The following is a 110,523-nucleotide window of genomic DNA, read 5'->3' as shown; positions in this document are numbered from 1 at the left end:
GGCCACATGAACGAGTGGGTGGCCTTCTACAACCGGGTCATGGGCTTCACGAACATGAAGGAGTTCGTGGGCGACGACATCGCCACCGAGTACAGCGCGCTGATGTCGAAGGTCGTCGCCGACGGGACGCTGAAGGTCAAGTTCCCGATCAACGAACCCGCCATCGCCAAGCGGAAGTCCCAGATCGACGAGTACCTGGAGTTCTACGGCGGCGCGGGCGTCCAGCACATCGCGCTCAACACGAACGACATCGTCGGGACCGTACGGACCATGCGGGCGGCCGGAGTTCAGTTCCTCGACACCCCCGACTCCTACTACGACACCCTCGGCGAGTGGGTCGGCGACACCCGGGTCCCCGTCGACACCCTGCGCGAGCTGAAGATCCTCGCCGACCGCGACGAGGACGGCTATCTGCTGCAGATCTTCACCAAGCCGGTCCAGGACCGGCCGACCGTCTTCTTCGAACTCATCGAACGGCACGGCTCGATGGGCTTCGGCAAGGGCAACTTCAAGGCGCTGTTCGAGGCGATCGAGCGGGAGCAGGCGAAGCGGGGCAATCTGTGACCAGGCAGAACCTATGAACTCGTAGAACTTGCAACCACCCGCGGTGACTTGCGACTCTCATGTCCTGCGGCTGTCACGGGGGCGGCCACAGGGCATGGGAGGAATGGCCACATGGGGGAGACAGAGGCCGCCGCGACGACCGCGACCGTCGGCGAGCGTTTCGATCTCGACACGTCGTCCGAGCGGTGGCTGTGGCAGAAGAACACGCTCGCCGAGGGCACGGTGCTGCAGTCGTTCGCCTTCGACGAGGTGAACAAGCGGCTGTACGTCCTCCAACTGCGCGGCGGTGACGCCGAGTCGGGCGACCTGTGCCTGAACAAGCTCGACTACCAGGGCAAGCACCTCGGCCACATGTATCTGCGCGGCTTCGGGCACGGCGTCAGCATGGGCGTGCAGAACGCGGCCGACGGCACCGTCTGGATCTGGACCGAGGCGGCGTCCAACGCGAGCGGCTACGGCCAGGGCGTCACCCGGTTCCGCTTCTCCGCCGGGGCGACCCGCAAGGCCGACGACGTCAACGTCCGTTTCCCGATACCCGGTTCCACCAACAACCAGCCCTCGGTCTGCCAGGCGACGAACCGCATCGCCGTCCGCCACCGCGTCAAGGGCGTGGCCCGCTACCGCGTCTACGACCTCGACCCCTTCATCGCCGGCGACTACACGACCCACGTGGCCGACTTCCGCCAGGTCGGCGTCCACCCGGACCCGGAGATCCCGTTCCAGGGATACGCCTTGTGCGGCAACTACCTCTACCAACTCGCCGGCACGGCACACGAGGACAACACCTACCTCTCCTGCGTAGACATCCGCACCGGCGAACTGGTCCAACGCCTCCGCAGCCGAGCCGGCCGCTCCCTCACCTACCGCGAACCCGAGGGCGTAGCAGTCCGCCACACCCCAACTCCCCGCCTGCACCTGGGCTTCGCTTCAGGGGAGGCAGGGGAGCGCAGGTTCTCGGTCTTCTACAAGCCGCACAAGTAAGCAGGGCTGCGCCCCGATAGGGGCGCGGGGAACTGCGCGACCAGCCCCCACCGGCCCGCGGTCAACAAAACGCCTACCGCGCGGAGCGCTTCGCATCCATCACCGGTACATCCTCCAGCGACGGCTCCCCCAACGCCTCCAACGCCCCGTTCGCCAGCGGAGCGTGAAGCGGCGAGAAGTACGGGTTGATCCGCAGCGCCTCTTGCAGATGCCGCCGCGCAGACCCGTACCGCTCCAACTCCCGCTCGATCATGCCCCGGTGATACGCGTACAGCGCACTCCGCACCCCACCCCCGTGCACCCGGTCCGTCGCGATGTTCGCGAACCGCAGCGCCTCCTTGTCCTCCCCGGCCCGGTGCAGGGCCCAGCCGAGCGCGTCGGCCACCGCGATCCCCGGCTGCCGCATCCACTCGCCCCGCAGCCGCCGCATCGCCGCCCCCGCGTCCCCGTGGTCCGCCTCGAACACGCCGAGCACCAGCTCATCGTCGACCCCGCCGGCGGCGTTCTGCTGCACCCGCGTCCGCAGCAGGTCGTACTGCACGCGTGCCGCCTGATCCAGCCCCAGCGACTCGTACAGCTCGCCCAGTTCCAGTGCGTACTGCGGCGACGGCTGCTTGGCCAGCGCCACGCGATACGCGCTGAGCGCCTCCGACGTCCGGCCCAGTGCAGCGAGCGCCCGCCCCTGACCGGCAAGGGCGGCCCGCTGGTCGGGGTCGATGCGTACCGCCGCCTGGAAGTGCCGTAGTGCCGTCTCCCGGTCCCCGCGTTCCCAGGCGAGCTGCCCGGCGCGTTCCAGCCAGGCGGCCTGTTCGGCGGGCTGGGTCGCGGCGGCCGCGGCGTCGGTGAGCTGGGCGGCCGCGTCCTCGCGCCAGCCCCGGTCCCGGTAGACGGCGGCGGCCCGCGCCATCACGGCCGGTCCGGAGTGCAGCTCAAGGAGCCGGTCGAGGGTCCGCTTGGCCGCGTTGTAGTCGCCGAGCCCGGTGTAGGCGTCGATCAGCGGCGGGTACGACGTCCAGCGCTTCGGCGCCCGCTTCACCGCCGCCTCGCCCCACTTCTTCGCGGCCGGGAAGTCCCGGCGGGCGTTCGCGAGGGCGGCCAGACCCTCGAACGCCTCCGTGTTCCCCGGGGTCCCCTTCTCCCGCACCTTCAGAGACGTACTCAGCGCCTGCTCGGCCCTCGGGTAGTACCCCGCCTCCGCGGTCCGCCGCCCCTGCTCCACATAGGCCGCCCCGAGCACCGCCCACGACCGCGCGTCCTTGGGATGCGTGCGCAGGTGCGCCTCGCGGTCGCCGATCAGCAGCGCCAGGTCGGGCAGCGCGGCGGGCACCCCGGCACCGACCGCCGTCAGCGCCGCCGCCGGACCCTGCGCGGGCGCCGGTGCCGTCGCCTGCTGCGGGGCGGGCAGCAGCATCAGCGCCCCGCCGAGCACCACGCAGCCCGCGACGGAGGCGATCAGCAGCCGCCCGGCAAGGCGCGAGCGCCGGGGAGCCTCCTGGAGCTCCTGGGCGGCCGGGGCTTCCTGTTGGTTCTCCTGGCTCTCCATGGCGGACACTGTGCGTCAATACGACGACCACATCCCGGCATGCGAAGGGTGCCGCAGACGGGGTTCACACCGATGGCCCCGGGTGCGACGCTGTGATCATGAGCGGTTTCGAAGCGCGACCCGATGAAGACTCGGCAGCAGACTCCGCGGTGCCCGGACATCTCGTCGACCGTCTGCTGGCCGGTCTGCCCGCCGAGGCGATCCTCACCGACCCCGACATCACGGCCTCCTACGCCAACGACATGGCGAGCTTCTGCCCGTCCGGCGTCCCGGCCGTGGTCGTGCTGCCCCGCACGGTCGAGCAGGTCCAGCACGTCATGCGTACCGCCACGGAGTTGCGGATCCCGGTCGTCCCGCAGGGCGCCCGCACTGGCCTGTCGGGCGCGGCCAACGCCTCCGACGGCTGCGTCGTGCTGTCCCTGACGAAGATGGACCGCATCCTGGAGATCAACCCGGTCGACCGCATCGCCGTCGTCGAACCGGGCGTCATCAACGCCGCGCTCTCCCGCGCGGTGGCCGAACAGGGCCTGTACTACCCGCCGGACCCCTCCAGTTGGGAGATGTGCACGATCGGCGGCAACATCGGCACGGCCTCCGGCGGCCTGTGCTGTGTGAAGTACGGGGTGACGGCCGAGTACGTCCTCGGTCTCGAAGTCGTCCTGGCAGACGGGCGGTTGATGTCCACCGGGCGCCGTACCGCCAAGGGCGTCGCCGGGTACGACCTCACCCGCCTGTTCGTGGGATCGGAGGGCTCGCTGGGGATCGTCGTACGGGCGATTCTGGCGCTCAAGCCGCAGCCGCCCCAACAGCTGGTGCTGGCGGCCGAGTTCGCGTCCGCTACGGCCGCCTGTGACGCCGTGTGCCGGATCATGGCGGGCGGGCATGTGCCGTCCCTCCTCGAACTCATGGACCGTACAACGGTGAAGGCCGTCAACGACCTGGCCCACATGGGTCTTCCGGAGACCACCGAGGCGCTGCTCCTCGCGGCCTTCGACACCCACGATCCGGCCGCCGACCTGGCCGCGGTCGGCGCGCTCTGCGAGGCGGCCGGTGCCACCCAGGTGGTCCCCGCCGAGGACGCGGCCGAGTCCGAACTCCTGCTCCAGGCACGGCGGTTGTCGCTCACCGCGCTCGAAGCGGTCAAGGGCACGACGATGATCGACGACGTGTGCGTGCCCCGCTCCAAACTCGGCGAGATGCTAGAAGGGATCGAGCGGGTCGCCGAGAAGTACCAGCTCACCATCGGGGTCTGCGCGCACGCGGGCGACGGCAACACGCATCCGACCGTCTGCTTCGACGCGCAGGACCCCGACGAGTCCAGGCGCGCCCGCGAGTCCTTCGACGAGATCATGGCGCTCGGCCTGGAGCTCGGCGGCACGATCACCGGCGAGCACGGCGTGGGCGTCCTGAAGAAGGAGTGGCTGGCACGCGAGATCGGCCCGGTGGGCGTGGAGATGCAGCGGGCCATCAAGACGGCCTTCGACCCGCTGGGTCTCCTCAACCCGGGCAAGTTGTTCTGATCGTTCTGCAGTTCCCATTGATGGTCGCGGCTCACTCACCCCCGTCCTTCGACTCGTCGCTCGGCCAGGGGTCGCGCAGCCACAAGTCGTCGGCCGGGGTGGGCGCGAGCAGCTCGGCGAGGCCGTCGTCGATACCGAGCTGCTCGGCCTCAGAGCCCGGGGGGACCGCCCGCAGCGTGCGCTCCAGCCAGGCCGACACCTGGGCCGAGGGTGCCTCCAGAAGGGCGTCTCCGTCGGGTGAACTCAGCGCCATCAGGACGACGCTGCGTCCGTCGACCTTCGTCGGCCACACCCGTACGTCCCCGTGCCCGCACGGCCGGAACACGCCCTCCACGAGGAGCTCCCGGGCGAACGTCCAGTTCACCGGCAGCTCGGAGTTGATGTGGAAGGTGATGTGGACGGCGAAGGGGTCGTCCGTCCGGTAGCTGAGCCGGGCCGGGACCGGGATGCTGCGCTCGGGGGACAGGATGAGTTTGAGCTCCAGCTCCCGCTCTACCACGCTGTGCATGTGGTGCCTTTCCTCTCTGTCACGGGGCCCAGTGTCGGGCCCGTACGAGTGAGAGGGGGGAGGGGGCGGAACCATTACGCGGGTTCGCGGAAGTTTTTTGAGGCCTGCGAAACGAAGTGCTCAAAAGGGGTGGGTCCAGTGGGACTGGCGGTGGGGGTTGCCCGCGTCTGATAGATGTGGAGGCCCCCAGATGACCCCCGAGCAGATACGGGACGACGGACATGAGCGCCCCAACCCCGGCCCCCGGTGACGACAGGCCCCGCGAAGGCTATTACCCGGACCCTTCCATTCCCGGATATGTCCGGTACTGGAACGGCGCCTCCTGGGTGCCGGGCACCAGCCGCCCGGCACCGCTCGACGGCGAGCCGCTCGCGCCGCCGGCCGGCGTGGACCCGGGGCCCGCGCCCCAGGTCGAGGAGACGGGCCCGCACTTCTTCGACGAGGAAGCCGCGCCCGTCTCGCCCGCCGAGGCCCAGCACGGCAGCCGGCCCGAACCGGCGTCCGCCTGGGGCGCCGACCGCTCCCGCCAGTCCGGCTTCGGCGGCGACCAGGACCGCCGTGTCTCGTGGGGCTCCCCGCAGGGCGCCGACCCGAGGGTGCCCGCCGAGGCGTCGGACCGGCAGCCCGCCCTGCCCGCCCAGCCGGACGGCTCGGCGGCCAACCCGCCCGCCGAGGGGGCGAGTTCGGGTGACGTGCCCTCCGACGGGACGTTCCTCTTCCGCCGTCCGACGGCCGGTCCCGCGGCGCGTAGCGCGGGCACACCAGGCATTCCCGCCCCCGCCGACCCCACCCCCGACGACGGCACCATGACCTTCCGCGCGCTCTCCCCGCGCACAGGGCAGCAGGGCGGGGCGGGCGGCGCGCAGGCGGGGAGCACGGGTGCGCCCGACGGCGCGCAGAGCGGCGCTTCCGCCGCTCCCGGCTTCGGCGCCGGAAAGGCCGCCGCCGACCGCGCGGCAGCGGCCCAGCCGGGCGCCCAGGGGGCCGTCTCCGGCCCGCAGAGCCCGCAGCAGTCCGCCGCGTCCGGAGCCGGTCTCCCGGGCCTCCAGCAGCCGGGCCCGGTGGTGCCGCAGCAGCAGGGCGCTTCCCAGCCGGTCACCCCCATGGCGACCGGCACGGGCGGCGGCCAGCCCTCCTGGGCGCAGCAGGTGCACCGGCTCGCCGGGGAGGACCAACCGGTCGCGCCCTGGAAGCCGCCCGTCGAGGACGTGTTCCAGGCGGCCGCCCGCCGCCAGGCAGCGGCCCGTCCCGCAGGCCTCGGCAAGCGCCTTGCCGCCCGGCTCGTCGACACCCTGGTCCTCGGCGGCGTCACCGCCGTGGCCGCCGTGCCGCTGGGCACCAAGGCGCTCGACCACGTCAACGAGAAGATCGACGCGGCCAAGCTCTCCGGCGAGACCGTCACGGTCTGGCTGCTGGACGGCACGACGTCGGTCTACCTCGGCATCGTCCTGGCCGTCCTCCTCGTCGGCGGCGTCCTCTACGAGGCGCTGCCCACCGCCAAGTGGGGCCGCACGCTGGGCAAGAAGCTGCTGGGCCTTGAGGTGCGGGACATCGAGGGCCACGAGCCCCCGACCTTCGGCGCGTCCCTGCGCCGCTGGCTCGTCTACAGCGTGCCGGGGCTGCTCGGCATCGGTGTCGTGGGGGTCGTATGGTGCCTGTTCGACAAGCCGTGGCAGCAGTGCTGGCACGACAAGGCGGCGCATACGTTCGTCGCGGGATGAGCGGGTACGGCGTAAGGACCAGTTGATTCCGTACCTCCAACAGCCGCTCGCCGGATGCGGAGCCGGAGGGTTCGCGGTCGACTCGGGCCATGAGCAGCGAACCGCCTCCCGGCTCCGGCCAGCCGCCGGAAGAGGACCCGTTCAGGAAGCAGCCCCCGCCCGAGCAGGGGTCCGGCTCGCCGTACGACGCGCCCTACGGCGGCGGGCAGCAGCCCCCGTCCTACGGCGGTGACCCCTACGGCGGCGGCTCGTACCCCGGTGAGCCCGGCGATCCACTGGCCGGCATGCCCCCGCTCGCCGACAGCGGTAAGCGCACTCTGGCCCGGATCATCGACATGATCCTGGTGGCCGTCGTCGTCTGGCTGCTCACCTGGGCGTTCGGGGTCGCCGAGTACACGGTCGACACGGACGACATGGAGTACGGGAAGGTCTTCGGCCGGGACCTCGTCGGCGCCGTCCTCTACATCGCGTACGACACCGTCATGATCGTCAAGTCCGGTCAGACGCTCGGCAAGAAGTGGCTGGGCATGCGGGTGGCCAACCTCGACAACGGCTCCACGCCCGCCGTGCAGACCGCGCTGATCCGCTCGGCGGTGCTGTGGATCCCGTTCGCGTTCTGCTGCGCCTGTGTCTGGACGGCGATCGCGGGCGGCTGGAGCTACTTCGACAAGCCCTACAAGCAGGGTCTGCACGACAAGGCGGCCAAGACGGTGGTGGTCAGCACCGGCTGACGCGACGACAGGCCCTGGGGGCGCATGCAGAAGGCGGGTCCGTGAGATGTGGACCCGCCTTCTTGTGTCTGCGTTGGAGGGAGCTGCTTCTTGTGTCCGGCGTCGGGGGAGGGAGGGGAGCTCCCCGGCGTCAGGAGGCTGCCCGCTCGCGTACCGGCTCGTGGGTCGGCAGCGCGGTGACGGAGGCCGCCACGGGCTCTGGTGCGGGGGGTTGTTCGGCGATGGCCGGTGCGGGCTTCGGCAGCGGAACCGTCATGGAGACGAGCAGTCCCAGAGCGAGTGCCGCGAAGGTGATGATCGCGATCCCCACACCCGAACTCGTCTGTGACAGCAGCAGCATGGCGAGGGTCGAGAAGATCACGGTGCACGAACCGTAGGCGAGCTGTGCGGCGGTCGGACGAGGCGCGGTCGGACGAGGCATGGCAATCGAGTCCTCGTAAGAATCGGGGGTGATATGGGGGAGTCGGCCTGGCTTTCCGCCGACATCCGGGCGTTCCGCCAATCGACCCTAATCGCCTGCATGCCCGAGCGGAACGAACAGTAAGCGTGACCTAACCAACAGTGCCGGTGCACGGGGGGCGCACGGAGTCATACCGTCCACGAAGTGGACGTACCCGCGCGCCCGTTGAGCGCTACCCCCGCCGTCCGTAAAGCGGACCTCAACTCCGCATAGTGCACTTGACCTGCTCAAGTCAAGGTCTGTCTTTTCTCGCAAACCAGTAGTCAAATGTCGTCACTTGACTACACGCGTATACCGCGCGCGGATGCCTTCTGCTGACCAGGGCCCCCAAATTTCCGCGCGGGCGGGCGCGGGGGAGGATCTCAAGTGACCAGCAGAACCTGGACGTTCAGATCGGCCGCGATGGTCGTCGCACTCGCGGCGGCCACCGCCACGTTCTCGACGTTCGCCGTGGCACAGGCCGACACACCGGCCGACACCGCGGCAGCAAACCGACACGACCCACAGTCGGTCAAGAGTGTGGAGCAGGAGCACGACCTCGACGGTCCGCTCTCCAAGACCCAGGAAGCTCAGCGCCAAGAAGCCCTGGAACAGGTCATATCCGGCGCCGCCACGGTCAAGGACCGTGACGGTTCCAAGGTCGTCCAGCTCAAGAGCAAGAAGGGCGACAGCAAGTACGTCGAACTCGGCCGCGAGCAGACCGACAAGATCTTCACGATCCTGGTCGAGTTCGGCGACCAGATCAGCGAGTACGGCGGCACCGTCGGCCCGCTGCACAACGAGATAGCCGAGCCGGACCGCACCCAGGACAACAGCACGGCCTGGCAGGCGGATTACAACCAGGCGCACTTCGAGGACCTCTACTTCGGCGACGGCACCGCGTCGATGAAGTCCTTCTACGAGAAGCAGTCCTCGGGCCGCTACTCGGTCGAGGGCGCGGTCGCCGACTGGGTCAAGGTCCCCTACAACGAGGCCCGTTACGGCTCCAACGACTGCGACACCTGCGCCTGGAACGCCGTCCAGGACGGTGTCACCGCGTGGGTCGCCGGCCAGGAGGCCGCGGGCGAGTCCGACGCCGACATCAAGGCGGCGCTGGCCGAGTACGACCAGTGGGACCGCTACGACTACGACGGCGACGGCGACTTCAACGAGGCCGACGGCTACATCGACCACTTCCAGATCGTGCACGCCGGCGAGGACGAGTCCGCGGGCGGCGGCGCCCAGGGCGCGGACGCCATCTGGGCCCACCGCTGGTACGCGTTCGGCACCGACGCCGGGGCCACCGGCCCCGACAACAACAAGCTCGGCGGCGCCCAGATCGGTGACACCGGCATCTGGGTCGGCGACTACACCATCCAGCCGGAGAACGGCGGACTCGGCGTCTTCGCCCACGAGTACGGTCACGACCTCGGTCTGCCGGACCACTACGACACCACCGGCGGCGGCGAGAACTCCACCGGCTTCTGGACGTTGATGTCCTCCGGTTCCTGGCTCGGCACGGGCCAGGACAGCATCGGCAACCTGCCCGGTGACTTCACCGCCTGGGACAAGCTCCAGCTGGGCTGGCTCGACTACGACGTGGCGAAGGCCGCGACGGCGTCGAAGCACAAGCTGGGCGTCGCCGAGTACAACACGAAGAACGCGCAGGCCCTCGTGGTCGAGCTGCCGGAGAAGACGGTCACCACCGATGTCGTCACCCCGGCGCAGGGCGCGACCCAGTGGTGGAGCGGCAGCGGCGACAACCTCGCCAACACGCTGACCCGTTCCGTCGACCTGACGGGCAAGACCTCCGCCACGCTGACGCTCGACGGCTGGTGGGACATCGAGGCCGGCTACGACTACCTCTACACCGAGGTGTCGACCGACGGCTCCAACTGGACGGCCATCGACGGCACCGCGGACGGCGTGGCCCTCGGCCGCGACGCCAGCGGCAAGCCGGCGCTCGACGGCACCACGGAGGCGTACAAGAAGCTGTCCTTCCCGCTCGACGCCTACGCGGGCCAGAGCGTCCAGCTGCGCTTCCGCTACGCCACCGACGGCGGCGTGGCCCAGAAGGGCTTCGCGGCCGACGAGATCACCGTGACCGCCGACGGCGCCACCGTGTTCGCGGACGACGCGGAGAGCGCGGACGCGGCCTGGACGGCCAAGGGCTTCTCCCGTATCGGCGCGTCCATCACGGACGACTACGCCCAGTACTACATCGCCGAGAACCGCCAGTACGTGTCGTACGACAAGACCCTCAAGGTCGGCCCGTACAACTTCGGCTTCTCGACGACCCGTCCGTCCTGGGTGGAGCACTTCCCGTACCAGAACGGCCTGTTGATCTGGAAGTGGGACACCTCCCAGCTGGACAACAACACCAGCGCCCACCCGGGCACCGGTCTGGTCCTGCCGGTGGACTCCCACCCGACCGCGCTGAAGTGGTCGCAGGGCACGCTGATGCGCAGCCGTATCCAGTCCTACGACTCGCCCTTCAGCCTGTTCCGCACGGACGGTCTGACGCTGCACAACGCGGACGTCGAGACCAAGATCCCGTCGAAGGCCGGTGTGTCCACGTTCAACGACCACACCAGCACGTACTACGACACGACGACCCCGCTCGCGGGCGTCAAGATCACTGACACCAACACCAAGATCAAGATCGTCAAGGAGGCCCTGAACGGCTCCACGATCACGCTCCTGGTGGGCCCCGCGGTGAAGTAGTTCGCATCCGCGCAGGTCACAGCACGATTCGGCGGCAGCCCCTGGCGGGTTGCCGCCGTTCGTGTTTAGGTGCGTCCTGTGGCTCTCTTATTGACACCGACGCACACGGGGGTGTGACCGCATGGCCGCAGGGGGTTTCTGCAAGCTGCCGACCGGCAGCGTGGTGGTGGCGCTGAACCTGCCCATTCCCTCGGGTCCGGGCGGCGACTGTGTGCGTGTCCTGGTGCACGCCCGCAACCGTGCCCGCGCGCTGACGAGGCTGCGCAATCTGGGCATGCGGGCGGTGTACCTGCGCGGCAACGCGGCACCCCCGACCCCGGACGAGATCACCGCGGTCCTGCACCACCCCGACGGCCTCATATGGCGTATGGCGCCTGACAACGCTGTCGTCGTGGGTCCCGAGCTCGTACAGGAGCTGTGGCACCCGATCAAGGCGCTGCTGCGCCGCCCGGCGGCACCGGCGTAGGCGGGCGCGCCGGGCCCCTTAGGCGACGACCGGCTTGCCGGTGAGCTCCACGCCCGCCGCCCGCAGCTCCTCCAGCGTCCGGTCGGTGCTCTCCTCGCTCACCCCGGCCGTCAGGTCCAGCAGGACGTGCGTACGGAAGCCCTCCCGGGCGGCGTCCAGGGCGGTGGCCTTCACGCAGTAGTCGGTCGCGATCCCGACGACGTCGACCTCGTCGATCTCCCGGGCCCGCAGCCAGTCGCCCAGCTTCACGCCGTTCTCGTCGGCGCCCTCGAAGCCGCTGTAGGCCGCCGAGTACGCCCCCTTGTCGAAGACGGCGTCGACCGCGCCGGAGGCGACCGCCGGGGCGAAGTTGGGGTGGAAGCCCACGCCCTCCGTGCCGGCGACGCAGTGCGCGGGCCAGGAGTGGGCGAAGTCGGGGTTGTCGGCGAAGTGGCCGCCGGGAGCGATGTGGTGGTCGCGGGTCGCCACGACATGCCGGTAGCCGGCGGGCGCCTGCCCGATCAGCTCGGTGATGGCGGCGGCCACATCGGCACCCCCGGCCACCGCGAGGCTGCCCCCCTCGCAGAAATCGTTCTGCACGTCTACGACGATCAAGGCGCGGCGCATGGTCGGTGTCCTTCGACTGAGAGGGTCGCTAGGGAGGGGTGCGGGCCCGGCCGGTGATGAACCTCCGAGCCTACGGACTTCGGGTGCGGTGCGGGAAGGGGCAATCAGGGCGGGCGGGTGGGAAAGGCTCGTGGGCGGTGAGGGCTCGCGGTCGTAGAAGAGGTCGTAGAGGCGGTCGAAGAGCTTGCGCTCTAGCTACCCGACCGTCCGTGTACGTACTCCGTCGGGATGACCGGTTCGCCGCGTGACAGCTGGGTCGCCGACAGGGGCAGGTTGGCGCGGGCGGCCGTGTGGCGGTCGCGTACGACGTCGAGGGGCTCGCGGGCGACCACCTCGCCGCCCTTGACCAGCTCGACCAGCAGCTGGCGGTCCGCGAGCTCGCCGGGCACGGCCCCGGTGCCGATGACCTCGGCCTCCGCGATCCCGTCGCCGTCCAGGCGCCGCGCGGCCCACTTGCGGCCGCCGATGGACGTCTTGCCGCCGGTCGACTTCTTCGCCACCGGCTGCAGCGGGGCCTTCGGGTCGGCGGACTCGGCGCGGGCGACCAGCTTGTAGACCATCGAGCAGGTGGGGTGGCCGGATCCCGTCACCAGCTGCGTGCCCACGCCGTACGCGTCCACCGGCGCCGCGGCCAGCGAGGCGATCGCGTACTCGTCGAGGTCGGAGGTGACGATGATCCGCGTCTTGGACGCGCCCAGCTCGTCCAGCTGCTGGCGCACCCGGTGGGCGACGAGCAGCAGGTCACCGGAGTCGATGCGGACGGCGCCCAGCTCGGGACCGGCGACCTCGACTGCCATGCGGACGGCCTCGGTGACGTCGTAGGTGTCCACCAGCAGGGTGGTGCCCCGGCCGAGCGAGTTCACCTGCGCCTGGAAGGCGTCCCTCTCGTGGTCGTGGAGGAGGGTGAAGGCGTGGGCGGAGGTGCCGACGGTCGGGATGCCGTAGCGGAAGCCGGCGGCCAGGTCGGAGGTGGTGGCGAAGCCGCCGACGTACGCGGCGCGCGAGGCGGCGACCGCGGCGAGCTCGTGGGTGCGGCGGGCGCCCATCTCGATCAGGGGGCGCTCGCCGGCGGCGGAGGACATCCGGGAGGCGGCGGCCGCGATCGCCGAGTCGTGGTTGAGGATGGACAGGATCACGGTCTCCAGCAGCACGCACTCCGCGAAGGAGCCCTCGACCCGCATGATCGGCGAGCCGGGGAAGTACACCTCGCCCTCGGGGTAGCCCCAGATGTCACCGCTGAAGCGGTACGAGGCGAGCCACTCCTGGGTCTCGTCGTTGACGATGCCACGCTCGCGCAGGAAGCCGAGGACGTTCGCGTCGAAGCGGAAGTTCTCGACCGCGTCGAGCACCCGCCCGGTGCCGGCCACGACGCCGTAGCGGCGGCCGTCCGGCAGCCGCCGGGTGAAGACCTCGAACACCGACCGCCGCTCGGCGGTGCCCGCCTTCAGCGCGGCCTGCAGCATCGTCAGCTCGTACTGGTCCGTGAAGAGCGCCGTCGAGGGAACGTCCACCGGCAGTCCAAGGTCCGCTACGTCCACGAAGCCTCTCCTAGCTCTGACTCTCCGGGTGCCTCCGGCGTCCGCCGGGGGTCCGGGGGTTGTCCCCCGGTGTGTGCAGCATGACTACGGATGCTACCCCCATCTCGTCAGTCTGACGATTTGGGGTCGGTCATGGATTGTCATGGGGTTGGTCACATGCCGGTTTGTGCGACCACCCCCCTGCGGTGGCAGCATGGGCCATGTGACGTCACCCGCTCCCCTTGAGATCGAACGCACCGAGTCGGCGGAGGAGGTTTTCGCCGTACCCGAGCCCGACGTCCCCTGGGTCACGATCGTCCACAACGACCCGGTCAACCTCATGAGCTACGTGACGTATGTCTTCCAGGCGTACTTCGGCTACTCCAAGGACAAGGCCACCAAGCTCATGCTCGACGTCCACCACAAGGGCCGTGCGGTCGTCTCCAGCGGCAGTCGCGAGGAGATGGAACGCGACGTGCAGGCCATGCACGGCTACGGTCTGTGGGCCACCCTCCAGCAGGACCGGAAGTAGCGACACAACCCGATGCCAGGACAATTCGAACCGCTCCCCGGCGGCGGCGCGGCCGTCGCGCTCGACGACGTCGAGATCTCCATCATCCGGTCGCTGGCCGTGCAGCTCCTGGAGCTCATCGGCCCCGGCCCGGGCGAGGAGACCTCCGAGGACCCGCTCGCCGAGCTCTTCGCCGAGGGTCCCAGCGAGCCGCCGTCCGACCCGGTGCTGCGCCGCCTCTTCCCGGACGCCTACAGCGACCCCGAGCACGCGCCCGCGCCGCAGCAGGCGGAGGAGCAGCGGGCGTACTCCGCGGAGTTCCGCCGCTTCACCGAGAACGACCTCAGGGCCGCCAAGCGCGAGAGCGCCCTCACGGTGATCCGCTCCCTGGACGCGCTGACGTCCGCAGGTGACGGCGGGGCGGTCCTCAAGCTGACCGCCGAGGAGTCCAAGCGGTGGCTCGGCGCTCTCAACGACCTGCGCCTGGCGATCGGTTCGCGGCTCGACATCACCGACGAGGAGGACATAGACCTCCTCTACCGGCTCCCGGACGAGGACCCGCGCAAGCCGATGGTGATGGCGTACCTGTGGCTGGGCGGGCTGCAGGAGACGCTCGTCTCCACGCTCATGCCGTGAATACTCCCGGTATGTGACGTTTCTGTGTTCGCTCAGCGGACGCTCAAATCCGGATAACGATCGCGTCACCGCCGCGGCCACGTATGCGGCTGCGGGTCGCCCTTTGTCCGGTTCTTCCTGTGGTGTGCGCCACAAGTCGCACAGTCGATCAACATTGCGGCCGTGATAAATCCTCTCCGGGGGGATCGAAACCCGATGGAAAGGCGCACCACATATGACCTCGTCGCAGGTCACCCCTGAGGAGGGGTACGAGCGGGGCCTCGGCAGCCGTCAGGTCCAGATGATCGCGATCGGCGGCGCCATCGGCGTCGGCCTGTTCCTGGGAGCCGGGGCGAACATCGCCAAGGCCGGCCCCAGCCTGATCTTCATGTACGCCCTCGCGGGCGTGATCATCTTCTTCATCATGCGAGCACTCGGCGAGCTGCTCCTGTACCGCCCGGTCTCGGGCTCCTTCGCGGAGTACTCCCGCGAGTTCCTCGGCCCGTTCTTCGGCTACTTCACCGGCTGGACGTACTGGCTGATGTGGGTCGTCACCGGCATGGCCGAGCTGACGGCCGCCGCGATCTACGTCAACTACTGGTTCCCGTCGGTCCCGCAGTGGGTCACGGCCCTGGTCTTCCTGGTCGTGCTCTTCGCCGCCAACCTCATCTCGGTGAAGCTGTTCGGCGAGATCGAGTTCTGGTTCTCGATGGTCAAGGTCACCGCCCTGATCGGCATGATCGTGATCGGCCTAGGCGTCCTCACCTTCGGCTTCAGCAGCGCCGGTGACACGGCCGCGGTGTCCAACCTCTGGGCCTTCGACGGTTTCTTCCCCAAGGGCATCGGCTCGTCCCTGATGACCCTCCAGGGCGTCATGTTCGCCTACCTCGCCGTCGAGCTCGTGGGCGTCACCGCGGGCGAGTCCGAGAACCCGGAGAAGACCCTCCCCAAGGCGATCAACACCCTCCCGTGGCGCATCGCCCTCTTCTACGTCGGCGCCCTCACCGTCATCCTCTGCGTCGTGAAGTGGACCGAATTCGCCCCGGGCGTCAGCCCGTTCGTCGAGGCGTTCGCGAAGATCGGCATCCCGGCGGGCGCGGGCATCGTCAACTTCGTGGTGTTGACGGCGGCCCTGTCCTCCTGCAACTCGGGCATGTACTCCACGGGCCGCATGCTGCGCACCCTGGCCGACAACGGCGAGGCCCCCAAGGTCTTCAGCAAGCTGTCGTCGACGAAGACCCCGGCGTTCGGCATCACCGTCTCGGTGCTCTTCATGGGCATCGGCGTGATCCTGAACTACATCGTCCCGGAGAAGGCCTTCGGCTACGTCGTCTCCGTCGCCACCGCGGCCGGCATCTGGACCTGGCTGATGATCCTGATCAGCCACGTCCTCTACCGCCGCGCGGTCGACGCGGGTCGCCTGCCGGCGTCGTCGTTCCCGGCGCCGGGTGGCGCGAAGTGCTCGTACGTCGCCATCGCGTTCCTTCTCTTCGTCACCTGCCTCATCGCGTACGACGCCGACTCCCGGGTCTGCCTGTATGTGATGGCCGGCTGGGCTGCCGCGCTGGGTGTCGGCTGGGCTGTGCTGAAGAGTCGTAACCCCGAGATCGCCGAGCGGCGGGAGCCGGAGTTGGAGGACTTCGAGAAGGTCGGATAGATCGTCGTTCGGCTGCGGCGCCGTCGTGGCTGGTCGCGCAGTTCCCCGCGCCCCTTAGGTGGGGAGACTGGTCCGGCATTTGAGCTGCCCCGTACCACCCTTCGGTACGGGGCAGCCCCTTTGCTTATCCTGCTGGACATGCTGACCATCACCCAGGCCCTCGTCGACCAGATCATCGCGCACGCCCGCGAGGACCATCCCGACGAGGCGTGCGGGATCATCGCGGGCCCCGAGGGGTCCGACCGGCCGGAGCGGTATGTGCGGATGCTCAACGCCGAGCGGTCGCCGACCTTCTACCGGTTCGACGAGAGCGAGCACAAGAAGCTCGCCGACGAGATGTGGGACGCCGACGAGGAAGCGGTGGTCGTCTACCACTCGCACACGGCGACCGAGGCCTACCCGTCCCGCACCGACATCTCGTACGCGCATGAGCCCCAGGCCCACTACGTCATCGTCTCGACAGCGGACACGGACGGCCTCGGAGATTTCCAGTTCCGCTCGTTCCGGATCCTGGAAGGCGTGGTGACGGAGGAGGAGGTCAAGGTGGTGGAAACATACTGATCTCACACAGTGGATGAATTCCGTCCGATATGTGAGATCACACTCCGGGCCCAGGACCGGGAATCGATACGATGACCCCATGGTTCTGAACGACGTGAGCGACAAGGCGCCGAGCGTGCTGCTCGTGGCGCGGTTGCACGTCGATCTGTGCAGGCTGAACAGCGCCATCTGTTGACGTTCCCTGCCGCAGTACGGCCGTGAGCCGCGGCGCGCCGCGCCGCGCGCCCACCCTTCCCCACCTTCCGACAGGAGCCCGCAACCATGGCCATCGAGGTCCGCATCCCCACCATCCTCCGCCAGTACACCGACGGTCAGAAGGCGGTGGAGGGCCAGGGTGAGACCCTCGCCGACCTCTTCGCCGATCTGGAGAGCCGGCACGCGGGCGTCCAGGCCCGCATCGTGGACGAGGGCAAGCTGCGCCGCTTCGTCAACGTCTACCTGAACGACGAGGACGTCCGCTTCCTCGACGGCATCAACACCAAGCTCGCCGACGGCGACACCGTGACGATCCTGCCGGCCGTGGCCGGCGGCATGGCCTGATCCTCGATGCGCTACGACTCCCCGCTGGCCGCGGTAGGCAACACCCCCCTGGTACGCCTGCCGCGGCTCTCGCCGTCCGCCGACGTCCGTATCTGGGCGAAGCTGGAGGACCGCAACCCCACCGGCTCCGTCAAGGACCGCCCGGCCCTGCACATGATCGAGCAGGCGGAGAAGGACGGCCGGCTCACCCCCGGCTGCACGATCCTGGAACCGACGAGCGGCAACACCGGCATCTCGCTCGCGATGGCGGCCAAGCTCAAGGGCTACCGCATGGTGTGCGTGATGCCCGAGAACACCTCGCAGGAACGTCGTGACCTGCTCGGCATGTGGGGCGCCGAGATCATCTCGTCCCCCGCGGCGGGCGGCTCCAACACCGCCGTACGGGTCGCCAAGGAGATCTCCGCCGAGCACCCCGACTGGGTGATGCTCTACCAGTACGGCAACCCGGACAACGCGGGCGCCCACTACGCCACGACAGGCCCGGAGATCCTCGCGGACCTCCCCTCGATCACCCACTTCGTAGCGGGCCTCGGCACCACGGGCACGCTCATGGGCGTCGGCCGCTACCTCCGCGAGAACAAGCCGGACGTCAAGATCGTCGCCGCCGAGCCGCGCTACGACGACCTGGTCTACGGCCTGCGCAACCTCGACGAGGGCTTCGTCCCCGAGCTCTACGACGCCTCCGTCCTCACGACCCGCTTCTCGGTCGGCTCGGCGGACGCGGTCACCCGCACCCGCGAGCTCCTCCAACAGGAGGGCATCTTCGCGGGCGTCTCCACGGGCGCCGCCCTGCACGCCGCGATCGGCGTGGGCAACAAGGCGGTCAAGGCGGGGGAGACGGCGGACATCGCGTTCGTGGTGGCGGACGGCGGCTGGAAGTACCTGTCAACAGGCGTCTACACGGCGGCAACGACAGAGGAAGCGATCGAGAGGCTGCAGGGCCAACTCTGGGCGTGATGAGCGCCCCGAGGGATAAAGCGCCCTAAGGGTCAACGCCCTAGGGGCGCGGGGCTGTATCGATATGCGGCTCCGCCGCGTGGGCGCGACAAGCCACAACGGACCCGCAGCCGAAGAACAGCCTCTATTCGGCGAGGTGACGGACCTGGTCCCACAAGACCGGGTCCACCACCCCCGCCCGCCGCCGAAAGTCCCACACAGCGACCTCGCGCAGCTCATCCGTCTCCAGGAAACTGGCGCGGCCCTGCGCATCGCCGACGGCACCCGGCGGCAACGGAATAACCCCGGCCCGCTCGTCGTGATACTTGCTGGTGATCTTCGCGACCGTGACCTTCCGGCCGTGCACGGCGAGCACGAGACAAGGCCGATCCTTACCCCCCGGCCCGTCCTCGTACGGCACACTCGCCCACCAGATCTCCGCCGGCCGCGGCCGAACCTCCCGCCCGCCAGGCCCAGCGGGGCGCCCCGGCGGCCTGGTCCTGCGCCCGGAGGGCCCCCGCCCCCAGCCGTCCACGAGCACGGCGACCAGCGCCAGCAGTACCACCGCCGCGAGCGCGAGCCACCAGGACGTGTCCATACGACGACGTTACCGGCGTGCGAGAAGCCCCGCGCGCCCCGCCTGTGCGCGGCGCGCCCCGCTTCCAGCCGAACCGGTGACACCACAGGTGAGTTCGCCCACAACAGCCCTTGGCGGAGGAGCGACCGGACCTTTTGCGCCTTACGCTCGACGGACCGCACGACCCCCGTCTCCTTCCCAGAAAAGTTTCCCGCCAGCGGAGGTTTCTGCTTTATGAAGCTCACCGTCGTCGGCTGCTCGGGGTCGTTCCCGTCCGCGGAATCGGCCTGTTCGAGCTACCTCGTAGAGGCCGACGGCTTCCGGCTGCTCCTCGACATGGGCAACGGTGCCCTTGGCGAGCTGCAGCGCCACTGCGGTCTATACGACCTCGACGCGATCTTCCTCAGCCATCTGCACGCCGACCACTGCATCGACATGTGCGCGTACTTCGTCGCGCGCTACTACCGCCATGACGGCGGCCGCTGTGACCCCATCCCGGTCTACGGCCCCGAAGGCACCGAACACCGACTCACCACGGCCTACGCCGACACCCCCACCGCCTCCTCCATGAGCGAGGTCTTCGACTTCCACACGGTCAAGCCGTCCACGTTCGAGGTCGGCCCGTTCACCGTGCACACGGAGCGCGTCGCCCACCCCGTGGAGGCGTACGGCATCCGCGTGGAGCACGGCGGCAGGTCGCTGACCTACTCCGGCGACACCGGAGTGAGCGCCGCACTGGACGAACTCGCCCACGACACCGACCTGTTCCTCTGCGAGGCCGCCTTCACGCACGGCAAGGAGAACATCCCCGACCTGCACCTGAACGGCCGCGAGGCAGGCGAGACGGCAACCCGCGCGGGAGCGCGCCGCCTGATCCTCACCCACATCCCCCCGTGGACCGACCCCCAGGTCAACCTCACCGACGCGCGCGAGGCCTACGCCGGTCCGGTGGAACTGGCGGCGCCGAGGATGTCGTACGAGATCTAGGCCGTACGCACATGAAGGCCCCGGCACCTGTTCGGTACCGGGGCCTTCATCATGTGCGGTCGAGGCTCACGCCTTGGTGAGGTCCTCGATCTCCTCCTCGGGCTCGCGGCCCGGGGTGGGGAGGTTCCACTTGGTGATGGCGAAGCGGAAGACGACGTAGTAGATCGCGCCGAAGACCAGGCCGACGGGGATCAGCAGCCAAGGCTTGGTGGAGATGCCCCAGTTGATGAAGACGTCGATGAAGCCGGCCGAGAAGCTGAAGCCCATGTGTATGCCCAGCGCCCACGTCACGGCCATCGAGATCGCGGTGAGGACCGCGTGGATGACGTACAGCACCGGGGCGATGAACATGAAGGTGAACTCGATCGGCTCGGTGACACCCGTGACGAACGAGGTCAGGGCCATCGACATCATCATGCCCAGCACGGCCTTGCGGCGCTCGGGACGGGCGGAGTGCGCGATCGCGAGGGCGGCGGCCGGGAGGCCGAACATCATGATCGGGAAGAAGCCCGTCATGAACAGACCGGCGTCCGGGTCGCCGGCGAAGAAGCGCGGCAGGTCGCCGTGGACGACGGCGCCGGTGGCGTCGGTGAAGTCGCCGATCTGGAACCAGGCCACGGAGTTGACGAACTGGTGCATGCCGATCGGGATCAGCGCGCGGTTGATCAGGCCGAAGAGGGCCGCGCCGAAGGAGCCGAGGCCGGTCATCCACTCGCCGAAGTTGGTGATGACCTCACCGATGGGCTCCCAGCCGACGACGACCAGGACACCGAGGACGACGCCGACGGCGGACGTGATGATCGGCACGAGCCGGCGGCCGTTGAAGAAGCCCAGCCAGTCGACCAGCCTGGTGCGGTGGAAGCGCTGCCACAGCACGGCCGTCAGCAGGCCGAGGATGATGCCGCCGAGTACGCCCGGGTTCTGGAAACTCGCCGTCGTGGCGGCCTCGGTGCCCTTCTGCCAGAAGCCGCCGCCGAGTCCGGTCGCCGTGTAGGTGGCGCCCTCGTGGCCTTCCTTGATCGGGAACTGGTGGATCACCGCGTAGTAGGTGAGGAAGCCGACCGCGGCGGCGAGCGCCGTCGAGCCGTCGGACTTCTTCGCGAAGCCGATGGCCACGCCTATACAGAACAGCAGGGGCAGGCCGAAGGAACTGTCCAGCAGGGCGCCGCCGGCACCCGCGAACACCTTCGCCACATCGGCGGGGATGTGGAACTTCTCCTGGGAGTCGGCTTGTCCGAGCCGGAGCAGGATGCCCGCCGCCGGCAGCACGGCGATCGGGAGCTGAAGGCTGCGGCCGACCTTCTGCAGGCCCTGGAACAGGCCGGACCCTCGCTTTTTCGCGGGGGCCGCCGGCGCGGTGGCGGTGGTCATGACTTCCTCCATCGGGTGGCGTGGTCTACACCACTCAGTGGTGTAGACCATGTTGTAGCACGATGAAGGGGAGATAAGGAACCCGTGTTTTCTGCCTGTGACGTCGGATCTTTATTCAGACCTTTGTGACGTCCTCGACCTCTTCCTCCGGCTCCCGTCCCGGAGTCTTCAGGTCGAACTTCGTGATCGCGAAACGGAAGATGACGTAGTAGACGACGGCGAAACACAGGCCGATCGGGATGATCGCCCAGGGCTTGGTCGCCAGGTTCCAGTTGATGATGTAGTCGATCAAACCGGCGGAGAAGCTGAAGCCGTCGTGCACCCCGAGCCCCCAGGTCACCGCCATCGACACGCCCGTCAGCAGCGCGTGGACCGCGTAGAGGACGGGCGCGATGAACAGGAACGAGTACTCGATCGGCTCGGTGATGCCCGTGACGAACGACGTCAGCGCCACCGAGAGCATCAGGCCGCCAATTTCCTTACGGCGGGCCGGTTTCGCGCAGTGCGTGATGGCCAGCGCGGCGGCCGGCAGGGCGAACATCATGATGGGGAAGAAGCCCGAGGTGAACTGACCCGCGTTCGGGTCGCCCGCCAGGAACATGTTGATGTCACCGTGCACCACCGTGCCGTCCGGCTTCGTGTAACTGCCGAACTGGAACCAGATGGGCACGTTCAGGAACTGGTGCAGGCCGATCACCAGCAGCGCCCGGTTGGCGATGCCGAACACGCCCGCACCCCAGGCACCCAGATCCACCAGCCAGTCGCTGAAGTTCTCCAGACCGTCACCGATCGGCGGCCAGATCCACAGACACAGCGCGGCGAACGCGATCGCCACGAACGCCATGATGATCGGCACCAGCCGCCGCCCGTTGAAGAAGCCGAGCCAGTCCACCAGCTTCGTACGGTGATAACGCGCCCAGAAGAACGCGGCGAGCAGCCCCATCACGATGCCGCCGAACACACCCGGATTCTGGTAAGTGAACGCCGCCACCGTCCCGTCGGCGGCCTGACACCCCGTCGCCACCGACTTCGCCCCGTCCGCACAGTCCTCGGGGAACTGGCGCAGCACGTTGTAGTAGACGAGGAAACCCGCGACCGCGGCCAACGCCGTCGAACCGTCCGACTTCTTCGCCATGCCGATCGCGACACCGATACAGAACAGCAGCGGCAGACCCAGCGAACCGTCCAGCAGTGCCCCGCCCGCCGCGCCCATCACCTTGGAGACGTTGGTCCAGCCGAGCCCGTCGTCCCCGAACACGTCCGGCTGGCCGAGCCGGTTGAGGATGCCCGCGGCCGGCAGTACGGCGATGGGGAGTTGAAGGCTGCGCCCCATCTTCTGCAGCCCCTGGAACAGTTTGTTCCAGCGGACGCGCGCGGGACTGGCGGCGGCGGCGCTGTCGGCACACATGGACGCACCTCGGTAATGTGGTGTAGACCAGTTGGCGACGCGATCAGTAATCATCTTTCGGCATGCACGACATGACCGCTCGCGAAGCTGGGCCAACTGTGGGTTACTGCGACAAAGCGGTTCGGATCAGGGAGAAAGAACATGGCCACCAAGGCTGAGAAGATCGTTGCCGGGCTGGGCGGCATCGACAACATCGAAGAGGTCGAGGGCTGCATCACCCGCCTGCGGACCGAGGTCGTGGACCCCGGCCTGGTCGACGAGGCCGCCCTGAAGGCCGCCGGCGCACACGGCGTCGTCAAGATGGGCACCGCGATCCAGGTCGTCATCGGCACCGACGCGGACCCCATCGCGGCGGACATCGAAGACATGATGTGAGCGTCTGAAGGGGCTCTTCCCGACGCGGGAGGAGCCCCTTCCGCATGGGGCACTAGGCTCGTCACCATGTCTCGAATCGACGGCCGCACCCCCGAACAACTCCGCCCGATCACCATCGAACGCGGCTGGAGCAAGCATGCCGAGGGCTCCGTCCTCGTCTCCTTCGGCGACACCAAGGTCTTCTGCACGGCCTCCGTCACCGAAGGCGTCCCCCGCTGGCGCAAGGGCAGCGGCGAGGGCTGGGTCACCGCGGAGTACTCCATGCTGCCCCGCGCCACCAACACCCGCGGCGACCGCGAATCCGTCCGCGGCAAGATCGGCGGCCGTACGCATGAGATCTCCCGCCTGATCGGCCGCTCCCTGCGCGCGGTCATCGACTACAAGGCCCTCGGCGAGAACACCATCGTCCTCGACTGCGACGTACTGCAGGCGGACGGCGGCACGCGTACGGCGGCCATCACCGGCGCATACGTGGCACTCGCCGACGCGATCTCCTGGGCACAGGGCAAGAAGCTGATCAAGGCCGGCCGCCAGCCCCTGACCGGCACGGTTTCGGCGGTCTCGGTGGGCATCGTCGGCGGCGTCCCGCTCCTCGACCTCTGCTACGAGGAGGACGTCCGCGCCGAGACCGACATGAACGTCGTCTGCACCGGCGACGGACGCTTCGTCGAGGTCCAGGGCACCGCGGAAGCCGAGCCGTTCGACCGCGACGAGCTCAACTCCCTGCTCGACCTGGCCGTTCTGGGCTGCACGGAACTGACCGCCCATCAGCGCAAGGCTCTTGATACGGTCCTCGAAAAGTAAAGGGCGCACCAACTGGGGCGGCCGGCGCGGGCAACCGGGCCACCCGCCCTCGCGTCTTGAGGAGTACGGGCGTACGGCACACCGCCGTACGCCCGTTACAGCGACGGGGAGGAACCACCACCATGTCCGCCAGCCGACGAAGCCGACGCGGGAGCCGTATCACCGCCATCGCCGCCACCGTGGCGGCCGTAGCGCTGACCGCCGGACTCACCACCGGCTGCGACGCCGTCAACAAGGCCCTGGACTGCGTCCAGACCGCCGAGGCCATCGCCGACAGCGTCACCGACCTCCAGCAGGCCGTGGACAGCGCGTCCAACGACCCCACCCAGATCGACGAGGCCCTCACCTCCATCGACCAGAACCTCGACGAGATCGGCGACAAGACCGACAACGCCGACGTCAACAAGGCGGTCGACAGCCTGAACGACGCCGTGGACAACGTCCGTACGGCCATCAAGAACGGTGACGAGACCCCGGACGTCAGCCCCGTCATCGACGCGGCCGGCGAACTGACGAAGGTCTGCACGTCGTAACTCCGTAGGGGGCCGTGGCGAGTGCCGGGATACTGGACGCCATGACACGCCTGATCCTCGCCACCCGCAACGCCGGAAAGATCACCGAGCTGCGCGCGATCCTCGCCGACGCGGGTCTCCCCCACGACCTCGTCGGCGCGGACGCCTACCCCGACATCCCCGACGTCAAGGAAACAGGCGTCACCTTCGCCGAAAACGCCCTCCTGAAGGCCCACACCCTGTCCCAGGCAACGGGCCTCCCGGCGATCGCGGACGACTCGGGCCTGTGCGTAGACGTCCTGAACGGCGCCCCGGGCATCTTCTCGGCCCGCTGGGCGGGCAAACACGGCGACGACAGGGCGAACCTGGAGCTGCTCCTGGCCCAGCTGTCGGACATCGCGGACGAACACAGGGGCGCCCACTTCGCGTGCGCGGCGGCGCTGGCATTGCCGGACGGGCGGGAGCGGGTGGTCGAGGGCCAGCTGAGGGGCGTACTACGACACGCCCCGGTGGGCACAAACGGCTTCGGCTACGACCCGATCCTCCAGCCGGATGGCGACACGAGGACTTGCGCCGAGCTGACGGCCGAGGAGAAGAACGCGATCAGCCATCGGGGGAAGGCGTTCCGGGCGTTGGTGCCGGTGGTGCGGGAGTTGTTGGGCTGAGCTCGCGCACGGAAACGGCCTGCGTATCGATCCTTCGACACGCAGGCCGTTCTCAGTGCGGCGGAAGGGATTCGAACCCTCAAGCCCGATCAAGGGCCACAGATCCTAAGTCTGCTGTGTCGCCATTGCACCACCGCCGCCAGCTGTCTGTCATCGTACCGGGAGTTGATTGCCGCAAAGCGGCCCGTACCGGTTCTCCCAGTACGAGCCGCTTGCCTCGCGGAAGTGGTGCCTCAGATGCCCAGGTCCTTGATGATCTTGGCTACGTGGCCCGTCGCGCGGACGTTGTACAGGGCCCGTTCGACCTTGCCCTCCTCGTCCACGATGATCGTGGAGCGGATGACGCCCATGTAGGTCTTGCCGTAGTTCTTCTTCTCGCCGTAGGCGCCGTAGGCCTCGGTGACCGTTTTTTCCGGGTCGCCGAGCAGTGTGACCTTCAGGTGTTCCTTCTCGCGGAACTTCGCCAGCTTCTCCGGCTTGTCGGGGGAGATCCCGATGACGTCGTAGCCGGCGCCGGCCAGGAGGTCGAGGTTGTCGGTGAAGTCGCAGGCCTGCTTCGTGCAGCCGGGGGTCAGGGCCGCCGGGTAGAAGTAGACGATGACCTTGCGGCCCTTGTGGTCCGACAGGGAGACGTCGTTGCCGTCGGCGTCGGGGAGGGTGAAGGCGGGGGCCGGGTCCCCGGGCTGGAGTCGCTCGCTCATCGAACCAGCGTAACCGGGTGCCCTGACAGTGCGGTCGGCCGCAGAGCTGACAGACTGTCCGGAACAAGGCAACAGCAGACTTCGGAGGCCGTACGGTGGCGGACACGTCGGACACCAGATCCCCGGCGCAGATCGAGGCGGACATCAAGCGTCGCCGCGATGTGCTGGCCGAGACGCTCGACGAGATCGGGGTGCGGGTGCATCCGAAGACCATCGTCGGCGACGCCAAGGCCAAGGTCGTCTCCAACATCGATCACACCTTCGGCCGGGCCTACGTCCAGGCCAACCGCGTCGTGAGCGATGTGAAGACCCAGTTCGTCGACGAGGACGGGGCACCCCGCCTTGAGCGGATCGTGCCGGTCGCGCTCGTCGCCGTCGGGCTCGTGGGGCTGCTGGCCCTGGGGGCCCGGCGCCGCAGGGGCTGAAGGCAGGTAGGTTCAGGGCGTGAGCGCCAAAAGAATCGAGCAGAACACCCCGCACGACAAGCTCCCCATCCGGATGCTGCACGACCGTGTACTCGTGCGGCAGGACGTCGGTGAGGGCGAGCGGCGTTCGGGCGGCGGCATCCTGATCCCGGCCACCGCGGCCGTGGGCCGGAGGCTGGCCTGGGCCGACGTCGTCGCGGTCGGGCAGAACGTGCGGTCCGTCGAACCGGGCGATCGCGTCCTGTACGACCCCGAGGACCGCGCCGAGGTCGAGGTGCGGGGCATCGCGTACGTGCTGATGCGCGAGCGTGATCTGCATGCGGTGGCCGCGGACCGGTTCGAGGGGTCCGAGGACTCGACCGGCCTGTATTTGTAGGGCGTACGTCCGTCGAAGGGGCTGGTGACCATGGTCACCAGCCCCTTTCGTCATTGACGGCTGGTTACTGAGAGCTGGGTGGGGATCCTCCGGCTGTCGTCGTTCCGGTGGTGGTACCGCCGGTGGTCGTCGTATCTCCCGTCGTGCCGCCCGTGGTCGTCGTGTCGCCTGTCGTGCCGCCGGTCGTCGTGGTGTCGCCTGTCGTCCCGCCGTCGGTGGTCGTCCCGCCGGTCGTCGTGGTCGTCCCGCCGTCGGTCGTCCCGCCGGTCGTCGTCGTGCCCCCGTCGGTCGTCGTTCCCCCGTCCGTCTGACCCTCGGTGTCCTGCCCGCCCGTGGTCGTCGTGCCCCCGTTGTCCTGGCCGTCGTCGTCCGGCTGCTCGGGGGTCTCCTGGACCGGCGGGGCCTGGATCTCGTCGGCGCCCTCCTGGAGTTCGAGGTCGAAGTCGTCGGCCGGGGTGTTCTTGAGGGCGGCCTTCGTGAACTGGGCCCAGATCTCGGTGGGGGCGCCGCCGCCGTTGATGCGGGGCAGGCCCATCACGCCGTTCAGGGACTTGTGGGCGGCCGTGGTCGGGTCCTGGCCCATGACCGAGACGACCGTCGCCAGGTCGGGGGTGTAGCCCGCGAACCAGGCCGCCGTGTCCTCCTCCGCGGTGCCGGTCTTGCCGGCCGCGGGGCGGTCGGCGGCCTGGGCGGCGGTGGCGGTGCCCTGCTCGACGGTGCTCTGAAGGATCGACGTTGTCGTGTCGGCGGCCTGGCGGGTGACGGCCTGCGAGGTCTTGCGCTTCGGGAGTTCTACGACGTCCGCGCCGTCCTTGGTGATGGACTCCAGCATCGTGTACGTGCCGTGCTCACCGTGGTTGGCGAGCGTGGCGTAGGCCTCCGCCATGTCGAGGACGCTGGCGTTGGCGGGGCCGAGCGAGATGGAGGGGGTGGCGGTCAGGTCGGGGGTGCCGGAGGGGATGCCGAGGTCGATGGCCGTCTGTTTGATCTTCTCGGGGCCCACGTCGACGGCCATCTGCGCGTACACCGAGTTGACGGACTTCTCGGTGGCGGTGCGCACGGTGATCTCGCCGTAGCTGACGCCGTCCTCGTTCTCGGGGGCGTAGGTGCCGTTCCAGCCCTGTACGGGGCGCTCGCTGGTGCCGTCGTAGTACGTGTTGGGCGTGATGGTCTGGCCGTCCTGGGTCGTGGAGTCGTTCTCGACGGCCGAGGCGAAGACGAACGGCTTGAAGGTGGAGCCGACCTGGAAGTCGCGGCGGGTGGCGTTGTTCGTGTACTGCTTCACGTAGTCGATGCCGCCGTACATCGCCACGATCTTGCCGGTCTTGGGGTCGACGGCGGCGCCGCCCGCGCGGACGTAGGTGTCGACCTTGCTGTCCTTGTCGAGCTTGGACATCAGCTGGTCGTTGACGGCCTTGACGAAGGCGTTCTGCCTGCTCTTCTGCAGGGTGGTGGTGATGCGGTAGCCGCCGGCGTCGAGTTCGTCGGAGTCGACGATGTTGTTGTCGCGCAGGTAGTCCTTGATGGCGTCGACGATGTAGCCGCGCTGTCCGGACATGCCGGTGGAGGTGTTCTCCTCCTTCGGCATCGGGAACTTCATTCCGCTGCGGTCGGACGCGCTGAGCCAGCCCTTCTTGACCATGCCGTCGAGGACGTAGTTCCAACGGGCCTGCGCCGCCGCCTTGTTCTCGGGGTGGGCGACGACGTCGTACTCGCTGGGCGCGTTGAGCAGGGCGGCGAGGTAGGCGCCCTGGGCGGCGTCGAGTTCGGTGGCGTCGATGCCGTAGTAGGCCTGGGCGGCGGCCTGGATGCCGAAGGCGTTGCGGCCGAAGTAGCTGGTGTTGAGGTAGCCCTCCAGGATCTCGTCCTTGGTCTCCTCGCGGTCCAGCTTGATCGAGATGAAGAACTCCTTCACCTTGCGGGTGACGGTCTGTTCCTGGCCCAGGTAGTAGTTCTTGACGTACTGCTGGGTGATCGTGGAGCCGGACTGCTTGCCCTTGCCGGTGACGGTGTTCCAGGCGGCGCGGATCATCGCCTTGGGGTCGATGGCGGACTCGGAGTAGAAGTCCCGGTCCTCGGCGGCCAGTACGGCGTGCTGGGCGTCCTTGGCGACCTGGGCGAGGGTGACGTTCTCGCGGTTGATCTGGCCGTCGCGGGCGATCTCGGAGCCGTCCGCGTAGAGGTAGACGTTGCTCTGTTTCGTCGCCATCGCGTTGGCCGGCGGGATCTTGACCAGGGAGTAGCCGAGGAAGAACAGGCCGATCAGCAGCAGTATGCCGACGACGAACGTGCCGAGCAGCATGCGCCAGGTCGGGATCGCCCGGCGCCAACCGGCGCGTCGGGGGCGCTTCTTGCCGCCTTGTTGCGGAGCCGCCTCAGGCTCTCTCGGTGCCCAGCCCTGGTTCGGCTGCTGCGGCTGCGGCTCGTCACTCATGTCGTGCACGGACTCCTGTTTCGCGTCGTACGTTCCCGTACGCCCTCGTACGCCTTCTGCGTCCCCTGTTGAAGACTGTCGCACCAAGCGTTCCGTTCCCTTCCGACCGGCACGCGTTCGCCCGGAAAATGCCTGGCAGGCCAAGCCGCCCGCGGACTAGGCTCCTGCGCTTCGGTGTCTGAAGGGCTGCTGCGGGCCGAGGAGGGTTGCGGGTGTGGGGTCATGGCGGTTGTACGTCGCCGTCGCGGTAGGCGGGTTCAGGCGGTACGCGACGTATCGGGCGGCCACGGCGGCGGGGGTGTTCACCAACACCGTCTTCGGCGTGATCCTCGTCTACACCTATCTGGCGTTGTGGGACGAGAAGCCGCATCTCGGGGGGTACGACCAGGCGCAGGCCGTCACCTATGTGTGGCTGGGGCAGTGTCTCTACGCGACGCTCGCCATCCAGGGCGGCGGCGCCGAGAAGGACTTGATGGACCGCATTCGTACCGGTGAGATCGCCGTCGACCTGTACCGGCCGGCCGATCTCCAACTGTGGTGGCTGGCAAGTGACATGGGGCGGTCGACGTTCCAGTTGCTGGGGCGGGGCGTGATCCCGTTCGTGTTCGGCGCGGTGTTCTTCCCGATGTCGCTGCCGACGGAGGTCGGCACCTGGGCGGCGTTCGCGGTCGCGCTGTTACTGGCGGCGGTGGTCAGTTTCGCGATCCGTTTCCTGGCGGCGCTGAGCGTGTTCTGGCTGATGGACGGCATGGGGGTCTCGCAGGCCGTGATGATCACGGGGGTCTTCTTCTCGGGCATCGTGTTGCCGCTGAACGCCTTCCCGGGTGTGCTGGGCGACGTCGTGCGGGTGTTGCCGTGGGCGGCGCAGATCCAGATGCCGGCTGACGTGCTGATGGGGGAGACCGACGTGCTGGGGGCGTTCGCCTTCCAGGCGGTGTGGGCCGTCGTACTGCTGGCGGCGGGGCGGCTGCTGCAGTCGGCCGCGACGCGGCGGGTGGTGGTGCAGGGTGGGTGAGCGGAGTGCGCTGACCGAGGGGTTGCGGGCCTACGGGCTGATCGCGGGGATGTGGGTGCGGTCGGCGATGACCTACCGCGCCTCCTTCGTGATCACGATGTTCGGCAACGGGATGATGACCTGCCTGGACTTCGTGGCGATCCTGCTGATGTTCTCGCAGGTCGACTCGTTGGGCGGCTGGTCGCTGCCCGAGGTCGCCCTGCTGTACGGGCTGTCGGCGACGGCGTTCGGGATCGCGGACATGGTGCTCGGCTCGATGGACGTGCTGGGCGCCCGGATCCGCGACGGCTCGTTCGACACGTTGCTCGTGCGCCCGGTTCCGGTGCTGGCGCAGGTCGGCGCGGACCACTTCGCGGTGCGCCGGCTGGGCCGGATCACTCAGGGCGCGCTGGTGTTGGGGTGGGCGTTGACGGCGGTCGACGTCGAGTGGAGTGCGGCGAAGGTGTTGCTGGTGCCGGTGATGCTGGTCAGCGGCGCGGCGATCTTCTGCGCGGTGTTCGTGGCGGGCGCGGCCTTCCAGATCCTCGTGCAGGACGCGTCCGAGGTGCAGAACGCGTTCACGTACGGCGGGACCACGCTGCTGCAGTATCCGCCGACCGTGTTCGGGAAGGACCTGGTGCGCGGCGTGACGTTCGTCCTGCCGCTCGCCTTCGTCAACTGGGTGCCCGCTGCCTATCTGTTGGGGCGGCCGTACCCGATCGGTCTGCCCGCGTGGACGGCCTTCGCGTCGCCGTTGGTGGCGGTGGGGTGCTGTGCGCTGGCCGGTCTGGCGTGGCGGTCGGGGCTGAGGGCGTATCGGAGCACGGGGAACTAGAGGACAGGCGATGGACGCATTCATTGAACTCGACCGTGTCGAGAAGGTCTTCGACGTGCGCAAGAAGACGGGCTTCCTGAAGCGGGAGCGGCGGCAGGTGCGGGCGGTCGACTCGATCTCCTTCTCGGTCGCGCGCGGCGAGATGGTCGGCTACATCGGACCGAACGGCGCCGGGAAGTCGACGACGATCAAGATGCTCACCGGCATCCTGACGCCGAGCGGCGGCCGGTTGCGGGTCGCGGGCATCGACCCGTCCCGGGAGCGGACGCGGCTGGCCCGCCGTATCGGAGTGGTGTTCGGGCAGCGGACGACGCTGTGGTGGGACCTGCCGCTGATCGACTCGTACAAGCTGATGCACCGCATGTACCGGATTCCCGACGAGCGTTACCGCGAGAACCTCGACCGCTGCGTCGAACTCCTTGAACTGGCCGACCTGTTGGACGTTCCCGTACGTCAACTCTCCCTCGGCCAGCGGATGCGCGGCGACATCGCGGCGGCCCTGCTGCACGACCCCGAGGTGCTGTACCTGGACGAGCCGACGATCGGGCTCGACGTCATCTCCAAGGCCAAGGTCCGTTCCTTCCTGCGGGAGTTGAACACCGAGCGCGGCACGACGGTCCTGCTGACCACGCACGACCTCCAGGACATCGAGCAGTTGTGCTCGCGCGTGATGGTCATCGACCACGGGCGGATCATGTACGACGGCCCGCTCGCGGGCCTGCACGAGGCGGGCGAGAGCGAGCGCACCCTGGTGGTGGACCTGGAGCGCGAACTCCCGCCGATCCAGGTCCAGGACGCCCGGGTGGTACGGGTGGAGGGGCCCCGCCAATGGCTGGCCTTCCCGGCGTCGGAGTCGGCGGCCCCGCTGGTGGCGCGGATCGCGGCGGAGTACCCGTTGGCGGACCTGTCGGTGCGGGAGCCGGACATCGAGGCCGTGATCGCCAAGATGTATGCCGAACAGGCGGAGCGAGCCGTCTCCTAAGAGCGTTCAGCCTCTCGTAGCCCCCGGCGCGGAGACCTCGTAGGCTGACGTATATGACCGACGACGCAGTCCCGGAGCAGCTTCGCGCATCCGATGCCGATCGTGAACGAGTCGCCGAGGTCCTGCGGGACGCCCTCGCGGAGGGCCGTCTCGACATGGAGGAGTTCGAGGAGCGGCTGGAGGCGACGTTCAAGGCGCGAACGTATGGTGAGCTGACGCCCATCACCCGGGACCTGCCGGTCGGGGGTGTCACCCCGCCGCCGGTCAACATGGTCAAGGGGCCTGCGGAGAAGGGGAGTTGGGCGTCGCGGATCGTCGGGGGCGAGGGCTCGTCGACGTGGGCCGTCGCCATCATGTCGGGCTTCCAGCGCAAGGGGCGCTGGACGGTGCCCAAGCGGTTCAACTGCTTCACCTTCTGGGGCGGCGGCGAACTCGACCTGCGCGAGGCGAACTTCGCGGACCGCGAGGTGGTCGTCAACTGCGTCATGATCATGGGCGGTATGGGTGTCGTCGTACCGCCGGGCGTCGAGGTCGTCGTGCGGGGCATCGGCTTCATGGGTGCCTTCGACCACAGCCAGGAGGGCGTGCCGGGAGAACCGGGCGCGCCGCGCGTGATCGTCACCGGGTTCGCCTTCTGGGGCGGCGTGGGCATCGAGCGCAAGCTGACCCGGGCCGAGCGGCAGCGGCTGCGGGAGGAGCGGCGCCAGGAGAAGCTGGAGCGCAAGGCCGCGCGCGGCGAGCTCGGCTCCTCGCCCGCCGACACCCTGGCCGACCTGGCCGACGCGCACCGGGAGGCGCTGGAGGAGGCCCGCGACATGATCCGCGGGCGCCACGACGACCGGCGCCAACGGCATGAGGAGCGCCGGGAACGGCACCGGGAGCGGCGCGAGGGGCGGCGGCACCGGGACTGGGACCACTGAGCTGGTCCCCGTTGGCGCGCGCGTGAGGGCTTACAGTTCCGCCGGGACCGAGCCCTTCAGGTCGTCCAGGTCGAAGACCTCCGCCATCTTCCGGTAGCCCTTGTCGCTGGGGTGGAGATGGTCGCCCGAGTCGTAGTCGGAGCGGAACTGGCGCGGGTCGTACGGGTCCCGCAGCGCCTCGTCGAAGTCGACGACCGCGTCGTACACCTGGCCCGCCCGGATCGCGGCGTTGATGGTCTGGCGCACGGCGTCGCGGTCGGCCGTGTAGCCGCGGTGGCCCTGGAAGGGCATCAGGGTGGCGCCGACGACCTTGATGCCGTGGGCGTGGGCCCGGTCGACGAGTGTGCGCAGGCCGTCGAGGATCGTGTCGGGGTCGGCGAGTTCGGTGCTGCGCAGGATGTCGTTGACGCCGAGGTCGATGACGACGACCTTGACGTTGGTGCGGCCGAGGACGTCACGGTCGAAGCGCCTCAGCCCGCTGGGGTTCTCGCCGGTCTGGCCGGTGCCGTCGGCCAGGACGCGGTTTCCGCTGATGCCCTGGTTGACGACGCTGTAGCGGGGCAGGCTCCGGCCGGCCGCGAGCGCCTCGCGCAGCCTGTCCGAAAGGACGTCGGGCCAGCGGCTGTTGGCGCCCTCGGTGGAGGTGACGCCGTCGGTGATGGAGTCGCCGAACGCGACGACGGTGCCGTCCGACTCGTTGCTCAGCACGTCCACCGCGGTCAGATAACGCCAGTGCTCGGTCTCCTCGGTGTACGCGCCGGCGGTCACGTCCTCGGTGCGGTCGCCGTCGGCGACGTAGGAGATCTGCCGTGCGCGCGGGTGGTAGGTGACCGCTCCCGACGGGGTGGGGGAGTACGTGGTGACCAGCACGTCGGTGTCGTGCGGGACGCGGATGCCGACGGCGTCGCTCAGGACCTGGTCGCCGGCCGGGATGACGACCGTCGTGGCGCCGCCGAAGGTGAGCCGCCGCATGGTCCGAGCCTCGGCGGCCGCGCTGTTGGCGGCGGCGGCGACGGCGATCGAGGCGTGGGAGATGGTCAGCGGCAGGCTGCCGTAGAGGTTGGAGAGCGTGATCCGGGCGCTGGTGCCGCCGACGCTGACGTGTACGACGTTGCGTACGGAGCGGCCCGTCAGGCCCCCGGTCCCGGTGCCGGGCTCGGCGCCCACCGGGGACGCGGACCAGGTGCTGACCCAGGTGCCGGTGGAGACGGGGGCGGCGGAGTTGCGCGGGGCGCGGGGCGTGGCGAGGTCGTTCTTGCCGTCGAGGCGGCCGGTGGTGCCGTCGTCGGCCGCGACGCCGACGTATATGGCGGCGGACAGGGCCACGATCAGCGCGACGATCGCGGCGAGCAAGGCATAACCGTTGCGCCTGGTCATGCGGTGCGTCTCCTCGGGCAATGGGAGCCCGAGGCTCCGTTGTGATCATCCCAATGATGCGGCATGGGATGCGTGGTGGTTGAACAGACCCCCTTCGGGACCCTCTTTTGTGCGGCGCCGGGAACTCTTGTTCCGTTCCGGGAGTAGGTCAGGTTGGGACAATGTGTTCGGGGGATCCTGAACGGGTGGAGCGGATGGAACGCACGAAAGCGGATGAAACAGGGCCGGGTGACGTAGAGCAGCATGCCCGGCCGCGCGCCATGAATACCTTCAGCGCGGCGGACATGGAGAAGCAGCGGGGGGTGCGGCGAATGAAGCTCATGGCCACCGGGCTGCTGCTCTTCGTCGCGCTGGTGTACGTCCTCGCCAAGTGGTCGTCGAACGCGGGCGCGGGCCCCTGGGCGGACTACGTGGCGGCCGCCGCCGAGGCCGGCATGGTGGGCGCGCTCGCCGACTGGTTCGCCGTCACCGCTCTGTTCCGCCGGCCGCTGGGCCTGCCTATTCCGCACACCGCGATCATCCCCACCAAGAAGGACCAGCTGGGCATCTCCCTGGGCGAGTTCGTCGGGGAGAACTTCCTCTCCGAGGATGTCGTACGGCAGCGGCTGCGCGCCGTCGGTATCGGCAGCCGCCTGGGTGCCTGGCTGGCCGAGCCGGAGCACGCCGACCGGGTGACGGCGGAGCTGTCCGCCGCACTCCGGGGTGCCCTGACGGTCCTGCGGGACTCCGACGTCCAGGCGGTCGTCGGCGAGGCGATCACCCGGCGGGCCGACGCCCAGGAGATCGCGCCCGGCATAGGGAAGATGCTGGAGAAGGTCGTCGCCGACGGCGGCCACAAGCGCGTCGTCGACCTGATCGTCACGCGCGCGCACGACTGGCTCGTCCTGCACGACGACGAGATCATGGGCGCGGTGCAGGGCGGCGCGCCCGGCTGGACCCCGAGATTCGTCGACAAGCGGGTCGGCGAGCGGGTCTACAAGGAACTGCTGCGCTTCACCACCGAGATGCGCGACATGCCCTCCCACCCCGCGCGCGGCGCCCTCGACCGCTTCCTCACCGACTTCGCCTCCGACCTCCAGTCCGACACGGACACCCGCGCGCGTGTCGAGCGCCTCAAGGGCGAGGTGCTGGGCCGCGGCGAGGTCCAGGACCTGATCGCGTCCGCCTGGACGGCCGTACGGTCCATGATCGTGTCGGCCGCCGAGGACGAACGCAGTGAGCTACGGCTACGGGTGCGGGCCTCCCTGCTGTCGCTGGGGGCGCGCATGGCGGAGGACCCCAAGCTGCAGAACAAGGTCGACGGCTGGGTGGAGGGCGCCGCGGTCTACGTCGTCTCCACCTACCGCAAGGAGATCACCTCCCTGATCACGGACACGGTGGCCGGCTGGGACGCCGAGCACACGACGAAGAAGATCGAGGCGAACATCGGCCGCGACCTCCAGTTCATCCGCATCAACGGCACGGTGGTGGGTTCACTGGCGGGGCTGGTGATCTTCACGGTGTCGCGGGCGCTGGGGGCGTAGGTATGGGGCCTCGGCCAAGAGGGTGTGCGGGACCGCGAGGTAGTCGGCTGAGTAGGTGAGCCTAAGTACGCGTACTCTGTCGCGTTCGCCGCCGACGGGGAACCCTCGTACGTATGACCGAGAAGACCGAGAAGCTGTTGAGCCCTCTGCGGACGCGCCACTGGCCGGAACGCTGGCTGACGCGTGCACTCGGCGCCGCCGTCACCTCGGCGGCGTACCTGGTCTGCATCCCCTGGGACCTGAGCAACCGCGCGGAGACGGCGGGCTCCACCCACGAGACGACGCCGGTGACGGGAGTCGGCGTCATCGTCCTGGCCGTCGTCCTGCTGCTCCTGGCGGCCTACTTCGGCCTGCGGGACGGTCTCGGCTGGCCGCTCCTGGTCGTGGCCGGGCCGCCGGTGACGCTGATGTACGTCTCCCTGCGCACCCACCCGGGACCACCGGACGGATTCGCCGACGCGTGGCCCCTGAGCTGGGCCTTCTTCAGCCTCGTGATCGCGGCCGGGGTGCTGGTCGCGGCGACGGTGGGACGGGCGTTCAGGGCGGAGCGGGAGGACTGGGCGGACGGGGTGGAGGGGGTGCTGTACGACACCCCCTCCACCCCGCAGTCGTGCGGCGGGGCTTGCGGGTGACGTGGGGTGACGTGGGGGTGGTGCAGGCCCCCGACAGCGGATGGGGTGCGCGTGTCGGAGGCCTGCACCGGTCTGGGGCCGCGGTTACTGGGACGGGGCCAAGCAGGTCGGCGCCGGTTCGGCAGCGCCCTGAAGGGGCGCGGGGAACTGCGCGACCAGCCACGACGGTGCCGCAGACGAACGACGGCACATCGCGGCCCCGCGGCGGAGCCGCACATCGACACAGCCAGCGGAGCGCCTAGCGGCGGGCCCTGTCGCGGCGGCGAAGTAGGAGGAGGCCGCCGGCGAGGGCGGTGATCCCCGTGGCGGCGGTCCAGCCGATGATTTCGCCGGAGCCGGTGGAGGCGAGGTCGCCTTCGGCGGACGGGGTCGCGGAGGCGGTCGCGGAAGCCGGTGCGGTGGTCGCTGACTGCGGGCTCGGCGCCGAGGCAGCGGATGCCGACGTGGTGGCTGACGGGCTCGGTGAGGCGGAGCCAGTCGTTTCCTTGGCCTTGTCCCGGGTGAACGCCAGGGTGCCGAAGCCGAGTTGGTCGTAGCCGCCGCTGTTGGGGCCGTAGTCACCGCCGCCGCCCTCGGGCGCGGACTTGGCGGCGATCTGGGTGAGGTACGAGGCGGACAGGCCGCGGCGCTTGGTGTAGTGGTTGGCGATCATCGCCCAGATCGGGCGGGTCATCGCCGGGTCGACGGCGGCGGCCGCGGTGGCGGTCTCGGAGCCGGACCAGCCGTTGATCGCGCCCTTCTTACGGGTGTTCGGCGTGTAGGGAACAGCCCCGCCCATGCTCCACTTGGCGACGTACTGGGCGCCCTTGAGGAAGCGGCTGTCGTCATAGCCGTACAGGTCGATGCCCTGGTTCCACGCCATCTCGCAGATCGTGCCCATCAGGCCGACGCCGAGCAGCGCGTGGCCCTGGTCGCGGCCGGCCTCGACCCACTCGGCGAGACCGTCGTCGTACACGACGGGGATGGCGTTCTTGACCGAGCCCATGCCGGCGCCGTGCTTGAAGTAGTCGACGGCGCGGGCGACTTTGGCCTTGTCGTCGCAGAGGATGCCGATGGCGAGGACGCTGGCGATGTTGGTCAGGTCCCAGTTGGCCCAGTAGTTGGTGATGACGGCGCCGTTGTGGTTGACCAGGAAGTCCTCGCTGAGCGGGTAGAAGACGTCCAGCATCATCTTCTGGAAGCGGGCCAGGTCGAAGTCGGCGTGGTCGCGGACGAGTTCGGCGGCGTTGGCGAACTGGTAGCCGTACAGGCCGGACGCGAGGAAGCGGTCGGCGGAGCCCTGGAGGCTGGTCAGCGTGGACGACCAGGCGTTGAGGATCGCGACGGCGGTGTCCGCGTACGCGCTCTCGCCGGTGATGTGCCAGCGCAGGGCGTTCTGGTAGGCGGCGTGGATGTCGTTGTAGAGGGTCACGTAGTTCTCGGGCGTACCCGAACCCCGGTACACGGTGGCCGTCGGACGGGCCGTCCAGCCGCTCTGCGCATGACGGTTGGCGGTCAGCTTGGCGAAGCCGGCGGTGTAGGGGGCGGCACCTGCCTTCACCTTGGCGGCCATACGGGCCAGGTCGGCGTGCGTGTGCAACAGCCCGGGGTGCGCGAAGGCGGTGCCGCCTGCCGCGACGGCCGGGCCGGCGGCGGCCGTACCGATTCCGACGACTCCGGCCGCGGCGGCGGTCGCACCCGCGGCCTTGAGCATGCTGCGGCGGCTGATCTCTGATGTCACGTGCTTCGTTCCTCACGGTCGAATCGCGTGCCTGTGGGCGGGGACGGTGAGGAGACGGGCGGGGGTGGGGTGGGATAACAAAAATGCGAGCGCGAAAAATCTGGACGCACGCGAGGAGGCACATCCGATGACCTTGGCCTCACCGGCCAACCCCACCGCCCAGATCAGCTTCATGACGGAGGAGCGCACGGCCCCCGTCCTCCCTGACCTGAGCGTGGAGGTGGAGGACGTCGACGCCGTGTACGCGCAGGTGGTGGCGTCGGGCGCGCAGGTCGTACGGGAGCTGCGGGACGAGGAGTGGGGCGTACGGCGGTTCTTCGTACGGGATCCGGGCGGGCGGGTGGTGAACGTCCTGGGGCACCACCGTGCCCCCTAAGGGGCGCGGGGAACTGCGCGACCAGCCCCCACCGGCCGGCAGTCAACGAACCACCTGGGAGCTGTCCGGGCGATCATGTGACTGCCCCGTGCCTGGGTCGTTTGTTGCGAGCATGGGGCGGGGCGATCTGACGGATGCGGCAGACCTGGCGGCCTGCTCGATCTTCGCGCAGTAGGCCGCACGGGCTTCCTCGTCGATCTGCTTCTCGTGTTCGGGGCGCATCCCGGTCCGGCCGTCGAGGCCCTCGCGCAGGATATCGGCGTGACCGGCATGCCGGATGGACTCGCCGAGGACGTGGACCATGACGGCGAACAGGTTCGTGTTCGTATAAGGCTCCGGCCACCACGGCACGTGGCCGGGGGCGTCGAGGGGAAGCGCGTTGATCGTCGCGTCCGAGTGTTCCCACGTGCGCCGGTAGAACCCGATGATCTGATCGCGGGTCTCGTCCTCGGTCGCCCACAGGTCGTTGCCGTCGTAGTCCTGCCATCGGCACAGCGGTTCCGGGGAAGGGCGGTCGAAGACCTCGCCGAAGTACCTGGCCTCGACGGTGGCCACGTGTTTGACCAGGCCGAGGAGGTTGGTCCCGGTCTCTGTCAAAGGTCGGCGGGCGTCGTATTCGGACAAGCCGTCGAGTTTCCAGAGCAGCGCCTCGCGGTCCCGCCGCAGTCTCCCGTGCAGGTTGTCCTTCGCGAATTCATCGATCATGCGGCATGAGCCTTCCATGGGTTGTTCGACGTGGGGGTGGGGTGCCAGGTGAGAATCCAGCCGGCGGTAAGCACCGCCGCGCCGCCTGCCAGGGCGATTGTGCCGCCTGTTCCGATGCCTGCGGCCACCGAGCCGAAGCAGACCGGCCCGACGCCCTGAAGCGTCATGCTGCCGGAGCCGAGCAGACCGAAGGCCTGGCCCTGGCCATCCTGCGGCAGGGCGTCCAGGAACGGCCGTTGCAGGCCGAGACCGTAGGCCAATCCGAAGCCGCAGAGCAGCAGCAGACAGGACGAGACGCCCACTCCGGGCTCGGCAGCGAAGCCGACCAGCGGTAGTCCCGTCAGCGCGATCAACGGGACTACCAGTCGCTCCCGGGTGGACGGCCGTAGCAGTCGCCCCACCAGCAGGTCACCGACAAGCATGCCGACCGGCAGACAGCCCATCAGCACCGCGTACCAGCCGGGCGCGAAGTGGCGTCCTCCCGCGTAGGCGACGATCAGACCTTCCGCGCCCGCTACGAACGCGGGCGGTAGCCACTGGGCCAGCATCAGTCGTCGTACCGTGTGTCCGCGCAGCAGCAGGCCGGCACCGTGCAGGCTTGCCCGGACGGCCCCGCCATCGCCCCGAGCGCTGCCGGGTGTGCCGCCGAACTCTCCCGGCTGCAGCCGGGGGAGCCGGATGTGGATAGCGAGCGCGCAGCCGAGGTAGAGGGCGGCGCTTACCGCGAGCGCCCGGTGCGGGCCGAGTACCGCGACGACCGCACCTCCCAGTGCCAGACCGAACAATTGCGCGCCGGAGGAGGCGATGTTGTTCAGTGACCGGCCCAGTACATAGGCGTCGCTCTCCAGCGACTGCGCGACCAGCCGACTCGACGCGCCGTGAAACACCGGTGTGGCGAGGGCGACCAGCGCCACGACACCGAGGCTTGCCGCGATCGGCATCCGCATCAGGGCGAGCAGCAGGGCGGCGGCGCACGTCAAGGCGTAGCCGCCGGTGATGAGCGCGCGGGGCGGCAGTCGGTCGGCCAGTGAGCCCAGCAACAGCGAGCCGAACAACTGCGGGATGAAGCCGATGCCGAAGGCCACTGCGCTCAGCAGCGCGGAGCCGGTGGCCGAGAAGACCAGAACCGAGAACGTCGTGATCCGCAGCGCGTCCGCAGTGATCGCGACGGTGCGGGTCGCGAAGAGCAGCCGGAATCGGGGCTCGGCCAGCACCTCCCGGTAGGTGGCACGGAGGTTGCCCTGCGCGGGCTCGGCGGTTGGGGTCATGACGCGCAGCCTCGCCGTGCGCCCATACCACCCACCAATGTTTCGTCCCTGGACGAATCGAAACAGGCGTCCCGGAGTAGCATGGCCGGGTGCTGCGCTTCGAGGTTTCCGTCGAGGACCTGCTGCGCAGCCGCTTCGCGCTGTCGCCCGCGCTGGACCTCTGCTTGCTGCTGCGCTCGCTCATCGGCCAGGGCCGGCCGCTGCCGCGAGCCTGGGCCGCCCGGCTCCTGCCGGCCTTTGAACGGCTGCGCCGCGAGACCGAACTGGACGCCGCCCTCGCTCTGCAGGCCCCGCACGGCGGACCGAACTTCGTCGCCCCGCCTCCACGCGGCCTCAACCAGACCTGGGCAGACGACCTGGCCATGATCCGGGCCACACCGCTGGAAGCGGCCCGCCACGAATTCGCCACCACCGCGACCGGCCCGTCCGCCCGCGATCCCCGTGTACGCGCGGTGCTGGACTCGACGGACGCCGTCCCCAGGATCGCCGAGGCGATGGACCAGGCGTGGCACGAGCTGCTCGCCACGGACTGGCCGCAACTGCGCGCGATCTGTGAGCGCGATGTCGTGCACCGGGTGGGAGTGATCGGCGAACACGGATGGGCCACGACCATCGAGAGCCTGCACCCGGGCATCGCCTGGCAAGCCGGCGGCATCGAGATCGGCTTCTTCCGAGGCGGAACAGTCCGCCTCGCCGGCGACGGGCTCCTGCTGATCCCTTCGGCCGTCGTCGGGCATATCGCCGCCCACACGGAAGACCCCTGGCCCAGGACCTTGGTCTACCCTGCCCGCGGCACCGCCGCCCTGTGGGGCGAACAGGAGACCGTCCCCCAACCGGACGCGCTGACCGCTCTGGTCGGCCGGGCCCGAGCCCGGCTGCTGGTAGCGCTGGACGCCCCGGCCAGTACCAGCCACCTCGCCCGAAGCCTCGCCATGGCACCCGGCGCGGTAGGAGACCACCTCGCCATCCTGCGAGGCGCGGGGCTGCTCGTCCGCGCCCGGTCCGGACGGTCGGTGCTCTACCGGCGCACCCCGCTCGGCGAGGCACTGGTCGCCGGTTCGGGCTGAGGGCTCAGATCATGCGGCGGTAGACGTTGTGGTCGTAACCGCGGTCGGCGTAGAGGACGTCGGGGCGCGGCCGCTGACAAATTGGGTTGGAGCCAGCCGCACATCGGGCAGACAGCTCTCGTCGTAGTGGACGCGGGCGCCGGCCGCGTGCTCGGACAGCTCCTAGGCGCCGGTGGTGGATCCCGGCCGAATGATCATCAGAACCGTCACCGCAGCCCAGAGCAGGTTGAACACCCCTGTGAACATGGCGAGTTGGACGGTGGCCCGGTGTGTCCCGCTGCCCTCGACGAACGCGTTCTGGCGCGGAAGGACCAGCGCGATGAGGACGACCGCGGCTAGAGCCGTCAGCGCGATCGACGCGATCAGCCAGGCGTCGCCGAGCACGCCCATCTGGCTGGCCGTGGCGAACCCGAAGACCGGGACGACGACGCCGACGGCGGCGTACACCTGGCAGATGCGGTGCAGGAGCCGCACGGTTTCCGTGGCCCGGGGATCGTCCGGCTCGGCGAGTGCCTTGCGGGCGCTGGGCGGGAACATGCTCGCGGCGACGGCGACGGGACCGATCGCGACGATCGCGGCGAGGACGTGCACGGCGAGGAGGAACTTGGTCACAAGGCGACGCTAGGAGGCCTGGGGATCTTGCAGAAGTGGCAGGACTGCCATGGGTCAACGGATTTTCGCCAACGCGCTCATTCCGTGGCACCCTCTCGCCATGCACACCCCGATCCACATCGTGGCCGTACTCGCACTGGACCAGGTCATCCCGTTCGACCTCTCCGCCCCCATCGACACCTTCGGCTGGGCCCGCCTGCCCGACGGCCGTGAGGCCTACCAGGTGCGGGTCTGCGCGGTCGCGGACGAGGTGCGGGCGGGCGCGTTCGCCGTGCGGGCGCCGTACGGGCTCGACGCGCTGGCGGAGGCCGACACGATCATCCTGCCCGGGATCGCGGACCCGACGGTGCCGTTGCCGCCGGAGGTGCGGGACGCACTGCGCGCCGCCGCGGCGAACGGCACGCGCATCGCCTCGATCTGCGTCGGCGCCTTCGTCTTCGCCGCCACCGGCCTGCTGGACGGCCTGCGCGCCACGACACACTGGGTCGCGGCGCCCGACCTGGCGGAGCGGTACCCGAAGGTGACCGTCGACCCGAACGTCCTCTACGTCGACAACGGCCAGTTCCTCACCTCGGCGGGCGCGGCCGCGGCCATGGACATGTGCCTGCACATGATCCGCCGGGACCACGGCTCGGCGGTCGCCGCGCAGGCGGCCCGGATGTGCGTCATGCCGCTCGAACGGGAGGGCGGCCAGGCCCAGTTCATCGTCCAGGCCCAGCCGCCCGCCCCGGCCGGCTCGACGATGGAACCGGTGCTGCGCTGGCTGGAGGACCACTGCGACCGCGACCTCACCCTGGACGAGATCGCGGCCCACGCGGGCATGAGCACCCGTACGCTCAACCGCCGCTTCCGGGAGCAGACCGGCACGACGCCCCTGCAGTGGCTGCACCGGGCGCGGGTGCGGCGGGCGCAGCATCTGCTGGAGACGACGCCGGATCCGGTCGAGCGGATCGCGACCCAGGCCGGGTTCGGGTCGCCGACGGCGTTCCGGGAACGGTTCCGGAGGGTGGTCGGGACGAGCCCGCAGGCTTATCGGCGGGCGTTTCGGTCGACCCGGGTGTCCTGAGCGGACCTGGTGAAGTCGGCTGCGCGACCGCGCCCTGCAAGGGGCGCGGGGCTGTGTCGATATGCGGCTCCGCCGCGTGGGCGCGACCAGCCCCCACCGGCCTGCGGAAAACGAACCGCATAACCAGCGGAGCGCTCAGGCGTTCCGGTCCGCGACCGCCCAGGACGCCGCGGCCACCACGCCGGCCACCGTGAACACGGCCGGCCAGGCGCCCACCTTCTTCGCCAGCGGGTGGGATCCGGCGAAGGCGGCGACGTACGCGACCGTCAGTGCCCCGGCCGCCTTCCCGCCCGCCCGCTGCCGCCACTGCTGCGCGGCCGCGGCCCCCGCGACGGCCAGTACGGCCCCGCCGAGCTCCCGCTTCTTGGTCCAGCGGGCCACGCCGTACCCGCCGACGAGCCCGCTCGCGGCGACCACTGCGCTGGGGACCTTCGCCATGCCTGCCTCCTGCGACTACCTGTGCGACCACCTGCTGGTTGCTGCCGTCGAGGCTAACGCGCGCACTCGCATGGGATGGTCGTGGGGCCACCCGTGAGGGAGAGACCTGAGGAGAAACGAACTGTGAGGCGAACCGTGAGCGACGTTGACCTCGACCGGGCCCTGGCCGTCGCGACCGAGCTGGCCGACTGGGCGTCGGAGGCGATCCGGCGTCCGCGCGGTGCAGGGGACGGGCCGGTGCGGGAGAAGGCGAGCCCCGCCGACATCGTCACTGACACGGACGAGGCGGTCGAGACGTACGTACGGTCGGTCCTGCGCCGCGAGTTCCCCGACTACGGCATCGAGGGCGAGGAACACGGAGTCCACGAGGGCGCCCAGGACGCCCCGCACTGGGTCATCGACCCGGTCGACGGTACGACCAACTACGCCCACGGGCTTGGCTGGTGCTCCTTCTCCCTCGGCCTCGCGGCCCCGGACGACACCCCGCTGCTCGGCGTGGTCGCCGACCCCTGGCGCCGAGAGGTCTTCAGCGCGGTCCGTGGCGGCGGCGCCCACCTCGACGGCACCCCCGTCCACGCCGCCGACCACACCACCCTCACCGGCCACGTGTTCCTGACGGAATGGGCGGCCCACGCCCACTGGCCGGGCATGGACCCCCTGCTGTCCGAACTCGCCGCCCGCCACTGCACCGTCCGCGTGATGGGCTCTACGGCCCTGTCGCTGGCCCAGGTCGCGGCGGGCCGTGCCTCCGCCGCGGCGATCGGCGAGTTCCACTGGGTCGACGGCCTGCCCGCGCTCCTCATAGCGACGGAGGCGGGTGCGGTGGCGTTGCCCCAAGTCCCGTCGTACGACGAGCCGTTGCTGCTGGCGGGGCCGGGGGTGGCGGCGGAGGTGGCGGAACTGTGGGGGATGGTGCGGCCGTCCGGTGGAGGGGTCTCCTAGGGGCTGCTCTCCTGGCTGCTCTCCTCTGGCGTTAATGAGTCCACGACGGGTGCCTCACTGGTCGCCGAAGGGGTCGCGCCAGTCGCCCCCTCCGCCCCCTCCGCCTTCTCCGTTGCCTCGGTCGCCTCCGTTGTCTCCTTCGCGGAGCTGCTCGGTGTCACCGCGCCTGAACTCGGCTCGGGAGGCAGGCTTCCGTCGGTCGTCGTGGCGGACGGCACGGGTGTGGAGGGGGTTCGCGTGGGGTCCGACGGGGTCGCGGACGGTGAGGCCGGGACGACCGGGACCGGTGGCGCCCCGGGTTCGTGGCGGGCGGGACCGGAGCCGGGGGTGAGGAGAACGACCCCGATGACGAGGGCCGCGCCGGCGGCGAACGCACCCAGCGGCACAGCGAGTTGGCGAAACGAGAACGGGCCGAGCCAGGACCGGCGCAGATGAGGCCCGGGAGGCGCGGCCGGGTTCAGATCTGCCACGGTGACGAGTTGGGTACGGGCGGCGAGGGCACGGCGCAGGCGCTGCTCGACCGGCCGCTCGCCGAACTCCTCATGCGAGTCATGCGAGTCATGGGAGTTGTGGGAGCCATGGGAGTTGTGGCTCATCCCCGCGCCTCCAGAATCTTCTCCAGCGAGTCGAGCGCACGACTGGCGATGGACTTCACCGACCCGCGACTGATCCCGAGGGTCTCGGCGATCTCGGCCTCGGACAGCTCGCCCCAGTAGCGCAGCACCAGCACTTCCCGCCGCCGCCGGGTCAACTTGCCCATGGCGGCGAGCACTTCACGGTGCTCCTCGGCGAGAACGATGCGTTCCTCGGCGGAGGGCGCCCCGGCCTCGTACGGCGGTACGTAGTCGCGTGCGGTACGGCGCCGGCGCAGCACGGACCGGGACGCGTTGACGACACAAGTCCGCAGGTAGGCCAACGCGTTGTCGATCTCGTGGATGCGTTCCCCGTGCCGCCGGTACAGCGCGGTGAACGCGTCCTGCACGACGTCCTCGGCGGTGGCCCGGTCGTCGACGAGCAGCACGGCCAGGTGCACCATGCGCAGCCGGTGCGCGTGGTACAGCTCGCTGATGGTCGGCCGCTCGGAACCGGCGCCGGCGCCGTAGGCACTGGTGGGCTGCGCGCTGCCGCTGCGGAGGAGGAGTTCCCGCAGCAGGGCCAAGGGCCGGAAGGACCGCGAGGGCTGGAAAGCCTCTACGGGCCATACGCCGATGTGTTGCATGATCCCCTTCCCCGCTTGGGCGGTGGGTGAGTTGTGAGGCCGGTCAGTTCGCCCGACGCCGCACGGCGTACAGCGTCCCGCCGCCCCCGACGACGAGCACGGCGGCACCGGCCCCCAGCAGCGCCGTGGTGGTGGAGGAGGCCCCGGTGTGCGCCAACTCGTCCTCGGCGGGCTTGGAGGGAACGGCACTGGGAGCGGCCTCGGTCGCCTGGGAAGAGTCCTTGGTCGGCTCGGGGGTTGCCTCGCTCGGTACGGGGGTCGCCTCGGCCGGCTTGGAGTCCGTCGCGTCGGTGGTGGGTACCGGGGTGGGGTCGCTGGTGGGCTTGGTGCTGGACAGCTGCGTGGGCTCGGCGGTGGGCGCGGTGGTGGCAGCGGGACTGGCGGCGGCGTGTGCCGTACCGGCCAGCACCGGAACGGCGAGGGCGACGACGACCGCCGCCCCACCCACAGCGAGCCCACGGGAGAGGGAACGGGCCTGCCGCATCATCAAGTTGCTCACGTTGTATGTCCCTACGGTCGACAAGTCGGCGCCAAGCAGCGCCTGCACCCCTCACGACGCGCGACCCCTCTCCGGGTTGCCGCTCGCTCGACAAAAATTTCGCAGACGCGGCAACCCTTCGCGTGACCTGTGGCGACTGACGGACGGAAGCGCACCGAACCCCCGAACGAGAGCGACGACGTGAGCGAGACAGCAACTGCCGCCCGCAGGCCACGACGCAGAAAAACCACCCGCCGCCGGGGTCTCCTGATAGGCGGCCTGGTCGTGGCCCTGGGCGGCGGCGCGATCACCGGCGGCGTACTGATGACGGCGTCCGCGTCGGTTCCGGGCGCCGGCACGTACACCCTGGTGAACGCGGCCGACAGCACGTGTCTGACGGCACCGTCCGCGACGGGCGGGCAGCTGACCGCGGCCGCGTGCGACGCCGCCACCACCGCGCAGACCTGGCAACTGGCCGACAAGAGCGGCGGTTTCACGGTCAAGGCCGCGGCCACCGGGCTGTGCGCCGGAGTGAAGAACGCGTCGACGTCGGCCGGCAAGGCGGTCCAGCAGCAGACCTGTGACGGCAGCTCCGCGCAGGTCTGGAAGCTGGCGGCGGTGGGGGAGTCGTACCACCTGGTCAACGCGAACAGCGCCAAGTGCCTGAACGCCAAGGCCGGTTCACTCCAGCAGAACTCGTGCGACAAGACGAGCAGCAAGAGCTGGAACCTGGTGGCGAAGGCCAACTCGACGCCTTCTACGACGACTTCGGCGACGGCGACGAAGACGGCGACGGCGTCCCCGTCGGCGACGGCCTCGGCAACGAAGTCCGCGTCGGCGTCCGCGTCGGCCACAGCGACCAAGACCCCCACGGCGACCGCGTCGTCGACCTCCGCCACTGGCACCGGCACCGGCACCGGCACGACGCTGGGCGCATGGCCGACCGCGACCGGCAACAAGTCGGTGACCGCCACGATCTCGGTCTCCGGCACCTACGACGGCGCCCTCGCGCGCTTCTCCGGCGCCGGCGACCTGGGCAGCGACGGCCAGTCCGAGGACCAGGGCCCGCTGTTCGAACTCGCCGACGGCGCCGTCCTGAAGAACGTGATCCTGGGTTCCCCGGCCGCCGACGGCGTTCACTGCCTGGGCAGTTGCACGATCCAGAACGTGTGGTGGGAGGACGTCGGCGAGGACGCGGCGTCGTTCAAAGGCAAGTCGGCGTCGGCCAAGTACGTGGTGGACGGCGGCGGTGCCCGCAAGGCGGACGACAAGGTCCTCCAGTTCAACGGCGCCGGCACCCTCACCATCAAGAACTTCCAGGTCGAGGACTTCGGCAAGCTGGTCCGCTCGTGCGGCAACTGCAAGACCCAGTACCAGCGCACGATCGTGGTCAGCAACGTCAAGGCGACGGCCCCCGGCAAGGTCCTGGTCGGCATCAACTCCAACTTCGGCGACACGGCGACGATCTCGGGCGTGACGGTCGTAGGCGACAAGGACATGACCATCTGCGAGCGCTTCAAGGGCAACAACACGGGTGCGGAGCCGACGGCGCTGGGCGAGGGCCCGGACGGCACGTTCTGCAAGTACGACGAGTCGACGGTCACGTTCCAGTAGTCCCGCCCGATTGCCCCCTCCAAGTGGTGAGCCCAGGACGAGGGTTCACCACACCACGCTCAGGAGACGGGGCCTGAGCACAAGGCCGGTCCCCACCGCCAGGCCGCGGCGGTGGGGACCGGCTGTCGTCAGTCGTCGTCAGCGCATGCGGCGGAGGAAGGCATCGACAAGCCGGTCGGTGAAGTCCTGGTCGATCGGCTCGTTCGTCACCAGGACGCGGTAGTAGAGGGGGCCCACGAGCTGGTCGGTCTCGGCCGCCATGTCGAGGTCGGTGGGCAACTGGCCCCGCCGCACGGCGCGTTCCAGTGGCAGGCGGTCGCGGCGGCGCTGTTCGTCGAGGTACCTGGCCCGGAAGTCCTCGGCGAACACCGGATCGTGCTGTGTCTGGGCGATCAGGGCCTTGAAGACGGCTCCAGGGTCGGACTGGCTGAGGAACAGGCCCAGTTGGGGTAGATAGGCGCGCAGGTCGAGGGCGATGTCGCCGTGATCGGGCGGGGTCAGTTCCTCGGCCAGGTCCTGCAGGAAGGCGTCCACGAGGACCTCGGTCTTGGTCTTCCACCAGCGGTAGACGGTCTGCTTGGCGACCCCGGCCCGCGCCGCGATGCCCTCCATCGTGACGCCCGTGAACCCCTTCTCGGCGAGCAGGTCGTCGGCCGCCTCAAGGACCGCCTGCCGGGCTTCTTCGCTACGCCCGTGCCGGTTGCCGTGGTGACTGCGCCCGGGTCGGCCCGTAGCGCTTGCCTCGGCGGCTCCCGTCGTAGAACCCGCGCTGCCCATGTCGCCCATGTCGCCTCCCGTGCCACAGAGTAACCGCCGTCGACCGCTCTAGATTAGACGCAACGTTGCGTCTACTCTAAACCTCATGACACTCACTCACACGCTCGCCGACCCCCGGGTCGAAGCCGCCCTCAGCCGGATGTTCGCGCAGGCCGCACATGACGACGCCACCGCGGCCCGCGTCGAGTCGGAGCGCCCCGACGGCTTCGGGACGACACCTCAGGAACACGCCGACGCGGCGGCGGAGATCTACATGCCGATCTCCGCAGCGGGCGGGCAGCTGCTCTACAACCTCGTCCGCGCGGTCCGGCCGGCCACCGTCATCGAGTTCGGCACATCCTTCGGCATCTCCACGCTGCATCTGGCGGCCGCCGTACGGGACAACGGCACCGGACGCGTCATCACCACGGAACTGAGCAAGAACAAGATCGCCGCAGCCCGCCGCACCTTCACGGAGACCGGCCTGGACGACGTGATCACCGTGCTGGAGGGAGACGCCCGAGAAACGCTCGGCGCCATCGAAGACCCCGCGGACTTCGTTCTCCTCGACGGCTGGAAGGACCTGTGCCTGCCGGTACTGCGCCTGCTCGAACCGGGCATGGCCCCCGGCACCCTGGTCGTGGCCGACGACGTGGACCTGAGCAGTCTGCAGCCCTACCTGGACTACGTACGCTCCCCGGAGAACGGCTACCAGAGCGTGACGTTCCCCGTCGAGGACGGCATGGAGATCAGCTGCCGACTCTGACGCCACGATGGTGAGGCAGCCGCCGACGGAACGGAGAAAGAGATGGAACGTCCGTTACTCCTGCTCGACGTGGACGGAGTACTGAATCCCTACGCCGCCGCCACCTGCCCGGACGGCTACGAGGAACACCTCCTCTTCCCCGACGAGGAACCCGTCCGCGTCTGCCCGCCGCACGGCACTTGGCTGACGGGCCTGGCCGACCGGTACGAACTCGTCTGGACGACCGGCTGGGAGGACGAGGCCAACAGACTGCTGGCCCCCCTGCTCTCCCTCCCGCCCCTCCCGGTGATCCACTTCAACTTCACTCCAGGGCAGTTCGCACCGTCCGAAAAGGTCCCGCCCATCGCGGCGTTCACCGCCGACCGCCCAGCGGCCTGGCTCGACGACATGCACACCCCCGAGGCCCACGCATGGGCCCGTTCCCGCACGGCCCCGACCCTCCTGATCAGCGTGGACCCGGCCCGGGGCCTGACCCCGAACATGATTGACGAACTGTCGCGGTGGCCGCCTGCGCGCAGGCCTCAACTCTGAAAGGGGAAGGGGGCAATCCGGGACCGAGGTTCGATGCGAACGAACTGTAAGAGACACCCCCTCAGCAAAAGACGCTCAGCGAAGGAGAAGGGAATGATCTCGGCAGTTCGCAGGACCATCGTCGCTACGGCCGTCTGCGCGGCCTGCGTCACAGCCACGAGCGGCACCGGACAGGCCGCCGCCCCCACGCCCGGATACCACGCGTTCCTACTGAGCAAGGGCCGCTACACAAGCGTCGACTCACCTGACCCGCAAGCCCAGTTGTGCGCCTTCGGCATCGACAGCAAGGACCGGATCACCGGCGAGTACGAGCGGCCCACCAACGAGTCCGGCTTCATCCGGGACGCGTCCGGCAAGGTCACGACGTTCGACTTCCCGGGGTCGAAGGGAACCGAGGCCCTGAAGATCAACGACCGGGGCGAGACCGTCGGCCACTACAGCAACGACACCGGTTTCGTGAACGACTCGGCCCAGCCGCACGGCTTCCTGCGGGACGCCCGGGGCAAGTTCATCACCCTGGACGTCCCCGACGCCAAGTACACGCTCCCGATGGGCCTCAACAACCGCGGCCAGGTGGTGGGCGTCTACGTCGACACCGTGGGAACCGCGCACGGCTTCCGCTGGGAACGCGGACGCTTCACGACCATCAACCTCGACCTCCCCGGCATCGTCGGACCCGAGATCTTCGACATCAACGACCAGGGCCAGATGGTGGGCGACTACCTCGACAAGAGCGGAAGGCTCCTCGGCTTCCTCCTGGACAAGGGCCGCGTCACCGTGATCGACCCGCGCGCGACCCAGTACACCCTGGCGACCGGCATCAACAACCGCGCCCAGATCACGGGCGTCACCCTCAACGCCGACCAGACGGAAGCCCGCGGCTTCCTGCTGCCCAAGGGCGCGAGCGGCCCGGTGGCGCCGGTGGACTTCCCGGGCGCCGATCGCACTACGGCTGGTGACGTCAACGATCAGGGCACGGTCGTAGGCTGCTACTTGAACGGGCCGCCGGGGGCGAGCCCGCAGCGTGCTGGCGGGTCGTCCATGCCGATGCTGAGCGCCCGGTGACTTGAGCGCCCGGTGGCTCGACCGCCCGGTGCCGTGCCGCTGCACGGAGCGGTGATTGGAGCGTTCGGGCCAACTCCGGCGGCCGTGACCAGGCATGATCGGGGCCGGTGTTGGTCCGAAGGGGCCATTCGCAGGTCAGTGGTCGACGCCGGCGTCCCCGCGGAACGCGCCGGCCACCACGGGGACCAGCTGCCGCTCGATCTGCTCGGCGGACAGGGTGGCCAGCTCGGCGCCGATGGGTGACAGGGCGAGCCAGTTCAGCATGCCGGCCGCGCATCGCGTACGGAAGATCAGCTCCTCCTCGTCGACTCCGGGAAGGTTCGCCGACAGTATCCGCAGGGCCTCCCGGCGACTCTGGTCGAACTTGCCGGCCAGCCGCTCCCACCCCTGGGGCGGATCGATGCCGACGCGCGCCACCGTCCGCATCACGGCCAGGTCCTCTCCACCGGCCGCCATTGCGCGCACCATCGGCCCGGCGAAGGCTGCCGCCATCTCCTGGAGCGTCGAAGTGGAGCCCAGGGGGTCGAGCGCCAGGATCTGTGCGTCCAGATACCGTTCCAACGCGTGCTCGATCGCCGAGTCGCACAGCCCCTTCAGCGACCCGTAGTGGTAGCTCACCGCGGCGACGTTGGCTCCGGCGCGTTCGGTGATCTCGCGGAGAGTCACGCCCTCCTGGCCTCGTTGCGCGAGCAGCTCCAGGGCGGCCGTCTGCAGGCCGTCCCGTGTGCGCTGACCGGCCTCTCGGCGCAGGTCCGTCCTCTTCGCCTCCATCACACAATGAAGTCAAGCAGCTGCTTGACTTCATTGTCAACAGTCGCCGCGGCCGCGGGACCAGCCAATTCAAACAGCTGCTTGACAGCTTGCGCTGCCGTCCATAAGTTAAAGCGAGCGTTTGATTTACTAAGAATCCGCGAGACGCCGTCGCGACGGATCGGCGGATCCCGCGTGCCAACCTGGAGGAACACGACATGAAGTTGCTCAGCCGGAAGACGATCACCGCCACGGCCGCGATAGCGGTCCTGGGCGGTCTGTCCATCGCCGCCGTGCCGTCACAGGCCGCAAGCCCCGCCCACAGCGACAGCACTACGGCGGCGGTCCCGGACCTGACCGCCCGCCAGCTGGCCAAGCTGCCGCTCACCGACCGCCACCTGACCAAGCACGAGCGGCACAATCTCGCGGTCGTCCTGCGCGATTACTACGTGGCGGAGGGCAGCCACATCGACGTCCCGACGTTCGTCAACAGCTTCACCAAGGACGGCGTCTTCAACGACATGGTCCCCGGCGTGGCCTACCGGGGAGAGGCGCTCGGCAGCGTACTGCCCTACATGAAGGGCCTCTTCTCCGATGTTCACCGTGAGCTCAAGCGCATCACCGTGAACGGCGACGTGGTCAGCATCGAGCTGTCGATCCAGGGCACGTTCGACGGGCAGCTCACGGCGCCGACGGGCGGCGTCGTCAAGGGCAACGGCCACAAGGTCGACGCGCCGACCGCCGACTTCTGGTACCTGAAGGACGGCAAGGTCACGACGTTCAACTGCTTCGTCGGCTACTCGAAGATGTACTCCGACATGGGCGTGAACTTCGACTGGGCCTCGGCGGTCAACAAGCCCTGAACAACCTCAGCTTTCTGGCGTAGTGACCCATACCCCAGCGATCCGTACGCTCCCCGGTGGTAGTGATCCGAAGCCGGTCGGATCGCTGGGAATGGAGGACCGCCGTGCATCGTGGCCATGCCCGTCTCTTGATCTGGACAGTCCTGGTCACCCTGGTCATGGCGGTCCTGCCGGGGACGGCGACCGCGGCCGTCGGCGGCGAGGACAAGGGCGGGGGCGGCGGCGCCCGGGTCGTGGCGGAGGAGAACGTCGGCCCCAACCTGGTCGACCTGACCATCTCCTCGCCCGCGTTGGGCCGTACCGCCAAGGTCCGCCTGCTGACCCCGGACGGCTGGAACGACCGGCGCAAGAGCCAGCGTTGGCCGGTGCTGTACCTGCTCCACGGCTGCTGCGACACGTACGACAGCTGGACCCGGGAAACCGACGTCGAGACACTGCGCCGGCTCCGCCACACCCTGGTCGTCATGCCCGAGGCCGGCCCGACCGGCTGGTACAGCGACTGGTGGAACCACGGCAACGGCGGCACACCGGCCTGGGAGACCTTCCACCTCCGCGAGCTGCTCCCGCTCCTGGAGCACGGCTACGGCGCCGGCGACCGCCGAGTGATCGCCGGCCTGTCCATGGGCGGCCTAGGCACCCTGCTCTACGCCGCCCACCACCCCGGCACGTTCCGCGCGGCGGCGAGCTACAGCGGCGTGGCGCACCCCTTGTCCGGCGACTTCCCGTCCGGCCTGATGGGCCTGCTGCAGGAGTACGGCGAGGACCCCCTGGCCCTGTGGGGCGACCCGGTGGCCCAACGCGCCATCTGGGAGGCCCACGACCCGTACTACCTGGCGAACAGCCTGCGCTCGATCCCCGTCTTCCTGGCCAGCGGCGACGGCACCGCCGGCCCATTCGACCCACCCGGCACCTACGACGAACTCGAAGCGCAGCTGAACGAGATGAACCACGCCGTCGCCGGCCAACTGAAGGCCGCCGGAGCACAACTCACCACCGACTTCTACGGCCCCGGCACGCACAGCTGGCCTTACTGGGAGCGCGAACTGCACCGCTCTCTGCCGCTGTTGCTGCACGCCCTGCGGTCGGGCCGCTGACCGACCCCGCTGTACGAAGATCGCCACCCTGTTCCGGCAGCCGCCCCAGCCGTAGCCTGAGCAAGATCCGCCCCTGCCATGGAGGTTGAGTCTTGCGAAGACGTACGTTCGTCACCGCCCTCGGCGCCGCAGCCGCCGCGTCCGCCATACCGGGAGTCGCACGGGCGGCCACGCCGCTCATCGCACCCACGCTGACGGGCCGGGATCCGGCGGCGTCGGCGAACGCGCAGGCGGTGTACAAGCACTTGGTGTCGCTGGAGAACGCCGGACGTTCCGGGAGCAGTCCGATGACGATCATCGGCCAGCACATCGAGACCCAGCAGGAGCTGTACAACGCGAGTTACGGGGACACGGGCGGCACGACCTTCTCCGGGTACTACTACAAGAAGGCCCGGGACATCACGGGCAAGCTGTCCGGCTTCATCGAGATCGACCTCGGGCCCGGATACGGCGCGACCGGCTGGGGGACGTACGCGGACCGCTCCTACAACCGGCCGCTGGGGCTGCCGACGGGGGTGCGGTCGTGGCAGTACACGGACGACGCCGTGGACCTCGCCATGGGTGTGTGGAAGGGGCTGCCGCGCGCGGCGGACGGCACGTACAACCCGGACGGCACCATGGTCCGGCTCGACGGCACCTCCGCGAGCCTCGCCAATGGCGGCGCGGCCTCCGGGATCGTGGGCATGAGCTTCCACCAGCCGTACCCCGGTTCCTCGGTGAAGTCCTGGAGCCGGGTCCTCCAGCAGGAGGTGGGACTGCCCCCGGACGGGAAGGAGACCACCCCGGTGGCGACGCTCACCACCGACCAGGCGTGGTTCGACCGCGTCCTGGACTGGGAGTCGGACACCGACGAATACCGGTCGCTCCTCGCGGACCTGGGCTTTCTCGCGGCCACGCTCTCGTACTTCGCCGCGTGGGACGTTCCGGTACTGCTGCGGCCGTACCACGAGATGAACGGCGACTGGTTCTGGTGGGGGGACAAGACCCCGGCCTCGTACAAGAAGCTGTGGCGGATCACGTACGACTACCTGGTGAAGACGAAGGGCCTGCACAACCTGATCTTCGTCTGGTCGCCGGGCGCCTGGGATCCGCAGGGGAACGACGTGCCGTGGGACTACTACCCCGGGGCCGACCTCGTCGACATCGTCGGCGTCGACGACTACAGCCCGTCCGCCTCGGACCTCACGCACGTGTACTACACGGGGCTCGTCGACTACGCGAAGCCGCGGATGCTCGCGGAAACGTACAACGTGCCGATCACGGCGGCCGGTTCGAACGCGCTGACCCGCAGCCCATGGGTGATCTGGAGCACCTGGGGTTCCGGGCTGACCAAGACCGCGATCAACTCGAACGCGGACGTGAAGGCGACGTACTACGCCACCGACCAGGTGTACACGGGCGGTTCGGGGACCGGGTACGGGCAGAACTTCGCGTGGGGGTCGGTCCACGCCCACTGAAACGGTGGTCTCGTGCGGAGGGGTCTGACCTCCTTGATCCGCCGGCCGCTCGGTCGATGCCGGGCGGCACGTCCGTGGCCGAGACGGTCACCTCGGTTCGAGCGAGCCGCTTGGCAGGGCCGCCGAATATTCCGTGCCATGCCGGTCGGTGGACGTGCAGACTCGCTCCATGGCGGACGTACACGCATTCCGGGCAGCGGTCAGCCGCTGGGCGGCCGGCGGCCCCGGCGAACCGGCGAGTGATCTGGCAGCGCAACTGGGGCTGCGGACAGCGGTGTTGCTGGAAGGACTGAGCGACCTCGCCGCCGTCGAGGCGCTGGCCGCACGGCATGGCCGGGACCTGCCCGCCGAAGGGGTGTGCGTCGTCTCGATGGGCGGGGCGATGAACATCGCCCGCTACGCCGGCCTCCTCGGGCCACCCGGTCTCGGCCTGCGCCTGAGGGGCCTGTGCGACGAACGCGAGCAACCCTTCTACGACCGCGGCCTGAAGCGCGCCGGGGCGCCGGACCAGGGCTTCTTCGTATGCGTGGCAGACCTGGAGGACGAGCTCATCCGCACACTGGGCACGGAGCGCGTCGAGGAGATCATCGATGCCGAGGGCGACCTACGCCCCTGGCAGACCTTCCTCCACCAGCCCGCCCAGCACGGCCGCCCCCGTCACCAACAGCTGCGCCGCTTCCTCGGCACGAAGAAGGGCCGCAAGATCCGCTACGGCCGTCTTCTGGTGGACGCCCTCGGCTCCGGACGGGTACCGGCCCCGCTTGAGGACCTCGTCGTGAGCCTTTGACCGACGCACGCTTCTCCCGTTCCACCGGATGGTGGAAATCGCATCGTTACCGCAGAAGTGGAGCTGTGTCTCAACTGACCTCTACGGTCGCTGTGTTGAGTCCTGGCCCGACCTATCTGACACCTCAATAGGTGAGGCCCCGGTTCCGGTCTTCTGTAAGGAGCCCATCCATGACAGTCCTGGTCAACCGCCGGGCCGCCCTTGTGACCTTGGGAATGGCCGCACTCAATATGCCCGGCACGCCGGTCCAGGCAGCGTCCCGCCAGTCCGTGATCAACGGCTCGTCGCCGTCCCTGCACCCCGAAGGCATCTCCTGGGATCCGACGCGCCGGGCCTTTCTGGTCGGCTCGGTACGGCATGGCACGGTCTCCGTGGTGCGGCCCAGCGGCACCGTACGTACCCTCGTCGACGACGGCGTGATGGTTTCCACGCTCGCGGTGCACACCGATCCGGCGCGCGGCCGGGTGCTCGTCACGTACCAGGACCCCGGCGTGGGCACCAAGTCGGACGAGGCGACGATGTTCCGGCAGTCCGGGCTCGGCATCTTCGATCTCGCCACGGGCGCGGTGCTGCATCGGGTGGACCTGTCCGCAGTACCCGGCGGCGCGGCCGGGATCCACGGTGCGAACGATTTCGCCCTGGACGCCGCCGGCAATGCCTACGTCACCGACATCGTCAGCGGCGAGATCTACCGCGTCGCCCCGGACGGGCAGGCGTCACTACTGCTCAGCCGGGATGACCTGTTGGGCCGAGACGGGGTAGGACCCAACGGCATCGTGTGGCACCCTTCCGGCCACCTGCTCGTGGTGCGGTACGACACAGGCGCCCTGCTGCGGGTGCCCGTGCACGCGCCTGAGGAAGTGTCGCCCGTGGCACTGGAGGAGGCTGTCGTCGGCGGGGACGGACTGGCACTGAGACCCGACGGCCCACTCGTCGTCGTAACGAACCGGCTCGCCTCCACGGCGACGCCGGGAGTGTCGGTGCTGCGTTCGCACGACGGTTGGCTTTCTGCACACACGGTCGCCAGCTCGGTCCCGTGGCCGGACCCCAACCCCACCACCGCTGCGGTCACTCCACACGGCACGTACGTCGTCGAAGGCCGCCTCGCCGACCTGTTCGCGGGCGCGCTCAGCGACAGCTTCACGATCCGTCGCCTTGAGTAGGGCGTGCCCCCTGTTTCAACCGTGCCGCGAGGTCAATGCCCTCCTGTACGGCGATGTCGAAGTCGGGGTCCTGGTGGAGGAGGATCCTGCCCCGGTAGTCGACGATCACTGAGGCGACGGCGTTGGGGTCCGCGTCCGACGATGCCTTCGGCACATGCTGAAGTTCTGCTTCAAAGAATTCCCGGTCGCCTGGAAGAGTGGTCAAGCGTTGCTCCAGAAGGTCAGGGTTTTATTGATCAGCTCCTTTGCGGATTCTCCGTAGCAGGCCGCACTGCTGACGGCATCGAATGCCTTGTGGTGAAGGGCCAGTTCGTCGGCGTCGGTGATGTCCACGCCGCAGGAGACGAGTTCGTAGTGAACGCGGTCCTCACTCATGTTGAACCCGGGTAGAGGCACAACGCCGAACTCGGCGGTGGCAGGGAGGATTCCAAGCCCGAGCGAGGGGAGGTCGATGTCGCGAAGGAGACGCTCCATCTGCTCGCACATGACCTCGCTGCCCCCGACATTCGTGTACAGGGCCTGCTCGCCGAGGACAACGTCGTAGCGGTGCTCACCGTCGTACAGAACCTGCTGCCGTTCCATCCGCTTGGCGACCCCCGCCGGTACGTCGTCCGGAACTCCGAGGAAGTCCACGACCCGCCGCAGGATCACGGTCGCGTACCCCTCTGTCTGGAGCGTGCCCCAGATCATGGTGGGGACGTACGCCTTGCCGTGCCGCGTCTGTTGGTACCAGCGGATCACCTCATCCTGGATGTCTTCCGTGCCGGTGGACAGCCGCTGTTGCCACGGGATCGAACTGGTCACTGTGCGTTCCCTTCGGTTGCCGATTGTGAACCAGCCGAGCTCATACCCGGCCCAACGGATGACGCACCATCGCTCAGAGATCCAGCAACGCAATCCGGCCGGTCATCAGGACGTCGTGGTTCGCGAAGAGCGCGTCGAGGTCGAAGCGCCGGTGGATGTGCGCGGCCCACTTCGCGTACGGCAGGTCTGTGTGCGCCTTGACCACGCGGGCGCGACTTGCCTGGGTGAGGATCCAACGGGCCTGGTCCCCAGCATTCATCCGGCCACCGAGGTCACGGGCCAGCCGCCACAGCGCGTCTCCGTCGCCTCCTTCGTCTACGACGGTGACCAGCCCGATGTCTCCCAGCCCGCGTTCGTCACCGGACTGCGTGGTGTAGGCGACGGTGAGGTCTTCGAGAGGAAATACGGTCACGCGGCTGGTCGCGGTCAGCACGGTGAGCGGCACGGGGGGGTCCGTTCTGAGGTGAGGGAGGGGGAGCGGGCGGGCCAGCCTGAGGGAGGCGGGCCCGCCCGCGGGGGAGGAGGTGAGGTCAGCAGCAGGGACCGTCGCCGCAGCAGGAAGGCGGGTTGCAGTCGGCGGCCGTACCCCACAGCCGCTCGTCCACGGCGAAGCCCGCCGCCCGGATCTTCTCGACGACGTCGGTCATCAGCCCGCGCGTACGGGTCTTGCTGTTCGGCTGGTGATGCAGGAAGTAACCGAACTGCTCCTCACACCAGTTGGCGTACCAGTCGGTGTGGAGGATGAGCGTGTGCCATCCCGGGTCGACCTGTTGGGAGGGGGCCATGGTGGCGCCCGAGCGGGTTGTGCCCATGACGTGGATCAGGGCGAGGGCTTGGTCGAGGACGCGGTCGGCGACGCAGCGTTCGAGGCCGTATTCGTCGGCGCAGAAGGTAGCGAGTATGTCGAACTCGGGGGCGGGGGCGAGGGAGCGGCCGGTCCGGGTCTCGGTGGCGACGGTGGTCATGGCGTGGCCTCCTTCGCGCTCGCGTCGCGGTTGGGCGTAGTCCGGCCGGGCAGCCGTTCCGGTGGGGTTGTGCGGAGCACGGTTCACCTCAGAGTTGGGATCTTCGGGCAGCCCTCTCCCGGAGCGCTGGATGCCTGGTCGAGTGCTCAGGGAGAGGGATCTTGCGCCTGCCGTCGAACGAGGGCCTACGTGCAGCCCGTTCAAGCCCGACGGCAGAAGTCCGTGAAGACCGAAGTCAGGCCGTGGCGCGCAACGCCAGCTCCTGTCGGCCTGCGGCGACGAGGGATCGCACAGCCGCCGGGCGGCACAGATCACCGTCGTGTCGTGGCGGAATCACCCAGTAAGTGCCAGGCGGCTGCCGACGATCGATGCGGGGGATGCCGAGATACGTGCCGCGACCTAGGCACGGGGCGTCCTCGTCCTGTTCCAGTTGTTGGATCACTCCGGCACCCCAGTTGATGAGGGCGTAGTACGTGGCACCCGTGACGCGGTGGTCGTGGATGACGGGGCCTCGCAGCCGTTCCCGCAGGGCGGCCGCCACCTCATCGGATTGCTCGCAGCCGAGCGCCGCATACACGAGCTCACCGGGGAGCCGAACCGCGGCAAACAGGCCGCCGAGCGGGAGCAGAGCCACACCCTGGTGGGACCACTCCGCGTGGGCCTGATGTGGCACCGGATGTGCCCGGGCGAGCCACTCGGCGATCAGTCGGTTCATGTCGGATGGAGTCAGCACCGCAGCTCCCTCGGTTGGGCGTGCTGTTCACGTTCACGAGGAAACCGGAAGCGCCCTATCGCCCGTCAGGACGGATCTTGGGGAGTTACTCGCAGCCGACCGGACAGTTTTACCGGGCACCGGATGCCGGTAGGACTACCGTCGAGGGACCACGCGCGAGGGGGCGGAAGTGGGCAGCAAGAGAAACACCAGGCTCGAAGCGCTGTTAGCGGAGTTCGGCTACACCCACGAGCAGCTTGCGGAAGCTGTGAACTCGACGGCAACGGACCTCTCCGGAACCCCGGCCAACTGCACTGACCGGCACGTGCGTCGGTGGATCTCCGGCGAAGTGCAGTGGCCGTGGCCGCGCTACCTTCTGCCTCTCCAGCGCATCTTCGGTCGTAGCCCGGAGGACATGGGATTCGTCCCGAGGAAGTCCTCACGTGTCCCTGCTCCGCCTCGTCGGCCGGCACAAGTGGAGATGCAACGCCCCGTCCCGCGCAGGGAGTTCATTGCGGTCGGCCTGCTTGCTGCTCTCGGTCTGGACGCAATCCCTGCGGTCGGTCGACTCGGCACCAGCGACGTCGACCGCATCCGGGCCATCGTCCCCGCTCTCTACAAGTACGACCACGCCTTGGGCGGGGGCGCCTTGCACGACGTTGCCACCGACGCCCTTCGTCGCGTCCAGACTGCCGTAAACCACTGCAATTACGGGGATCGCGTCGAGCGTCTCCTGTACTCGGCGATGGGGGATCTGGCAGCGTCCGCCGGATGGTTCGCGTACGACGCCGGACGACAGGCGGACGCGTCCGGTTTGTACAACGAAGCCTTGCAGGCCGGCATGCTCTCCGGAGACGGGATGCTGCAGGCCCGAGTGTGGTCCAACCTCGCGATGCAGGCCCGCCTTCTCAACCGCGACAGGGAGGCTCTGCGGATCGGTCGTGCGGCAGTCGAGACACGGCAGGCGAAGAGCGATCCGTGGCTGATGGCACTGCTCCATTGCCGTCAGGCTGTCGGCCATGCCCGGACCGGGGACCGTACGCGTTCCCAGCGCTCTCTCGCCCGCGCCGAGACGGCTTACGAACGAACCCAAGGTCAGCCCGCAGCCTGGCTGTCGTTTCTCACCCCGGCCGAGCTGACGGGCCTGGCGGGTGCCGCGCACCAAGCACTCGGACAACACCGACGAGCTGAGCAACTCACCTCCGCCGCACTCCAGATGCTGGAACCACGCTTCGAACGCAACCGCGTCTACTACACGGCTCAACACGCACAGGCACTCCTCGGTGAGGGAAACGTCGAGCACGCCGCCGCTCAAGCAGGCAGAGCAGTCGCCATAGCCGGACGAGTTCAAAGCGAGCGCATCCGAGACAAGCTCGGTGACCTGCGACAGCACCTCCAGCAGTACGCACATGTGCCGGCAGCTTCGGACTTCCTGGAACAGACACGAGAGACGGGAGCATGAAATGGAAGGGCTGCGGCTCGAACATAGGGACGCGGTCGGTTTGGCCGACATCCGACAGCAACTCCTCGACGTGTACGCGGAGATCTACGAGGAGCGGTTGAGCGAGGACTTCCACAGCGTCGAGAGGTTCGACGAGCGGCTCGGCTGGAACACCGAGGTCCCTGGGTTCGCGGCGGTCGTGGGCTATCTCGACGACATGCCGGTCGGGTACGCGTACGGCTGCACGTTGCAGGAGACGACCCGGTGGTGGAAGGGGCTGCGCACGCCAGTGCCGGACGGGTCGACCACGGAGACAGGGACGCGTACCTTCGCACTCTCGGAGCTAATGGTCGTCGAGAAGGTGCGCGGCGCTGGTGTCGCTCGGCAGATTCACGACGGGTTGCTGCGAGACCGTCCGGAGGAACGCGTCACGCTTCTGGTCGAGCGGGACCATCCCAAAGTCCGAGCGCTCTATGCGTCGTGGGGGTACAAGTGGTTTGGTGAGGTGTTGCCGTTCTCTGACGCTCCGTTGTACGACGCGTTGATCCTCCGGCGTGGAGCTAAGTGAGCGTAGACGCTTGATCTTGCAGCGGGTAGCGACGGCAACCCCACGTGGGTACTTGCTCTGGCAGCGTGGTCAGTGTCCGCTTCCCGGCTAGGTTGACAGCGGTGGCCGGGACAAGTGCGATCATGCTCGCCGAGTACTCGCTGCCTTGTGAGGCCAGTGGGTAGATTGCATTGCGTATCTTGGCTTCCAAACCATCCAACAAGCAACCGAGAGCAGGAACGTATGCGTGGGAGCACTCCTCAGCACTACACAATTGCAGATTTTCTGAAGTGGGACGACGACAAAGAACTCATACTGAATCCCAAGTTTCAGCGAGGTCCTGTTTGGCCATCACCAGCCAAGAGCTACCTGATTGACTCAATCTTGCGAGGCTATCCGATACCGAAACTGCTACTGCGCACAACCGTCGATCGAGACACTCGGCGAACCATTCGTGACGTGGTGGATGGACAGCAGCGACTTCGGGCCATCATCGATTTTGCGTCAGGGAAATTTGCTCTTGGGTCAAAGGCTGGAGATCTGAAGGGGTTGCGTTACGTAAATCTTGAAGACGAGCTCAAAGACTCGTTTCTCTCGTACAAGCTTACGTGCGAACAGCTAATCAACGCTACGGATGATGATGTCCTCGAGGTTTTCGTTCGCATCAATTCTTACGCAATTCCGGTAAATGAAGCAGAATTGAGGAATGCGCGCTTCGATAATGAATTCAGCGCCCTAGTTAAATCGATTGTCCGCAGGGTCAAACCCCTGTGGGAACTCGGAGTCATCTCAAATAGGGAACGCGTCCGAATGTCGGATCAATCGTTCGTTGCCGAGATTCTCGGATTCTGGCTCAAGGGTGTTGGAGATGGCGGGGAACCGAGAATTACCAGCCTCTACGAAGAAAACAAGGAAACGGTTCCTGAGGATCTCCCTGCTGAGGATGAGGTCGTAGAAATAATCCTGGAAGCGGCTGACCTCCTTTCCGATTTTCCCAAGGAACCCATCGTGCAGCGCCCTCACTCGCTAATGATCATCGCGGCACTGATGTATGCCCACCATAAGCTCCCTGCCGGCCGCCTATCCTTTGATAAGGCTCCCGCCCCGGATAAACTTCTGATGTCTAAAGAGAAGGCGGTTGAGTCTCTTGGTGTGTTGAACGTAATTCTAGGTAGTCCGGCTGAAGATGTGTCTGGGTACGTCGCTCTCGTGGAATCTAAAACGAGCACACAGCGAATTCGTAGTCGACAAATTCGGTTTGAGTACTTTTGTCGAGCCCTTGCCGGAAACTATGCCGAATAGGGCTGCCAATGTCCGTGATATCCAGCCAGTTGCAGGATGTTGTAGACGCGTTCGCGGCTGAGGTTTCAGCTATTGAGAGCGTCTTCCAGGTGTCTTCTGGCTCTGTGACGGTATCCAGTCAGGTCATAGACTATGATCCCATTGACGACGGATGTGTAGTTTCTCTTTGGGACTCGTGGAATCGTTTCATGAGAGGACTGTTGCTCTCTTCTTGTTCTTCGGCGCAGATTACAGGCGCATCTGGAATTCTCTACTCTCCCGCGGTACCCCTAACTGAAATACAGGCCGTAGGGCAGCTGGTTCAGGCGTCGAGGTCGAGGTCGAATAGCATTCGGGCGATGGCCGGCGAACCGTCTTGGTTTGACCAGAGTGGAATATCCGACATGGTTCAAGAGTTGCAGCTACCAAATTCTCAGCAAATAATTACGGCAGTTACGTCATCATCAGTCTCGCTTGGGGCAAGTTTCGTCACCACCAATCCCATTGAAGAAATACGGACAATAAGGAACTTTATCGCACATAAGGGGACTTCCTCCCTCTCTAGAGCGCGTCATTACATGAGTGGTCACGTCACGGACCATACTCATGATCTCCTGCTTGGTGGGGTTACGCGCTTCAGGCAATGGGTGGACTCTCTTTCTGCGATTGCTGAAACAGCGGCCACCTGACGAGGGCGTTGGTCGTAGCTCTTCCAAGTGATGACAAAGCTCTGCCGACTCTCGAAGGTCGTCCAGGATATCGAGAGTCGGCAGGTTGAAATTCCTGTCAGTCGGCTTAGATCTCGATACGGTTCTCTGTCTTGCGGCCCTTGTTCCAGGCATTGCCGACCATCCGGTAGGCAGTGCTTATGCGGGATCCAGTGCCGCTGTTGTTGAAGCCACCACGAGACGACTGGCTAAGAATTTCAGACCGCCATTTGGCGGCCGAACCCATCTTCTCTATCTTCTTCGCAAGATCCTTGTCGTCGACGAGGTCACCGTGGCGACCGAGGAACATGCCAATGCCACCGAGGAGCATGCCATCCCAGGCCTCTGCGGAGCGCCCCCAGGCGTCTTCAGCGATTGAGAGGGTTCGGTCGAAGATGGGAGCTCCGTAGCGATCGGTGATCTGAAGTACCCCCGACACGGCGCCGACGCTGTTGGTGGAGGAGGAGCCCAACGCCAGTCCGTGCTTCTTCAAAATGCGGTCGGTGTCGACGAAGAGGGGAACGCCTCCGGTAAGACCTACGTGGTATTCGTCGATAGGGCGTGGCTTGTGTGATTCACGGTTCTTGATCAGGAAGAGGATGGCTTCCTGAGCCTGTGTGAGGCCGTGATGTATGTCGGCCCGGATTGTGGGTATCCCCGCGAGTGCGCAGGCGCGCCAACGGTGCTGCCCGTCGACGATGTAGAGGTCGCCGTCAACCCGCTGGGAGACGACGATCGACCCGATGGCTTCTCTAACCAGGTGATTCGCGATGTTCTGCGCACGCTTCTCGTTGAGAGTTCGCTGTGCTTGAGGGTCAATGTTGAGGTCGCTTATCGCAACCTCCTTCCCGTAGTCCACGTCGTGAACCGGGAGCTCGAAGGTGTATCGAGCCTTAGCCATGGATGTGCCCTTCTGCGCCGCGTTTAGGGGATGGTCGGCATTGCCGGATTTTGGGAAGCGGTGCACCAGGGATGCTAATCGCGTGACTGTTGCTGTCTCAAGCGGTTTGAGAAATAAGTGAGTTGATGTGCGCGGCCGTGCCTCGTCAGCTGGGAAAGCGTCTGCGGCTCAGTCCCTCTATGAAGGCCCGCCAGGCGCGAACGTGGACCGTCATGATCGGACCGTTGGCTTGCTTGGAGTCGCGCACCAGCGCGCGGCTGCCCGCGTGGCCGCACTCCACACATTCGGTGCCGCTGCCACCGCTGTGCGAGGACTTGAACCAGCGCTGCACGGTAGGCGTCTTCATGAAAACTCCCTGACTATACGGTCGACAAGCTCAGCCGATGACTCGAGATCGAGTGCCTGTGCGCTGAGGTATTCGAACGCCAACCTATAACGCCCCAGTTCTTGCGGCTTCTCCATGAAGAGGCCGCCACTGAGCAGGTCCACATATGCCACGTCCAGATCCGGCGTCGGTCCCCGTAGGATGGCGAAGCTGCCAACGGCCGCTGCGTGTGCGCCCTTTGAGAAGGGGAGTACTTGAACGGTGATGTGGGGGCGCTCAGCCAGGGCAAGCAGGTGTCCAAGCTGCTCTCGCATCACCTCGTGGCCGCCGACCCGGCGTCGGAGCGCGGCCTCGTCGATCACGCACCAGATGCGCGGTGGTTCATCTCGGTCGAGCAGTTCCTGGCGCTTCATACGGATGTCGACCATGTGCTGCACTTCGCGCTCCGGGCACTGCACCTCCGAGGCTCGGTGAACGGCCTCCGCGTAGGCGCGGGTCTGGAGGAGCCCGGGGATGTACATGCATGCGTAATGGTCTTCGCGAACCACCTCGTCCTCAAGAGTGAGCATCAGATTCATGGACTCGGGGACGGGGTCGGCGAGTGAGCGCCACCAGCCCTGAATCTTGGCGCCTTTGGCGAGTTCGACGAGGGCGAGGCGTTCTTCGTCCGAGGCGCCGTATTCGCGGCAGAGGGCGTCCACGGCCGGCCATTTGACCGTCCCCTCCTTGGTCTCATAGCGGCTGAGCGTTGCCTTGGAGATGCCGACGCGTGCGCCTGCCTCTTCGAGGGTCAAGCCCACCGCTTCGCGGAGGCGACGCAGGTCGGCGCCCAGCTGGCGCCTGCGGGTTGTGGGTCCAATTGCCATGTACGAGGCCCTTCGTGTCGATCAGTCAGATCGTGGGGGTTGTGCGAGCCCGGCGGCAAGACGGTGTGCGCCGGGGGCGCGTGCGTGAGTCCCGCGCTCCTTCTCCCATCAAGATGAGAGTTCCATTTTGAGAGTTCCAATGCAACTCTTTGCATGTCATCGATCGCACAACGCGACGAGATGTCAGGGAAGGAGCCAGGCGATGGACGCCAACGCCCCCATGCTGAGGAAGTCATGGAACCTCCCGTTCGTGGCAGAGCCCGAGGGAGTCGCCGCTCTTCGCCGCATCATGCGCATCCACCTCGGGCTCTGGGGATTGCAACACGTCACTGATGCGGCTCAACTCTGCGTCACCGAGCTCGTGTCCAATGTCATCACCCACGTCGGCGTCGGTACGCCGACCACGCTCGCCGTCTCCATGAGCGGTGCCCACTTGCGCATCGAGGTCCACGACCCCGACGCCCGTGCCCTACCGACACTGATCCAAGCGGAAGTCGACAGCGAAGGTGGTCGTGGGATGGCCTTAGTTGAGGCCATCGCTGACCGCTGGGGTGTCGAGCTCCGTGCCGACCGCAAGGTGACGTGGTGTGAGCTGGCGACGCGATCGACTTCGACGCTGCCGAAGAGTCCGACCCCGCGCTTGAGCAGAGCCGAGGGGCTGCTCGACCTCTACCGGCCGGAACCAGCGCCGCATATGGCGAGCATTGGGTCACATCCGTTGGGGGCGGTTGTGGCCGAGGAGGCAGCGATCGACATTATCACCGACCTCCTCCATTGGCTCCAAGCGCATGGCCGTGACGCAGACGAGGTGCTGGACAGGGCCCAGGCGCACTTCGAGGCGGAGGTGGAGATCGAGGCCCTGCACGGCTGATGTGCCCTCGCGCTTACCCCGCCGAGACCGTCGCCGAGTACGACCACACATCGACCGGAAGCTCGTGCTGGAGCTCCCAAGTGATCGCCATTGGCTTGCTGCCCGTGTGCTTCTTGAACTTGGCCGGGCCCAGCAGCATCCAGGGCTCGGCCTTGCCGATGCTGTTGTCGTTGTAGCGGCGCAGGAAGAGCAGGACATGGCTGCCGCGCTCGACATGGTTTCGGTACCGCAGACCGGTGGGGGAGTTCTCCGATATGGCGTTCTGCGACTCCCAGTGGAACAGGGTGGGGCTGAGCGCATAGTCCTTGTAGCGGACATTGGGGGAGAAGTCCCGCTCGTCCTTGTCCAAGGTGATGAGCATGGCGTCGGTCTTGATCTCCTCTACCCAACGCACTCCTTGGCCGAAGTCTCCGGGCATCTGGCCGCCCAGCCGGGCGATTCCGAGGGCCGAGAGGATCTCGGAGCGGTTGTAGGCGCTGTGGATCTTCAACGGGATGTGGCTGAGCGGGTCGTCCAGCGGGATGGGGAAGTGGTCGGTCTGGTCGAAGACGTACGACAGGGCTTGCCGCAGTTCGTCGCGGAACACGTGCAAGGCGCGAAGCGACTCAAGACCCTCCTGGTAGCTGGAGAAACCGCCCGCCTTGTCCCACAGGTTGAAGAAGAGCATGCGGGCGTATGCCTGCTCGGCAGGAGGGAGCGAGTCGTAGTCGGGGGCGTCATCCGCGAGGAGGCGCAGATATGCACCAGCTCGGTCAGGGTCGTCGACATGCAGGAAGGCGTGGACGCGCCTGAGGAGTTCCTCTTCTCCCGGCAGAGCGGCTTCCTTGATGACTCCGGCCCTGCGCAAGATCTTGGTCCAGGAGTTCTTTGCCCTGTAGAGCTCCTTGATGTCCCGCCTGCTCTCACGCAGGTAGGCCGCGAGCTTGGGCGTGCTGTAGTCCCTGACCTCTTTCGCCAGCGTGTTGATCGTGGCGTTGAGCTGCGTACGGATGTTGTTGAGGACGAGGTCCTTGGACTTGCCCTCCAGGATGATCTGGCAGCCGGAGGGCAGTTGCGGGAAGTCGCGCTCGATGCCGTCGACCAGGCGATTGCGGGAGAGGTTGGTCAGGGCGCGGAACTGCTCCTCGAAGCGGAACTCCGCCCGGTGCGTCCCGATGAAGTCGAGCACGGTCAGCACCGGCTTGTTCGGCGTACGACGCAGCCCGCGTCCCAACTGTTGGAGGAAGACCGTCGCGCTGTTCGTGGGCCGCAGGAGGATCAGCGTGTCTACGTCCGGGATGTCCAGGCCCTCGTTGAACAAGTCGACGGAGAAGATCACCTGGATCTTGCCGGCCTTGAGGTCGTCCAGCGTCCGCTCGCGCTCTGCTGGGCTCGATTCACTGTCGAGTGCCGCGGCCTGGAATCCCGCATCGCGGAAGCGGTCGGCCATGAAGTGCGCGTGCGCCTTCGTCACGCAGAAGCCCAGGGCACGCATGGCACCCGGGTCGGAGATCTTGTCCTTGACCTGCTTGATGACGATACGAGCGCGCGCATGGCTGGCCGTGAAGAGGTTGCCGAGCTCGTCCCGGTCGTAGGAGCCCGCACGCCAGTTGAGCTGGGACAGATCCGTGCCGTCCGGGATGCCGAAGTAGTGGAACGGGCACAGCAGGTCGTTCTCAAGGGCTTCCCACAGCCGCATCTCGGCGGCGATGCGGCCGCCGAAGAACTCGTCCTGGACGTTGTAGCCGTCCATCCTCTCCGGCGTAGCCGTGAGGCCGAGCAACTCGGTGGGCTTGAAGTGCCTGATGACGTGCTGGTACGTGTCTGCCCTGGCGTGGTGGAACTCGTCGATGACGATCACGTCGAAGTGGCCGGGATCGAGTTGCTCCAGCCGCTGGAGCTTGAGGGATTGGACGCTCGCGAAGACATGCGTCCAGTCGCGAGGCTCCTCGCCGTTGTAGAGGAGTTCACCGAAGGAGGCGTCGTCGAGGACCTCCCGATAGGTCCGCAGGGACTGCTTAAGGATCTCCTTGCGGTGTGCCACGAAGAGCAGGCGAGGGAGCTCCCCGCCGCGACGGTCACGCAAGTTGCGGTAGTCCAGGGCCGCCATGACGGTCTTGCCGGTGCCGGTCGCCGCGACTAGGAGGTTCTCGTGGTGGCCGTGTACCTCCCGTTCGACGCGGAGTCGCTCCAGCATGTCCCGCTGGTGTGGGTACGGATGCACCGCGAGCCCGGACAGGTTGATCTTGAGCTCATTGCCCGACCCGGTGCCTCCCGCCTGGGAGAGCGCCTCAGCAAGCCGTTCTCCGTCGCGGTCAGGGTCGTACGACTCGAAAGCCGCGTCGTCCCAGTACGAGTCGAACGTCGCCTCGAACTTGTCGAGCACCCTGGGCGTGGCGACCGACGACAGCCGTACGTTCCACTCCAGACCGTCGAGCAGCGCGGCCTTGGAGAGATTCGAACTGCCCACATAGGCCGTGTCGAATCCCGTGTCGCGCCGGAACAGCCATGCCTTCGCGTGCAGACGCGTCGACCGGATCTCGTAGTTGACCTTGACCTGGGCACCGAACTCGCGGACCAGGCGGTCCAGCGCATATCGATCGGTGGCGCCGATGTAGGTGGTCGTGATGACCCGGATGGGAACTCCCCGCTCCTTCGCAGCGCGCAGGGAGTCCTCAAGTACTCGAATTCCGTACCACTTAACGAACGCGCACAGCAGGTCGATGCTGTCGGCAGTGGCCAGCTCAGCCCGTAGTTCGGCGCCCAGACTGGGGTCATCCGGGGCGTTCGTGATCAACGCCGTCTCGGAGAGGGGCGTGAGGGGCCGAATCGCGTAGACGCCGGGCGCCTCCTGCTCGGCGAGGGCGAGGAGTTGGCGGGGGCCGTCGGCGATGGTGCCGACGGCCTCGTCCGCATCCGGGTCGGGCGCGCTCGCAGCCAGGGACCGCATGATCTGGTTGGCGGCGTCCACCTGCTTGTCGTGCGGCAGTCGACTCAACCGGCGCCCCACGGCCTCGCCGATGTACCGGGCCAGCACATGCGGCGTGGACTCCTTGCCGACCTCCGCGTCGATGGCCTTCCAACCCGCGGATTCGAGCCCCTCTATCCGATCGTGCAGGCTGTGGGTGATCAGCTGCTCGTAGACACCCGCAACCGGCTCCGTCAGGTCCCCCGATTCCGCCACCGCTGCTCCTCTTAGATCCCTATTGGTAGATCCCGAGTGGGCTCTCCCCGCACGATCTCTCGTGCCGATATGGATCTGTTCTAACAGCAGGCACTGACAATCGAAGGGTGTTGTGACGAAAGGTGATCGTTTTCAGACGGCGCCGGTTCGCAGTGTTCAGGCTTAAGCCCCATGACAGTCCCCATAACCCCGCCCCGACCCACACCAACAAACCGCCCCCCGCTGAGGCGGCCAAGCCACCGCCCGCCCCCGAGCCGCCAAGGTCGTCGCATACTGCGGCAACAACGCCACGTCCCTCGGAGACGCCCCCTCCGAAGCCGCAAACGCCTCATACGAAGGCACCGTCCCCGTAACAATCCCCAAGTTAGGCGTCCCCGAAGACGCCAGCTCCCGCAGTGACCCCTCTATCGTCGTCAGGTGCTCCTCATGCGAGGGGTACTCCTCCGCCAGCGTCGGATAAGCCGCCACCAGCTCCGCCAGTTCCCCCGCCGGCCAGTGCAGGACCGCCACCGGGAACGGGCGGGACAGGGCCTCCCTGTACGCGCCCAGCTCCGCCCGGAGTCGTGAGATCTCCGCCTCCAGTTCCGCCGGGTTGTCGGAGCCCAGGGACCACACCCGCTTCGGGTCGTGGAGCTCGTCCAGGGACACCGGGAGGGTGTGGAGGGTGTCGGCCAGCATGTCCCAGTCGTCGTGGGCCGCGCCCAGCATCCGGCGCACCCTGTGGCGGCCGAACAGCAGCGGATGTGTCGAGTACGGCGGCTGGTCGACGCCCTCTAGCAGTAGCCGCGCTCCCTCCGTGAATGTCTCCTGCGCCGCTTCCAGCTCGTCGTGGGATTCCAGCGACTCCGCCACGATCAACCAGGGGGCTGGGTCGCGTGGGGACGCTGACCTGACTCCCTCGATGATGGCTCGGGCCTCTGCCTCGTGGCCGTATTCCCAGAGGTTCGAGGCCTTTAGGGCTCGTACCAGGTAGGGGTTCTCCAGGCCGTCCGGGGACGACAACAGGCGGTCGTAGAGGGTCGTCGCGGCGGGGCGGTCGGCGGCTAGTTCCAGGTGGGCCGCGGCCTGGAGGAGCAGGGCCTCGGCGTCCTCGGGATACAGGCCGGCGGTCCGCTCCAGGCGTGCCGCTTCGGCGGTGTGGTCGACGTTCTCGGCAGGCGTGTCGGGGCGCATGGGGGACACCGTACTGCCGACGAATGACAAAGGAGAGATATGCGCAGGCCAGGCATGGAGAGGCTTGCTCGGGCGTGCACGTGGTGCGTCCTGTGTTCCGTCCCCTGCCCTCCTGGGGGAGAGTGGGGATATGGACGTAGATGACACGAATGTGATGAGCGGGGCGCGCGTCGCTACCCGGCTGCCCGCCCAGGATCTGGAGCGGGCTCGGCGTTTTTACTCCGAGAAGCTCGGTCTTGAGCCCGTCGACGAGCGGCCCGGCGGGCTTCTTTATCGGTGTGGAGGGTCGGATTTCGCGTTGTTCCAGTCGACGGGGGCCTCGCCCGGGACCTTTACGCAGATGGCGTTCGAGGTCGACGACATCGAGGCGGCCGTGTCGGTGCTCAAAGCACGTGGTGTGGTGTTCGAGGTCGTCGATCTGCCCGGGTTGCGTACGAAGGACGGCATCGCCGATATCGAGGGGAACTATCCGAGCAAGGGGGCGCGGGGGGAGCGTGGGGGGTGGTTCCGGGACAGTGAGGGGAATCTGCTGGGTATCGGGCAGCCGGTCGTCTGAGCCCGAACCACCCTCCCACCCCGCGCGCTCCCCTCACCGCCTCACCGCCTCACCGCGTCAGCGCCTCACTCCCTCACACCGTCACCCCGTCGATCTGAATCGTCTGCACCGCCTTCGCCGCGAACGGGACCGCGACCGTCTTCCCGCTCAGGTAGGTGTTGGAGTACGACGCGTACTTGTCGCCGCCCGTCGTCACCGTGTTCCAGCGCGGGACCAGGCCGCCCGTGCCGCCCGTCACCGTCGTGAACTGAGACAGGTCGAAGGTCAGAGTCTGGGCCGACGTCGACGTGTTCAGGGCCACGATCACCAGGCGCTTCGCCGTCGCGTCGTAGCCCGCGACCGCGTAGCTCACGCCCGTGTTGAGGATCTTCATCCCCGGGCGGATGTGGCGGCTGAACTGGGCCAACACGTAGTACTTCGTCTCGACCGCGCCGGCCTGCAAGGTGCTCGCGTCGTACTTGATCACGCCCCAGCCCGCAGTCGGGTCCATGACCTGCCAGTAGACCCAGGCCGTCGGGTGCAGCCAGCGGAAGTCGTAGAGGAGGTTGAAGGCCATGTTGTAGCCGGTGCCGTCGCTGTCGCCCGTCTCCGAGTTCCAGAGGGCCTTGCCGGCCGTTGTCACTACGTCCGTGTAGAGCAGGTCTCTACGGCCGCCCGAGCCCTGGTAGCCGTGGACGTTGACCCGGTTCACGTACCCCTTCGTGGTCGAGCTGAAGGAGTTCCAGGTGGTGCGGGCGAGGTCGTAGCTCGTCTCGTCCGAGGCCGAGATCTTCGTCGCCGACAGACCGCGCGCGTCCAACTCGCTTCTCATGTACGGCAGTACGGCCGCCTGGACCGTCGCGTCCATGTGGCAGCCCTCCTGCGTGCCCGTCGCCGTCCACCAGGACGACGAGGGCTCGTTGAAGGGGTCGACCGTCGCGAAGTTCACGCCCCAGTTGTTCTTGGCGTACAGGGCCGTTGCCGCCAAGTGGCTGGCGTGCTGGCGATAGTTCCAGGACTGGAGGTTGTTGCCGCCGCCCGCCGCGCCGGACGGGTTGTGGTTCAGACACATCCACCACATCGGGGAGTTGGCGAAGAGCTCGCTCGTCGCGCCCCTCGCCGTCGCCTTCACCAGCATCGCCCGCTGGTTGGCGTCCGCCGTCCAGTCCCAGGCCGAGGACGTCGGGTCCTCGTTGTTCCAGTCCTGCCAGAAGCCCTCGATCTGTTTGAAGGCCGGGATGTTGGCCGAGGCGACCATCGACTCGCCGCTCACCGTGTTCCAGCTGCACGCGCCCAGGTTGTAGCGGGCGATGTTCATGCCGAGGCCGGGGAGTGATGTGCCGCTGTACGTCGTCGACTTGGTCGTGAAGAAGATGTCCGCGAAGTCGTCCCGGGCGCCGAAGACGTTGGCCCACCAGGCCAGGGAGGTTCCCCAGCCTTCCCAAGTGCCGTACGAGGTGCCGGGGTTGACGGCGATCGTGGCGTCCGCGTGTGCGGTGCCCGTCGCCAGGGCGCTGCCGAGGAGGGTGCCTCCTGCGGCTGTCAGCAGCGTTCTGCGTCGGATCATGGTCTACTCCGAACTCCGATGTGTACGACACCGGTCCCCTGAGCCGGTGTCGAGACCTGTCCCCCTGATGGCAGACGAAGCATCGGGTGTGTCCTGTGAGGTTGTCGAGAGTTCTGACAGCCCTTTCTAAAACCGATGGAGGAAGTTCGGTATCTCGGACGGATTCCTGGTCACCTGGCCGCCAAGAAGGCTCTTGGGCTGGTGACTTGAAGCCCGCCCCCTTATCGTGCGGGCGGCCCCGGTCGAGGAGGCGTACGTATGCGGCTGCACGTCGTGGTGGACCACGGCATCCGACGTCGCCGGGCCCTGCGCCGACGCGCCCTGTGGACCGGCGGCGAACTCCTCGTCACCGTCGGGGTCGTACTCCTGCTCTTCGTCGCCCATCAGCTGTGGTGGACCAACCGGGAGGCCAGGGAGGGCGCCAAGCGGGAGGTCCAGGCGCTGGAGCGGGAATGGGAGCAGAGCCCGCGGCAGGACGCGGACATCGATTCCGGTACGGCTTCCCCGTCGCCGTCTCCTACGGAGCAGCGCTTCCGGGACGGCCAACCTGCCTCCGCCGAACCCCCCGACTGGCCCCAGGCCTACGCCATCCTCAGCATCCCCCGCCTCCACCTCCGCGTCCCCATCGCCGAGGGCACCAGCAAGCAGAACGTCCTCAACAAGGGATACGTCGGCCACTACCCCGCCACCCAACAGCCGGGCCAGTCAGGAAACTTCGCCCTCGCCGGTCACCGCAACACCCACGGCGAGCCCTTCCGGTACATCAACCGGCTCGCGCCCAAGGACACGATCGAGGTCGAGACGAGGAGCGCGGTCTACACGTACGCCGTCGACAGGACGCTGCCGCAGACCTCGGCCCGCGACTCGGGAGTGATCCGCGAGATCCCGCGCTCCACGGTCCGCCCCGCCTACGGCTACACCGCCCCCGGCTACTTCATCACCCTCACCACCTGCACCCCGGAGTACACGTCCAGGTACCGCCTGGTGGTGTGGGGCAAGTTGGTCTCGATGCGGCCCCGTTAACTGCCGTAGGACACAACGCCGTACGACCGACTCACGCCCGCTCCCGCAACGCCCCCACACTCACCGCCGCCACCAGCGCCAGCCCCGCCGACACCACCATCGCGATGTCCGCGCCGTGTGCGAGGCCGCCGCCCGTCGAGGTCGCGAGGGCGATGGTCAGGGCGACTCCGGCGCAGGAACCGATGTAGCGGAAGGTCTGCTGGGCGCCCGAGCCCATCGCGGCCCGCTGGGCCGGTACGGACTCCACGGCGAGCAACGGGAGCGCGGCGTTCAGCAGGCCGCTGCCGACGCCGGCCAGCATCAGGCCGGGGAGCAGGCGGGGCCAGGAGCCTGCGTCGAGCGCGCCCAGCATGGCCACCACACCCACCGCGTGCAGGACGAAACCCAGGGCCAGTTGGAGGCGCGGGGACACCCGTCCCGACAGTCGACGCGCCTGCAGCGCCACCGTGAAGGACAGGCCGGACCACAGCAGGAACAGCCACGCCGTGTCCATCGCCGACATGCCGAGCGTCCGCTGGAGCAGCGCCGGCAGGAAGCTGAACAGGCCGATCACCGCGAGCCCCGTGAACAGGCCGCCGGAGGACGAGGCGAGGAAGCGGGGGTGGCGGAGCAGGCCCAGGTCGATCATCGGGGTCGCCGAGCGGCGCTCGACCACCACGAACAGGGCCAGCAGGGCAGCGGAAGCGAGTAGCAGCAGGCCCACCTGCGGCCGCAGCCAGCCGTCCCGGCCCAGCGTCAGTGCGGCCACCAGGGCGACCAGCGCAAGGCCGAAGGCCACCGCCCCGGCGAGGTCGGGGCGGCCGCCGCGCGGGGCGCGGGACTCCGACAGTCCCCGCACCGACAAGGCCGCCACGATCAGGGTCGCGGCGCCGAGGACGCCGTACGCGAGGCGCCAGCTCGGTATCGCGCCTGTGACGATCGGGCCGAGCGCGATGCCACCGCTCACGAACGCGCCCCACACGCCGGTCGCGTGCAGTCGCCCCCTCGGCGTCGGGAACGCGTGGACGATCAGGCCCAGGCTGCTGGCGAGGAGCGCCGCGCTGGCCGCGCCCTGCGCGATGCGGGCCAGGGTGAACAGCCAGGTCGTGGAGGCGAAGGCGCCGAGGATCGTGGTGATGCCCAACGCCAGTGTTCCCGCGACGAAGATCCGGCGGCGGCCGTAGTCGTCGGCGAGGGTGCCGGCGACCAGGAGGAGGGCGGCGAGGCCGAGCGGGGTGCCGTTCAGGAGCCAGGCCTGGGCGGACAGGGGGGTGTGCAGGGCGGCGGCCACGTCCGGGAGCGTGACCATCGGCGCGGTGTACGTCATCAGGGCCACGGCGGTGGCGGCGCTGGTCAGGGCGAGGGTGGCGCGGGGGTGGGGAGACGGTTCCTGCTCCTCCTTCAGGGCGTCCTCCCGGCCGGCCCTCGGGTTCAGCTCGGTGAGAGTTCGTTCATTGAACCTATCCATGCCTCGTACCGTAACAGCCTCGGTTCGGTCATTGAACCAACCCTTCGTAAATTGGTTACAGTGGGCGTCATGGCACTGGGTAAGGACTACGCGACACAGGAATGTTCGATCGCCCGCGCGCTCGAAATCGTCGGCGAGCGCTGGACCCTGCTCGTCATCCGCGACGCCCTCTACGGCGTCCGGCGCTACAACGACTTCCTCGTCCACCTCGGCATCCCGCGCGCCGTCCTGGCCGCCCGCCTCCAGGCGCTCACCGCGGAAGGGATCCTGGAAAAGCGCCGGTATCAGGAGTCGCCGCCGCGCGACGAGTACGTCCTGACCGACCGCGGCATCGCACTGTGGCCCACCCTGCGCTCACTCGGCCGCTGGGGCCGCGAGCACCACGGCGACCCCCAGCTGCGCGTCTTCCGGCACGCGGACTGCGGCACCGAACTCGGCCCGTACGGCGAATGCCCCGCCTGCGGAACGGTCGTACCCGTGCCGGACGTTGAGATGGTGCCGGGCCCCGGACTCGATCCGGACCCGGCGGATCCGGTCAGCCGGGCCCTGCTCAAGCCCAGGAGACTGCTCCAGCCCATCGAGACGGAGTCGTCGGGGGCGTCGGGGGCGTCGCTACGGTCCAGTACGTGAACCGGGTATTGCGGAGTGCACAGAGACCTTGGAGGATCGACCAGTCCTCCGATGGCTGCACCTGTCGGTGGGGCGCCCGCGATCGAGGGAGATTGTGATCATGAAGCTGATGCGAGTCGGTACGGCCGGGTCGGAGACGCCCGCGCTGCTCGACGCCGAGGGGGTCCTGCGGGATCTGTCCGGTGTCGTCGCGGACATCGACGGGGCGTTGCTCGCCGACGACGCGGCGCTCGGGCGGATACGTGCCGCCGTCGACGCCGGGGAGCTGCCTGCCCTCGACGCGACCGGGTTGCGGGTCGGGGCGCCGGTGGGGCGGATCGGCAAGGTCGTGTGTATCGGGCTCAACTATCACGATCACGCTCGCGAGACCGGGGCCGAGCCGCCCTCCGAGCCCGTCATCTTCTTCAAGGCCGCGGACACGGTAGTAGGGCCGTATGACACCGTGCTGGTTCCTCGCCTGTCGACCAAGACCGACTGGGAGGTCGAACTGGCGGTCGTCATCGGGCGTACGGCCCGGTATCTGTCCTCGCATGAAGAGGCGCTCGCCCATGTCGCCGGGTATGCGGTGGCGCATGACGTGTCCGAGCGGGAGTTCCAGATCGAGCGGGGCGGGACCTGGGACAAGGGGAAGAACTGCGAGACGTTCAATCCGCTCGGGCCTTGGCTCGTGACTGCGGACGAGGTGGCCGATCCGCAGGATCTGGGGCTGAAGCTCTGGGTGAACGGGGAGTTGAAGCAGGACGGGACTACCGCCGAGCAGATCTTCTCGGTGGCGGAAGTGGTGCGGTACGTCAGCCAGTTCATGACCCTGTACCCCGGGGATGTCATCAACACGGGTACGCCGGCGGGGGTTGCTCTGGGGCAGCCCGAGCCGAAGCCCTTCCTGCGGGCCGGGGATGTGGTGGAGCTGGAGATCGACGGGCTCGGCAAGCAGCGGCAGGAGTTCAAGGACGCGTAAGCGCTCCGCTGGTTGAGCCGGGGGACTGCGGTTGTTCGGCGGGTGCGAGTCCGTCGTGGTTGCTCGCGCAGTTCCCCGCGCCCCTTAGGGCGTTGGTCATGCCGTAGGTGGGTGATTGGAGCGTTTGGGCCACGTCGGCGGTAGCCGACCTGCGGTTTTCCCCTCGCCGTCTGGGCCAAAGGGGCCAATCGCCGGGACTGGCCCCCAACCTCACCCACCGGCGGGCCCAGCGGCCGACCACGAGCCATCGGGAACCGCCCAGGTGCGTGACCTCACGCCAATAGCGATGCCAGCCTGCGCCAATCCTCCCTCGGCAGCGCGTCCCTCGACTCTCCGTCCAGCACCTGCAACGCCACCTGGTTCGCGCCCGCCTTGTGGAAGGCCTCGATGCGCTCGCGGATCCTGTCCTCACCGCCCCATGCGAACACCGCGTCGACCAGGCGGTCGCTGCCGCCGTCCGCCAGGTCGTCCTCTGTGAAGCCCAGGCGTTGGAAGGTGTTCGTGTAGTTCGGGAGGGCGAGGTACATGGCCAGGGTTTCGCGGGCGAGGGTGCGTGCCCTGGTCGGGTCCGTCTCCAGGACGACCTTCAACTCCGGGGCCAGCAGCGGGGATTCGCCCAGGATTGCGCGGGCCTCCGCCGTGTGCTCGGGGGTGACCAGGTAGGGGATCGCGCCCGCCGCCCGGTCGCGGGACAGTTCCAGCGTCTTCGGGCCCAGGGCCGCGAGGACCCTCCGGCCGGCCGGGACGCCGGCCGCGTCCAGGGCGTCGAGGTAGGCGACCAGCGCCGAGTACGGGCGCCGGTATTGTTCCGCGAGCTTGGCGTGGCTGACGCCGAGGCCGAGCAGGAAGCGGCCGGGGTGGGCCGCCTCCAGCTCGGTGAAGCTCGCGGCGCTTTCGGCGGCCTCGTACTGCCAGATGCTCTGGATGCTGGTGCCGACGGTGATCCGCGAGGTCGCCGCGATGAGCGGCTCGGCGTGGCGGGCGGCGCTGCTGCCGCCCAGCCAGATCGCGCCGAAGCCGAGCTCCTCCAACTCGGCCGCCGCCTCGGCGAGTTCGGTTCGGCGGGCCGGATCCTCCGAGCGGAGTCCGACGCTCCAGATTCCGTACCGTCCGAGCCCTCCGAGGTCGTCGCTCATCGGTTCCGTTCCCTTCGGTCGCCGTGTAGCTGCCCGGCCGTACAGCCCTCACAGCCCCGTACAGCCCTATAGCCAGTGCCAACCGGAGGGTCCCTCTGGATAATCCCGATAATCCCGGGCCGAACTATTCGCTGAGGAACTGCTCCAACGCCGCCACCACAAACCGGTGATCATCCAGCTGCGGCAGTCCCGACACCGTCACCACGCCGATCACCCCCACCCCCTCCACGTTGATCGGGAACGAGCCCCCATGTGCCGCGTACTCGTCGGGGTCGAGGCGGGAGGACTCCTCGAACGTCGTGCCCTTGGCGCGGAAGCGGGCGCCGACCAGGTAGGACGCGGAGCCGTAGCGCTCCACCACCCGGCGTTTGCGGTCGATCCAGGCGTCGTTGTCCGGGGTGGAGCCGGGGAGTGCCGCGTGGAAGAGCTGCTGGCCGGCGCGGCGGATGTCGATGGCGACCGGGGCCTGGCTCTCGCGGGCCAGTTCCACCAGGAGTGAGCCGAGCGCCCACGCGTCCTCGTGCGTGAACTGGCGGAAGACCAGGCGGCGTTCCTGGGCTTCCAGCTCCTCCACCGCCGGGGTGATCTCGGGGGCGAATCTCGGGGTGAGCTTGGGGTTGTTCGTCACGGCGTCTCCGTCACCTTCACGTTCACTGTCACTCCGTCGAGGGCCGATCGCCTCGCCGCTTCCAGTACGTCGAGCGCGGCGGCCGCCTCCAGCGCGGTCACCGGGTTCTCGCCGGTGCCGCGGAGGGCGGCGGCCACGGCCGTGTAGTACGCCGGATAGTCGCCGGGGAGCGTCGGCACGGGACGGCCGCCTCCCGTCAGCGGGGACTCGCCGGAGCCGACGCGGCCCCACGCCGACTCGGGCTCCAGGCCCCATGCGTCGCCGCCGGCGCCCGGACGCCCACCGTCGCGCAGGGCGGACTCCTGGGGGTCGAGGCCGTACTTGACGTAACCCGCCTGCGAGCCCAGCACCCGGAAGCGCGGGCCGAGTTGGGCGGTCGTGGCGGAGGCGTAGAGGTGGGAGCGGACGCCGTTCGTGTGCGTGATCGCGATGAACGTGTCGTCGTCCGTGCGCGCACCCGGGCGGCGGATGTCGGACTCCGCGTACACGGAAGCCGCCGGGCCGAAGAGGACCAGGGCCTGGTCGACGACGTGGCTGCCGAGGTCGTAGAGCAGACCTCCGATCTCTGCCGGGTCGCCGGACTCGCGCCAGCCGCCCTTCGGCTGCGGGCGCCAGCGCTCGAAGCGGGATTCGAAGCGCCATACGTCGCCCAGCTCGCCCTCCGCGATCAGCGCGCGCAGGGTGAGGAAGTCGTTGTCCCAACGGCGGTTCTGGAAGACGGAGAGGAGGAGGCCGTGGTCGTCGGCCAGGGTCGCCAATTCGCGCGCCTCGGCCGCTGTCCCGGCGATCGGCTTGTCGACCACGACCGGCACGCCCGCCTTCAGGGCGGCGGTGGCCAGCGGGACGTGCGTCCTGTTCGGGGAGGCGATGACGACCAGGTCGAGTTCGTCGGCGCGGTCGAACAGCTCGTCGGCGGTGGCGGCGACGCGTACGTCCGGGAACTCGGCGCGGGCCTGCTCCTGCCGCTCGGGGTTCGAGGTGACCACCGTGTCGAGGACGAGGTCCTCGTTGGCGGCGACCAGCGGGGCGTGGAAGACGGAGCCTGCGAGGCCGTAGCCGACCAGGCCCACGCGGAGGGGAGTACCAGTCATGCGTTCCACTTTCGCAACGCTGTTGCCAAAGTGCAAGCGCGGGGGACAATGGTCGACGTGAACAGGACGAACGACACGGTCACGGTCCCAGGGGTGCCGGGCGCGACGGGAGCGAATCTGCTCGCGCTGCGCAGCCACAACGCCGCGCTCGTCCTCGATCTGCTGCGCACGGCCGGCCCGGCCGGCATCAGCCGCCTCGAACTCGCCGAGCGGACCGGGCTCACCCCGCAGGCCGTCAGCAAGATCACCGCCCGGCTGCGGGCCGACGGCCTCGCGACCGAGGCGGGCCGCCGCGCCTCGACGGGCGGCAAGCCCCGTACGGTGCTGCGGCTCGTGCCGGAGGCGGGACACGCGGTCGGGGTCCATCTGGACCGGGACGAACTGCGGGCCGTGCTCGTCGACCTCACCGGCGCGGTGGTGGGCGAGCGGCGCGTTCCCGTGGACCTCGGGGCGGGGGCGGAGGCCGTGTTGGGGGCGGTCGAGGGGCTCGTCGGGGACGTGGCGGGCGCGGGCGTCGGCTCGCTCCTCGGTGTCGGCGTCGCGCTTCCCGGACCCCTCGATCACACCCGCGGAGTGCTGCACCGGGTCACCGGGTTCCCCGAGTGGGACGGCTTTCCGCTACGGGACGCGCTGGCCCGGCGGCTCGGGGCGCCCGTCGTCGTCGACAAGGACACCAACGCCGCCGCGCTCGGCCTTGCGGTCGGCGGCGAGGGCGGCTCCTTCGCCTACCTGCACTTCGGGGCGGGGCTCGGCGGCGGTTTCGTCATCGGGGGCGCGGTGCACCGGGGGGCCCGGACCAGCGCGGGGGAGTTCGGGCATCAGGTCGTCCAGATGGACGGGCCGCCCTGCGGCTGCGGCAACCGCGGCTGCGTCGAGGCGCTGTGTCTGGCCGCGGTTGCCTGCGGCGACATCGCGGGGGCGGCGCGCGTGCTCGGCACCGGGGCGGGCAATCTGGTCGCCCTCCTCGACATCGACCTCATTCTGCTGGGCGGCCGTATCGTCGCAGCCGAGCCCGAGAGCTTCGTACGCGGTGTCGCCGCAGTCCTCGACGAGCGCGCCCGGCGTGTGGGCGAGGCCCCGGTACCGGTCCGGATCGCCCCCGGCGCGGGTCGCGAGGTCGCGGAGGGTGCCGCCCAGTTGTTGCTCGCGCCGCTGTTCGGCCGGGCGGACGGGTAGTGCTGCCAAGTGCTCCGCTGGTTGAGCGGTTCGTCTACTGCGGGCCGGTGGGGGCTGGTCGCGCAGTTCCCCGCGCCCCTGAAGGGGCGCGGGTGAACCGGAGTAGACATAGCCCCGCCCCTTAAGGCCCCGACTCCGCCGATCGAGCGGATTTCCGAAGCCGTTCGAGGGCTACGACCGGAATGGCGCCCCCCGTCCCCCGCCCCCGCCCGGCAGGGTCACGTGTCCATGCGACTGTGCACGCCCGTTTCCCTCGCCCTTGCCGCTACAGCCGCCCTCCTCCCGCTGCCGACACCGGCGTACGCGGCTCCCCGCCCCACCGTCTGCGCCGGCGCCGCGGACGACCGCGACTTCCCCCTCACCACCCGCCTCCACGGCGGCCCCGACGCCTACGAGGCCGGCGGCGGCTTCGGCACCTGGTTCCTGGACCTCACCAACACCACCACCCGCCCCTGCACCGGCATCCACCCGGTCGTCGTCCTCGTCGACGAGAAACGCGCCCTCAAGCCGTCACAGCCCCGCCTGGAGTTCTACGACGACTCGCGCGCCGGGGGCTCCCCGCATCCCGTCCGCTTCGAGACGACCGACGAGGACGAGCTGGTCGGCGCCTTCGACGCCTCCGGCACCTCCGACGACGGGTTTCCCGGTTTCACCGTCGCTCCCGGCGCCACCGTCACCGTGAAGGTGCGCCTGGCGATCACCTCGGACGCCGTACCCAACGAGGTCACCGCGAACGCGGCCGTCGTGCAGCGTCACGACGACGACGGCGACTGGGTCGGCCAGTCCAACTCCTACCGCTTCGCCATCGACGCCGACCCCGCCCCCACCACCCCCGACTCCTCCGCGACCGCCGTCCCACCGGGCGGCCGGCTCCCCTTCGCCGACGAACTCGCCCGCACCGGAATCGACACCGCGGCCGGAGCCTTCGCCGCGGCCGCCGCACTCCTCGCCACCGCCGGCGGCGCACTCCTGCTGGCGCGCAGACGCCGCTGACCGTTCACCGAGTCACCGGAAACCGGCCGTTCCCTCAAGATCTCACCTGTGCATAGGCTGGAACTCACGCACCGCGTCCGGCAGGAGATCCCGCACATGGCAGACCGCAAGCCCATCGAATCGTGGCTCACCGACATGGACGGTGTACTCATCCACGAGGGTGTGCCGATCCCCGGCGCCGACGCCTTCCTCAAGAAGCTGCGTGAGTCCGGCCGGCCCTTCCTGGTGCTCACCAACAACTCGATCTACACCCCGCGCGACCTGCAGGCCCGGCTGAGCCGCATGGGCCTTGAGGTGCCGGTCGAGAACATCTGGACCTCGGCCCTGGCCACCGCCAAGTTCCTGGACGACCAGCGACCGGGCGGCACGGCGTACGTCATAGGCGAGGCCGGCATGACCACCGCGCTGCACGACATCGGGTACATCCTCACCGACCACGAGCCCGACTACGTGGTCCTCGGGGAGACCCGCACCTACTCCTTCGAGGCCATGACCAAGGCCGTACGGCTGATCAACGGCGGCGCCCGCTTCATCTGCACCAACCCGGACGAGACCGGCCCCTCCACCGAGGGCCCGCTGCCCGCGACCGGCGCGGTGGCCGCGCTGATCACCAAGGCGACCGGCAAGAAGCCCTACTTCGCGGGCAAGCCCAACCCGCTGATGATGCGCACCGGGCTCAACGCGATCGGCGCCCACTCCGAGACCAGCGCGATGATCGGCGACCGCATGGACACCGATGTGCTGGCCGGAATCGAGGCCGGGATGCAGACATACCTGGTGCTCACCGGGCTGACCCGGCCCGAGCAGGTCGAGAACTTCCCGTACCGCCCCTCCAAGATCGTGGACTCGATCGCGGACCTCGTCGAAAGAATCTGAGACCGGGGATTTGAAACCCGTCACTCCCCGAACGGAGTAGTGAGACCCGCCCTGCGGATGCGCGCCTGGGCCCGGAGGAGGAGTCTCCAGATATCTGGAGGTTCACGATGGGTCCAATGAAACTCACTCTCTGTACAGGTGCGGCGCTGGTCGCGGTCTTCACTCCGGCGGCGTACGCGGCCGACGGAGGCGGTGTCTCGGTGACCCCGTCCTCCCCGGCCCCCGGCGCCGACGTCGGGCTGCGGGTCGGCGGCTGCGCCGGGCAGAGCGGCACCGCGGCGTCCGAGGCCTTCGTGGCGGACGCCCGCCTCGTCGGCATCGACGGCACGCTCGTCGGCGAGAGCCGGGTCCGCTCCTCGCTCGCGGAGGGGACGTACGACGTGAAGGTCACCTGCGGCGACACCCAGGTGAAGGGCACGATCACCGTCGGACAGGCCTCGTCCGCCTCGCCGTACGCCCCACCCACCACCCCGGCCTCGCCCGTCGCCCCCGTCCACGCGGGCGGCGGCGGAACCGCCCACCTCGCGGCCACCGCGGCCGAGGAGGCCCGGGAGGCCGGGCCCGGCACCGGACACGCGGTCATCGGACTGGTCCTCGCGGGCGTCGCCGCGTTCGCCGTGGTGCTCCGCGGTGCCCGCCGGAGCCGCGGAACGGACTGACCATGTCCGAACAAGGTGAGCGCTCCTCCGGCACCGGACGCCTGCTGACCGGCGTCGCCTGGGCGGTACTGCTGCTCGGGCTGTGGCTGTGGGGGCGCGAGGTGAGCGACGTACGACAGGGGATATCCGCGCCGACCACCGGAGACATGGCGGCGGTCGGACGGCCCCCGGGCGCCGAACTGCCGCCCGCGCTCCAGCCGTTGGGGGACGCGTTGCCGCAGCGCGTCGACATTCCCGAGCTGGGGGTGCAGGCGCCGGTCGTGGCCCGCGGCCTCGACACACAGGGGGCGGTCGATCCGCCGCCCTTCGACCAGGCGGGCGTCGTGGGGTGGTACGCGGGCGGGGCGAAACCGGGGGCGGCCGGCACCGCGCTGCTGGTGGGACACGTCGACACCGAGACCCGGCCCGCCGTCTTCTACAAGATCAGCGCGCTGCGGGCCGGCGAGACGGTCCGGGTGATCCGCGACGACGGCAAGGTCGCCGAGTTCACCATCGACGACGTACAGGTGCTGCCCCGCGACCGCTTCGACGCCCGACAGGCGTACGGGACACGGCAGTCGGGGCGGGCCGAACTGCGGCTCATCACCTGCGGCGGCACCTTCGACCCGGTGAGCCGCAGCTACACGGCGAACGTGATCGTGTCGGCGTACCTCACCGGCACCGGACTGTGAGAAGCGGTGCTGCGAGAAACCGGGTACCCGGCCCGGTCGGCGGCCCGCTCCCCCCGAAAAACCGCCGACCGGGCTGGTCCTCGACCGCGCGCGCACGGGCTGCGGGAGTAACCCGGCGCCGGCGCGGGAGGCTTTTGAGGCTCAGTGGTGGTCAACCGGCCGGGGGCTGGGGCCTTCTGGGAAGACTCTAGAACGGATGCGTGCCGGGGCCTAGGGGGTGATTGACGCCAAGTTCCGCTTTGGTGGCGCTCCGTGATCCATGCAGGTGGACTGTGGGCTACGCGGATCCTCATGCCAGCCCCTCGGCTTCACTTCGCAGATCGGCGTCGTTCGCGACCCGTTCGATGACCGCCGACGCGACCTGGTCCAAAGGCAGTTGGCGTCGGCGTGCGTACTGCCTGAGTGAGATGAACGCGCCGTCGGTGGTGGTGTTCCAGCGTTCGGCGAGCATCCCCTTGGCCTGCTCGATGCGCACCCTGCTGGACAGCGCCTGCTGCAACTGCCCGGACAGGGTGCGGTATTGCGTGAACGTGCGGTGGTTCTGCAGGCCGACCGCCGCGGCGTCGGCGATCGCCTGGGCCAGCAGCAGCTCCGACGCGCCGCCGTCCGGCGGGCCCTCGGGCAGGGTCGGTACGAACACGTTCAGCGCGCCGAGCAGGGTCTCGCGGCGGCGCAGCGGCACGGCGAAGGTCGCCACGACGTCGTGCCGCAGTGCCCGCTCCGTGAAGTCGGGCCAGCGGGACGCCGCGTGGGCGACCTGGATGGACACCGGGGGAACCGGTCGGCCGGTACCGTAACTGTCCAGACAGGGCCCGCCGCCGTGCTGGGCCTGGAGCAGGTCGAGGGCGACCTCGTGCTGTCGGCTGCTGCCGACCAGCGAAATCGTCTCGCCGCCGTCGATCAGCATGATTCCGGCGGCTCGCGCGGCCAGCAGCTCCACGCAGTGGTCGGACAGTCGTTGCAAGTAGAGGTCGGTGTCGAAGCCGTCGGTCAGGGTGTCGGCGGCCTCTACGAGTGCTGCCGCCAGCCGGGCCTCCCGGGTGGTGTGGTGCATGACTGCGCACGCCCTTCCCGTGTCTCGCCCGCCCCCCATCCCCAGGCGCGCGCCTACCCAGACCTTGGGGGGTGTAACAGGTGTCCGACAAGACCCCGGTGATCTCGTGGGCGCCACGACACGTATGTCAGGATTGAGACTTGGAACGGCGCACCCAAGGGGGAGTTGGATGTACGCCAGCAGGGGGGCGGCCGGAGTGCGGGTGTCCGTGGCGGTGGTGCTGGGGGCGGCACTGCTGATCACGGGATGCTCCTCCTCCGGGGACGGTGAGAAGGAGCCCGACGACTCGGGCGCCAAGATCACCCAACAGCCCAAGGAGACCGATCCGTTCTGGGTCAATCCGGACGGCAACGCGGCCGCACAGGTCGCCACCTACGAGAAGGCGGGCAAGGACGACGACGCCGAGCAGATCCTGAAGATCGCCGAGCAGCCGACCGGCGAGTGGATCGGCCCGGAGAACCCGGAGCAGGAGGCCCGCGGCTTCACCGAGGCCGCCGACAAGGCCGGCCGCACCGCACTCCTGGTCCTCTACAACATCCCGCACCGCGACTGCGGCCAGTACTCCCAGGGCGGCGCAGCCGACGGCAACGCCTACCGCGCCTGGATCGACGGGGTAGCGGCGGGCATCGGCGACCGCGCGGCCACGGTGATCCTGGAACCGGACGCGATCCTCCACCTGGTCGACGGCTGCACCCAGGACGAGTTCCACGAGGAGCGCTACGACCTCCTCAAGGGCGCCATCACCAAGCTCAAGTCCCTCAAGAACACCAAGGTCTACCTGGACGCGGGCAACGCGGGCTGGGGCCACCCGGACGAGATCTTCGAGCCTCTCCAATGGGCAGGCATCGACCAGGCAGACGGCTTCTCGGTCAACGTCTCCAACTTCTACTCCACCGAGGACTCCATCGCCTACGGCAAGCAGTTGTCCGCCAAGGTCGCCGACAAACCCTTCGTCATAGACACCAGCCGCAACGGCAACGGCCCCTACACAGGCGGCGACGCCAACGAACGCTGGTGCAACCCACCGGGGAGGGCACTGGGGGAGGCGCCCACGACGAAGACGGCGGACTCCTTGGTCGACGCCTACCTGTGGGTCAAACGCCCGGGCGAGTCGGACGGCGAGTGCAAGGGCGGCCCGAAGGCGGGGCAGTGGTGGGCGGATTACGCCCTGAAGCTCGCCAAGGCCAGCGACTAGAAGGCCCGGACAGGTCCTAGAGGCCCAGGGCGTCGGCGAAGGCCGAAAACCCGGGCGCCACGACGCGCCACGCGCACTGCCTGGGGTTCGCCCCAAAGTCGCTGCCCACGACGCGGGGATCGGAGGGACTGCTGCGGTAGTCGAGAGCGAGGGCCACGTCGTCACCGGCGCTGCGATTGACCGCGATGACGAACGCCTGCTCGATGTCCAGCCAGGGCAGTTCCACCGGGTCCTTCCGGTGGCTGCCTCGCATCGCGCGGAAGAGCGCGGACAGGGATGGGTCATCGGCGAACAGGTCCAGCGAGCGGGACGCCCTGGTCATTGCCTCGCCACTGGCAAGGAAGTCGAGCGGATCCTCGAACCACGGGATCAGCCTCGCCAACTCGGCGTCCCCCGGGTGCCGCCACCGCTCCTCGCGCAGAAGTGAGGACAGCCGCGCGGGCAGGGGCAGTCCAAGGACCTTCGCGTGCTCCATGAGGACAGCGTGCCACGCCCGGTGCAACGGCGACTGGGGGCGCCCTCCGTGGCGGAGGGCGCCCCCAGCGTCGTAGCAACTCTCAAGGAATTACGGGACCTTGACCCACTGCGCCTTACTCGGCGTTCCTTGGTCGTCCGTGACGAACAGCATGTACCAGCCCGACTCGACCAAGTTCCGGTTCTTCGGGATCGTCACCGTGATCCCGTCCGCCGTCTTCTTGAAGTCCAGGGCGATGGACCGCTGGTCGACGTCCGTGACGTGGGTCGATGCGCTCGGGCGGATCAGGCGGGCCGTTTTGATCGACGAGGCGTGTTGGGACTTGAACGTGCCGGACGCGCCGCGAGCGATGGTCTGCGGGCCGCCTGACAGGGACGGCCGCGAATCCCGGTACAGATACGGCGGCGTGTAGATCTCGATCCGTTGCTCGAACTCGCCCGGCTTGGTGTTGGCCTTGTCCGCGTACAGGGAGTCCGAGCCGAAGAACATCACGCGGCCGTCGGGGAGCAGGAGTGAGCCGGAGTGGTAGTTGCGGCCCACCAGGGGGTCGGCGACCTTGTTCATCTCGCCGGTCTTCGCGTCGTAGATGCGCGCTTGGAGGATGTTGGAGTCGCCGCGGCCCCGGTAGTCCTCCGAACCGCCCGAGATGAGGACGGTGTCGTCGGGGAGGATGGAGGACTGCGGGTAGCGGGTGCCCTTCTCCAGTTCCGGGCCGTCCGTGAAACTCGGGTTGTCGTCGAGCAGGTCGATGATGCGGGTCTTGTTGCTGGACTCCTTCGACTCACCGACCCCGCCGCCGCCGATCACCATGTACTTCTCGTCCTGAGCCGGAGGCAACAGCACGGTGCCGGCCGTCTCCAGAAGCTTCTGGTCGCTCATCCCGGACAGCTTGGTGAACTTGTTGGTTTTGAGGTTCCAGATGCCCGGGTCCCGGCCCACGTCGTCGGGACCGTAGCCCGCGTTCGCGCCCGAGTAGAACATCTCGCCGTTCTGCATCAGCGAGATCGCCGGGTACGTCGGGAACTGCATGACGTCCTTGGTGTACGTCCACTTCTTGGTCTTCGGGTCGTACACCTCGTTCTTGCCCGGCACCAACTGCCCGATCTCGTCCAGGCCGGAGAGGCTGAGGATCTTGCCGTCGGACAGCGTCGTGAGCGTCGGGTACCAGCGGGCCTCGTTCATCGGGTCGACCTTGATGTACTTCTCGGCGACCGGGTCGAACTCGAAGGCGTCCCTGATGCCCTGGAAGTCCTTCTTGTCGAGGGCGAGCTTCTGCGCGATGCCGTACGTGTTGCGCGCGTCGGCGCCGGTCAGGCCCTGGATACGGTAGTTGTCCTGGGTGCCGGTCTCGTACTTGGCGCCACTCTGCTGGGCCTCGACGTAGATTCGGCCTAACCCAGGTTCATTGCGCAGGAACTTGCCGGTCGCCTTGTCGAAGACCTTGGTCGCGCGCTCGACGACGACCGGGTCCTTGGAGACGAACGTCTTGCCGTTCTCCTTGCCGGTGAACTTCGTGCCCGCCGGCAGGGTGATCGGCTTGTCCGGGTTCTCGTTGTGGACGATCATCAGGCCGCCGGCCTTGGTGACGTCACCCTTCAGCTTCTCGTACCGCTTGGTGCCGCCCGCGATCAGCAGGTTGCCGTTGGCGAGTTGGGTGTGCCCGGTGCAGAACAGGTCCTTCGGCGTGGGGACCTTCTTGATGGTGCCCTTGACCGGGTCCCAGATCCGCGTGTCGAACTTCTTGTCGTCGAAGTTGTCCTGGTCGTTGCCCGAACCGGCGATCAGCAGGACCTTGCCGGTGTGCAGCAGGGCCGCGTGGATCGTGTTCTGCCGGTACTCCTCGGGGAACTCGACGACGTCCCAGTGGCCGTTGTCCGCTTTGTACTCGGGTCTGTTGATCTGGTACTCGTGGTACTTCTCGGTCCCGACGCGGTACACCCACGGCCCGTTCATCCCGGCCAGCGCGAGTACCACCGCCGTGCCTATCGCGAGCCGACGGGCGCGACGGCGGCCTGCACGGTCGTTCATTCCTTACGTCCCCCAAGTCCACCAAGGGCGATCTGCATGGTCTCGTCGTTGTGCCCGCCAACGCCCCTGCCGCTGCCCTCACTTGACGTGGAGGCGACCCAACTGGGCTTCTGCTGCGGCGAGTGCTGAGCCGGCACCGTCGGCTGCTGCGCGGGCGCGGCGTCCTGCGGCTCGGCCTGCGGTGCGGCGCGACGCTTCCGGTCCTGCCGCATCATGTAACGCCACGCGAAGATCGGCGAGGCCGTGATCAGCAGGGCGAACGTGGCCCAGATGATCATCGCGGGGTGGACGTGCCCGTAGACGAAGCCCGCGGCGATGGAGGCGCCGAAGACCATGATGAAGAACAGGTGGATCCGGAAGGTCCCGAACAGCGTGTCCGGGCTCGCGGAGTCGCCCTTGGGCGTCACCACGAACTTGCTCTTGCGGCGCAGCACGGCGTCCATGAGCGAGCGGGCGTAGATCGGCGCGGACAGGGCCGACATCACCATGCCCGCCACGCCGCCCGACCCCTCGGGCTCGTGCGGGGAGACGTTGTGCCGGCGGTTCCAGATGTACAGGCCGATCTGGAGCGCGGAGGCGTTGCCGTAGAGCATCAGCCAGACCGTCGGGTCGATGTTCACACCCGAGGCGCCCAGACCCAGGAACAGCGCACAACTCAGCGCCGCCAGAATCCAGTTGAGGGCGGACATCGGGTAGAAGATGATCATCATCGTGTAGTTGAAGAGCTTGCCGGGCGGCAGCGAGTACCAGCCCTTCCAGTACTGCTTGAGGATCGTCTCGTACGTCCCCCGGGACCAACGCAGCTGCTGGGTGAAGAAGTCCGTCCAGGCGCCCGGGCCCTCACCCACGGCGAGCACGTCCGGCGTGTAGACCGAGCGCCACTTCTTGCCGGTGGCGGGGTTGCGGTGCCGGTGGATCTCGAAGCCGGTCGCCATGTCCTCGGTGATCGAGTCGTACAGGCCGCCGATCTGCTTGAGTGCCTTGATCCGTACGGCGTTTGACGTTCCCACGAACATCGGCGAGCCGTAGAAGTTGCCGGCCCGCTGGATCAGCGCGTGGAAGAGGAACTGCTGCGACTCGGCGGCCTTGGTGATGGGGTTGTCGTAATTGCCGTACACCTGCGGGCCGATGACGAAGCCGACGTTCGGGTCGCGGAAGAACCCGAGCATCCGCTCAAGGTAGTTGGGCAGCGGGACGTGGTCGGTGTCGACCGAGGCGAAGTAGTCGTAGTTCTCGCCGTGCGCGTCCAGCCAGGCGTTGTAGTTGCCGTGCTTGGTCTTGGCGCGGTGCGGGCCCTTGGCCTGGTTCCACTTCGCGATGCCCTTTCGGGTGAAGTGGTGCACACCCAGGCGCGCGCAGACCTCCTTCACCTCCGGATCGTCGCCCTCGTCGAGGAGCCAGACGTGCAGAAGGCCCCGGTGACGCAGCTTTACGGCCGCCTCCAGGGTCTTCGTCACCATCTCCAGCGGCTCCTTGCCGGGCACGAAGGAGGTCAGGAACGCCACTCTCGTGCCGGTCTCGGGCACCACCGGGATCGGGTCGCGGGCGACCAGGGTGGCGTGCGCGTTGGACAGCACGTTCATGCAGCGGAAGAACTCGATCAGACCGATCGAGACCAGCATCACGATGTCCAGCGCCGGCAGGAAGTCGTAGGCGGGATAGTCGCGTTCGGTCCAGTGCGTGGGCTGCAGCAGCCAGCCGAGCAGGATCAGCGAGAGCAGCGGCGCGGCGCCGAGCATGAGCGCGGCCCGCAGGCGGTGCGTCTCCTGCGAGAGCAGCGAGCGGTACCTGACCTTGTACGGCTTGTCCGGGTCGGGCTGGGTGAGGGGGCCCGCCAGGCGGCTGTAGTGCTCGTAGTCATATCTCGGCAGGGTCTTCTTGAGCCGGCCGAACGCTCCGGTCCGGTGCGAAGGCACTCTGAGCTGAGTGGTCTGGGACGGGTCGAAATTCTGCCGGGCGCCCGTCGGCGTCGACGTCATGAGTCATCCCCCCACACGCAGGTCACCGCGTGTCAGTGTCGTTTCGTTCGTCTGCGTCGGCCCCCCTAGACCTTCACAGACGCCTCATTGGTGAGCCGCGGCCCCCATGTCATCCTCACCCTATAGACACGGGACTGAGGCCTTCCGGTTGCATGATGCCCCCCTCGGCATCGCTTCATGAACGGGGCCCCTCTCCCCGTGGCTGAGGGCAACCGGCTCCGTACCCCCCTCAAGCGCCGCGTATCCGCAGCATCTTGAGAACCAGGGTTCTACGGCGTTCAGCATGATCGCAAGATGCGAAACGCGGTGTTTACCGGTCATACGCGTTCAATGTGGCGCCTGTGGGGGTCTTGTGGAGCCGATGTGGACGCTCCGCCCTTCCCGGCACGGATATGGGCATGGACATGCAAAAAGCCCCCCGCGGTCACGGAGGGCCTTGCTGTCGGTGCGCCGCCAGGGACTCGAACCCCGGACCCGCTGATTAAGAGTCAGCTGCTCTAACCAACTGAGCTAGCGGCGCCTGCTGACGTGAACAACTCTACCGGATGCCCGAGGGTGCTCCCGACCGCCCGCGAGGCCCGTGTACATCATTCGGACCGTCAACATGCGCGTCGGGATGACAGTTGAGAAACTGACGAACGTGCACATGCGCGGAGATTTGCATCTGGAGTGTGAGGGGAATCGCATGGAGGCTCCGGTATTCGAGGAATTCGATCCCGCGAGCGACTGCGACTGCCCCGGATGTGTCCACTGGCGGCGGGTTCTCCCGCATTCCCCCGGCGGCGGAACCGGCGGCCATCCGGCCGCACACCGGGCGCTGATCCTGGCGGCCGCGACGTCCGCCGCCCTCACCGCGGGCCATGCGGCACCGGCTCTCGCCGCCCCGCACGCACCCGCCCGTCCCGGCATTCCCGCAGGTGACGAGCCCGATACCCCGCAGGGCGGCAAGGCCCCGCTGCACGGCCCGGCCGGCACCCCGGCCAAGCCGAACGTCGTCAAGACGCCCGCGACGACCCGTGCGGAGATCATCAACCGGGCGAAGAAATGGGTCGCGGCCGGGGTGCCGTACAGCATGGGCGCCTACTGGTCCGACGGTTACCGGCAGGACTGCTCGGGCTTCGTCTCGATGGCCTGGCAGCTCCCCGGAAACGAATGGACGGGCAGTCTCGACGAGTACGGGGACCGCATTTCCAAGGAGGAACTGCTGCCCGGCGACATTCTCCTCTTCCACAATCCGTCCGACCCCGAGAAAGGCTCACACGTCGTCATTTTCGGCGGCTGGACGGACTACACGCACACCTACTACATCGCCTACGAGGAGACCCGCCCGTACGCCCGCCGGCAGGCCACCCCATACGCCTACTGGAGCCATTCCGACCGCTATCTCGCCTACCGCTACAAGGGGCTCGCGGCGGGCACGGCGGGTGCGAAACCGGACACCGGAATCGGCTCCGGCGCGGTGGCGACGCCGTATCCGGGAGCGGCGTACTTCGGCCCCGGCGCGAACAACAAATACGTCACCCAGCTGGGCCGTCTGCTCGTCGACCGTGGCGCGAAGGCGTACTACGCCTCCGGTCCCGGCCCACGCTGGTCGGACGCGGACCGGCGGGCCACCAGGGCCTTTCAGCTGGCGCAGGGGTGGACGGGCGCCGACGCGGACGGGTTGCCGGGGCCGCAGACCTGGGCGCTGCTCGTGTCCGGAAAGGGCCGCACCATCGTGTCCGGGACCCCCGGCCCGCAGGTGCCCGCCTCGCACGCCACCCCGTCCTCACATGGCGTCCCCGGCTATCCGGGCCGGGCCATGTTCCGGCCCGGGGCGAACAACAAGTACGTCACCCAGCTCGGAAAGCAGCTGGTGAAGAAGGGGTTCGGCAAGCACTACACGACCGGCCCCGGTCCCCGCTGGGGCACGGCGGACCGGCGCAACGTCGAGGCCTTCCAGCGCACCCAGGGCTGGCGGGGCGGCGCGGCGGACGGCTACCCGGGCCCGGAGACCTGGCGCCGGCTCTTCTCGTAACCCACCGATCTGACCCCCCATCTGAACCCCCTCACCTGTCCTGTGTTGTCTGGCGCGGAGGCTGGAGGCACCCATGAGTACGACCACTTCACACACGCCCGAGTCCGAGGGACCGGCCGACGGGGCCGCGCGCCCCGCCCGGCTCATCCAGAACGAGGCGACCACCGAGATCCCCGTCCACCTGCTTTTCCGCGACGAACCCGACCCCGTGTCGGTGCCGCTCAGGCCCGCCGTGGTGGGCCGCCGCCAGGGCACCGGCGAACAGCCGCGCTTCCGCCGACCGGTCCCGGCGAAGCCGCGCCCGGCGCCGGAGGTCGACCCCGACCTGGTGGAACGGTCGGCGCGGGTGCTGCCCGGGGCCGCGGGCGTGTTCGCCGGGGTCTGCGGAGTGGCCGGCTGTGTGCTCACCTCCTGGTGGGCGGGCGCGCTTCCGCCGTCGGCCGTGGAGGCGCTTCGGCTGCCGCTGTCCACGGGCGCCGGGCTGGGTCCCGCGCAGTGGGCGGCGTACGCCGGAGCCGGCGCGCTCGGCCTGTTCGGCTTCGGCGGTCTGGCCCGGGGCCGCACGGGCGGGGCCTGGGTGCTCGGCCTCTTCGGTCGCTACCGGGGCACGGTCCGGCGCACCGGCCTGCTCTGGGTCAACCCGCTGGTGCTGCGTCGCCGGGTCGACGTACGGCTGCGGCACTGGCGCAGCGAGCCGATGCCCGCCGCCGACGCGAACGGGGTCGCGCTGCGGGTGGTCGTCCTCGTGGTGTGGCGGGTGCGGGACACCGCGCGGGCCACGCTCGGGGTCGAGGACCACGAGACCTACCTGCGCGAGTGCGTGGAGGCGGCGCTCGCCCGGGTACCGGTGGAGCTGCCCGGCGCGGCGAAGGGCGCGGTCGACGTGGCCGGGGACGCGCTGACCCGGCTGGTGGCGGCGGACGCGGGGCCGGTGGGGCTTGAGGTGTTCTCGGTGCAGCCGGTGCGGGTCGAGTACGCCCCCGAGGTCGCCGCCGTGATGCACCGGCGCCGGATCGCCACGCTGGACGCGCAGCACCGGGCGACCGTGCTGACCTCGGTGGTGGACTCGGTGGAGGACACGGTGACCCGGCTGACCATGCGCGGGCTGGTCGAACTGGACGACTACGAGCGCAAGGCGCTGGTGAAGGACCTGACGGTGGCGTTCTGTTCGGGGCGTGGGGAATCGGGGTCGTAAATCGCCGGAGATGTCCCGGTGATTGGTATGGACATGCTCAAGTAGTCGCAATAATCTGGAACTTGGTCTAGACCTACCCTGCACAGCTCACCTGAACTTCCCCCACGTTCTCCAGGAGCGGCAGCATGCGCAGAAGGACCAAGTTGTATGCCGCCGTGGTGGGTCTCTCCGCCGGCGGAGCCCTCGTGCTCTCGTCCGGCGGGGCCAGCAGCCACGGCTACACCGACCTCCCGATCAGCCGGCAGAAGCTCTGCCAGAACGGCACCGTGACCAACTGCGGCGACATCCAGTGGGAGCCGCAGAGCGTCGAGGGCCCCAAGGGCTTCCCCGCCTCCGGGGCGGCCGACGGTCAGATATGTTCCGCGAACAACACCAGGTTCGCCCAGCTCGACAGCCCGACGACACCCTCGGGCGGAGCCTGGCCGACCACCAAGGTGACGGGCGGTCAGAGCTACACGTTCCGCTGGCAGTTCACGGCCCGGCACGCCACGACCGACTTCAGCTACTACGTCACCAAGTCGGGCTGGAACCAGAGCCACAAACTGGCCCGCTCGGACCTCAACACCACACCGTTCCTCAAGGTCCCGTACAACAACGCACAGCCTCCGGCCACCCTCTCCCACAGCGGCACCCTGCCGTCCGGGCTGAGCGGCCACCACGTGATCGTCGCCGTCTGGACGATCGCGGACACGAGCAACGCGTTCTACGCCTGCTCGGACGTCACCTTCTGAGCCCTGCTTGAGCAAATCAGGGCTCACCCACGGGTAGGTTCCCAGCACGCCCGCCGCTTTGGTGGCGTACGCACCGCGGGGGACCTCATGGAAGCACTGTTCTACGTCATACCCATGCTCATGATCGCCATCGCGGCCTTCGCCGCGACGAAGCTGCTCAGGCGCTCCGGTGAGATCCGCAGCGCCTGGAGCAGCGGGCTCACGGCCGAGGCGCGGTGTCTGCGGGCGTACGTGACGACAAGCAACGACTCCTCGACGCTGCACCACGTCTACGAGTTCGCGACGCGCGACGGTCGTGCCATCCGGTTCGAGGAGCCGCACGGACCGGCGACGACCGTCGAGGGCGACATCGTCACCGTGCACTATGTGGCCGATCGCCCCGAGCGGGCCACGGCCCATGCCCCGTCTCGCGGCAAGCTCGCGGCGGGCTCGGGGTGCGTGCTGGTGTTCTTCGGCGTGTTCATCGCCTTCTGCATCGTGTTCATGGTCATCGCCCACACGATCTTCTCGGTGACCGACGACTTCATGCCGTAGGGGGCCCGGAGGGCTCCCCATCTGACGGTACGTCAACTACCGTGCGCCCCCATGGAATCCACCAGGCGCGGCACGGTCGCGGAGCTCGTGGCGGAGCGGTGGGGCGACCATCGCCCGGGGCTGTGGTCGGAGGAGGGCGTGCTCACCCATCACGAGGTGGTGTCCGGCGCGGCGGCCCGGGCGGCCCTCCTGGCCGACCTGCTCCCGCCCGGCGCCCCGCCGCATGTGGGCGTTCTGCTCGACAACACCCCTGAGTATCCAATGTGGTTGGCCGCCGCCGCCCTCGCCGGCGCGGCGGTCGCCGGGATCAACCCCACCCGCCGCGGCCCCGAGCTGGCCCGCGACATCCTGCACACCGAATGCCGGATCGTCGTCACCGAGCGCACCCACCTCCCGCTCCTCGACGGACTCCAACTCCCCGGCGTACGCCTGCTGGTGACCGACACACACGCCTACGACGACCTGCTCGCGCCGTATACGGACGCCGAGCCCGACCCGTCCCACGCGAGCCCCGAAGACCGCCTCCTCCTCTACTTCACCTCGGGCTCGACCGGCGCCCCCAAGGCCGCGATCTGCACCCAGGGCCGCCTGGCGGCCGCCGGGCGCTCGCTGGTCGGCCACTTCGGCGTCCGCGCGGACGACGTCCACTACATCTGCATGCCGATGTTCCACGGCAACGCGGTGATCGCCGACTGGGCACCGGCGCTCGCGGCCGGGGCCGGGGTGGCGCTGCGCCGGCGGTTCTCGGCGTCGCGGTTCCTGGCGGACGTACGGGAGTACGGGGCGACGTACTTCACCTATGTCGGCCGTGCCGTGCAGTACATCCTGGCCACCGAGGAACGGCCCGACGACCGGGACAACCCGCTGCGGCTCGGTTTCGGCACGGAGGCCGGCGCGGTGGACGCGGCCGCCTTCGAGCGGCGCTTCGGGGTGCGGCTGGTGGAGGGGTACGGGTCCTCCGAGGGCGGGGCGGCGATCCAGTGGCGGTCGGGGACGCCCGAGGGGGCGGTGGGGAAGGCGGCGCCGGGCGACGATCTCGTCGTACTCGATCCGGACACGCACAAGGAGTGCCCGCCGGCCGCCTTCGACGACTCGGGGCGGCTGCTCAACGGGGAGGAATCCATAGGGGAGTTGGTGAACCGGGGCCCGAATCCCTTCGAGGGCTACTGGCGCAACCCGGAGGCGGACGCGGCGCGGAGGAGGGACGGCTGGTACTGGACCGGTGACCTCTTCTACCGGGACCCGGACGGCTTCCTCTACTTCGCCGGCCGCACCGACGACCGCCTCCGCGTCGACAGCGAGAACCTCGCCGCCGCGACGATCGAGAACATCCTCGCCCGCTACGACCGTGCTGTGGCCGTCGCCGTGTACGCGGTGCCGGATCCGGTGGCCGGGGACCAGGTGATGGCGACGCTGGCCGGGGGCTTCGACCCGTTGGGGTTCGCCGAGTTTCTGCTGGCCCAGCCGGATCTGGGGACGAAGATGGCGCCCCGGTTCGTGCGGGTGGTGGAGCGGATGCCGGTCACGGCCACGAACAAGATCCATCGGGCGGGGCTGCGGAGGGAGAGCTTCCGGTGCGCGGACCCGGTGTGGTGGCGGCCGCCGGGGGAGTGCGCCTATCGGAGGCTGACGGACGCGGACGTGGCCGGACTGGTGGAGGAGTACCGGGCGCGGGGGCGGGAGGGGCTGCTTCCACGGTCGTAGAAACGAGTGGGGAGCGAGGCACGGAACGAGGAAGGGCCCCTCGCGGTCGGTCGCGAAGGGCCCCTCATCTGTGCGCCGCCAGGGACTCGAACCCCGGACCCGCTGATTAAGAGTCAGCTGCTCTAACCAACTGAGCTAGCGGCGCATGACTCTCGTCCTCCGCCTTCGGCGGCTGACGACAGAGAAAATAATACCTGGTCCGGAGGGGTGCTCCGGACCAGGTATCGGACGGCTCGTGCGGGCGGCTCTCAGATGGCCAGCGACAGCAGTACGGGGGCGGCGCCCCGGTTCAGCCGGTCGGCGGCCTGGCGGAGCCGGTGCGCGTGCTCGACGGGCAGGGACAGGGCGAGGCAGCCCACCGAGGAGCCGGCGGTGATCGGGACGGCCGCGCAGACCGTGCCGATCGCGTACTCCTGGAGGTCGAGGTGGGGCACCGTGGCCGGCTGGGACTCAAGGCGGGAGAGCAGGAGCCGGTCGCTGGTGATGGTGCGCGAGGTGAGGCGGGCCATCTTGTGGCGGGAGAGGTGGTCGCGCCGGCCGTTGTGGTCGAGCTGGCCCAGGAGGCTCTTGCCGATCGCGGTGGCGTGCGCGGAGACCCGGAAGTCGACCCACTCGTTGACCGCCGGGGTGGTGGGGCCGTCGGCGTACTGCGTGACGTTGATCTCACCGTCGACGTACCGGCTGATGTAGACGGCGGCGCCCACCGAGTCGCGCAGCTGGTCCAGGGTGTGCTGGAGCTTCTCGCGCAGGGCCTGGTCACGGCCCTCCACGGAGGTCAGCCGGGTGAGTGCCTCGCCGGTGACATACGCGCCACCGGTGATCTGCTCGACGTATCCCTCACGGCGCAGCATGCGCAGGAGCGGGGTCAGGCGATCGGAACCGAAGCCGGTCTGGCGGACGAGTTCGGTGTCGGTGACACCGGTGGAGTGCCGTGCCACCGTCTCCAGGACACGCAAAGCGTCCTGGGCCGAGTGATACGGCGCGGTCGGCTCGTGCTTCAGCGCCACGGTGTTCCCCCTGCGCTCGCTTTTTGGGCCGTAATCCGGACAGCGAATCCTCTCCACGATAGCTGCCAAAAGGCCGGTAGTGGGCGCCTGTTGACGAGATTCCGACTCCCTCAACAGGGGCGCGAACACTCTGGCATATGCCAGAGACATGATCCAGTGCTCAGACCTCGGTTCTTGTCGCTTTCACTACTTGTAGTCAAAGCACCGCGCCGAGAAACTCGCGGGTTCGTTCCTGCTCGGGTTCGCCGAAGATCTTCTCCGGTGGGCCCGACTCGATGATCCGGCCGGAGTCGAACATCAGGATCTGGTCCGAGATGTCCCGGGCGAAGTTCATCTCGTGGGTCACGCAGAGCATCGTGATGTCGGTGGTGCGGGCGATGTCACGGAGTACGTCGAGGACGCCCGCGACCAGCTCGGGATCCAGCGCCGAGGTCACCTCGTCGAGCAGCAGTACCCGGGGTCGCATCGCCAGCGCCCGGGCGATCGCCACCCGCTGCTGCTGGCCGCCGGACAGCTGGGTCGGGTACTTGTCGAGGTGCTCGGTCAGACCCACCAGTTCGAGCAGCTCGCGGGCCCGCTGTTCGGCCTCGTCCCTGGACAGGCCGAGGACGGTGACCGGGGCCTCGGTGATGTTGCGCAGCACCTTCATGTTCGGGAAGAGGTTGAACTGCTGGAAGACCATCCCGATCTTCTTGCGGACCTCGCGGACCTGCTTCTCCGGCGCGGGGAAGAGCCGCTCCCCGTCGACGGTGATCGTGCCGTCGTCCGGCTTGGTCAGCGTCATCAGCAGCCGCAGGATCGTGGTCTTGCCGGAGCCGGACGGGCCGATGAGCGTGACGTGCTTGCCCGCGTCCACGGAGAGGTCGAGCCGGTCGAGGACGGTGTGGTCCCCGAACCGCTTGGTGACGTGGTCGAGGTGGATCAGCTTCTCGGGATTGATGTCAGCGGACAAGGCGTCGCTCCAGGAATCGGATCAGGAGGGAGGCGGGGTAGGCGATGAGGATGAAGGCCACGCCCACGACCGTGAGTGCCTCCGTGGTGAAGGTCTCGTTGCTGAAGGCCTGGGCCTCGCCGAGCATGTCGAAGGCGCCGATGGTCGCGATCATCGGGGAGTCCTTGAGCATGGCGACGACGTAGTTGCCCAGCGGCGGCACGACGCGGCGGATCGCCTGCGGAAGGATCACCGCACGCCAGGTGCGGCCCTTGGACAGGCTCAGGGCCGTGGCCGCCTCCCACTGGCCGACGGGGACGCCGTCGATGCCGGCGCGGTAGACCTCGGCGGTGTAGGTGGAGAAGTGCAGTCCCAGGCCGACGATGCCGGTGGTGAGCGGCGACATCGACGGGCCGAAGTTCGGCACCACGTAGAAGAGGAAGAAGAGCTGCACCAGCAGCGGTGTGTTGCGGATGAACTCCGTGACGGCGACGACCGGCCGGCGCACCCAGACCTGGGTGGACCGCTGAGCCACCGCCCACACCAGGCCCAGTGCGAAGGCGATCAGCGTGCCGAGGGCCAGGGCCTGCAGGGTGACCAGCACGCCGTCCCAGAAGCGCGGCATGAAGTCGTCCACGACTTGCCAGTCCCAGTTCATCCCATACCTCCCGCGGACTGCCCGATCCCGGCCTTCGCCCTGCGCTCCACCAGCCGCATACCGCGGGTGATGGCGAAGGCGAGAACGAAGTAGAGGACCAGCAGCAGGGTGTAGACCGGGGTGGTCTCATTGGTGCCCAGCCGGAGCAGATTGCCGGCGAAGGTCATGTCGGCCACCGTGATGATCGAGACCAGGGCGGTGCACTTCAGCAGCTCGATCAGCAGGTTGTTGAACGGCGGCACCATCTCGGGCCACGCCTGGGGCAGTTCGATCAGGCGCAGCCGCTGCAGGCGGGTGAAGTTGAGGGCGATGCCCGCTTCCTTCTGCTCCGGGGCGACGGCGGCCAGGGAGCCACGGACGACCTCGGAGCCGTAGGCGCCGTAGGTGAGGCCGAGTGCGCTGACGCCGGCCCACATGGGCACCAACTGCCAGCCGAAGAGGGGCAGTGCGAAGAACATCCAGAACATCAGCACCAGCGCCGACGTGCCACGGAAGACCTCGAAGTAGACCCCGGCGAGGAAACGGACGATCCAGTACCGCGACGTGCGCGCGAGACCGATCCCGAACGAGATGGCCGCGCCGAGAGCCGTGGCGTACACCGTCACCTGGATGGTGACCCAGACACCCGGCAGGAACCAGGTGGTGAAGAACTCCGAACTCATCATCAGCCGCACAGCTCCTTCGCCGTGAGATCGGTCATGTCGGCCTTGCCGAAACCGAAGGGGCTGACGAGCGCGAGAAGCTCCTTGTAGTCGTTCGCCTTCAGCCGCAGCAGCTGCTCGTTGAACGCGTCGCGGAAGTTCTTCTCGGACTGCCGGAAGGCGAATCCGCCCGCGCCATAGGCGGGCTTGCCGTCCATCACGGGCTGGAAGGGATCGGTCGTAGAGACCCGGTCGGATCCCTCCACCGCGCTCTTGACCGTGATCCGGGTACCCGCGAAGGCGTCCACCCGCCCCTGGCTCACCGCGTCGAGGCCGGCCACCTGGTCCGGCAGGACCAGGACATCGCCGATGCCCGCGGCCTCGGCGTAGTCGATCTGGGCGTAGGCCTTGCCGGAGGCGAGTTTGAGCCCCTTCTTCTTCACATCCGCATACGTCTTGATGCCGTGCGGATTGCCCTTCTTGACGATGAAGGCGTCCAGCATCAGATAGTCCGGATCGGAGAACAGCACCTGTTCGCATCGAGGGGGATTGATGTACATCCCGGCGGACACCACATCGAACTGCCGTGCCTTCAGCCCGGGAATGAGGGCGCCGAAATCCACGGGCACCGGCTTGACCTCGTCGATGCCGAGCCTCTTGAAGATCACCTTCGCGATCGCGGGGGCTTCTCCGGTGGCCTGTCCGTCGTCTCCGACGTAACCGAAGGGCGGCTCGCTGGCGATGCCGATCTTCACGGAACCCTGATCGCGCAGGGTGTCCAACAGGCTGCCGCCCAGCACCTTCCCTTCACCGGGGACGCGGCTGCAGCCGGCCATCCCGAGACTTCCCGCCGCGCTCAGCGACACCGCCCCGGCGAGCAGCGAGCGGCGGCTGGGCCCTCTACGTGATCCATGGTCGGTTCCTGATCGGTTTGCGTGTGGTCGAGCCATGGCCGCGCGGCTACCCGACTTCACGCCAGTCATGCGGGCCCTTTCCGGCCCCGTCCTCACGAAGGCACCCTTGACCGCGGGTGGACCATGGAACACATGGCTGACCGATACATCGAAGTCTCGCTGGTCAAGCGGGGGATCACCTGTACGGCAAAGCTGCTGGACGATCGCGCACCGGTCACGTGCGCGGCCGTATGGAATTCCCTCCCGCTCGCCGGCGACGTCTACCACGCGAAATACGCACGCAACGAGATCTACGCCCTTTTCCCACCCTTCGCGACATCCGAACCACCCCTGGAAAACCCGACAGTCACCCCCATCCCCGGAGATCTCTGCTATTTCTCCTTCGCGGGCGCGGAATTGGGCACGAATTCCTACGGCTACGACCGCGAGGTCCGCGCGGACACCACGCTGGTGGACCTGGCCCTCTTCTACGAACGCAACAACCTGCTCCTCAACGGCGACGTGGGCTGGGTGCCCGGCATCGTCTGGGGCACGGTGACCGACGGCCTGGAGGAGATGGCGCAGGCGTGCAACGACCTGTGGCGGACGGGGGCGGCGGGGGAGACGCTGAGCTTCCGGCGGGCGTAGTCGGAGTAGCCGGAAAGGCCCAACTCCTAGAAGCGGACGGTCATTTCCACCGTCACCTCGTCACCCGCCGAGATCCCCTGCGGCTTGCGCACCGCGTTCTTGAGGGGCAGCAGATAGCCGCCGTCCTTGGGAAAGAGCGAGGTCTGGAAGGCGACCTCGCCGATCCGTGCCTCGACCGGGATCACACCCCACCCATACGTGGCCATCGAGGCCACCTCCCCGATGTCGGAGGACTCCTCGGCGGGCACGGGGATGAAGTAGTAGGGCGCCGGTCCGCGCCATTCGATCACCTGGCTGGTGAAGACGAGATCCATGGGGTCAGTCTCGTGCAGCGAGGAACGCGTGCGCCGCCCGAAGCACAAGTTCGTCCCGATGCCGGGCCGCCACGATCTGCATCCCCACCGGCAGACCGTCCCCGTCCACCCCCACCGGCACGGTCGCCGCCGGCTGCTGGGTCAGGTTGAAGGGGTACGTGAACGGGGTCCAGCCCGTCCAGCGGCGGTGCCCCGAGCCCTTGGGGACCTCGGCGGCCGCCTCGAACGCGGTGATGGGGAGGGTGGGCGTGACGAGAAGGTCGTAGGAGTCGTGGAAGTGGCCCATCCGGCGGCCGAGTTCCATACGGACGTCCACCGCGGCCAGATAGTCCAGGGCGCTGAAGCGGCTGCCCAGCTCGCGGATCTCCCGTAGGCCCGGGTCGAGCAACTCCCGTTGGTGCGGCCCGAGATGCTGGGTGACGCGGGCCGCCCCGCTGAACCACAGGGTGTGGAAGGCGTGCACCGGGTCGGTGAAGTCGGGGTCGGCCTCGGTGACGTACGCGCCGAGTTCCGCCAGCCGCTCCACCGCCCGCCGTACGGCCGCCGCGACCTCCGGACGCACCGCCACCTGGCCGCCCAGGGAAGGCGAGTAGGCGATCCGCAGACCTCGCACGCCCCCGTTCAGCCCCTCGACGAACGAGCCGGGCGGTGGGCCGAGCGCGGACCAGTCGCGGGAGTCGGGGACGCCGATCACGTCCATCATCAGCGCCGCGTCGGCGGCGTCCCGCGTCATCGGCCCCACGTGCGACAAGGTGCCGAACGCGCTGGCCGGGTAGAGCGGGACACGGCCGTACGTCGGCTTCAGCGCGAAGATCCCGCAGAACGCGGCCGGGATACGCACACTGCCCCCGCCGTCCGTGCCGAGCGACAACGGACCGGCGCCGAGTGCAACGGCCGCCGCGCTTCCCCCACTTGACCCGCCCGCCGTGCGCGAGGTGTCGTGCGGATTGCGGGTCACCCCGCTCAGCGGCGAGTCCGTGACGCCCTTCCAGCCGAACTCGGGCGTCGTCGTCTTGCCGAGGAACACGGCGCCGTGCTCGCGCAGTCGGGCGACGGAGGGCGCGTCCTCGTCCCAACGACCATGCGGGTCAATGGTCTTGGAGCCGCGCAGGGTCGGCGCTCCGCGCACCAGAAGGATGTCCTTGACCGTGACCGGCACACCGTCCACGAGACCCGCCGGCTCGCCCCGCCGCCAACGCTCGGCCGACTCGGCGGCCTGCGCGAGCGCCCCCTCCGCGTCGATGCGGACGAACGCGTTGACGTCCGCCTCACACCGCTCGGCCCGCTCCAGGGCGGCCCGGGTCACCTCGACGGGGCTGAACTCGCCCTTGCGGTAGCCGTCGAGGAGTCGTACGGCGGTCGCTTCGGTCAAGTTGGTAAGAACGGTGGGATCGGTCATCGGCCCCTCCAGGCATGGGAGTTCAGCGTCCCGGTACGTACCCGCGTTTCTTGTCCACCACGTTCGTCAGCGGTTTCCCCGCCGCCCAGCGCTCGTACAACTCCACGAACTGCGTGCCCAGTTCGTCCCGCCAGCCGACCGTGTCGCCGCTCATGTGCGGGGAGATGATCAGGCCCGGCACCTGCCACAACGGGCTGTCCGGCGTGAGGGGTTCATGCTCGAAGACGTCGAGCGCGGCCCCCGCGATCCAGCGTTTCGTCAGCGCCTCGGCGAGCGCGTCCTCGACGACGAGCGGTCCCCGCCCCACGTTGATGAAACGGGCCGAGGGCTGCATGACCCCGAACCGGCGGGCGTCGAACATGCCGTACGTCTGCTCCGTGAGCGGCGCTGCGGCGATCACCCAGTCGGCGCGGGCCATCAGCCGGTTCAGGTCGTCGGGACCGTGGATCCCGGTGTGCGGGGTGCGCCCGACGAGTGCCGTCGTCACGTCAAGTGCCTTGAGCTGACGGACGATCGCCCGCCCGATGGGCCCGGACCCGACGACGCACGCGCGCGTGCCGGCGACCCGCTGCGACTCGCGGTGCCGCCACTCGCGGGAGCGCTGCAGATCCCAGGTCCTCGGCAGATCCTTCGCCATCGCGAGGACGAGTGCGGCGACGTACTCGGCGATCGGCCGGTCGAAGATCCCGCGCGCGTTGGTTACCACCGTGTCGGAGGCGGCGAGTTCGGGGCACATCAGATGGTCCACGCCAGCGCTCGCCGTGTGCACCCAGGCCGGGCGCGGCCCCTCGCCCGGCCAGGCGGCACGTACCGCGTGCGAGGTGAAGTCCCAGACGAGCAGCACATCGGCGTGCGGAAGGTGTCCGGCGAGGGTGGTCTCGTCGGCGTGCACGATCCGGGTGCGGCCGGTGAGACGGCCGAGACGGGGCGGCGGGTCGGCGTCCAGGACGAGCAGGGTGGTGGGCTCGGGCATCGGGAGCCGTTTCCGATCGGGTCGGTGGGGCGTCTGACATGCGCGGATTGACCACGCTCGCACCCGAACCTACCTTCGTCAACACGGATGCGCGTACGGTCCGTTGCCCCCTCGTTCCTCACCGTGAGGCCGGTGCCTGCCATGGATGTGTCGTTTCTCGGCGGACCGCGCCCCCAGCGCGGTGTCGGTGTCGTCGCCCCCTTCGATTTCGCGCTCGACCGCGAGCTGTGGCGCTGGGTCCCGGACGAGGTCTCCCTCCACCTGACCCGCACCCCGTACGTCCCCGTAGAGGTCAGCCTCGACCTGGCCCGACTGGTCAGCGAGCACGAGACCCTGGGCGACGCGGTACGCACCCTGAACGCGATCGCCCCCGAGGTCATCGCCTACGCCTGCACCTCCGGGAGCTTCGTCGGCGGGATCGCGGGCGAGCGGGCGATGTGCGAGGCGATGACCCGGGCGGGCGCGGTCCCGTCGGTGACGACGTCGGGCGCGCTCCTTGAAGCCCTCACGGAACTGTCCGTACGCCGGGTCGCCCTGGTCACGCCCTACACGGTCTCGGTGACACGGGCACTGGAGGAGTACGTGGCCGAGGCGGGCGTCACGGTGACGGGATGCGCGTTCATGGGCCTGACGCGGCATATCTGGAAGGTGCCGTACCGGGATGTGGCGGAGATGGCGAGAAGGGCGGTGGGAGGAGGGGAAACGGGTAGGCGGGCGGACGCGCTGTTCATCAGCTGCACGAACCTCCCCACGTACGACGTCATCCCGCAACTCGAAGCGGAACTGCGCATCCCGGTGATCTCGGCCAACCAGGTGACGATGTGGGCGGCGCTGCGTCGAGTGGGTACCCGGGCGGTGGGGCCGTATCAGGCGCTGCTGGACGAGACGGCGCGAGTGTGGCCCCCGGTACCGCCGGTACTGCCTGAAGCACACGCGCACGAGCACGAGCAGGAACAGGAAGGCTGGTCATGACCGCACTCGGATTCCTCTACCCGGGCCACTCCGCCGAGGACGACTACCCGCGCATCGAACAGCTCCTGGGCAGCGACATCCGGCTGGACCTGGTCCACACGGACATCGGCGAGGACGCGCACCGAGTGGACGCGCTGCTCCGCATGGGCTCGGCGGAGCGCCTGGCGGCAGGCGTCGGGGAGCTACGCCTCTCGGGCGCCGAGGCGGTCGTCTGGGCCTGCACCAGCGGCAGCTTCGTCTACGGCTGGGAGGGCGCCCAGGATCAGATCCACACCCTGGCCCGCACGGCGGGCATGCCGGCCTCCTCGACGTCCTTCGCCTTTGTGCACGCGGTGCGGGAGCTGGGGGTGCGGCGGGTGGCGGTCGGGGCGACGTATCCGGACGAGGTGGCGGGGCTGTTCGCGGACTTCTTGCGGGCCGGGGGAGTGGAGGTGGTCGCGTTGAGGGGCGCGGGGATCATCACGGCGGCGGAGGTGGGTGAATGGGGCGAGGCGGAGCTCTTCGCGCTGGCGAGGGAGGCGGATGACGCGAACGCGGAGGCGATCCTCCTCCCGGACACGGCCCTGCACACCGCGTCCCACATCGCGTCCCTGGAAAAGGAGCTGGGCAAACCGGTCCTCACGGCGAACCAGGTGACGGTCTGGGAGGCGTTGCGCCTGACGGACCGCCGGGTGAACGCACCGGCACTGGGGACGTTGTTCACCAAGGAGCCGATGGTCCAGGTATAGAACTTTTCCTCGCCCCGGCGGGGGCGAGGAAAACCAGGCCCCGGGAATAAACGGAGTCACCCTCCTGTTCCTCTCCGGAGGACACCGCACGGCACAAAAACAGGAGGCACCCACCGTGGCGACAGACGAGATCCGGGGCGAAACCATCGGCACCGCCCCCGCCCCCCTCTCCGTCCTGGACCTGGTCACAGTAGGCGCAGGCACCACCGCCACCGACGCCCTCCGCACCAGCGTGCAACTGTCCCGCCTCGCAGAGTCCCGCGGCTTCCACCGCTACTGGGTAGCCGAACACCACTCCATGCCGGGCGTGGCCTCCTCGTCCCCGGCCGTGATCCTGGCCCACCTCGCCGCCCACACCGACCGCATCCGCCTCGGCTCGGGCGGCGTCATGCTCCCGAACCACGCCCCGCTGGTCATCGCGGAACAGTTCGGCACCTTGGAAGCCATGGCCCCCGGCCGAATCGACCTCGGCCTGGGCCGAGCCCCCGGCACGGACGGCGCGACCGCAGCCGCCCTCCGCCGATCCGCCCGCCTCAACGAAGGCGCCGACGACTTCCCCGAGCAGCTCGCCGAGCTGACCCGCTTCCTGGACGACGACTTCCCCGACGGCCACCCCTACCGCCGTATCCACGCGGTGCCCGGCCCCGTCCAGGCGACCAGCCCCGGCGGCGTCCAGTCCCCGCACCGCCCCCCGATCTGGCTCCTCGGCTCCTCCGGCTTCAGCGCCCGCCTGGCCGGCACCCTCGGCCTGCCCTTCGCCTTCGCCCACCACTTCTCGGCGCAGAACACGGTCCCGGCACTCGACCTCTACCGCGAGTCCTTCCGGCCCTCCGCCGTCCTGGACGCCCCCTACGCCCTCATCGGCGTCTCCACCCTCGCCGTCGACGACGAGAAGGAGGCCCGCCGCCAGATCACGGCCATGGGCCTCAACATGCTCCGCCTGCGCACCGGCCGCCCCGGGCTGTTCCCCACCCCGGAGGAAGCGGAGACGTACGAATTCAGCCCGATGGAGCGGGAGTTCATCGACTCCTGGGGCGCGAACATCATCAACGGCACGGCCGACGAGGTCCGCGCCGGACTCGACGACCTCCAAAAGCGCACGGGCGCGGACGAGTTGATGCTGACCTCGCACGCCCACCGCGGAGAGCTGCGGCTGCGTTCCTACGAACTCATCGCGGACGCCTACGGGTTGCCCACGGCCGCCTGAACACCAGGCGAGCCCAGCAGCTCGGAGATGCGATCCGGCGGCACCGGACGGGAGTACAGCCACCCCTGCCCGGTGTCGCAGCCGATCCGCCGCAGCCGGGCGGCCTGCGCGGACGTCTCCACGCACTCCGCGGTCACCGTCAGACCGAGCCGGTGGGCGAGCTGGATCATCGCCTCGACGATGACCTCGTCGGCGGGATTGGGGGCGGTGCCCTCACCCTCGTACTGGAAGCCCCGTACGAAGGAACCGTCCAGCTTCAGGACCGCCACCGGGAGGCGGCTGAGGTAGGCGAGGTTCGAGTAGCCGGTGCCGAAGTCGTCGATGGCGATGCGGACGCCCATGTCGCTGAGGGCCTGCAGGGCCTGGAGGGGGCGGCCCGCCGAGCCCATCACCGCCGATTCCGTGAGCTCCAGTTGCAAGAGGTGCGGGGCCAGTCCCGTCTCCGCGAGGATCTCCGCCACGTCCGCCACCAGGTCGGAGTCCCAGACCTGACGGACCGCCACATTGACGCTCACGAAGAGCGGCGGCTCGTCCGGGTGGTCCAGTTGCCAGCGGCGTGCCTGGTGGCAGGCGGTGGCCAGGACCCAGCGGCCGAGCGGCACGATCGAGCCGTCCTCCTCGGCCAGTCCGATGAACCGATTCGGCGTCAGCGTGCCGAACTGCGGATGCTCCCAGCGGACGAGAGCCTCCACGCCGCTGACCCGGCCGTCCTCCATGCCCACCAACGGCTGGTATTCCAGGGCGAATTCACCGCGCTCGATGGCCGGGCGGAGCGTGGAGGCGAGGGCCTGTCGGGTCATGCGGTGGGCGTTGCGCTCGGGGTCGAAGAGCGTCCAGCGGGACTTGCCGTCGGCCTTGGCCCAGTACAGCGTCGTATCGGCGGCCTGCATGAGGCCCGTCGCCGTCGTGCCCGCCGCGAGCCGCTCCACCACGCCGATCGACGCCGACAAGGACAGGCGCTGGCCTGCCAGGTCGAAGGGTGCCTGGAGCGCCTTCAACACCGACTCGGCCAGGTCCGCCAGTTGGTCCGTGCCCGTCGAGTCCTCGACCAGCAGCGCGAACTCGTCGCCGCCGAGTCTGGCCACGAGCGGCGCGCTCGTTCTCGCGTACCCCGCCTCGTCCGCGCAGCGCGTCAGGCGCTCCGCCACGGCGGCGAGCAGCCGGTCGCCGATGCGGTGGCCGAGGGTGTCGTTGACGGCCTTGAAGCCGTCGAGGTCCAGATAGCACAGGCCGATCCGGCCGGTGCCGCTCTGCTCGTACGCCTCCGTCTCCAGCGCGGCCGACAGGCGCTCGAAGAACAGCGTGCGGTTGGGCAGCCGGGTCACCGGGTCGTGCATCTGCAAGTGCCTTAGCCGGGCCTGGAGTTCACGGCGGGCGCTGATGTCGGCGACGGAGAGCAGGACGCCCTCCTCCTCGGTGGGCAGCGGAGCCACCGTGACCTGCGCCCACAGCGAGTGCCCGTCGGGGTGCTTGAGGCGGCGGGTGCAGCGCAGTCTGGCCTGGCGGCCGCGCAGGACCTCGCGGTACGCGTGCCAGGTGCGGGTGTCGGACGTCAGGTCCACCAGGTCGGCGGCGACGCGTCCGACGAGCGCGTCCGGGTCGGTGCCGAGCAGGGCGCCGAGCGTGTCGTTGGCGCCGACGACCAGGCCCTCGCGGTCGACGACCGCCATCGCGAGGGGCGCGGCCGCGAAGGCGGACTGGAGGGCGGCCGGGCGTTCGTTGGATGAAGGTGCCTCGGAAGCGATACCTGGAGGCGCTCCAAAGTCACTCTCTGTAACGGCAGGCCGGATGAGGTCTGCCGCGGGCGCCGGCCCTTCGGGCGTTCCGCTCACCACTCGCTCCCGCAGTGCAATCGGTCTTCAGATGGGTCTCGTCGGGATGGTGTGTCAGGAAAGTGTGCCGATCATAGAGGCTGGCCCAAGGCCCTTCCAGCCACTGTCCAGTGTCCAGGAACCGTCCCGAAACGAACGAGCTTTCTGCCAGATCGTTTCTGCCCACGTGTGGACGGGTGTGGGCGTGTCCTTCCGCGGCCGATCAATTGTGACGTTCCGTGAGTACCTCGGGGGTGTCGTCCCCCGTCGGCGGCCCTCTCACTCATCTGGTGCAGACAAACAGGACGTACAACTACAAAATCACACAGGCTGGGTGCGGTGTCCCGCGAACCGCTCCCGGAGGTCCACGTGCGACTGCGCAGTACCGCAGCCGTGTTCACCATCATGTCGGCGCTGGCCGCCACCTCGATCGTGACCGGCCCCTCGGTCGCCGAACCGTTCTCGGCGTCGCCGTGCGCGCTGGAACGCACCGAGGCCCACCACTCGGAGGGCCTGGACACCTGGAACGCCGCCTATCCGCGGCCCACCCGCGCGCTCAATGCCGTGATGGTGTTCCTGTCCTTCCCGGACTCGCCCCCGCTCACCACCCCGGCCGAACTGACGTCCGACCACTTCCCGGCCACCAGCCGCTTCTTCGAACGCGCCTCGTACGGCCGGTTCCAGCTGCGCCCGCACCCGCTGCGGCACTGGATCCGGATGCCGCAGCCGTCGGCGTCGTACGCCATACAGCGCGACTGGAACGCCGCCCACCGCGCCGCCTACCTGCGCGACGCGCTCGCCGTGGCCGACAAGGAGGTCGACTTCTCGCGCTACGACGTCGTCTACTTCGTCGCCGACCCGGACGCGCCAGGCGTCGACTCGGACGCCACGAAGGTCGTCAATCTCGACGTCCCGATGCGGGCCGACGGCACGGACATCCGGCGGGTCGTCACGGTGTTCGAGCAGCATCCGCCGGACCGGCTGGTCCTGGCGCACGAGACCGGGCACGTCTTCGACCTGCCGGACCTCTATCACCGGCCGGTGGACGGCAAGGGCGACTGGGACACATACGTCGGGGACTGGGACCTGATGGGCAGTCAGTTCGGCCTGGCGCCGGACATGTTCGGCTGGCACAAGTGGAAGCTGGGGTGGCTGGAGCCGCGGCAGGTGGTGTGCGTCCGCGGGACCGAGTCGACGCGGCTGACGCTGGAGCCTCTGGAGGCGGGGCCTGCGGGTGCGGCGAGCGGTACGGCCGGGGCGCCGGCCTTCGGGCTCGGCGGCGGGACCAAGCTGGCGGTGGTGCGGACCGGGAGCGACAGCGCGCTCGCCTTCGAGGTGCGCGCGGTCGTCGGGAACGACGCGGCGGTCTGTCGACAGGGCGTGCTCGTGTACCGGGTGCGCGGCGAGGCCGCGTCCGGCGGTGGTCCTGTCGAGGTGATCGACGCCCATCCGCGCACCGAGGCCTGCTGGGAGGACTCGGTCTATCCGCCGCTCGCGGACGCGCCGGT

At 68.7% G+C, this 110,523-nt stretch carries 111 protein-coding genes, 3 tRNA genes and 1 pseudogene (2 of these 115 only partly in view); 65 read left to right on the top strand and 50 right to left on the bottom strand.

Features of this window, described 5'->3' with window-relative positions:
- Both hppD and AC5DRG_RS20250 read left to right on the top strand, forming a co-directional pair.
- Positions 1-564, top strand: the 3' portion of a protein-coding gene (gene hppD / locus AC5DRG_RS20255; protein WP_491811967.1) for a 4-hydroxyphenylpyruvate dioxygenase. It extends 582 nt beyond the left edge of the window; the window shows 564 of its 1,146 coding nt (coding positions 583-1,146); its start codon lies off the left edge, out of view; it ends in the stop codon at positions 562-564.
- 111 nt (positions 565-675) lie between these two features.
- Entirely contained in the window at positions 676-1,545 is an 870-nt protein-coding gene (locus AC5DRG_RS20250; protein WP_491811966.1) for a phage baseplate protein, read from the top strand.
- 73 nt (positions 1,546-1,618) lie between these two features.
- Here the strand turns inward: AC5DRG_RS20250 and AC5DRG_RS20245 are convergent, their stop codons facing one another.
- Complete coding sequence (locus tag AC5DRG_RS20245) at positions 1,619-3,088, bottom strand: tetratricopeptide repeat protein (RefSeq protein ID WP_491811965.1); 1,470 nt, start codon at positions 3,086-3,088, stop codon at positions 1,619-1,621.
- Between the two features lie 92 nt (positions 3,089-3,180).
- Between AC5DRG_RS20245 and AC5DRG_RS20240 the strand changes: the two genes are divergently transcribed.
- Positions 3,181-4,608 carry an FAD-binding oxidoreductase gene (locus AC5DRG_RS20240; protein WP_491811964.1) on the top strand — a complete coding sequence of 476 codons (1,428 nt, stop codon included), beginning with the start codon at positions 3,181-3,183 and terminating at the stop codon, positions 4,606-4,608.
- 31 nt (positions 4,609-4,639) lie between these two features.
- Here the strand turns inward: AC5DRG_RS20240 and AC5DRG_RS20235 are convergent, their stop codons facing one another.
- On the bottom strand, positions 4,640-5,116 hold the full coding sequence (locus tag AC5DRG_RS20235; RefSeq protein ID WP_491811963.1) for an SsgA family sporulation/cell division regulator: 477 nt from the start codon (positions 5,114-5,116) through the stop codon (positions 4,640-4,642).
- A gap of 221 nt (positions 5,117-5,337) precedes the next feature.
- On the opposite strand from AC5DRG_RS20235, the gene AC5DRG_RS20230 reads away from it, so the two are divergent.
- Both AC5DRG_RS20230 and AC5DRG_RS20225 read left to right on the top strand, forming a co-directional pair.
- Positions 5,338-6,837, top strand: coding sequence for an RDD family protein (locus AC5DRG_RS20230; RefSeq protein ID WP_491811962.1), 1,500 nt, complete (start codon positions 5,338-5,340; stop codon positions 6,835-6,837).
- An 89-nt stretch (positions 6,838-6,926) separates the two neighbouring features.
- Positions 6,927-7,568 carry an RDD family protein gene (locus AC5DRG_RS20225; protein WP_491811961.1) on the top strand — a complete coding sequence of 214 codons (642 nt, stop codon included), beginning with the start codon at positions 6,927-6,929 and terminating at the stop codon, positions 7,566-7,568.
- Between the two features lie 130 nt (positions 7,569-7,698).
- On the opposite strand, the gene AC5DRG_RS20220 is transcribed toward AC5DRG_RS20225, so the two are convergent.
- A complete protein-coding gene (locus tag AC5DRG_RS20220; RefSeq protein WP_491811960.1) occupies positions 7,699-7,989 on the bottom strand; it encodes a hypothetical protein in 291 nt (96 codons plus the stop codon).
- Between the two features lie 405 nt (positions 7,990-8,394).
- On the opposite strand from AC5DRG_RS20220, the gene AC5DRG_RS20215 reads away from it, so the two are divergent.
- Positions 8,395-10,731, top strand: coding sequence for an immune inhibitor A domain-containing protein (locus AC5DRG_RS20215; RefSeq protein WP_491811959.1), 2,337 nt, complete (start codon positions 8,395-8,397; stop codon positions 10,729-10,731).
- A 121-nt stretch (positions 10,732-10,852) separates the two neighbouring features.
- Complete coding sequence (locus tag AC5DRG_RS20210; RefSeq protein WP_491811958.1) at positions 10,853-11,197, top strand: hypothetical protein; 345 nt, start codon at positions 10,853-10,855, stop codon at positions 11,195-11,197.
- 18 nt (positions 11,198-11,215) lie between these two features.
- Here the strand turns inward: AC5DRG_RS20210 and AC5DRG_RS20205 are convergent, their stop codons facing one another.
- Positions 11,216-11,803 (bottom strand): isochorismatase family protein, encoded by a 588-nt coding sequence (locus AC5DRG_RS20205; protein ID WP_491811957.1) that lies wholly within the window; start codon positions 11,801-11,803, stop codon positions 11,216-11,218.
- A 191-nt stretch (positions 11,804-11,994) separates the two neighbouring features.
- Positions 11,995-13,341 (bottom strand): nicotinate phosphoribosyltransferase, encoded by a 1,347-nt coding sequence (locus tag AC5DRG_RS20200; RefSeq protein ID WP_491811956.1) that lies wholly within the window; start codon positions 13,339-13,341, stop codon positions 11,995-11,997.
- A gap of 193 nt (positions 13,342-13,534) precedes the next feature.
- Here AC5DRG_RS20200 and clpS point away from each other — a divergent pair, with 193 nt between their 5' ends.
- From clpS to AC5DRG_RS20165, 7 genes are all read left to right on the top strand, one after another.
- Positions 13,535-13,852, top strand: coding sequence for an ATP-dependent Clp protease adapter ClpS (clpS, locus tag AC5DRG_RS20195; protein ID WP_491811954.1), 318 nt, complete (start codon positions 13,535-13,537; stop codon positions 13,850-13,852).
- A 12-nt stretch (positions 13,853-13,864) separates the two neighbouring features.
- Positions 13,865-14,467 (top strand): DUF2017 domain-containing protein, encoded by a 603-nt coding sequence (locus AC5DRG_RS20190; RefSeq protein WP_491811953.1) that lies wholly within the window; start codon positions 13,865-13,867, stop codon positions 14,465-14,467.
- A 214-nt stretch (positions 14,468-14,681) separates the two neighbouring features.
- Positions 14,682-16,103 carry an amino acid permease gene (locus tag AC5DRG_RS20185; RefSeq protein WP_491811952.1) on the top strand — a complete coding sequence of 474 codons (1,422 nt, stop codon included), beginning with the start codon at positions 14,682-14,684 and terminating at the stop codon, positions 16,101-16,103.
- 138 nt (positions 16,104-16,241) lie between these two features.
- Positions 16,242-16,664 (top strand): M67 family metallopeptidase, encoded by a 423-nt coding sequence (locus AC5DRG_RS20180; RefSeq protein WP_491811951.1) that lies wholly within the window; start codon positions 16,242-16,244, stop codon positions 16,662-16,664.
- Positions 16,665-16,743: 79 nt separating this feature from the next.
- Positions 16,744-16,839 (top strand): putative leader peptide, encoded by a 96-nt coding sequence (locus tag AC5DRG_RS20175; RefSeq protein WP_311737150.1) that lies wholly within the window; start codon positions 16,744-16,746, stop codon positions 16,837-16,839.
- 86 nt (positions 16,840-16,925) lie between these two features.
- The gene (locus tag AC5DRG_RS20170; RefSeq protein WP_491811950.1) at positions 16,926-17,204 is read left to right on the top strand and encodes a MoaD/ThiS family protein; all 279 of its coding nucleotides are present in this window, start codon (positions 16,926-16,928) and stop codon (positions 17,202-17,204) included.
- 6 nt (positions 17,205-17,210) lie between these two features.
- Positions 17,211-18,161, top strand: a complete 951-nt coding sequence (locus tag AC5DRG_RS20165) for a PLP-dependent cysteine synthase family protein (RefSeq protein ID WP_491811949.1) — start codon at positions 17,211-17,213, stop codon at positions 18,159-18,161.
- Between the two features lie 124 nt (positions 18,162-18,285).
- Here AC5DRG_RS20165 and AC5DRG_RS20160 read toward each other — a convergent pair whose 3' ends face one another.
- Entirely contained in the window at positions 18,286-18,738 is a 453-nt protein-coding gene (locus AC5DRG_RS20160) for a type II toxin-antitoxin system PemK/MazF family toxin (RefSeq protein WP_491811948.1), read from the bottom strand.
- Positions 18,739-18,951: 213 nt separating this feature from the next.
- Here AC5DRG_RS20160 and AC5DRG_RS20155 point away from each other — a divergent pair, with 213 nt between their 5' ends.
- On the top strand, positions 18,952-19,704 hold the full coding sequence (locus AC5DRG_RS20155; protein ID WP_491811947.1) for an MBL fold metallo-hydrolase: 753 nt from the start codon (positions 18,952-18,954) through the stop codon (positions 19,702-19,704).
- A 66-nt stretch (positions 19,705-19,770) separates the two neighbouring features.
- On the opposite strand, the gene AC5DRG_RS20150 is transcribed toward AC5DRG_RS20155, so the two are convergent.
- Positions 19,771-21,075, bottom strand: coding sequence for a PTS transporter subunit EIIC (locus AC5DRG_RS20150; protein WP_491811946.1), 1,305 nt, complete (start codon positions 21,073-21,075; stop codon positions 19,771-19,773).
- A gap of 115 nt (positions 21,076-21,190) precedes the next feature.
- On the bottom strand, positions 21,191-22,483 hold the full coding sequence (locus AC5DRG_RS20145; protein ID WP_491811945.1) for a PTS transporter subunit EIIC: 1,293 nt from the start codon (positions 22,481-22,483) through the stop codon (positions 21,191-21,193).
- Positions 22,484-22,624: 141 nt separating this feature from the next.
- Between AC5DRG_RS20145 and AC5DRG_RS20140 the strand changes: the two genes are divergently transcribed.
- From AC5DRG_RS20140 to rdgB, 4 genes are all read left to right on the top strand, one after another.
- Positions 22,625-22,858: a PTS glucose/sucrose transporter subunit IIB gene (locus AC5DRG_RS20140; protein WP_214938432.1), complete on the top strand. Its 234-nt coding sequence runs from the start codon at positions 22,625-22,627 to the stop codon at positions 22,856-22,858.
- A 66-nt stretch (positions 22,859-22,924) separates the two neighbouring features.
- A complete protein-coding gene (rph, locus tag AC5DRG_RS20135) occupies positions 22,925-23,662 on the top strand; it encodes a ribonuclease PH (RefSeq protein WP_491811944.1) in 738 nt (245 codons plus the stop codon).
- Between the two features lie 122 nt (positions 23,663-23,784).
- Complete coding sequence (locus AC5DRG_RS20130; protein WP_491811943.1) at positions 23,785-24,195, top strand: hypothetical protein; 411 nt, start codon at positions 23,785-23,787, stop codon at positions 24,193-24,195.
- Positions 24,196-24,236: 41 nt separating this feature from the next.
- The gene (gene rdgB / locus AC5DRG_RS20125; RefSeq protein WP_491811942.1) at positions 24,237-24,839 is read left to right on the top strand and encodes an RdgB/HAM1 family non-canonical purine NTP pyrophosphatase; all 603 of its coding nucleotides are present in this window, start codon (positions 24,237-24,239) and stop codon (positions 24,837-24,839) included.
- 56 nt (positions 24,840-24,895) lie between these two features.
- Here rdgB and AC5DRG_RS20120 read toward each other — a convergent pair.
- Both AC5DRG_RS20120 and bcp read right to left on the bottom strand, forming a co-directional pair.
- Positions 24,896-24,979, bottom strand: a tRNA-Leu gene (locus tag AC5DRG_RS20120).
- Between the two features lie 93 nt (positions 24,980-25,072).
- Entirely contained in the window at positions 25,073-25,540 is a 468-nt protein-coding gene (gene bcp, locus AC5DRG_RS20115) for a thioredoxin-dependent thiol peroxidase (protein WP_491811940.1), read from the bottom strand.
- Between the two features lie 95 nt (positions 25,541-25,635).
- On the opposite strand from bcp, the gene AC5DRG_RS20110 reads away from it, so the two are divergent.
- Both AC5DRG_RS20110 and AC5DRG_RS20105 read left to right on the top strand, forming a co-directional pair.
- Complete coding sequence (locus AC5DRG_RS20110; protein ID WP_491811939.1) at positions 25,636-25,965, top strand: DUF3618 domain-containing protein; 330 nt, start codon at positions 25,636-25,638, stop codon at positions 25,963-25,965.
- A 73-nt stretch (positions 25,966-26,038) separates the two neighbouring features.
- The gene (locus AC5DRG_RS20105) at positions 26,039-26,341 is read left to right on the top strand and encodes a GroES family chaperonin (RefSeq protein ID WP_491813097.1); all 303 of its coding nucleotides are present in this window, start codon (positions 26,039-26,041) and stop codon (positions 26,339-26,341) included.
- 64 nt (positions 26,342-26,405) lie between these two features.
- On the opposite strand, the gene AC5DRG_RS20100 is transcribed toward AC5DRG_RS20105, so the two are convergent.
- Positions 26,406-28,775, bottom strand: coding sequence for a transglycosylase domain-containing protein (locus tag AC5DRG_RS20100; RefSeq protein ID WP_491811938.1), 2,370 nt, complete (start codon positions 28,773-28,775; stop codon positions 26,406-26,408).
- Between the two features lie 214 nt (positions 28,776-28,989).
- On the opposite strand from AC5DRG_RS20100, the gene AC5DRG_RS20095 reads away from it, so the two are divergent.
- From AC5DRG_RS20095 to AC5DRG_RS20080, 4 genes are read left to right on the top strand one after another with little or no spacing between them, the layout of a single operon-like run.
- Positions 28,990-29,790 carry an ABC transporter permease gene (locus tag AC5DRG_RS20095; RefSeq protein ID WP_491811937.1) on the top strand — a complete coding sequence of 267 codons (801 nt, stop codon included), beginning with the start codon at positions 28,990-28,992 and terminating at the stop codon, positions 29,788-29,790.
- Positions 29,783-30,604, top strand: coding sequence for an ABC transporter permease (locus tag AC5DRG_RS20090; RefSeq protein ID WP_491811936.1), 822 nt, complete (start codon positions 29,783-29,785; stop codon positions 30,602-30,604). The genes AC5DRG_RS20095 and AC5DRG_RS20090 overlap by 8 nt, the downstream gene beginning before the upstream one ends.
- 10 nt (positions 30,605-30,614) lie before the next feature.
- Complete coding sequence (locus AC5DRG_RS20085) at positions 30,615-31,586, top strand: ABC transporter ATP-binding protein (protein ID WP_491811935.1); 972 nt, start codon at positions 30,615-30,617, stop codon at positions 31,584-31,586.
- A gap of 53 nt (positions 31,587-31,639) precedes the next feature.
- Positions 31,640-32,506, top strand: coding sequence for a DUF1707 SHOCT-like domain-containing protein (locus tag AC5DRG_RS20080; protein ID WP_491811934.1), 867 nt, complete (start codon positions 31,640-31,642; stop codon positions 32,504-32,506).
- Between the two features lie 30 nt (positions 32,507-32,536).
- On the opposite strand, the gene AC5DRG_RS20075 is transcribed toward AC5DRG_RS20080, so the two are convergent.
- Complete coding sequence (locus AC5DRG_RS20075) at positions 32,537-33,883, bottom strand: SGNH/GDSL hydrolase family protein (protein WP_491811933.1); 1,347 nt, start codon at positions 33,881-33,883, stop codon at positions 32,537-32,539.
- Between the two features lie 161 nt (positions 33,884-34,044).
- On the opposite strand from AC5DRG_RS20075, the gene AC5DRG_RS20070 reads away from it, so the two are divergent.
- Positions 34,045-35,406, top strand: a complete 1,362-nt coding sequence (locus tag AC5DRG_RS20070) for a DUF445 domain-containing protein (protein WP_491811932.1) — start codon at positions 34,045-34,047, stop codon at positions 35,404-35,406.
- Positions 35,407-35,519: 113 nt separating this feature from the next.
- On the top strand, positions 35,520-36,038 hold the full coding sequence (locus tag AC5DRG_RS20065) for a hypothetical protein (protein ID WP_491811931.1): 519 nt from the start codon (positions 35,520-35,522) through the stop codon (positions 36,036-36,038).
- A gap of 238 nt (positions 36,039-36,276) precedes the next feature.
- On the opposite strand, the gene AC5DRG_RS20060 is transcribed toward AC5DRG_RS20065, so the two are convergent.
- Positions 36,277-37,731, bottom strand: coding sequence for an alginate lyase family protein (locus AC5DRG_RS20060; RefSeq protein WP_491813096.1), 1,455 nt, complete (start codon positions 37,729-37,731; stop codon positions 36,277-36,279).
- A 154-nt stretch (positions 37,732-37,885) separates the two neighbouring features.
- On the opposite strand from AC5DRG_RS20060, the pseudogene AC5DRG_RS20055 reads away from it, so the two are divergent.
- Positions 37,886-38,134: pseudogene (locus AC5DRG_RS20055) on the top strand (VOC family protein); the annotation flags it as partial.
- Between the two features lie 42 nt (positions 38,135-38,176).
- On the opposite strand, the gene AC5DRG_RS20050 reads toward AC5DRG_RS20055, so the two are convergent.
- Both AC5DRG_RS20050 and AC5DRG_RS20045 read right to left on the bottom strand, forming a co-directional pair.
- Positions 38,177-38,839: a DinB family protein gene (locus AC5DRG_RS20050; protein ID WP_491811930.1), complete on the bottom strand. Its 663-nt coding sequence runs from the start codon at positions 38,837-38,839 to the stop codon at positions 38,177-38,179.
- On the bottom strand, positions 38,836-40,107 hold the full coding sequence (locus AC5DRG_RS20045; RefSeq protein ID WP_491811929.1) for an MFS transporter: 1,272 nt from the start codon (positions 40,105-40,107) through the stop codon (positions 38,836-38,838). The genes AC5DRG_RS20050 and AC5DRG_RS20045 overlap by 4 nt, the downstream gene beginning before the upstream one ends.
- An 89-nt stretch (positions 40,108-40,196) precedes the next feature.
- Between AC5DRG_RS20045 and AC5DRG_RS20040 the strand changes: the two genes are divergently transcribed.
- Positions 40,197-41,174 (top strand): ArsR/SmtB family transcription factor, encoded by a 978-nt coding sequence (locus AC5DRG_RS20040; protein ID WP_491811928.1) that lies wholly within the window; start codon positions 40,197-40,199, stop codon positions 41,172-41,174.
- A gap of 162 nt (positions 41,175-41,336) precedes the next feature.
- Here the strand turns inward: AC5DRG_RS20040 and AC5DRG_RS20035 are convergent, their stop codons facing one another.
- The gene (locus tag AC5DRG_RS20035) at positions 41,337-41,786 is read right to left on the bottom strand and encodes a hypothetical protein (RefSeq protein WP_491811927.1); all 450 of its coding nucleotides are present in this window, start codon (positions 41,784-41,786) and stop codon (positions 41,337-41,339) included.
- Positions 41,787-41,898: 112 nt separating this feature from the next.
- Between AC5DRG_RS20035 and AC5DRG_RS20030 the strand changes: the two genes are divergently transcribed.
- Complete coding sequence (locus AC5DRG_RS20030) at positions 41,899-42,852, top strand: GlxA family transcriptional regulator (RefSeq protein WP_491813095.1); 954 nt, start codon at positions 41,899-41,901, stop codon at positions 42,850-42,852.
- Positions 42,853-42,987: 135 nt separating this feature from the next.
- Here AC5DRG_RS20030 and AC5DRG_RS20025 read toward each other — a convergent pair whose 3' ends face one another.
- Positions 42,988-43,290, bottom strand: coding sequence for a hypothetical protein (locus AC5DRG_RS20025; RefSeq protein ID WP_491811926.1), 303 nt, complete (start codon positions 43,288-43,290; stop codon positions 42,988-42,990).
- Positions 43,291-43,425: 135 nt separating this feature from the next.
- On the opposite strand from AC5DRG_RS20025, the gene AC5DRG_RS20020 reads away from it, so the two are divergent.
- The gene (locus tag AC5DRG_RS20020) at positions 43,426-44,232 is read left to right on the top strand and encodes an inositol monophosphatase family protein (protein WP_491811925.1); all 807 of its coding nucleotides are present in this window, start codon (positions 43,426-43,428) and stop codon (positions 44,230-44,232) included.
- A gap of 592 nt (positions 44,233-44,824) precedes the next feature.
- On the opposite strand, the gene AC5DRG_RS20015 is transcribed toward AC5DRG_RS20020, so the two are convergent.
- Positions 44,825-45,451 carry an RNA polymerase sigma factor gene (locus tag AC5DRG_RS20015; protein WP_491811924.1) on the bottom strand — a complete coding sequence of 209 codons (627 nt, stop codon included), beginning with the start codon at positions 45,449-45,451 and terminating at the stop codon, positions 44,825-44,827.
- Positions 45,452-45,494: 43 nt separating this feature from the next.
- Positions 45,495-45,950, bottom strand: a complete 456-nt coding sequence (locus AC5DRG_RS20010) for an LAETG motif-containing sortase-dependent surface protein (RefSeq protein WP_491811923.1) — start codon at positions 45,948-45,950, stop codon at positions 45,495-45,497.
- A gap of 180 nt (positions 45,951-46,130) precedes the next feature.
- On the opposite strand from AC5DRG_RS20010, the gene AC5DRG_RS20005 reads away from it, so the two are divergent.
- Positions 46,131-47,543, top strand: coding sequence for a pectate lyase (locus tag AC5DRG_RS20005; RefSeq protein WP_491811922.1), 1,413 nt, complete (start codon positions 46,131-46,133; stop codon positions 47,541-47,543).
- A gap of 138 nt (positions 47,544-47,681) precedes the next feature.
- Here the strand turns inward: AC5DRG_RS20005 and AC5DRG_RS20000 are convergent, their stop codons facing one another.
- Positions 47,682-48,329 carry a TetR/AcrR family transcriptional regulator gene (locus tag AC5DRG_RS20000; protein ID WP_491811921.1) on the bottom strand — a complete coding sequence of 216 codons (648 nt, stop codon included), beginning with the start codon at positions 48,327-48,329 and terminating at the stop codon, positions 47,682-47,684.
- A 76-nt stretch (positions 48,330-48,405) separates the two neighbouring features.
- Between AC5DRG_RS20000 and AC5DRG_RS19995 the strand changes: the two genes are divergently transcribed.
- From AC5DRG_RS19995 to AC5DRG_RS19985, 3 genes are all read left to right on the top strand, one after another.
- Complete coding sequence (locus tag AC5DRG_RS19995; protein WP_491811920.1) at positions 48,406-49,065, top strand: O-methyltransferase; 660 nt, start codon at positions 48,406-48,408, stop codon at positions 49,063-49,065.
- A 42-nt stretch (positions 49,066-49,107) separates the two neighbouring features.
- Positions 49,108-49,596 carry an HAD domain-containing protein gene (locus AC5DRG_RS19990; RefSeq protein ID WP_491811919.1) on the top strand — a complete coding sequence of 163 codons (489 nt, stop codon included), beginning with the start codon at positions 49,108-49,110 and terminating at the stop codon, positions 49,594-49,596.
- A 93-nt stretch (positions 49,597-49,689) separates the two neighbouring features.
- Positions 49,690-50,661 (top strand): hypothetical protein, encoded by a 972-nt coding sequence (locus AC5DRG_RS19985; protein WP_491811918.1) that lies wholly within the window; start codon positions 49,690-49,692, stop codon positions 50,659-50,661.
- A 135-nt stretch (positions 50,662-50,796) separates the two neighbouring features.
- On the opposite strand, the gene AC5DRG_RS19980 is transcribed toward AC5DRG_RS19985, so the two are convergent.
- Positions 50,797-51,432, bottom strand: coding sequence for a TetR/AcrR family transcriptional regulator (locus tag AC5DRG_RS19980; protein WP_491811917.1), 636 nt, complete (start codon positions 51,430-51,432; stop codon positions 50,797-50,799).
- Positions 51,433-51,629: 197 nt separating this feature from the next.
- On the opposite strand from AC5DRG_RS19980, the gene AC5DRG_RS19975 reads away from it, so the two are divergent.
- The 5 genes from AC5DRG_RS19975 (at position 51,630) to AC5DRG_RS19955 (ending at position 56,775) form a co-directional block, all read left to right on the top strand.
- Positions 51,630-52,274 carry a nuclear transport factor 2 family protein gene (locus AC5DRG_RS19975; protein WP_491811916.1) on the top strand — a complete coding sequence of 215 codons (645 nt, stop codon included), beginning with the start codon at positions 51,630-51,632 and terminating at the stop codon, positions 52,272-52,274.
- 158 nt (positions 52,275-52,432) lie between these two features.
- Positions 52,433-53,368: an alpha/beta hydrolase gene (locus tag AC5DRG_RS19970; RefSeq protein WP_491813094.1), complete on the top strand. Its 936-nt coding sequence runs from the start codon at positions 52,433-52,435 to the stop codon at positions 53,366-53,368.
- A gap of 92 nt (positions 53,369-53,460) precedes the next feature.
- Complete coding sequence (locus AC5DRG_RS19965; RefSeq protein ID WP_491811915.1) at positions 53,461-54,825, top strand: glycoside hydrolase family 26 protein; 1,365 nt, start codon at positions 53,461-53,463, stop codon at positions 54,823-54,825.
- Between the two features lie 169 nt (positions 54,826-54,994).
- The gene (locus tag AC5DRG_RS19960; protein ID WP_491811914.1) at positions 54,995-55,612 is read left to right on the top strand and encodes a TOPRIM nucleotidyl transferase/hydrolase domain-containing protein; all 618 of its coding nucleotides are present in this window, start codon (positions 54,995-54,997) and stop codon (positions 55,610-55,612) included.
- Between the two features lie 170 nt (positions 55,613-55,782).
- Positions 55,783-56,775 carry an SMP-30/gluconolactonase/LRE family protein gene (locus AC5DRG_RS19955; RefSeq protein WP_491811913.1) on the top strand — a complete coding sequence of 331 codons (993 nt, stop codon included), beginning with the start codon at positions 55,783-55,785 and terminating at the stop codon, positions 56,773-56,775.
- Positions 56,776-56,976: 201 nt separating this feature from the next.
- On the opposite strand, the gene AC5DRG_RS19950 is transcribed toward AC5DRG_RS19955, so the two are convergent.
- The 4 genes from AC5DRG_RS19950 to AC5DRG_RS19935 form a co-directional block, all read right to left on the bottom strand.
- On the bottom strand, positions 56,977-57,579 hold the full coding sequence (locus AC5DRG_RS19950) for a DUF5753 domain-containing protein (protein WP_491811912.1): 603 nt from the start codon (positions 57,577-57,579) through the stop codon (positions 56,977-56,979).
- A gap of 73 nt (positions 57,580-57,652) precedes the next feature.
- Entirely contained in the window at positions 57,653-58,024 is a 372-nt protein-coding gene (locus AC5DRG_RS19945) for a hypothetical protein (protein ID WP_491811911.1), read from the bottom strand.
- Between the two features lie 85 nt (positions 58,025-58,109).
- Entirely contained in the window at positions 58,110-58,544 is a 435-nt protein-coding gene (locus AC5DRG_RS19940) for a UCP032817 domain-containing protein (protein ID WP_491811910.1), read from the bottom strand.
- A gap of 235 nt (positions 58,545-58,779) precedes the next feature.
- Positions 58,780-59,277, bottom strand: coding sequence for a hypothetical protein (locus AC5DRG_RS19935; RefSeq protein ID WP_491811909.1), 498 nt, complete (start codon positions 59,275-59,277; stop codon positions 58,780-58,782).
- A gap of 169 nt (positions 59,278-59,446) precedes the next feature.
- Between AC5DRG_RS19935 and AC5DRG_RS19930 the strand changes: the two genes are divergently transcribed.
- From AC5DRG_RS19930 to AC5DRG_RS19915, 4 genes are all read left to right on the top strand, one after another.
- Entirely contained in the window at positions 59,447-60,718 is a 1,272-nt protein-coding gene (locus AC5DRG_RS19930; protein WP_491811908.1) for an NsdA family TPR-like regulatory protein, read from the top strand.
- A 1-nt stretch (position 60,719) separates the two neighbouring features.
- Positions 60,720-61,265 (top strand): N-acetyltransferase, encoded by a 546-nt coding sequence (locus AC5DRG_RS19925; protein ID WP_491811907.1) that lies wholly within the window; start codon positions 60,720-60,722, stop codon positions 61,263-61,265.
- 222 nt (positions 61,266-61,487) lie between these two features.
- The gene (locus AC5DRG_RS19920; protein WP_491811906.1) at positions 61,488-62,546 is read left to right on the top strand and encodes a DUF262 domain-containing protein; all 1,059 of its coding nucleotides are present in this window, start codon (positions 61,488-61,490) and stop codon (positions 62,544-62,546) included.
- 338 nt (positions 62,547-62,884) lie between these two features.
- Positions 62,885-63,214, top strand: a complete 330-nt coding sequence (locus tag AC5DRG_RS19915) for a hypothetical protein (RefSeq protein ID WP_491811905.1) — start codon at positions 62,885-62,887, stop codon at positions 63,212-63,214.
- Positions 63,215-63,320: 106 nt separating this feature from the next.
- Here the strand turns inward: AC5DRG_RS19915 and AC5DRG_RS19910 are convergent, their stop codons facing one another.
- The 3 genes from AC5DRG_RS19910 to AC5DRG_RS19900 form a co-directional block, all read right to left on the bottom strand.
- Entirely contained in the window at positions 63,321-64,133 is an 813-nt protein-coding gene (locus tag AC5DRG_RS19910; protein ID WP_491811904.1) for a DUF6551 family protein, read from the bottom strand.
- 145 nt (positions 64,134-64,278) lie between these two features.
- Positions 64,279-64,479: a DUF397 domain-containing protein gene (locus AC5DRG_RS19905; RefSeq protein ID WP_491811903.1), complete on the bottom strand. Its 201-nt coding sequence runs from the start codon at positions 64,477-64,479 to the stop codon at positions 64,279-64,281.
- Entirely contained in the window at positions 64,476-65,324 is an 849-nt protein-coding gene (locus tag AC5DRG_RS19900; protein ID WP_491811902.1) for a helix-turn-helix domain-containing protein, read from the bottom strand. Before AC5DRG_RS19900 ends, AC5DRG_RS19905 begins: the two co-directional genes overlap by 4 nt.
- Before the next feature lie 202 nt (positions 65,325-65,526).
- Here AC5DRG_RS19900 and AC5DRG_RS19895 point away from each other — a divergent pair, with 202 nt between their 5' ends.
- A complete protein-coding gene (locus tag AC5DRG_RS19895) occupies positions 65,527-66,195 on the top strand; it encodes an ATP-binding protein (protein WP_491811901.1) in 669 nt (222 codons plus the stop codon).
- Positions 66,196-66,208: 13 nt separating this feature from the next.
- Here AC5DRG_RS19895 and AC5DRG_RS19890 read toward each other — a convergent pair whose 3' ends face one another.
- Both AC5DRG_RS19890 and AC5DRG_RS19885 read right to left on the bottom strand, forming a co-directional pair.
- Positions 66,209-69,358, bottom strand: a complete 3,150-nt coding sequence (locus tag AC5DRG_RS19890; RefSeq protein WP_491811900.1) for a DEAD/DEAH box helicase — start codon at positions 69,356-69,358, stop codon at positions 66,209-66,211.
- A gap of 162 nt (positions 69,359-69,520) precedes the next feature.
- Complete coding sequence (locus AC5DRG_RS19885) at positions 69,521-70,531, bottom strand: YecA family protein (protein WP_491811899.1); 1,011 nt, start codon at positions 70,529-70,531, stop codon at positions 69,521-69,523.
- 130 nt (positions 70,532-70,661) lie between these two features.
- Here AC5DRG_RS19885 and AC5DRG_RS19880 point away from each other — a divergent pair, with 130 nt between their 5' ends.
- The gene (locus tag AC5DRG_RS19880) at positions 70,662-71,087 is read left to right on the top strand and encodes a VOC family protein (protein ID WP_491811898.1); all 426 of its coding nucleotides are present in this window, start codon (positions 70,662-70,664) and stop codon (positions 71,085-71,087) included.
- Between the two features lie 73 nt (positions 71,088-71,160).
- On the opposite strand, the gene AC5DRG_RS19875 is transcribed toward AC5DRG_RS19880, so the two are convergent.
- Positions 71,161-72,633 carry a glycoside hydrolase gene (locus tag AC5DRG_RS19875; RefSeq protein WP_491811897.1) on the bottom strand — a complete coding sequence of 491 codons (1,473 nt, stop codon included), beginning with the start codon at positions 72,631-72,633 and terminating at the stop codon, positions 71,161-71,163.
- Positions 72,634-72,891: 258 nt separating this feature from the next.
- Between AC5DRG_RS19875 and AC5DRG_RS19870 the strand changes: the two genes are divergently transcribed.
- On the top strand, positions 72,892-73,656 hold the full coding sequence (locus tag AC5DRG_RS19870) for a class E sortase (RefSeq protein ID WP_491811896.1): 765 nt from the start codon (positions 72,892-72,894) through the stop codon (positions 73,654-73,656).
- A 31-nt stretch (positions 73,657-73,687) separates the two neighbouring features.
- On the opposite strand, the gene AC5DRG_RS19865 is transcribed toward AC5DRG_RS19870, so the two are convergent.
- Positions 73,688-75,103, bottom strand: coding sequence for an MFS transporter (locus AC5DRG_RS19865; RefSeq protein WP_491811895.1), 1,416 nt, complete (start codon positions 75,101-75,103; stop codon positions 73,688-73,690).
- A gap of 69 nt (positions 75,104-75,172) precedes the next feature.
- Here AC5DRG_RS19865 and AC5DRG_RS19860 point away from each other — a divergent pair, with 69 nt between their 5' ends.
- Both AC5DRG_RS19860 and AC5DRG_RS19855 read left to right on the top strand, forming a co-directional pair.
- Positions 75,173-75,733, top strand: coding sequence for a winged helix-turn-helix transcriptional regulator (locus AC5DRG_RS19860; protein ID WP_491811894.1), 561 nt, complete (start codon positions 75,173-75,175; stop codon positions 75,731-75,733).
- Positions 75,734-75,833: 100 nt separating this feature from the next.
- Positions 75,834-76,691, top strand: coding sequence for a fumarylacetoacetate hydrolase family protein (locus AC5DRG_RS19855; protein WP_491811893.1), 858 nt, complete (start codon positions 75,834-75,836; stop codon positions 76,689-76,691).
- A gap of 272 nt (positions 76,692-76,963) precedes the next feature.
- On the opposite strand, the gene AC5DRG_RS19850 is transcribed toward AC5DRG_RS19855, so the two are convergent.
- From AC5DRG_RS19850 to AC5DRG_RS19840, 3 genes are all read right to left on the bottom strand, one after another.
- Complete coding sequence (locus AC5DRG_RS19850; protein WP_491811892.1) at positions 76,964-77,827, bottom strand: LLM class F420-dependent oxidoreductase; 864 nt, start codon at positions 77,825-77,827, stop codon at positions 76,964-76,966.
- Between the two features lie 124 nt (positions 77,828-77,951).
- A complete protein-coding gene (locus AC5DRG_RS19845) occupies positions 77,952-78,455 on the bottom strand; it encodes a heme-degrading domain-containing protein (protein WP_491811891.1) in 504 nt (167 codons plus the stop codon).
- Positions 78,452-79,546 (bottom strand): Gfo/Idh/MocA family protein, encoded by a 1,095-nt coding sequence (locus tag AC5DRG_RS19840; RefSeq protein ID WP_491811890.1) that lies wholly within the window; start codon positions 79,544-79,546, stop codon positions 78,452-78,454. The genes AC5DRG_RS19845 and AC5DRG_RS19840 overlap by 4 nt, the downstream gene beginning before the upstream one ends.
- Before the next feature lie 57 nt (positions 79,547-79,603).
- Here AC5DRG_RS19840 and AC5DRG_RS19835 point away from each other — a divergent pair, with 57 nt between their 5' ends.
- The 5 genes from AC5DRG_RS19835 (at position 79,604) to AC5DRG_RS19815 (ending at position 83,921) form a co-directional block, all read left to right on the top strand.
- Entirely contained in the window at positions 79,604-80,722 is a 1,119-nt protein-coding gene (locus tag AC5DRG_RS19835; protein WP_491811889.1) for an ROK family transcriptional regulator, read from the top strand.
- A gap of 228 nt (positions 80,723-80,950) precedes the next feature.
- Positions 80,951-81,715 (top strand): LPXTG cell wall anchor domain-containing protein, encoded by a 765-nt coding sequence (locus AC5DRG_RS19830; RefSeq protein WP_491811888.1) that lies wholly within the window; start codon positions 80,951-80,953, stop codon positions 81,713-81,715.
- Positions 81,716-81,811: 96 nt separating this feature from the next.
- Positions 81,812-82,591, top strand: a complete 780-nt coding sequence (locus AC5DRG_RS19825; RefSeq protein ID WP_491811887.1) for an HAD-IIA family hydrolase — start codon at positions 81,812-81,814, stop codon at positions 82,589-82,591.
- A 107-nt stretch (positions 82,592-82,698) separates the two neighbouring features.
- Positions 82,699-83,250: a hypothetical protein gene (locus AC5DRG_RS19820; RefSeq protein WP_491811886.1), complete on the top strand. Its 552-nt coding sequence runs from the start codon at positions 82,699-82,701 to the stop codon at positions 83,248-83,250.
- Positions 83,251-83,252: 2 nt separating this feature from the next.
- A complete protein-coding gene (locus AC5DRG_RS19815) occupies positions 83,253-83,921 on the top strand; it encodes a class F sortase (protein ID WP_491811885.1) in 669 nt (222 codons plus the stop codon).
- A 289-nt stretch (positions 83,922-84,210) separates the two neighbouring features.
- Here the strand turns inward: AC5DRG_RS19815 and AC5DRG_RS19810 are convergent, their stop codons facing one another.
- Positions 84,211-84,975 carry an ANTAR domain-containing protein gene (locus AC5DRG_RS19810; protein WP_491811884.1) on the bottom strand — a complete coding sequence of 255 codons (765 nt, stop codon included), beginning with the start codon at positions 84,973-84,975 and terminating at the stop codon, positions 84,211-84,213.
- A gap of 169 nt (positions 84,976-85,144) precedes the next feature.
- Here AC5DRG_RS19810 and AC5DRG_RS19805 point away from each other — a divergent pair, with 169 nt between their 5' ends.
- On the top strand, positions 85,145-86,170 hold the full coding sequence (locus tag AC5DRG_RS19805; protein WP_491811883.1) for a glycoside hydrolase family 6 protein: 1,026 nt from the start codon (positions 85,145-85,147) through the stop codon (positions 86,168-86,170).
- 16 nt (positions 86,171-86,186) lie between these two features.
- On the opposite strand, the gene AC5DRG_RS19800 is transcribed toward AC5DRG_RS19805, so the two are convergent.
- The 4 genes from AC5DRG_RS19800 to AC5DRG_RS19785 all read right to left on the bottom strand — a co-directional run bounded on the left by AC5DRG_RS19800 (position 86,187) and on the right by AC5DRG_RS19785 (position 91,172).
- Entirely contained in the window at positions 86,187-86,645 is a 459-nt protein-coding gene (locus AC5DRG_RS19800; protein ID WP_491811881.1) for a hypothetical protein, read from the bottom strand.
- 90 nt (positions 86,646-86,735) lie between these two features.
- Positions 86,736-88,673: a radical copper oxidase GlxA gene (glxA, locus tag AC5DRG_RS19795; protein ID WP_491811880.1), complete on the bottom strand. Its 1,938-nt coding sequence runs from the start codon at positions 88,671-88,673 to the stop codon at positions 86,736-86,738.
- Positions 88,670-90,652 carry a glycosyltransferase family 2 protein gene (locus AC5DRG_RS19790; RefSeq protein WP_491811879.1) on the bottom strand — a complete coding sequence of 661 codons (1,983 nt, stop codon included), beginning with the start codon at positions 90,650-90,652 and terminating at the stop codon, positions 88,670-88,672. The genes glxA and AC5DRG_RS19790 overlap by 4 nt, the downstream gene beginning before the upstream one ends.
- 446 nt (positions 90,653-91,098) lie before the next feature.
- Positions 91,099-91,172, bottom strand: a tRNA-Lys gene (locus tag AC5DRG_RS19785).
- A gap of 165 nt (positions 91,173-91,337) precedes the next feature.
- Between AC5DRG_RS19785 and AC5DRG_RS19780 the strand changes: the two genes are divergently transcribed.
- From AC5DRG_RS19780 to AC5DRG_RS19760, 5 genes are all read left to right on the top strand, one after another.
- Positions 91,338-92,669: a peptidoglycan-binding protein gene (locus tag AC5DRG_RS19780; protein WP_491811878.1), complete on the top strand. Its 1,332-nt coding sequence runs from the start codon at positions 91,338-91,340 to the stop codon at positions 92,667-92,669.
- A 73-nt stretch (positions 92,670-92,742) separates the two neighbouring features.
- Positions 92,743-93,864, top strand: coding sequence for an SPFH domain-containing protein (locus AC5DRG_RS19775; RefSeq protein WP_491811877.1), 1,122 nt, complete (start codon positions 92,743-92,745; stop codon positions 93,862-93,864).
- A gap of 125 nt (positions 93,865-93,989) precedes the next feature.
- Positions 93,990-94,595, top strand: coding sequence for a lytic polysaccharide monooxygenase auxiliary activity family 9 protein (locus AC5DRG_RS19770; protein WP_491811876.1), 606 nt, complete (start codon positions 93,990-93,992; stop codon positions 94,593-94,595).
- A gap of 87 nt (positions 94,596-94,682) precedes the next feature.
- Entirely contained in the window at positions 94,683-95,129 is a 447-nt protein-coding gene (locus AC5DRG_RS19765; protein WP_491811875.1) for a DUF3592 domain-containing protein, read from the top strand.
- A 51-nt stretch (positions 95,130-95,180) separates the two neighbouring features.
- Positions 95,181-96,833 (top strand): AMP-binding protein, encoded by a 1,653-nt coding sequence (locus AC5DRG_RS19760; RefSeq protein WP_491811874.1) that lies wholly within the window; start codon positions 95,181-95,183, stop codon positions 96,831-96,833.
- Positions 96,834-96,904: 71 nt separating this feature from the next.
- On the opposite strand, the gene AC5DRG_RS19755 is transcribed toward AC5DRG_RS19760, so the two are convergent.
- From AC5DRG_RS19755 to ehuB, 6 genes are all read right to left on the bottom strand, one after another.
- Positions 96,905-96,978: transfer RNA gene (locus AC5DRG_RS19755), tRNA-Lys, on the bottom strand.
- A 103-nt stretch (positions 96,979-97,081) separates the two neighbouring features.
- Positions 97,082-97,840: an IclR family transcriptional regulator gene (locus tag AC5DRG_RS19750; RefSeq protein ID WP_491811873.1), complete on the bottom strand. Its 759-nt coding sequence runs from the start codon at positions 97,838-97,840 to the stop codon at positions 97,082-97,084.
- A gap of 196 nt (positions 97,841-98,036) precedes the next feature.
- Positions 98,037-98,792, bottom strand: a complete 756-nt coding sequence (gene ehuA, locus AC5DRG_RS19745) for an ectoine/hydroxyectoine ABC transporter ATP-binding protein EhuA (protein ID WP_491811872.1) — start codon at positions 98,790-98,792, stop codon at positions 98,037-98,039.
- Positions 98,782-99,429 (bottom strand): ectoine/hydroxyectoine ABC transporter permease subunit EhuD, encoded by a 648-nt coding sequence (gene ehuD, locus AC5DRG_RS19740; protein ID WP_491811871.1) that lies wholly within the window; start codon positions 99,427-99,429, stop codon positions 98,782-98,784. The genes ehuA and ehuD overlap by 11 nt, the downstream gene beginning before the upstream one ends.
- A complete protein-coding gene (gene ehuC / locus AC5DRG_RS19735) occupies positions 99,426-100,094 on the bottom strand; it encodes an ectoine/hydroxyectoine ABC transporter permease subunit EhuC (protein WP_491811870.1) in 669 nt (222 codons plus the stop codon). The genes ehuD and ehuC overlap by 4 nt, the downstream gene beginning before the upstream one ends.
- Positions 100,094-101,020: an ectoine/hydroxyectoine ABC transporter substrate-binding protein EhuB gene (gene ehuB, locus AC5DRG_RS19730; protein ID WP_491811868.1), complete on the bottom strand. Its 927-nt coding sequence runs from the start codon at positions 101,018-101,020 to the stop codon at positions 100,094-100,096. The genes ehuC and ehuB overlap by 1 nt, the downstream gene beginning before the upstream one ends.
- A gap of 96 nt (positions 101,021-101,116) precedes the next feature.
- Between ehuB and AC5DRG_RS19725 the strand changes: the two genes are divergently transcribed.
- Positions 101,117-101,611, top strand: coding sequence for a DUF3830 family protein (locus AC5DRG_RS19725; protein ID WP_491811867.1), 495 nt, complete (start codon positions 101,117-101,119; stop codon positions 101,609-101,611).
- A 26-nt stretch (positions 101,612-101,637) separates the two neighbouring features.
- Here the strand turns inward: AC5DRG_RS19725 and AC5DRG_RS19720 are convergent, their stop codons facing one another.
- From AC5DRG_RS19720 to AC5DRG_RS19710, 3 genes are read right to left on the bottom strand one after another with little or no spacing between them, the layout of a single operon-like run.
- Positions 101,638-101,925: a DUF1905 domain-containing protein gene (locus AC5DRG_RS19720; RefSeq protein WP_491811866.1), complete on the bottom strand. Its 288-nt coding sequence runs from the start codon at positions 101,923-101,925 to the stop codon at positions 101,638-101,640.
- Positions 101,926-101,929: 4 nt separating this feature from the next.
- On the bottom strand, positions 101,930-103,324 hold the full coding sequence (locus AC5DRG_RS19715; protein ID WP_491811865.1) for an amidase: 1,395 nt from the start codon (positions 103,322-103,324) through the stop codon (positions 101,930-101,932).
- A 22-nt stretch (positions 103,325-103,346) separates the two neighbouring features.
- Entirely contained in the window at positions 103,347-104,297 is a 951-nt protein-coding gene (locus AC5DRG_RS19710; protein WP_491811864.1) for a D-2-hydroxyacid dehydrogenase, read from the bottom strand.
- Positions 104,298-104,438: 141 nt separating this feature from the next.
- On the opposite strand from AC5DRG_RS19710, the gene AC5DRG_RS19705 reads away from it, so the two are divergent.
- From AC5DRG_RS19705 to AC5DRG_RS19695, 3 genes are all read left to right on the top strand, one after another.
- Positions 104,439-105,269 carry a maleate cis-trans isomerase family protein gene (locus AC5DRG_RS19705; protein ID WP_491813093.1) on the top strand — a complete coding sequence of 277 codons (831 nt, stop codon included), beginning with the start codon at positions 104,439-104,441 and terminating at the stop codon, positions 105,267-105,269.
- Positions 105,266-105,997, top strand: coding sequence for a maleate cis-trans isomerase family protein (locus tag AC5DRG_RS19700; protein WP_491811863.1), 732 nt, complete (start codon positions 105,266-105,268; stop codon positions 105,995-105,997). The genes AC5DRG_RS19705 and AC5DRG_RS19700 overlap by 4 nt, the downstream gene beginning before the upstream one ends.
- Positions 105,998-106,112: 115 nt before the next feature.
- Positions 106,113-107,204 (top strand): LLM class flavin-dependent oxidoreductase, encoded by a 1,092-nt coding sequence (locus AC5DRG_RS19695; protein ID WP_491811862.1) that lies wholly within the window; start codon positions 106,113-106,115, stop codon positions 107,202-107,204.
- On the opposite strand, the gene AC5DRG_RS19690 is transcribed toward AC5DRG_RS19695, so the two are convergent.
- Positions 107,180-109,036 (bottom strand): putative bifunctional diguanylate cyclase/phosphodiesterase, encoded by a 1,857-nt coding sequence (locus AC5DRG_RS19690; RefSeq protein WP_491811861.1) that lies wholly within the window; start codon positions 109,034-109,036, stop codon positions 107,180-107,182. The two genes, AC5DRG_RS19695 and AC5DRG_RS19690, sit on opposite strands and share 25 nt — an antisense overlap.
- Positions 109,037-109,354: 318 nt before the next feature.
- Here AC5DRG_RS19690 and AC5DRG_RS19685 point away from each other — a divergent pair, with 318 nt between their 5' ends.
- Positions 109,355-110,523, top strand: partial view of a M6 family metalloprotease domain-containing protein gene (locus AC5DRG_RS19685; protein WP_491811860.1) — the 5' portion only. Its footprint extends 103 nt past the window's final position; the window shows 1,169 of its 1,272 coding nt (coding positions 1-1,169); the start codon lies at positions 109,355-109,357; its stop codon lies off the right edge, out of view.

This window comes from Streptomyces sp. JLBG701, assembly GCF_058544905.1.
This window is presented reverse-complemented; position numbering and strand designations above follow the sequence as displayed.

Coding starts and splice junctions, on each gene's coding strand:
- AC5DRG_RS20250 (WP_491811966.1), top strand. CDS start 676: ATGGGGGAGACAGAGGCCGCCGCGACGACCGCGACCGTCGGCGAGCGT.
- AC5DRG_RS20245 (WP_491811965.1), bottom strand. CDS start 3,088: ATGGAGAGCCAGGAGAACCAACAGGAAGCCCCGGCCGCCCAGGAGCTC.
- AC5DRG_RS20235 (WP_491811963.1), bottom strand. CDS start 5,116: ATGCACAGCGTGGTAGAGCGGGAGCTGGAGCTCAAACTCATCCTGTCC.
- AC5DRG_RS20230 (WP_491811962.1), top strand. CDS start 5,338: ATGAGCGCCCCAACCCCGGCCCCCGGTGACGACAGGCCCCGCGAAGGC.
- AC5DRG_RS20225 (WP_491811961.1), top strand. CDS start 6,927: ATGAGCAGCGAACCGCCTCCCGGCTCCGGCCAGCCGCCGGAAGAGGAC.
- AC5DRG_RS20220 (WP_491811960.1), bottom strand. CDS start 7,989: ATGCCTCGTCCGACCGCGCCTCGTCCGACCGCCGCACAGCTCGCCTAC.
- AC5DRG_RS20210 (WP_491811958.1), top strand. CDS start 10,853: ATGGCCGCAGGGGGTTTCTGCAAGCTGCCGACCGGCAGCGTGGTGGTG.
- AC5DRG_RS20205 (WP_491811957.1), bottom strand. CDS start 11,803: ATGCGCCGCGCCTTGATCGTCGTAGACGTGCAGAACGATTTCTGCGAG.
- clpS (WP_491811954.1), top strand. CDS start 13,535: ATGGGCCATGTGACGTCACCCGCTCCCCTTGAGATCGAACGCACCGAG.
- AC5DRG_RS20190 (WP_491811953.1), top strand. CDS start 13,865: ATGCCAGGACAATTCGAACCGCTCCCCGGCGGCGGCGCGGCCGTCGCG.
- AC5DRG_RS20185 (WP_491811952.1), top strand. CDS start 14,682: ATGACCTCGTCGCAGGTCACCCCTGAGGAGGGGTACGAGCGGGGCCTC.
- AC5DRG_RS20180 (WP_491811951.1), top strand. CDS start 16,242: ATGCTGACCATCACCCAGGCCCTCGTCGACCAGATCATCGCGCACGCC.
- AC5DRG_RS20175 (WP_311737150.1), top strand. CDS start 16,744: ATGGTTCTGAACGACGTGAGCGACAAGGCGCCGAGCGTGCTGCTCGTG.
- AC5DRG_RS20170 (WP_491811950.1), top strand. CDS start 16,926: ATGGCCATCGAGGTCCGCATCCCCACCATCCTCCGCCAGTACACCGAC.
- AC5DRG_RS20165 (WP_491811949.1), top strand. CDS start 17,211: ATGCGCTACGACTCCCCGCTGGCCGCGGTAGGCAACACCCCCCTGGTA.
- AC5DRG_RS20160 (WP_491811948.1), bottom strand. CDS start 18,738: ATGGACACGTCCTGGTGGCTCGCGCTCGCGGCGGTGGTACTGCTGGCG.
- AC5DRG_RS20155 (WP_491811947.1), top strand. CDS start 18,952: ATGAAGCTCACCGTCGTCGGCTGCTCGGGGTCGTTCCCGTCCGCGGAA.
- AC5DRG_RS20150 (WP_491811946.1), bottom strand. CDS start 21,075: ATGACCACCGCCACCGCGCCGGCGGCCCCCGCGAAAAAGCGAGGGTCC.
- AC5DRG_RS20145 (WP_491811945.1), bottom strand. CDS start 22,483: ATGTGTGCCGACAGCGCCGCCGCCGCCAGTCCCGCGCGCGTCCGCTGG.
- AC5DRG_RS20140 (WP_214938432.1), top strand. CDS start 22,625: ATGGCCACCAAGGCTGAGAAGATCGTTGCCGGGCTGGGCGGCATCGAC.
- rph (WP_491811944.1), top strand. CDS start 22,925: ATGTCTCGAATCGACGGCCGCACCCCCGAACAACTCCGCCCGATCACC.
- AC5DRG_RS20130 (WP_491811943.1), top strand. CDS start 23,785: ATGTCCGCCAGCCGACGAAGCCGACGCGGGAGCCGTATCACCGCCATC.
- rdgB (WP_491811942.1), top strand. CDS start 24,237: ATGACACGCCTGATCCTCGCCACCCGCAACGCCGGAAAGATCACCGAG.
- bcp (WP_491811940.1), bottom strand. CDS start 25,540: ATGAGCGAGCGACTCCAGCCCGGGGACCCGGCCCCCGCCTTCACCCTC.
- AC5DRG_RS20105 (WP_491813097.1), top strand. CDS start 26,039: ATGCTGCACGACCGTGTACTCGTGCGGCAGGACGTCGGTGAGGGCGAG.
- AC5DRG_RS20100 (WP_491811938.1), bottom strand. CDS start 28,775: ATGAGTGACGAGCCGCAGCCGCAGCAGCCGAACCAGGGCTGGGCACCG.
- AC5DRG_RS20085 (WP_491811935.1), top strand. CDS start 30,615: ATGGACGCATTCATTGAACTCGACCGTGTCGAGAAGGTCTTCGACGTG.
- AC5DRG_RS20080 (WP_491811934.1), top strand. CDS start 31,640: ATGACCGACGACGCAGTCCCGGAGCAGCTTCGCGCATCCGATGCCGAT.
- AC5DRG_RS20075 (WP_491811933.1), bottom strand. CDS start 33,883: ATGACCAGGCGCAACGGTTATGCCTTGCTCGCCGCGATCGTCGCGCTG.
- AC5DRG_RS20070 (WP_491811932.1), top strand. CDS start 34,045: ATGTGTTCGGGGGATCCTGAACGGGTGGAGCGGATGGAACGCACGAAA.
- AC5DRG_RS20065 (WP_491811931.1), top strand. CDS start 35,520: ATGACCGAGAAGACCGAGAAGCTGTTGAGCCCTCTGCGGACGCGCCAC.
- AC5DRG_RS20060 (WP_491813096.1), bottom strand. CDS start 37,731: ATGCTCAAGGCCGCGGGTGCGACCGCCGCCGCGGCCGGAGTCGTCGGA.
- AC5DRG_RS20050 (WP_491811930.1), bottom strand. CDS start 38,839: ATGATCGATGAATTCGCGAAGGACAACCTGCACGGGAGACTGCGGCGG.
- AC5DRG_RS20045 (WP_491811929.1), bottom strand. CDS start 40,107: ATGACCCCAACCGCCGAGCCCGCGCAGGGCAACCTCCGTGCCACCTAC.
- AC5DRG_RS20025 (WP_491811926.1), bottom strand. CDS start 43,290: ATGGCGAAGGTCCCCAGCGCAGTGGTCGCCGCGAGCGGGCTCGTCGGC.
- AC5DRG_RS20015 (WP_491811924.1), bottom strand. CDS start 45,451: ATGCAACACATCGGCGTATGGCCCGTAGAGGCTTTCCAGCCCTCGCGG.
- AC5DRG_RS20000 (WP_491811921.1), bottom strand. CDS start 48,329: ATGGGCGACATGGGCAGCGCGGGTTCTACGACGGGAGCCGCCGAGGCA.
- AC5DRG_RS19995 (WP_491811920.1), top strand. CDS start 48,406: ATGACACTCACTCACACGCTCGCCGACCCCCGGGTCGAAGCCGCCCTC.
- AC5DRG_RS19990 (WP_491811919.1), top strand. CDS start 49,108: ATGGAACGTCCGTTACTCCTGCTCGACGTGGACGGAGTACTGAATCCC.
- AC5DRG_RS19985 (WP_491811918.1), top strand. CDS start 49,690: ATGATCTCGGCAGTTCGCAGGACCATCGTCGCTACGGCCGTCTGCGCG.
- AC5DRG_RS19980 (WP_491811917.1), bottom strand. CDS start 51,432: ATGGAGGCGAAGAGGACGGACCTGCGCCGAGAGGCCGGTCAGCGCACA.
- AC5DRG_RS19975 (WP_491811916.1), top strand. CDS start 51,630: ATGAAGTTGCTCAGCCGGAAGACGATCACCGCCACGGCCGCGATAGCG.
- AC5DRG_RS19970 (WP_491813094.1), top strand. CDS start 52,433: ATGGCGGTCCTGCCGGGGACGGCGACCGCGGCCGTCGGCGGCGAGGAC.
- AC5DRG_RS19960 (WP_491811914.1), top strand. CDS start 54,995: ATGGCGGACGTACACGCATTCCGGGCAGCGGTCAGCCGCTGGGCGGCC.
- AC5DRG_RS19955 (WP_491811913.1), top strand. CDS start 55,783: ATGACAGTCCTGGTCAACCGCCGGGCCGCCCTTGTGACCTTGGGAATG.
- AC5DRG_RS19940 (WP_491811910.1), bottom strand. CDS start 58,544: ATGACCACCGTCGCCACCGAGACCCGGACCGGCCGCTCCCTCGCCCCC.
- AC5DRG_RS19925 (WP_491811907.1), top strand. CDS start 60,720: ATGGAAGGGCTGCGGCTCGAACATAGGGACGCGGTCGGTTTGGCCGAC.
- AC5DRG_RS19920 (WP_491811906.1), top strand. CDS start 61,488: ATGCGTGGGAGCACTCCTCAGCACTACACAATTGCAGATTTTCTGAAG.
- AC5DRG_RS19915 (WP_491811905.1), top strand. CDS start 62,885: ATGGCCGGCGAACCGTCTTGGTTTGACCAGAGTGGAATATCCGACATG.
- AC5DRG_RS19910 (WP_491811904.1), bottom strand. CDS start 64,133: ATGGCTAAGGCTCGATACACCTTCGAGCTCCCGGTTCACGACGTGGAC.
- AC5DRG_RS19905 (WP_491811903.1), bottom strand. CDS start 64,479: ATGAAGACGCCTACCGTGCAGCGCTGGTTCAAGTCCTCGCACAGCGGT.
- AC5DRG_RS19900 (WP_491811902.1), bottom strand. CDS start 65,324: ATGGCAATTGGACCCACAACCCGCAGGCGCCAGCTGGGCGCCGACCTG.
- AC5DRG_RS19895 (WP_491811901.1), top strand. CDS start 65,527: ATGGACGCCAACGCCCCCATGCTGAGGAAGTCATGGAACCTCCCGTTC.
- AC5DRG_RS19885 (WP_491811899.1), bottom strand. CDS start 70,531: ATGCGCCCCGACACGCCTGCCGAGAACGTCGACCACACCGCCGAAGCG.
- AC5DRG_RS19880 (WP_491811898.1), top strand. CDS start 70,662: ATGGACGTAGATGACACGAATGTGATGAGCGGGGCGCGCGTCGCTACC.
- AC5DRG_RS19875 (WP_491811897.1), bottom strand. CDS start 72,633: ATGATCCGACGCAGAACGCTGCTGACAGCCGCAGGAGGCACCCTCCTC.
- AC5DRG_RS19870 (WP_491811896.1), top strand. CDS start 72,892: ATGCGGCTGCACGTCGTGGTGGACCACGGCATCCGACGTCGCCGGGCC.
- AC5DRG_RS19865 (WP_491811895.1), bottom strand. CDS start 75,103: ATGGATAGGTTCAATGAACGAACTCTCACCGAGCTGAACCCGAGGGCC.
- AC5DRG_RS19860 (WP_491811894.1), top strand. CDS start 75,173: ATGGCACTGGGTAAGGACTACGCGACACAGGAATGTTCGATCGCCCGC.
- AC5DRG_RS19855 (WP_491811893.1), top strand. CDS start 75,834: ATGAAGCTGATGCGAGTCGGTACGGCCGGGTCGGAGACGCCCGCGCTG.
- AC5DRG_RS19850 (WP_491811892.1), bottom strand. CDS start 77,827: ATGAGCGACGACCTCGGAGGGCTCGGACGGTACGGAATCTGGAGCGTC.
- AC5DRG_RS19840 (WP_491811890.1), bottom strand. CDS start 79,546: ATGACTGGTACTCCCCTCCGCGTGGGCCTGGTCGGCTACGGCCTCGCA.
- AC5DRG_RS19830 (WP_491811888.1), top strand. CDS start 80,951: ATGCGACTGTGCACGCCCGTTTCCCTCGCCCTTGCCGCTACAGCCGCC.
- AC5DRG_RS19825 (WP_491811887.1), top strand. CDS start 81,812: ATGGCAGACCGCAAGCCCATCGAATCGTGGCTCACCGACATGGACGGT.
- AC5DRG_RS19820 (WP_491811886.1), top strand. CDS start 82,699: ATGGGTCCAATGAAACTCACTCTCTGTACAGGTGCGGCGCTGGTCGCG.
- AC5DRG_RS19815 (WP_491811885.1), top strand. CDS start 83,253: ATGTCCGAACAAGGTGAGCGCTCCTCCGGCACCGGACGCCTGCTGACC.
- AC5DRG_RS19810 (WP_491811884.1), bottom strand. CDS start 84,975: ATGCACCACACCACCCGGGAGGCCCGGCTGGCGGCAGCACTCGTAGAG.
- AC5DRG_RS19805 (WP_491811883.1), top strand. CDS start 85,145: ATGTACGCCAGCAGGGGGGCGGCCGGAGTGCGGGTGTCCGTGGCGGTG.
- AC5DRG_RS19800 (WP_491811881.1), bottom strand. CDS start 86,645: ATGGAGCACGCGAAGGTCCTTGGACTGCCCCTGCCCGCGCGGCTGTCC.
- glxA (WP_491811880.1), bottom strand. CDS start 88,673: ATGAACGACCGTGCAGGCCGCCGTCGCGCCCGTCGGCTCGCGATAGGC.
- AC5DRG_RS19790 (WP_491811879.1), bottom strand. CDS start 90,652: ATGACGTCGACGCCGACGGGCGCCCGGCAGAATTTCGACCCGTCCCAG.
- AC5DRG_RS19780 (WP_491811878.1), top strand. CDS start 91,338: ATGGAGGCTCCGGTATTCGAGGAATTCGATCCCGCGAGCGACTGCGAC.
- AC5DRG_RS19775 (WP_491811877.1), top strand. CDS start 92,743: ATGAGTACGACCACTTCACACACGCCCGAGTCCGAGGGACCGGCCGAC.
- AC5DRG_RS19770 (WP_491811876.1), top strand. CDS start 93,990: ATGCGCAGAAGGACCAAGTTGTATGCCGCCGTGGTGGGTCTCTCCGCC.
- AC5DRG_RS19765 (WP_491811875.1), top strand. CDS start 94,683: ATGGAAGCACTGTTCTACGTCATACCCATGCTCATGATCGCCATCGCG.
- AC5DRG_RS19760 (WP_491811874.1), top strand. CDS start 95,181: ATGGAATCCACCAGGCGCGGCACGGTCGCGGAGCTCGTGGCGGAGCGG.
- ehuD (WP_491811871.1), bottom strand. CDS start 99,429: ATGAACTGGGACTGGCAAGTCGTGGACGACTTCATGCCGCGCTTCTGG.
- ehuC (WP_491811870.1), bottom strand. CDS start 100,094: ATGATGAGTTCGGAGTTCTTCACCACCTGGTTCCTGCCGGGTGTCTGG.
- ehuB (WP_491811868.1), bottom strand. CDS start 101,020: ATGGCTCGACCACACGCAAACCGATCAGGAACCGACCATGGATCACGT.
- AC5DRG_RS19725 (WP_491811867.1), top strand. CDS start 101,117: ATGGCTGACCGATACATCGAAGTCTCGCTGGTCAAGCGGGGGATCACC.
- AC5DRG_RS19720 (WP_491811866.1), bottom strand. CDS start 101,925: ATGGATCTCGTCTTCACCAGCCAGGTGATCGAATGGCGCGGACCGGCG.
- AC5DRG_RS19715 (WP_491811865.1), bottom strand. CDS start 103,324: ATGACCGATCCCACCGTTCTTACCAACTTGACCGAAGCGACCGCCGTA.
- AC5DRG_RS19710 (WP_491811864.1), bottom strand. CDS start 104,297: ATGCCCGAGCCCACCACCCTGCTCGTCCTGGACGCCGACCCGCCGCCC.
- AC5DRG_RS19705 (WP_491813093.1), top strand. CDS start 104,439: ATGGATGTGTCGTTTCTCGGCGGACCGCGCCCCCAGCGCGGTGTCGGT.
- AC5DRG_RS19700 (WP_491811863.1), top strand. CDS start 105,266: ATGACCGCACTCGGATTCCTCTACCCGGGCCACTCCGCCGAGGACGAC.